Annotated in this window: 107 protein-coding genes, 4 tRNA genes, 3 rRNA genes and 1 pseudogene (2 of these 115 only partly in view); 60 read left to right on the forward strand and 55 right to left on the reverse strand. The window is 55.0% G+C overall.

The features are described from left to right. The 9 genes from G0034_RS01620 to G0034_RS01660 all read right to left on the reverse strand — a co-directional run. A protein-coding gene (locus tag G0034_RS01620; RefSeq protein ID WP_023331819.1) for a carbon-phosphorus lyase complex subunit crosses the window boundary here: on the reverse strand, positions 1–21 show its 5' portion. The gene continues 1,044 nt to the left of window position 1, outside the view; the window shows 21 of its 1,065 coding nt (coding positions 1–21); the start codon lies at positions 19–21; the stop codon falls past the left edge of the window. After that, the gene (gene phnH / locus G0034_RS01625; RefSeq protein ID WP_063944071.1) at positions 21–605 is read right to left on the reverse strand and encodes a phosphonate C-P lyase system protein PhnH; all 585 of its coding nucleotides are present in this window, start codon (positions 603–605) and stop codon (positions 21–23) included. Before phnH ends, G0034_RS01620 begins: the two co-directional genes overlap by 1 nt. Next, a complete protein-coding gene (gene phnG / locus G0034_RS01630; RefSeq protein WP_014882184.1) occupies positions 602–1,054 on the reverse strand; it encodes a phosphonate C-P lyase system protein PhnG in 453 nt (150 codons plus the stop codon). The genes phnH and phnG overlap by 4 nt, the downstream gene beginning before the upstream one ends. Continuing rightward, the gene (phnF, locus tag G0034_RS01635; RefSeq protein WP_032637718.1) at positions 1,055–1,780 is read right to left on the reverse strand and encodes a phosphonate metabolism transcriptional regulator PhnF; all 726 of its coding nucleotides are present in this window, start codon (positions 1,778–1,780) and stop codon (positions 1,055–1,057) included. Between the two features lie 20 nt (positions 1,781–1,800). After that, positions 1,801–2,580: a phosphonate ABC transporter, permease protein PhnE gene (gene phnE, locus G0034_RS01640; RefSeq protein WP_023331823.1), complete on the reverse strand. Its 780-nt coding sequence runs from the start codon at positions 2,578–2,580 to the stop codon at positions 1,801–1,803. 118 nt (positions 2,581–2,698) lie between these two features. Then, positions 2,699–3,715 carry a phosphonate ABC transporter substrate-binding protein gene (gene phnD, locus G0034_RS01645; protein WP_023336612.1) on the reverse strand — a complete coding sequence of 339 codons (1,017 nt, stop codon included), beginning with the start codon at positions 3,713–3,715 and terminating at the stop codon, positions 2,699–2,701. A gap of 22 nt (positions 3,716–3,737) precedes the next feature. Further along, positions 3,738–4,526, reverse strand: coding sequence for a phosphonate ABC transporter ATP-binding protein (phnC, locus tag G0034_RS01650; protein WP_047027968.1), 789 nt, complete (start codon positions 4,524–4,526; stop codon positions 3,738–3,740). A 136-nt stretch (positions 4,527–4,662) separates the two neighbouring features. Beyond that, positions 4,663–5,100, reverse strand: a complete 438-nt coding sequence (yjdN, locus tag G0034_RS01655; RefSeq protein WP_014882189.1) for a VOC family metalloprotein YjdN — start codon at positions 5,098–5,100, stop codon at positions 4,663–4,665. 122 nt (positions 5,101–5,222) lie between these two features. Then, entirely contained in the window at positions 5,223–5,558 is a 336-nt protein-coding gene (locus G0034_RS01660) for a zinc ribbon domain-containing protein YjdM (RefSeq protein WP_008500067.1), read from the reverse strand. 596 nt (positions 5,559–6,154) lie between these two features. On the opposite strand from G0034_RS01660, the gene crfC reads away from it, so the two are divergent. Further along, complete coding sequence (gene crfC, locus G0034_RS01665; RefSeq protein WP_063944069.1) at positions 6,155–8,509, forward strand: clamp-binding protein CrfC; 2,355 nt, start codon at positions 6,155–6,157, stop codon at positions 8,507–8,509. Further along, on the forward strand, positions 8,506–9,381 hold the full coding sequence (locus G0034_RS01670) for a diguanylate cyclase regulator RdcB family protein (RefSeq protein ID WP_032637716.1): 876 nt from the start codon (positions 8,506–8,508) through the stop codon (positions 9,379–9,381). Before crfC ends, G0034_RS01670 begins: the two co-directional genes overlap by 4 nt. A gap of 62 nt (positions 9,382–9,443) precedes the next feature. Here the strand turns inward: G0034_RS01670 and kdgT are convergent, their stop codons facing one another. Beyond that, entirely contained in the window at positions 9,444–10,436 is a 993-nt protein-coding gene (gene kdgT / locus G0034_RS01675; RefSeq protein ID WP_014882192.1) for a 2-keto-3-deoxygluconate transporter, read from the reverse strand. A 650-nt stretch (positions 10,437–11,086) separates the two neighbouring features. On the opposite strand from kdgT, the gene proP reads away from it, so the two are divergent. Beyond that, positions 11,087–12,589: a glycine betaine/L-proline transporter ProP gene (gene proP / locus G0034_RS01680; RefSeq protein WP_014882193.1), complete on the forward strand. Its 1,503-nt coding sequence runs from the start codon at positions 11,087–11,089 to the stop codon at positions 12,587–12,589. 33 nt (positions 12,590–12,622) lie between these two features. Here the strand turns inward: proP and G0034_RS01685 are convergent, their stop codons facing one another. Continuing rightward, positions 12,623–13,576, reverse strand: coding sequence for a nickel/cobalt transporter (locus G0034_RS01685; RefSeq protein ID WP_023338934.1), 954 nt, complete (start codon positions 13,574–13,576; stop codon positions 12,623–12,625). 495 nt (positions 13,577–14,071) lie between these two features. Here G0034_RS01685 and G0034_RS01690 point away from each other — a divergent pair. From G0034_RS01690 to rrf, 3 genes are all read left to right on the forward strand, one after another. Continuing rightward, positions 14,072–15,611: ribosomal RNA gene (locus G0034_RS01690) — 16S ribosomal RNA — on the forward strand. Between the two features lie 208 nt (positions 15,612–15,819). Continuing rightward, a 23S ribosomal RNA gene (locus G0034_RS01695) occupies positions 15,820–18,725 on the forward strand. 64 nt (positions 18,726–18,789) lie between these two features. Next, positions 18,790–18,905, forward strand: a 5S ribosomal RNA gene (gene rrf, locus G0034_RS01700). Together the 16S, 23S and 5S rRNA genes form the textbook arrangement of a ribosomal RNA operon. A gap of 216 nt (positions 18,906–19,121) precedes the next feature. On the opposite strand, the gene G0034_RS01705 is transcribed toward rrf, so the two are convergent. The 6 genes from G0034_RS01705 to aspA form a co-directional block, all read right to left on the reverse strand. Beyond that, positions 19,122–19,197 (reverse strand) — tRNA-Phe (locus G0034_RS01705). 127 nt (positions 19,198–19,324) lie between these two features. Continuing rightward, entirely contained in the window at positions 19,325–19,900 is a 576-nt protein-coding gene (locus G0034_RS01710) for a transcriptional regulator (protein ID WP_014882195.1), read from the reverse strand. A 49-nt stretch (positions 19,901–19,949) separates the two neighbouring features. After that, positions 19,950–21,653, reverse strand: a complete 1,704-nt coding sequence (locus tag G0034_RS01715) for a protein-disulfide reductase DsbD (protein ID WP_179120442.1) — start codon at positions 21,651–21,653, stop codon at positions 19,950–19,952. Beyond that, entirely contained in the window at positions 21,629–21,952 is a 324-nt protein-coding gene (gene cutA, locus G0034_RS01720) for a divalent cation tolerance protein CutA (protein WP_014882197.1), read from the reverse strand. Before cutA ends, G0034_RS01715 begins: the two co-directional genes overlap by 25 nt. Before the next feature lie 113 nt (positions 21,953–22,065). Then, positions 22,066–23,367, reverse strand: coding sequence for an anaerobic C4-dicarboxylate transporter (locus tag G0034_RS01725; RefSeq protein ID WP_023331834.1), 1,302 nt, complete (start codon positions 23,365–23,367; stop codon positions 22,066–22,068). A 115-nt stretch (positions 23,368–23,482) separates the two neighbouring features. Then, a complete protein-coding gene (aspA, locus tag G0034_RS01730) occupies positions 23,483–24,919 on the reverse strand; it encodes an aspartate ammonia-lyase (RefSeq protein WP_003855923.1) in 1,437 nt (478 codons plus the stop codon). 335 nt (positions 24,920–25,254) lie between these two features. Between aspA and G0034_RS01735 the strand changes: the two genes are divergently transcribed. Further along, positions 25,255–25,719 (forward strand): FxsA family protein, encoded by a 465-nt coding sequence (locus G0034_RS01735; protein ID WP_014882199.1) that lies wholly within the window; start codon positions 25,255–25,257, stop codon positions 25,717–25,719. Positions 25,720–25,743: 24 nt separating this feature from the next. Here the strand turns inward: G0034_RS01735 and yjeH are convergent, their stop codons facing one another. After that, on the reverse strand, positions 25,744–26,991 hold the full coding sequence (gene yjeH / locus G0034_RS01740) for an L-methionine/branched-chain amino acid transporter (protein ID WP_179120443.1): 1,248 nt from the start codon (positions 26,989–26,991) through the stop codon (positions 25,744–25,746). A 179-nt stretch (positions 26,992–27,170) separates the two neighbouring features. Between yjeH and G0034_RS01745 the strand changes: the two genes are divergently transcribed. Further along, the gene (locus G0034_RS01745; RefSeq protein WP_003855929.1) at positions 27,171–27,464 is read left to right on the forward strand and encodes a co-chaperone GroES; all 294 of its coding nucleotides are present in this window, start codon (positions 27,171–27,173) and stop codon (positions 27,462–27,464) included. A 31-nt stretch (positions 27,465–27,495) separates the two neighbouring features. After that, positions 27,496–29,139, forward strand: coding sequence for a chaperonin GroEL (gene groL / locus G0034_RS01750; protein WP_179120444.1), 1,644 nt, complete (start codon positions 27,496–27,498; stop codon positions 29,137–29,139). 73 nt (positions 29,140–29,212) lie between these two features. On the opposite strand, the gene iadA is transcribed toward groL, so the two are convergent. The 3 genes from iadA to G0034_RS01765 are packed head-to-tail and all read right to left on the reverse strand — an operon-like array spanning position 29,213 to position 31,494. Further along, on the reverse strand, positions 29,213–30,376 hold the full coding sequence (iadA, locus tag G0034_RS01755; protein WP_047343824.1) for a beta-aspartyl-peptidase: 1,164 nt from the start codon (positions 30,374–30,376) through the stop codon (positions 29,213–29,215). A 10-nt stretch (positions 30,377–30,386) separates the two neighbouring features. Then, positions 30,387–30,848 (reverse strand): YjiG family protein, encoded by a 462-nt coding sequence (locus tag G0034_RS01760; protein ID WP_179120445.1) that lies wholly within the window; start codon positions 30,846–30,848, stop codon positions 30,387–30,389. Continuing rightward, complete coding sequence (locus tag G0034_RS01765) at positions 30,829–31,494, reverse strand: nucleoside recognition domain-containing protein (RefSeq protein WP_179120446.1); 666 nt, start codon at positions 31,492–31,494, stop codon at positions 30,829–30,831. The genes G0034_RS01760 and G0034_RS01765 overlap by 20 nt, the downstream gene beginning before the upstream one ends. A gap of 232 nt (positions 31,495–31,726) precedes the next feature. Here G0034_RS01765 and G0034_RS01770 point away from each other — a divergent pair, with 232 nt between their 5' ends. Continuing rightward, positions 31,727–32,080, forward strand: a complete 354-nt coding sequence (locus tag G0034_RS01770) for a DUF4156 domain-containing protein (protein ID WP_014882205.1) — start codon at positions 31,727–31,729, stop codon at positions 32,078–32,080. Positions 32,081–32,145: 65 nt separating this feature from the next. On the opposite strand, the gene epmB is transcribed toward G0034_RS01770, so the two are convergent. Beyond that, the gene (epmB, locus tag G0034_RS01775; protein ID WP_179120447.1) at positions 32,146–33,174 is read right to left on the reverse strand and encodes an EF-P beta-lysylation protein EpmB; all 1,029 of its coding nucleotides are present in this window, start codon (positions 33,172–33,174) and stop codon (positions 32,146–32,148) included. Positions 33,175–33,214: 40 nt separating this feature from the next. Here epmB and efp point away from each other — a divergent pair, with 40 nt between their 5' ends. The 3 genes from efp (at position 33,215) to ecnB (ending at position 34,216) form a co-directional block, all read left to right on the forward strand. After that, a complete protein-coding gene (gene efp, locus G0034_RS01780) occupies positions 33,215–33,781 on the forward strand; it encodes an elongation factor P (protein ID WP_014882207.1) in 567 nt (188 codons plus the stop codon). Positions 33,782–33,829: 48 nt separating this feature from the next. Next, the gene (locus tag G0034_RS01785; protein WP_013095266.1) at positions 33,830–33,961 is read left to right on the forward strand and encodes an entericidin A/B family lipoprotein; all 132 of its coding nucleotides are present in this window, start codon (positions 33,830–33,832) and stop codon (positions 33,959–33,961) included. A gap of 108 nt (positions 33,962–34,069) precedes the next feature. After that, entirely contained in the window at positions 34,070–34,216 is a 147-nt protein-coding gene (ecnB, locus tag G0034_RS01790; RefSeq protein ID WP_003025482.1) for a lipoprotein toxin entericidin B, read from the forward strand. A gap of 37 nt (positions 34,217–34,253) precedes the next feature. Here ecnB and G0034_RS01795 read toward each other — a convergent pair whose 3' ends face one another. Beyond that, complete coding sequence (locus tag G0034_RS01795) at positions 34,254–34,853, reverse strand: response regulator transcription factor (protein WP_045134434.1); 600 nt, start codon at positions 34,851–34,853, stop codon at positions 34,254–34,256. Between the two features lie 258 nt (positions 34,854–35,111). Here G0034_RS01795 and sugE point away from each other — a divergent pair, with 258 nt between their 5' ends. After that, the gene (gene sugE / locus G0034_RS01800; RefSeq protein ID WP_014882209.1) at positions 35,112–35,429 is read left to right on the forward strand and encodes a quaternary ammonium compound efflux SMR transporter SugE; all 318 of its coding nucleotides are present in this window, start codon (positions 35,112–35,114) and stop codon (positions 35,427–35,429) included. Here sugE and G0034_RS01805 read toward each other — a convergent pair. Continuing rightward, on the reverse strand, positions 35,426–35,956 hold the full coding sequence (locus tag G0034_RS01805) for a lipocalin family protein (protein WP_023338938.1): 531 nt from the start codon (positions 35,954–35,956) through the stop codon (positions 35,426–35,428). The two genes, sugE and G0034_RS01805, sit on opposite strands and share 4 nt — an antisense overlap. Positions 35,957–36,054: 98 nt before the next feature. Next, positions 36,055–37,200: a cephalosporin-hydrolyzing class C beta-lactamase ACT-95 gene (locus tag G0034_RS01810; protein ID WP_063434356.1), complete on the reverse strand. Its 1,146-nt coding sequence runs from the start codon at positions 37,198–37,200 to the stop codon at positions 36,055–36,057. A 132-nt stretch (positions 37,201–37,332) separates the two neighbouring features. On the opposite strand from G0034_RS01810, the gene ampR reads away from it, so the two are divergent. Further along, entirely contained in the window at positions 37,333–38,208 is an 876-nt protein-coding gene (ampR, locus tag G0034_RS01815) for a LysR family transcriptional regulator AmpR (RefSeq protein WP_014882212.1), read from the forward strand. Between the two features lie 29 nt (positions 38,209–38,237). Here ampR and frdD read toward each other — a convergent pair whose 3' ends face one another. From frdD to frdA, 4 genes are read right to left on the reverse strand one after another with little or no spacing between them, the layout of a single operon-like run. Beyond that, positions 38,238–38,597, reverse strand: coding sequence for a fumarate reductase subunit FrdD (gene frdD, locus G0034_RS01820; RefSeq protein WP_000609653.1), 360 nt, complete (start codon positions 38,595–38,597; stop codon positions 38,238–38,240). Between the two features lie 10 nt (positions 38,598–38,607). After that, on the reverse strand, positions 38,608–39,003 hold the full coding sequence (frdC, locus tag G0034_RS01825; protein ID WP_014882213.1) for a fumarate reductase subunit FrdC: 396 nt from the start codon (positions 39,001–39,003) through the stop codon (positions 38,608–38,610). 10 nt (positions 39,004–39,013) lie between these two features. Continuing rightward, a complete protein-coding gene (gene frdB / locus G0034_RS01830) occupies positions 39,014–39,748 on the reverse strand; it encodes a fumarate reductase iron-sulfur protein (RefSeq protein WP_014882214.1) in 735 nt (244 codons plus the stop codon). Beyond that, positions 39,741–41,531, reverse strand: a complete 1,791-nt coding sequence (gene frdA, locus G0034_RS01835; protein WP_045134430.1) for a fumarate reductase (quinol) flavoprotein subunit — start codon at positions 41,529–41,531, stop codon at positions 39,741–39,743. Before frdA ends, frdB begins: the two co-directional genes overlap by 8 nt. A gap of 310 nt (positions 41,532–41,841) precedes the next feature. Here frdA and epmA point away from each other — a divergent pair, with 310 nt between their 5' ends. Next, entirely contained in the window at positions 41,842–42,819 is a 978-nt protein-coding gene (epmA, locus tag G0034_RS01840) for an elongation factor P--(R)-beta-lysine ligase (RefSeq protein ID WP_014882216.1), read from the forward strand. Positions 42,820–43,017: 198 nt separating this feature from the next. Continuing rightward, on the forward strand, positions 43,018–44,517 hold the full coding sequence (yjeM, locus tag G0034_RS01845) for a glutamate/gamma-aminobutyrate family transporter YjeM (protein ID WP_023336678.1): 1,500 nt from the start codon (positions 43,018–43,020) through the stop codon (positions 44,515–44,517). Positions 44,518–44,553: 36 nt separating this feature from the next. Here the strand turns inward: yjeM and mscM are convergent, their stop codons facing one another. From mscM to rsgA, 3 genes are all read right to left on the reverse strand, one after another. Next, the gene (gene mscM, locus G0034_RS01850; protein WP_045134428.1) at positions 44,554–47,877 is read right to left on the reverse strand and encodes a miniconductance mechanosensitive channel MscM; all 3,324 of its coding nucleotides are present in this window, start codon (positions 47,875–47,877) and stop codon (positions 44,554–44,556) included. Positions 47,878–47,896: 19 nt separating this feature from the next. Further along, positions 47,897–48,865 (reverse strand): archaetidylserine decarboxylase, encoded by a 969-nt coding sequence (asd, locus tag G0034_RS01855; protein ID WP_023331845.1) that lies wholly within the window; start codon positions 48,863–48,865, stop codon positions 47,897–47,899. A gap of 97 nt (positions 48,866–48,962) precedes the next feature. Further along, positions 48,963–50,015, reverse strand: a complete 1,053-nt coding sequence (rsgA, locus tag G0034_RS01860) for a small ribosomal subunit biogenesis GTPase RsgA (protein WP_014882220.1) — start codon at positions 50,013–50,015, stop codon at positions 48,963–48,965. Between the two features lie 107 nt (positions 50,016–50,122). On the opposite strand from rsgA, the gene orn reads away from it, so the two are divergent. From orn to G0034_RS01880, 4 genes are all read left to right on the forward strand, one after another. After that, positions 50,123–50,668: an oligoribonuclease gene (gene orn / locus G0034_RS01865; protein ID WP_014882221.1), complete on the forward strand. Its 546-nt coding sequence runs from the start codon at positions 50,123–50,125 to the stop codon at positions 50,666–50,668. A 196-nt stretch (positions 50,669–50,864) separates the two neighbouring features. Then, positions 50,865–50,940, forward strand: a tRNA-Gly gene (locus tag G0034_RS01870). 37 nt (positions 50,941–50,977) lie between these two features. Next, positions 50,978–51,053: transfer RNA gene (locus tag G0034_RS01875), tRNA-Gly, on the forward strand. Positions 51,054–51,089: 36 nt separating this feature from the next. Then, a tRNA-Gly gene (locus tag G0034_RS01880) sits at positions 51,090–51,165 on the forward strand. Positions 51,166–51,435: 270 nt separating this feature from the next. On the opposite strand, the gene queG is transcribed toward G0034_RS01880, so the two are convergent. After that, on the reverse strand, positions 51,436–52,575 hold the full coding sequence (gene queG / locus G0034_RS01885; RefSeq protein WP_032637694.1) for a tRNA epoxyqueuosine(34) reductase QueG: 1,140 nt from the start codon (positions 52,573–52,575) through the stop codon (positions 51,436–51,438). On the opposite strand from queG, the gene nnr reads away from it, so the two are divergent. From nnr to rlmB, 14 genes are all read left to right on the forward strand, one after another. Continuing rightward, the gene (gene nnr / locus G0034_RS01890; RefSeq protein WP_063862231.1) at positions 52,574–54,097 is read left to right on the forward strand and encodes a bifunctional ADP-dependent NAD(P)H-hydrate dehydratase/NAD(P)H-hydrate epimerase; all 1,524 of its coding nucleotides are present in this window, start codon (positions 52,574–52,576) and stop codon (positions 54,095–54,097) included. The two genes, queG and nnr, sit on opposite strands and share 2 nt — an antisense overlap. Next, entirely contained in the window at positions 54,090–54,551 is a 462-nt protein-coding gene (gene tsaE / locus G0034_RS01895; protein WP_014882224.1) for a tRNA (adenosine(37)-N6)-threonylcarbamoyltransferase complex ATPase subunit type 1 TsaE, read from the forward strand. The genes nnr and tsaE overlap by 8 nt, the downstream gene beginning before the upstream one ends. 16 nt (positions 54,552–54,567) lie before the next feature. Beyond that, positions 54,568–55,905 (forward strand): N-acetylmuramoyl-L-alanine amidase AmiB, encoded by a 1,338-nt coding sequence (gene amiB / locus G0034_RS01900; RefSeq protein ID WP_045268842.1) that lies wholly within the window; start codon positions 54,568–54,570, stop codon positions 55,903–55,905. A 9-nt stretch (positions 55,906–55,914) separates the two neighbouring features. Further along, positions 55,915–57,759, forward strand: a complete 1,845-nt coding sequence (gene mutL / locus G0034_RS01905; RefSeq protein WP_014882226.1) for a DNA mismatch repair endonuclease MutL — start codon at positions 55,915–55,917, stop codon at positions 57,757–57,759. Continuing rightward, entirely contained in the window at positions 57,752–58,702 is a 951-nt protein-coding gene (miaA, locus tag G0034_RS01910) for a tRNA (adenosine(37)-N6)-dimethylallyltransferase MiaA (protein WP_096217489.1), read from the forward strand. Before mutL ends, miaA begins: the two co-directional genes overlap by 8 nt. 85 nt (positions 58,703–58,787) lie before the next feature. Continuing rightward, positions 58,788–59,099, forward strand: coding sequence for an RNA chaperone Hfq (gene hfq, locus G0034_RS01915; protein ID WP_008502919.1), 312 nt, complete (start codon positions 58,788–58,790; stop codon positions 59,097–59,099). 73 nt (positions 59,100–59,172) lie between these two features. Then, positions 59,173–60,453, forward strand: coding sequence for a ribosome rescue GTPase HflX (hflX, locus tag G0034_RS01920; RefSeq protein WP_023331851.1), 1,281 nt, complete (start codon positions 59,173–59,175; stop codon positions 60,451–60,453). 56 nt (positions 60,454–60,509) lie between these two features. Next, positions 60,510–61,769 carry an FtsH protease activity modulator HflK gene (hflK, locus tag G0034_RS01925; protein WP_014882229.1) on the forward strand — a complete coding sequence of 420 codons (1,260 nt, stop codon included), beginning with the start codon at positions 60,510–60,512 and terminating at the stop codon, positions 61,767–61,769. 2 nt (positions 61,770–61,771) lie between these two features. After that, complete coding sequence (hflC, locus tag G0034_RS01930) at positions 61,772–62,776, forward strand: protease modulator HflC (RefSeq protein ID WP_013095290.1); 1,005 nt, start codon at positions 61,772–61,774, stop codon at positions 62,774–62,776. A 71-nt stretch (positions 62,777–62,847) separates the two neighbouring features. Then, positions 62,848–63,045 (forward strand): DUF2065 domain-containing protein, encoded by a 198-nt coding sequence (locus G0034_RS01935; RefSeq protein ID WP_003855996.1) that lies wholly within the window; start codon positions 62,848–62,850, stop codon positions 63,043–63,045. A gap of 104 nt (positions 63,046–63,149) precedes the next feature. After that, positions 63,150–64,448: an adenylosuccinate synthase gene (locus G0034_RS01940; RefSeq protein WP_006178975.1), complete on the forward strand. Its 1,299-nt coding sequence runs from the start codon at positions 63,150–63,152 to the stop codon at positions 64,446–64,448. Between the two features lie 192 nt (positions 64,449–64,640). Then, positions 64,641–65,066 carry a nitric oxide-sensing transcriptional repressor NsrR gene (gene nsrR, locus G0034_RS01945; protein ID WP_014882230.1) on the forward strand — a complete coding sequence of 142 codons (426 nt, stop codon included), beginning with the start codon at positions 64,641–64,643 and terminating at the stop codon, positions 65,064–65,066. Positions 65,067–65,104: 38 nt separating this feature from the next. Next, positions 65,105–67,549 carry a ribonuclease R gene (gene rnr, locus G0034_RS01950; protein WP_014882231.1) on the forward strand — a complete coding sequence of 815 codons (2,445 nt, stop codon included), beginning with the start codon at positions 65,105–65,107 and terminating at the stop codon, positions 67,547–67,549. 70 nt (positions 67,550–67,619) lie between these two features. Continuing rightward, entirely contained in the window at positions 67,620–68,351 is a 732-nt protein-coding gene (rlmB, locus tag G0034_RS01955) for a 23S rRNA (guanosine(2251)-2'-O)-methyltransferase RlmB (protein WP_023331853.1), read from the forward strand. Positions 68,352–68,433: 82 nt separating this feature from the next. On the opposite strand, the gene G0034_RS01960 is transcribed toward rlmB, so the two are convergent. Then, positions 68,434–69,708: an MFS transporter gene (locus G0034_RS01960; RefSeq protein WP_179120448.1), complete on the reverse strand. Its 1,275-nt coding sequence runs from the start codon at positions 69,706–69,708 to the stop codon at positions 68,434–68,436. A gap of 193 nt (positions 69,709–69,901) precedes the next feature. On the opposite strand from G0034_RS01960, the gene G0034_RS01965 reads away from it, so the two are divergent. Then, positions 69,902–71,524 (forward strand): isovaleryl-CoA dehydrogenase, encoded by a 1,623-nt coding sequence (locus tag G0034_RS01965; RefSeq protein ID WP_045134422.1) that lies wholly within the window; start codon positions 69,902–69,904, stop codon positions 71,522–71,524. Here the strand turns inward: G0034_RS01965 and G0034_RS01970 are convergent. The 3 genes from G0034_RS01970 to bsmA all read right to left on the reverse strand — a co-directional run bounded on the left by G0034_RS01970 (position 71,521) and on the right by bsmA (position 74,378). Continuing rightward, a complete protein-coding gene (locus tag G0034_RS01970; protein ID WP_045281965.1) occupies positions 71,521–73,452 on the reverse strand; it encodes a methyl-accepting chemotaxis protein in 1,932 nt (643 codons plus the stop codon). The genes G0034_RS01965 and G0034_RS01970 overlap by 4 nt on opposite strands. A gap of 172 nt (positions 73,453–73,624) precedes the next feature. Continuing rightward, positions 73,625–73,912 (reverse strand): DUF1471 family protease activator YjfN, encoded by a 288-nt coding sequence (yjfN, locus tag G0034_RS01975; RefSeq protein ID WP_023331857.1) that lies wholly within the window; start codon positions 73,910–73,912, stop codon positions 73,625–73,627. A gap of 136 nt (positions 73,913–74,048) precedes the next feature. Further along, positions 74,049–74,378 (reverse strand): biofilm peroxide resistance protein BsmA, encoded by a 330-nt coding sequence (gene bsmA, locus G0034_RS01980; protein WP_014882237.1) that lies wholly within the window; start codon positions 74,376–74,378, stop codon positions 74,049–74,051. A gap of 137 nt (positions 74,379–74,515) precedes the next feature. Here bsmA and yjfP point away from each other — a divergent pair, with 137 nt between their 5' ends. Beyond that, entirely contained in the window at positions 74,516–75,238 is a 723-nt protein-coding gene (yjfP, locus tag G0034_RS01985) for an esterase (protein WP_014882238.1), read from the forward strand. Here the strand turns inward: yjfP and ulaR are convergent. Continuing rightward, on the reverse strand, positions 75,235–75,990 hold the full coding sequence (ulaR, locus tag G0034_RS01990; protein ID WP_014882239.1) for an HTH-type transcriptional regulator UlaR: 756 nt from the start codon (positions 75,988–75,990) through the stop codon (positions 75,235–75,237). The two genes, yjfP and ulaR, sit on opposite strands and share 4 nt — an antisense overlap. A 110-nt stretch (positions 75,991–76,100) precedes the next feature. Continuing rightward, on the reverse strand, positions 76,101–77,165 hold the full coding sequence (gene ulaG, locus G0034_RS01995) for an L-ascorbate 6-phosphate lactonase (protein ID WP_010427455.1): 1,065 nt from the start codon (positions 77,163–77,165) through the stop codon (positions 76,101–76,103). A gap of 359 nt (positions 77,166–77,524) precedes the next feature. On the opposite strand from ulaG, the gene ulaA reads away from it, so the two are divergent. The 6 genes from ulaA to G0034_RS02025 are packed head-to-tail and all read left to right on the forward strand — an operon-like array spanning position 77,525 to position 81,932. Then, a complete protein-coding gene (gene ulaA, locus G0034_RS02000; RefSeq protein WP_014882240.1) occupies positions 77,525–78,925 on the forward strand; it encodes a PTS ascorbate transporter subunit IIC in 1,401 nt (466 codons plus the stop codon). 12 nt (positions 78,926–78,937) lie between these two features. Then, on the forward strand, positions 78,938–79,243 hold the full coding sequence (ulaB, locus tag G0034_RS02005; protein ID WP_003856022.1) for a PTS ascorbate transporter subunit IIB: 306 nt from the start codon (positions 78,938–78,940) through the stop codon (positions 79,241–79,243). A 9-nt stretch (positions 79,244–79,252) separates the two neighbouring features. Next, positions 79,253–79,720 (forward strand): PTS ascorbate transporter subunit IIA, encoded by a 468-nt coding sequence (gene ulaC / locus G0034_RS02010; protein ID WP_014882241.1) that lies wholly within the window; start codon positions 79,253–79,255, stop codon positions 79,718–79,720. Between the two features lie 12 nt (positions 79,721–79,732). Next, entirely contained in the window at positions 79,733–80,383 is a 651-nt protein-coding gene (ulaD, locus tag G0034_RS02015) for a 3-keto-L-gulonate-6-phosphate decarboxylase UlaD (protein WP_014882242.1), read from the forward strand. 9 nt (positions 80,384–80,392) lie between these two features. Beyond that, positions 80,393–81,253: an L-ribulose-5-phosphate 3-epimerase gene (locus G0034_RS02020; RefSeq protein ID WP_023331860.1), complete on the forward strand. Its 861-nt coding sequence runs from the start codon at positions 80,393–80,395 to the stop codon at positions 81,251–81,253. Continuing rightward, complete coding sequence (locus G0034_RS02025) at positions 81,246–81,932, forward strand: L-ribulose-5-phosphate 4-epimerase (protein WP_023331861.1); 687 nt, start codon at positions 81,246–81,248, stop codon at positions 81,930–81,932. Before G0034_RS02020 ends, G0034_RS02025 begins: the two co-directional genes overlap by 8 nt. A gap of 142 nt (positions 81,933–82,074) precedes the next feature. Here the strand turns inward: G0034_RS02025 and yjfY are convergent, their stop codons facing one another. Further along, positions 82,075–82,350: a DUF1471 family protein YjfY gene (gene yjfY, locus G0034_RS02030; RefSeq protein ID WP_023331862.1), complete on the reverse strand. Its 276-nt coding sequence runs from the start codon at positions 82,348–82,350 to the stop codon at positions 82,075–82,077. Positions 82,351–82,691: 341 nt separating this feature from the next. On the opposite strand from yjfY, the gene rpsF reads away from it, so the two are divergent. Genes rpsF through rplI form a run of 4 tightly spaced genes read left to right on the forward strand, consistent with a single transcriptional unit; the run spans position 82,692 to position 84,131 of the window. After that, positions 82,692–83,087: a 30S ribosomal protein S6 gene (gene rpsF, locus G0034_RS02035; protein WP_014068637.1), complete on the forward strand. Its 396-nt coding sequence runs from the start codon at positions 82,692–82,694 to the stop codon at positions 83,085–83,087. 6 nt (positions 83,088–83,093) lie between these two features. Next, positions 83,094–83,408, forward strand: a complete 315-nt coding sequence (gene priB, locus G0034_RS02040) for a primosomal replication protein N (protein WP_008502895.1) — start codon at positions 83,094–83,096, stop codon at positions 83,406–83,408. Positions 83,409–83,412: 4 nt separating this feature from the next. After that, the gene (gene rpsR / locus G0034_RS02045; RefSeq protein WP_000135199.1) at positions 83,413–83,640 is read left to right on the forward strand and encodes a 30S ribosomal protein S18; all 228 of its coding nucleotides are present in this window, start codon (positions 83,413–83,415) and stop codon (positions 83,638–83,640) included. A 41-nt stretch (positions 83,641–83,681) separates the two neighbouring features. Then, on the forward strand, positions 83,682–84,131 hold the full coding sequence (gene rplI, locus G0034_RS02050; protein WP_006810372.1) for a 50S ribosomal protein L9: 450 nt from the start codon (positions 83,682–83,684) through the stop codon (positions 84,129–84,131). Between the two features lie 68 nt (positions 84,132–84,199). Here the strand turns inward: rplI and G0034_RS02055 are convergent, their stop codons facing one another. Then, complete coding sequence (locus G0034_RS02055; RefSeq protein WP_032637673.1) at positions 84,200–84,838, reverse strand: OapA family protein; 639 nt, start codon at positions 84,836–84,838, stop codon at positions 84,200–84,202. 233 nt (positions 84,839–85,071) lie between these two features. On the opposite strand from G0034_RS02055, the gene bamJ reads away from it, so the two are divergent. Next, the gene (gene bamJ / locus G0034_RS02060) at positions 85,072–85,692 is read left to right on the forward strand and encodes a BamJ family beta-barrel-assembly machinery protein (protein WP_286079227.1); all 621 of its coding nucleotides are present in this window, start codon (positions 85,072–85,074) and stop codon (positions 85,690–85,692) included. A 311-nt stretch (positions 85,693–86,003) separates the two neighbouring features. Continuing rightward, a complete protein-coding gene (cycA, locus tag G0034_RS02065) occupies positions 86,004–87,413 on the forward strand; it encodes a D-serine/D-alanine/glycine transporter (protein ID WP_014882247.1) in 1,410 nt (469 codons plus the stop codon). Positions 87,414–87,497: 84 nt separating this feature from the next. Here cycA and ytfE read toward each other — a convergent pair whose 3' ends face one another. Then, complete coding sequence (gene ytfE, locus G0034_RS02070; RefSeq protein WP_045134413.1) at positions 87,498–88,160, reverse strand: iron-sulfur cluster repair protein YtfE; 663 nt, start codon at positions 88,158–88,160, stop codon at positions 87,498–87,500. A gap of 245 nt (positions 88,161–88,405) precedes the next feature. On the opposite strand from ytfE, the gene G0034_RS02075 reads away from it, so the two are divergent. Then, positions 88,406–90,055 carry a methyl-accepting chemotaxis protein gene (locus tag G0034_RS02075; protein WP_045281967.1) on the forward strand — a complete coding sequence of 550 codons (1,650 nt, stop codon included), beginning with the start codon at positions 88,406–88,408 and terminating at the stop codon, positions 90,053–90,055. An 87-nt stretch (positions 90,056–90,142) separates the two neighbouring features. Here the strand turns inward: G0034_RS02075 and G0034_RS02080 are convergent, their stop codons facing one another. The 3 genes from G0034_RS02080 to G0034_RS02090 all read right to left on the reverse strand — a co-directional run bounded on the left by G0034_RS02080 (position 90,143) and on the right by G0034_RS02090 (position 92,937). Beyond that, positions 90,143–91,108: a DMT family transporter gene (locus G0034_RS02080; RefSeq protein ID WP_179120450.1), complete on the reverse strand. Its 966-nt coding sequence runs from the start codon at positions 91,106–91,108 to the stop codon at positions 90,143–90,145. Positions 91,109–91,183: 75 nt separating this feature from the next. Next, complete coding sequence (locus tag G0034_RS02085; RefSeq protein WP_023331867.1) at positions 91,184–92,008, reverse strand: AraC family transcriptional regulator; 825 nt, start codon at positions 92,006–92,008, stop codon at positions 91,184–91,186. 80 nt (positions 92,009–92,088) lie between these two features. After that, positions 92,089–92,937 (reverse strand): SDR family oxidoreductase, encoded by an 849-nt coding sequence (locus G0034_RS02090; protein ID WP_014882252.1) that lies wholly within the window; start codon positions 92,935–92,937, stop codon positions 92,089–92,091. A gap of 84 nt (positions 92,938–93,021) precedes the next feature. Between G0034_RS02090 and G0034_RS02095 the strand changes: the two genes are divergently transcribed. Further along, entirely contained in the window at positions 93,022–93,408 is a 387-nt protein-coding gene (locus G0034_RS02095; RefSeq protein WP_023331869.1) for a winged helix-turn-helix transcriptional regulator, read from the forward strand. Between the two features lie 77 nt (positions 93,409–93,485). On the opposite strand, the gene G0034_RS02100 is transcribed toward G0034_RS02095, so the two are convergent. Further along, on the reverse strand, positions 93,486–95,435 hold the full coding sequence (locus tag G0034_RS02100) for a bifunctional 2',3'-cyclic-nucleotide 2'-phosphodiesterase/3'-nucleotidase (RefSeq protein ID WP_087529975.1): 1,950 nt from the start codon (positions 95,433–95,435) through the stop codon (positions 93,486–93,488). 190 nt (positions 95,436–95,625) lie between these two features. Between G0034_RS02100 and cysQ the strand changes: the two genes are divergently transcribed. Beyond that, the gene (gene cysQ / locus G0034_RS02105; protein ID WP_014882255.1) at positions 95,626–96,366 is read left to right on the forward strand and encodes a 3'(2'),5'-bisphosphate nucleotidase CysQ; all 741 of its coding nucleotides are present in this window, start codon (positions 95,626–95,628) and stop codon (positions 96,364–96,366) included. Here the strand turns inward: cysQ and G0034_RS02110 are convergent. Further along, positions 96,360–96,917, reverse strand: coding sequence for a YtfJ family protein (locus tag G0034_RS02110; RefSeq protein ID WP_014882256.1), 558 nt, complete (start codon positions 96,915–96,917; stop codon positions 96,360–96,362). The genes cysQ and G0034_RS02110 overlap by 7 nt on opposite strands. Before the next feature lie 324 nt (positions 96,918–97,241). Here G0034_RS02110 and G0034_RS02115 point away from each other — a divergent pair, with 324 nt between their 5' ends. After that, positions 97,242–97,448, forward strand: a complete 207-nt coding sequence (locus G0034_RS02115; RefSeq protein ID WP_003856054.1) for a DUF1107 domain-containing protein — start codon at positions 97,242–97,244, stop codon at positions 97,446–97,448. Between the two features lie 63 nt (positions 97,449–97,511). Here G0034_RS02115 and paeA read toward each other — a convergent pair whose 3' ends face one another. The 6 genes and pseudogenes from paeA to G0034_RS02145 all read right to left on the reverse strand — a co-directional run bounded on the left by paeA (position 97,512) and on the right by G0034_RS02145 (position 105,118). Then, positions 97,512–98,849 carry a polyamine export protein PaeA gene (gene paeA / locus G0034_RS02120; protein WP_023338945.1) on the reverse strand — a complete coding sequence of 446 codons (1,338 nt, stop codon included), beginning with the start codon at positions 98,847–98,849 and terminating at the stop codon, positions 97,512–97,514. A gap of 195 nt (positions 98,850–99,044) precedes the next feature. Further along, positions 99,045–100,591 (reverse strand): annotated as a pseudogene (locus G0034_RS02125) (MFS transporter). A 79-nt stretch (positions 100,592–100,670) separates the two neighbouring features. Further along, entirely contained in the window at positions 100,671–101,690 is a 1,020-nt protein-coding gene (locus tag G0034_RS02130; protein WP_179120451.1) for a Gfo/Idh/MocA family protein, read from the reverse strand. 12 nt (positions 101,691–101,702) lie between these two features. Continuing rightward, complete coding sequence (locus tag G0034_RS02135; RefSeq protein ID WP_047027137.1) at positions 101,703–102,770, reverse strand: Gfo/Idh/MocA family protein; 1,068 nt, start codon at positions 102,768–102,770, stop codon at positions 101,703–101,705. After that, on the reverse strand, positions 102,767–103,951 hold the full coding sequence (locus tag G0034_RS02140; RefSeq protein WP_179120452.1) for a Gfo/Idh/MocA family protein: 1,185 nt from the start codon (positions 103,949–103,951) through the stop codon (positions 102,767–102,769). Before G0034_RS02140 ends, G0034_RS02135 begins: the two co-directional genes overlap by 4 nt. 15 nt (positions 103,952–103,966) lie before the next feature. Continuing rightward, positions 103,967–105,118 (reverse strand): Gfo/Idh/MocA family protein, encoded by a 1,152-nt coding sequence (locus G0034_RS02145; protein ID WP_179120453.1) that lies wholly within the window; start codon positions 105,116–105,118, stop codon positions 103,967–103,969. A 193-nt stretch (positions 105,119–105,311) separates the two neighbouring features. Here G0034_RS02145 and G0034_RS02150 point away from each other — a divergent pair, with 193 nt between their 5' ends. After that, positions 105,312–106,370 carry a LacI family DNA-binding transcriptional regulator gene (locus G0034_RS02150; protein ID WP_176260914.1) on the forward strand — a complete coding sequence of 353 codons (1,059 nt, stop codon included), beginning with the start codon at positions 105,312–105,314 and terminating at the stop codon, positions 106,368–106,370. Here G0034_RS02150 and msrA read toward each other — a convergent pair whose 3' ends face one another. Further along, positions 106,371–107,012, reverse strand: coding sequence for a peptide-methionine (S)-S-oxide reductase MsrA (gene msrA, locus G0034_RS02155; protein ID WP_023336688.1), 642 nt, complete (start codon positions 107,010–107,012; stop codon positions 106,371–106,373). 224 nt (positions 107,013–107,236) lie between these two features. Between msrA and tamA the strand changes: the two genes are divergently transcribed. The 5 genes from tamA to G0034_RS02180 all read left to right on the forward strand — a co-directional run bounded on the left by tamA (position 107,237) and on the right by G0034_RS02180 (position 113,895). After that, positions 107,237–108,970 carry an autotransporter assembly complex protein TamA gene (gene tamA, locus G0034_RS02160; protein WP_045268860.1) on the forward strand — a complete coding sequence of 578 codons (1,734 nt, stop codon included), beginning with the start codon at positions 107,237–107,239 and terminating at the stop codon, positions 108,968–108,970. Next, entirely contained in the window at positions 108,967–112,743 is a 3,777-nt protein-coding gene (gene tamB, locus G0034_RS02165) for an autotransporter assembly complex protein TamB (protein ID WP_179120454.1), read from the forward strand. Before tamA ends, tamB begins: the two co-directional genes overlap by 4 nt. 2 nt (positions 112,744–112,745) lie before the next feature. Further along, positions 112,746–113,090 (forward strand): gamma-glutamylcyclotransferase family protein, encoded by a 345-nt coding sequence (locus G0034_RS02170; RefSeq protein ID WP_014882267.1) that lies wholly within the window; start codon positions 112,746–112,748, stop codon positions 113,088–113,090. A gap of 209 nt (positions 113,091–113,299) precedes the next feature. Then, positions 113,300–113,551 carry an AbrB/MazE/SpoVT family DNA-binding domain-containing protein gene (locus tag G0034_RS02175; protein WP_032637647.1) on the forward strand — a complete coding sequence of 84 codons (252 nt, stop codon included), beginning with the start codon at positions 113,300–113,302 and terminating at the stop codon, positions 113,549–113,551. After that, entirely contained in the window at positions 113,545–113,895 is a 351-nt protein-coding gene (locus G0034_RS02180; RefSeq protein ID WP_032637645.1) for a type II toxin-antitoxin system ChpB family toxin, read from the forward strand. Before G0034_RS02175 ends, G0034_RS02180 begins: the two co-directional genes overlap by 7 nt. Before the next feature lie 77 nt (positions 113,896–113,972). Here the strand turns inward: G0034_RS02180 and ppa are convergent, their stop codons facing one another. After that, a complete protein-coding gene (ppa, locus tag G0034_RS02185; protein WP_008501423.1) occupies positions 113,973–114,503 on the reverse strand; it encodes an inorganic diphosphatase in 531 nt (176 codons plus the stop codon). Between the two features lie 309 nt (positions 114,504–114,812). Between ppa and ytfQ the strand changes: the two genes are divergently transcribed. Continuing rightward, positions 114,813–115,343, forward strand: partial view of a galactofuranose ABC transporter substrate-binding protein YtfQ gene (ytfQ, locus tag G0034_RS02190; protein WP_047626912.1) — the 5' portion only. Its footprint extends 426 nt past the window's final position; only the first 531 of its 957 coding nucleotides appear in the window; its start codon is at positions 114,813–114,815; its stop codon lies off the right edge, out of view.

A 115,343-nucleotide genomic window follows, 5' to 3' on the forward strand; every position in this document is an offset into this window, starting at 1 on the left:
CCCTTTAACGGCAACGTACATCAGCACACCTCCACGTGGGTGGTCCGCGGGATGGCGAGCAGACGCTCGCCGCAGGTCAGGATCAGGTCTATGCCCAGCGGGAACGGGTGCGGGCGTTCGGTCAGCTCATGAATGATGCATTCTGGCAGCTGCGGCGCAACCATGCGTTCATCGGCGATACCTGCACCGGTCAGGCGGAGCATGCGGCCGCCGCTCAGGCTGGAGACCTGCAGAATCAGCGTGGCGCTGGTTTCCGGTGCAACGGCGCTCCCTTCGCTCAGGGCGTTGAGCTGCTCGTGGCTGATGTGTTCGTCGGCCACGGCAAAGACCGCCTGTCGCGGTTGCTCAACCAGCGGAGCACTGGTGTGAAAACGCAGGTTCTGGCTGGCGATGCCATTAGATAAGGCGCCTGACAGCCACACCGGCGTGTCGTTGTCGGCAAGGGTCAGCAACACGCTGGTGGTCGCCAGATTCAGCGGCAGCCAGCCCTGTGAAAGCTGATGCAGCGAGACAATCACCCCCGGCTCGCTCATGGCTTTCAGCAGGCGACGAAAACTTTGTTGGGCATCCTGGACGGCAAGGGTAAAAGCAGGTTGAAGCGTCATGCGTTGTCTCCGCGAACGAGCGTAAAGAAGTCGACCCGACTGGTATTCACTTCGGCCTGACGTGCGGCAAGTCGTGCGGCGCGGTCAGCTTCCAGCGGGGCAATAAGGGTTTCCATTAACGTCTGAAAATGCGTTTGTTCCTGCAAAAGGGCGTCTATTACTGCGCAGCGCTCGGCGTGTGCTTTATCGCGTCCCAGCACGTAGCTGTAGCCCAGCGTGCCGCTGTTCAGGCGGATCGCGGCGCGGGTGAGGGGGGCGTCTCCCGCAAAAAAGCGCTGCCCGGTGCCGCCCATCCGGGCCTGGATCTGCACCAGGCCAATTTCCGGTGCGCGGATAGTGTCGTAGTCTGGCGTCAGGCTCAGGGCGTTCATGCGATCGCGCAGGGCAGCAGGCTGGCTGTGGGCCAGCACACGCATCCAGCGCTGTCGGGTGGCGGTATCGACGTGCATTCAGTGCTCCATAGTGAATTCGATCATGTCGGCACGGGTCAGGCTGACGGAGTATTCCGTCGCATTGACCTCGCCGTCACGGTGGTTGAGGGTGCGCACGCAGAGCAGCGGCGCCATATTGGGGATTTCGAGCACTTTGCTCTCTTTAGCCTGCGCGCGGCGGGCGCTGATACGCGTCTGGGTGCGCTTGAGAGCGATGCCCGTGGCATCCTGCAGAAAGTCGTGCAGGGAACCGCTGGAAAAGTTTTGCAGCACTGGCCAGAGGGCGAGGTCCGCGAAGTAGTGGTCAATCTGGCATACCGCTACGCCGTTGACGCGGCGCAACGTGCGCAGGTGGATGACGTTATCGCCTTCCTGAATGCCCAGCGCGTCCGCCACATGGCTGGAGGCCGGGCGCAGGACCGAGAGCAGCTTTTCGCTGGTGGGATGGCTGCCCTGATCCAGCAGGTTCTGACTAAAGCGCGCCTGGGCATTGAGCGGATAGTCGAACGGGCGCATCAGCACCAGCACGCCCACGCCCTGACGGCGTTGCACCCAGCCGCGCTCGACCAGCTGGTCAATGGCGCGGCGCAGGGTGTGGCGATTCACTTCATAGCGATCCGCAAGCTGCTGCTCGGCAGGCAGGTAGTCTCCGCAGCGGTAGTGCGTGCGCAGTTCCGCTTCGAGCTTTGCCGCAATTTCTTGCCAACGGGTTGGGTAACTGGTCGGATGTCTGGATAAGTGCATAGAAAACAAAGCCTCGCTTCTCAGATGAAGTGCTTACGCAAACGTTGAGAGAGGAAATCCAGCAGGCTGACGGTGACGATGATGAGCACCATCAGGGCGCAGGTTTGCTGGAACTGGAAACCGCGAATCGCTTCCCACAGGGTGACGCCGATTCCGCCTGCACCGACCATGCCGACGACCGTGGCGGAGCGAACGTTGGATTCAAAGCGGTACAGCGAGTAGGAGATCAGCAGCGGCATCACCTGCGGCAGGACGCCGTAGAGGATCTCTTCGATTTTGTTGGCACCGGTGGCGCGGATGCCTTCCACCGGGCCGGGCTCAATGGCTTCGACCGCTTCCGAGAGTAGCTTGGAGAGCACCCCGGTGGTGTGGATGAATAGCGCCATGACGCCCGCGAACGGACCCAGACCCACGGCCACCACGAACAGCATCGCAAAGACCATTTCGTTAATCGCGCGGCAGGCGTCCATCAGGCGACGCATCGGCTGGTATACCCACCACGGCACGATGTTTTCCGCGCTCATCAGGCCAAACGGAATGGAGAGAATGACGGCAAGGGCGGTGCCCCAGACGGCAATTTGCAGGGTAATGGCCATTTCGCTGAGATAGTCCTGCCACTGGCTGAAGTCCGGCGGGAAGAAGTCGGCAGCAAAGGTTGCCATGTTGCCGGAATCTTTGAAGAGCAGCAGGGGATCCATTTCTGCGCCCTTCCAGGAGATAACCAGCACCGCCAGCAGGATGGCCCAGCTTATGAGCGAGAACCAGCTGCGCTTTGGCGGCGGGAGGGTGATGGTTTGCATGTTGGCTCCTTGGGTTTTAATTCCCTCTCCCTTGAGGGAGAGGGTTAGGGTGAGGGGGAAATGTGCGCGCTGATGCCCTCACCCCGACCCTCTCCCACGGGGAGAGGGGGAAAAGAAACTACTGCACCGCTTTATTTACGCTGGTCATGGCGCCGAGTGCCGCGGTCAGGCGGTCAAGGTCTTCCAGCTGGGCCTGAATGTCAGAGACTTTGCTGGTCTTCTCTTCTTCCTTGAGCCCTTTGTTGTCCTTCACGGCCTGCATCTGTTTAAACAGCGCCAGCTGGCGAATCGGGACCAGCTGAAGGTCGCTGGAGGCGCGGAACGGTGCCCAGCCCAGTTTCTCAAGAACCGCTTTCTCTTCCGGCGTTTTGCCGTAGTTCATAAAGAAGTCGTACACCTTGTCCTTGGTGCTTTCGGAGAGGTTTTTACGCCAGACGATCGGGTCGCCCGGGATCAGCGGCGATTTCCAGATCACCTTCAGTTCTTTCAGCTTGTCCGGCGCGGAGGTTTTCAGCTTGTCGAGGTTTTCGGTGTTGTTGGTGGCAACATCCACCTGCTTGTTCGCCACGGCCAGGGCGTTGGTTTCATGGCTGGCGTTGACGGTGCGTTTGAAGTCGCTGGCGGAGGCGTTGTTTTTCGCGAAGACATAGTAGCCAGGGACGAGGAAGCCGGAGGTGGAGTTCGGGTCGCCGTTACCAAAGGTCAGCTCTTTGCGTTTGGCGAGCATGTCGTTGAGGTTGTTGATCGGGCTGTCTTTGTTCACGATCAGCACGCTCCAGTAGCCCGGGGAGCCATCTGCCGCAACGGTCTGGGCAAAGACCTGGCCGTTGGCGCGGTCTACCGCTTCCATTGCGGAGAGGTTGCCATACCAGGCGATGTCGACTTTATTAAAGCGCATTCCCTGGATAATGCCCGCGTAGTCCGGGGCGAAGAAGGCATTCACTTTGATCCCCAGTTTGGTTTCCATATCTTTCAGGAACGGTTCCCACTGAGGCTTCAGGTTCTGCTGTGATTCCGTCGAAATAATGCCGAAGTTCAGCGCTTTTTCCTGCTCTTCCGCATACGCCGGGCTTAACAGGGTGCTGATGCTGAACATGCTGGTAAAGGCCAGCGCGGCAACGGCTTTGTAGTTCATTTCCATTCCTCGTTATGGGGATTTATGCAGCCTGCGCGCGCTCTTCGACGCGGTTTACGCTGCGGTAGAGATGATCAAAACGTTCGTTATCAAACTGGTGGCTTGCGCCGTCAAAGAACACATGGCCCTGACGCAGGGCGACAATGCGCTCGCAGTAGCGCAGGGCGTAATCCACCTGATGCAGCGTTACCACCACGGTAATGCCGTCGTTCTGGTTAATGTCGCGCAGGGTTTCCATCACGATGCGGGCGGATTCCGGGTCCAGCGAGGCGATAGGTTCATCGGCCAGAATGATTTTTGCTTTCTGCATCAGGGCGCGGGCGATGGCGACGCGCTGCTGTTGTCCACCGGACAGGGTGGAGACACGCTGGTGGGCTAGGTGTGCCATACCGACGCGAGTCAACGCCTGAAGAGCTTCCTGCTTCTGGGAAGGTGAGAACCAGCGCATGCAGGTGCGCCAGAACGGTGTGCTACCGAGTGCGCCAATCAGCACGTTCTCCAGTACCGTCAGGCGATTGACCAGGTTGAACTGCTGGAAGATGTAGCCCGTCTGGGCACGGCTCTTGCGGATATCACTTGCCAGACGCCCGGCGCGCTGCACCGTGTTGCCCAGCAATTCGACGTGACTTTCCGGGGTTTTATCGCAGGTGATAAGACCGCTTAAATGGCGCAGAAGGGTGGATTTACCGGAGCCAGAAGGGCCGAGAAGCGCCACCATGTCGCCCTGCTGGACGGTCAGATCAACGGCATGCAGCGCCTTGTTGTGATTGAAGGTCTTGCTCAGTTTCTCGACGCGGATGACAGTTTGCATGTGCGGGGCCTCACGATAAATGTGGCCTCATGCTGGCGCATCAATGTGACATTTGGGTTAAGTCTGGGTTGCGGGAATTTGAAGAGTTGAGGGGAGTTTGATGACAGGCGGAGGCTGACCGCCCACCGCCAGAAAATTAGTGCTGCTGCTTAACGACGTTAATCATCCACGGTACGCCGTATTTATCGGTGACTTTACCGAAACCGTGCGCCCAGAAGGTCTCCTGCCACGCCATGTCGATATTGCCGCCAGCGGCGAGGTTGTCGAACCAGCGCTTGCCTTCTGACACATCCTGCGTGTCGAGCACCAGCGTGAACCCGGCATACTGCGCGTTGCTGCCCGGCGGCTGCCCGTCGCTCATCATGATGTCGCTGCCCGCAATGCGGACGTTAGAGTGGGCGATAGCGGAATCAGGAAACTGCATGCCGGACGGACAGCCTTCTTCACTGCTGTCGCTTTTGGGCATTTCACCGAAAGTGATTTTATAGAGGAGTTCAGCGCCGACGGCCTGCTGATAAAAGGCGGTTGCCTCTGCACAGTTGCCGGCGAAGGAGATGTAGGGACTTAACGGCATATTCTTTACCTCACGTAAGAAAAGCCCATTAAGTGTAGTTCTTTTTTTGTAGGCCGGATAAGCGTAGCACATCCGGAAAAGCGCCCGGCGGCGCTTCGGTTATCGAGCCTACAGGAGAAAAATCAGTTCTTTTTCACGAACTCAGATTTCAGTTTCATCGGACCGAAGCCGTCAATTTTGCAGTCGATATTATGATCGCCTTCAACCAGACGGATGTTCTTCACTTTGGTACCGATCTTCAGCATGGAAGAGCTGCCTTTGACTTTAAGATCTTTAACCACGGTGACGCTGTCGCCATCCGCCAGCAGGTTACCGTTCGCATCTTTTACGATCAGGGCATCTGCATCCTGTGCCGGTTCGGCATCATTCCATTCATGCGCACATTCCGGGCAGATGAACATGCCATTATCTTCATAGGTGTATTCAGAATTGCATTTCGGGCAGTGTGGGAGAGACATATCGGTATCCTCAAAAAAGTGTTAACACGCTGGAAAATGCCAGCTAAATGACGGCAGTGTGCCGAAAAAGGCGGCAAGTATAGCGCAAATCCACACGTTTGTCGGTGATATTCTGAATTTAAAAAAAAGCAAAAAATGTGTCGGGAGTGACACTTCCTGTCAGTCAGTTAAGCGATGCTAACGTCATTAACACGGTGGAAAGAGAAGTCGCTAAATATATCGAATATTTTATTGTGGCAAATTGCTACGCACCTTCATTTCGGATAAGGTGAAGCAACACATTGTTATTTATCTTTGGTCTTTACTGCCATGCATTTCGTATGGTTGTGGCATAACCCGTTCTTTTTAGGTGGGTAAATAATGATGATATATCCTGAAGTTTCTTAAAAAGGGCTACGCTTTTTATCTTTTGGCTGTTAGGCCTTGAGGAGAGCTTTACACGCCATGCAAGGATAGCCATTTATTTCTGATTATCTTCAATCAGTTATATTCCGGTGAACATGTTTTCCACACGTGATCATATAAGCCTGAACATCATAATTAATACCAGTGGCTTAATAAAAGTAATAAATTTGCGTTAAGGAAAGGCTTTTATCATGCACACACAGACCATTTTTGAATTAAGCCAGGAAGCTGAGCGTTTGTTACAGCTTGCCCTGCAAAATCTTGATACCTTGAAGTCAATGCCGACAGCGATGCTGGAGAACACGACGGCCGCTATTACGGGTGAAAAGAACAACGTTCTGCCTTTGCATTTTAGTGCGCGGGGTGTCGAAGCGCAGCAGGCAATGCTGAATAATGAATTACGCAAAATAACACGTCTGGAAATGGTTCTGGCTATCGTTGGTACCATGAAAGCGGGGAAATCGACCACCATTAATGCCATTGTGGGGACCGAAGTGTTGCCTAATCGCAACCGCCCAATGACGGCACTTCCTACCCTGATTCGTCATACGCCAGGCCAGAAAGAGCCGGTACTCCATTTCTCACATGTCTCGCCTATTGATGATTTGATCCAGCTGCTGCAGAAACAACTCTGCGATTACGATCGCGGGAAGCTGGCTCAGCATCTGGAAATTGATAAAGACATGAATACGCTGCTGGAACGCATTGAAAAAGGTGAAGCCTTTGAAAAGCATCATCTTGGAGCGCAGCCAATATTTCATTGCCTGAAAAGCCTCAATGACCTGGTCAGACTCTCTCAGGCGCTGGGCGTGGCGTTTCCGTTTTCAGAATACGCGGCCATTGAACACATTCCGGTCATTGAAGTGGAGTTCGTGCATCTTGCGGGTCTGGATGCCCACCTCGGGCAACTGACGCTGCTCGATACCCCTGGGCCTAATGAGGCCGGACAGCCGCATCTGCAAAAAATGCTGAGTGAGCAATTAGCCCGCGCATCGGCGGTGCTGGCGGTAATGGATTATACCCAGCTTAAATCTATATCTGATGAAGAGGTCCGTCAGGCTATTTCGGTGGCGGGGAAATCCGTGCCTCTGTATGCCCTGGTGAATAAATTCGACCAGAAAGATCGCAATAGCGATGATGAAGAGCAGGTCCGGGCGATGATCTCCGGCACCTTAATGAAAGGCAATATTTCGCCTGGCCAGATCTACCCTGTCTCCTCCATGTGGGCGTATCTGGCGAACCGTGCTCGCTACGAGATGAATACCCACGGACAACTGCCGGATCATCAGGAGCAACCCTGGGTGCAGGATTTTGCCGAAGCCGCCCTCGGTCGCCGCTGGCGTACGGCGGACCTGGATGATATTGGCCATATCCGTCACGCCGCCGATTTGCTCTGGGAAGATTCGCTGTTTGAACAACCGATACGCAAACTGATTTACGCCGCCTATGCTAATGCCTCGTTATTTGCGTTGCGCTCGGCGTCCCATAAGCTGCTCAACTACGCACAAAATGCCCGGGAATATCTCGACTTCCGCTATCAGGGGCTGACGGTCGCCTTTGACGCGCTGGAACTGAATATTACGCGTCTTGAAGAGGACATGGCGATGATGCAGACGCGCCAGCGGGTGGTGAGTGATGAGGTGAAACATGAAGTTGAGCAGGCGCTGAATGCCACTGCGGACTTTATGGGGGCCCAAAAAACAGCGCTTCACCAGGCGATTGGTCACGTGTTTAGCGCTCGCAATATCCTTGATTTCGCCGGTAACGATCGGTTGAATCCTCGCGGTGACGAACCGCAAGAACTACAGCAGCTGGTACTGGATGACGAGGGGCAGGCACAGATTGCCCTGAGTAAAATCCGCTCCTCCTGCGAGCTTATCATGCTGGATGCGCAGACAAAGATCTGCCGGGAGCTGGCGTTACGCTTCGATCAGCTGGAGTCTACGCTGGCGCGTTCCCTGAATGACGCCATGCGTCCCATCGAAACGCGTATTAAAGAGCATCTGAGCCATGCCGGCTTTCGGGCGCGGATTAGCTTCCCGGCTTTTCAGGCTAACCAGCTTAACGTCAATACGCAGGCGCTGTTTAACGATGCCATCGCGCAGGACAACCGCCCTGCAGGACAGCCATCGGGCGCGGGCAGCATGCGTGAGACTGTCTCTCGCTGGCTGAATAATCCGGGCTGGGGCTGGGATGAATATGTGGCGACCCGCACGCGCTATGTTATCGACATTGCGCAGCTACATGACAAATTTAAGCAACATATTGATCAGTTTTGTGAACATATACGTAAAGCTTTGTCCGCCCAGGTCGATGTCTCTGTTACGGCAGGAATGGCGACGTTCTTTGCAGAATTTTCGTTATACCTGACCGGGTTACAGGAAAGCTTGCGTGATAGCCTCGCAGTGCGTCAACAAAATGAGCATTCGACCCGAGCGCTCAGCCAGCTGTTGAAGCAAAGTATCACTACTGCGACGTGGATACAGGAAGATACCCGACTGTTACGCGATGATATTCAAACTCTATTCGCGGCAGAGCAACCATGACAACACAGCTACTGGACGGTCCCGGGCGGACGCTGGAGTGTATTCATCCTAAATTTATGGTCGATCTTGTGCAGGGCGTGGACGTTGCACGTCATCCTCATTTGGGGCCGCAGCAGCTGCAGTTTCGTGAGCGCTTGACTCAGGAGATCATGACGCACACCCGGTTACGCCCCTGGGCGATGGCCGGAATGCTGAATGAGAATGCTGCCCTGCGCCTCGGTCTGGCTGAAAAACTCGCCGGGATGCTTGACCCTGGCCATCTTGCGCTGACGCTGATGGCGGATAAATTGAATACACTTCGTCAGCAGGCTCACTTAAGGGCTCAGCCCTCTCCGGGCCTGCTTGAACAGTACGCTGAGCTCTCATCGCATTTTACCCAACGTGCCGTTTATAAAGAAAAGGCGCTAACTCAGCGTGGACTGACCGTCCAGGCGGGTGAGCACAGCGAGCAAATTTTCACTCGCTGGCGAGCCGGTCATTATGATGGCTGGTCGCTGGCCGGGCGTTGTTTCATTGTCCTGGAAGAGTTGCGCTGGGGGGCCTTCGGCGATGCTTGCCGTCTGGCGAAGGACGATGTATCGGCCATGCTCAAGGATAATTTACGCAGTATGGCTGCCAATTATCTTGCTCAGGGTATCAATGCGTCTCCTGCAACGCGCCATTTCTATCATCAGTGGCTGACCACACCCGCTTCGGCGGGTTTAATCGATCATAAAGACATGCTGGGGTGGCTGGGTGACTGGTGTCAGGCGGATAAACACCCGGTGAGCTGGTCAGTTACGCAAAACTGGCAGACCGTTGCGCTGGGTATGCCGAGGCTGTGTTCGGCAAAACGTCTGGTGGAGGCGATGGTGGAGGAGATTTTTGGTTGAACCCCTCACCCTCACTCTGGCCCTCTCCCCAGAGGGGAGAGGGGATGGTTTGGTGCGGTTTGTTAATGTTGAAGCTCTGCTGCCTTCCTTTCTACATCTTTCTCTTGCACGTTTCCGTAGCGTTTCGCGTACAGTGCCGTGATGATCGGCACCAGAATCGCGGTAACAATCACGCTGGCAGCCACCAGTGCCGTTGCAGAAGCGGCTACCGGTTCGAAGGCCGGGTTAATCTGAGCAATAATCACCGGGTTTGCGACCGCAGCACCTGCGGCTGAAGAGGCGGCGACACCCGCCGTGCCGTTTCCGCCGCCAATCACGCGGTCGGCAATAATCAACGGAATACCGGTGATGATGATGACCGCAACCCCCAGCACAATACCCAGCAGGCCCGTATCAAGGATCACGTTCAGGTTGATGGTGTTGCCCAGCGCAAAACCAAAGAACGGGATGAGTACGGGTGTGGCTTTGCTGAAGAAATCGCGCAGATCGTGATCCAGATTCCCGAGGGCGAAACCGATCAGGAAGGGCAGGATCGCGCCAACAAAGTGGTGAGGCTCAAAAGAGGCCAGGCCAGCAGAACCCAGGATCAGCATCGTCATGAGCGGGCCGGACTCCAGAGACATCAGAACAAATGCCCCGGATTCTTCTTTCGTTCCGTACTGGTTCATCAGGCTGGCATACAACCCGCCGTTAGTCATATCCATCGCCGAGACAATTGCCAGGACCGATAAACCCGCGAAGAAACCGGTCTGAATTCCATTCTCTGGAATGAACATCGCGCATATCATGGCGACAACCCAGGCCACCGCTATTTTGGTTATGACCAGCGTGCCGGATTTGCGTAATACGGTGCCTGTTGCACGTAAATTAATGGATGCACCGATACAAAAGAACCAGACTGCCAGGATGGGGACGGTACCTGTAATCATCCCTTTTGTGAAACCGCCAAAATAAGCCCCGGTTTCAGGCGCTAAGGTATTCAGAATAGCACCGAGTACCAGGGGGACCAGCATCATACCACCAGGAATACGTTCTATCGTGGCTTTAATCTTCATATACAACCCTCACAATGTTACCCCTCATAGCGAGCGGCGGGCGCGAATAAAAAATCAATAAATTCAAAATGATGAAGGGTTTTCTTGATGGCTTGTATTGGATAACCCCGCAACAAAATTCAGTAAGCGCTCTGGTTTTCTCTTGTCAGAAAACACTCATCGCTATGTTTCGGGAATTATCATGCGATCGCTGGAATAATGATTCAATGAAAATAAAACAGTGTTTTAGTTATCTGCGTCACATATTGATTGTAAACTTTACGCCGCGTTCTGGCTGGATGGGGTTTATGTAAATCTCTTGTAAAAAAGCGGCTTTTTATGTCGTGATAAAAAGAAAATGGGACAACATGAAAATGTTTCTTTGGGACGGGTTGAGAAAGTGCTTATTTGCGGAAATTGACAAAGACTGTCTTCACTTTACGCAGCATAAATATATGTGTGAAGTTGATCACAAATATAAACGCTGGTAGGGTAAAAAGGTCATTAACTGCCCTGGCAGGCGTCAACAGGTTCGGTTGTATCGACGATAAACGTCAATGTAAGTAAACCTGCTACGCTTGAATAAGGCGATTCGCATGGAGCGGATCCCAAGGTTCACAGCACCCACACTGGATTGTGAAACAGACAGGGCCGAGTCAACGAGGATAGCTATGCTGAGAAGGAAAAAGATTAAACCCATCACGCTTCGCGACGTCACTATTATTGACGACGCAAAATTGCGTAAGGCCATCACCGCAGCCTCGCTCGGTAATGCGATGGAATGGTTCGATTTTGGTGTCTATGGCTTTGTGGCCTACGCGTTAGGTAAAGTGTTTTTCCCAGGGGCTGATCCCAGCCTGCAGATGATTGCCGCACTGGGGACGTTCTCCGTTCCTTTCCTTATTCGCCCGCTGGGTGGTCTGTTCTTCGGTATGCTCGGTGATAAATACGGTCGCCAGAAGATCCTTGCCATCACCATTGTCATCATGTCGATAAGTACCTTCTGTATCGGCCTGATTCCGTCCTATGCCACGATCGGCATCTGGGCACCGATTCTGCTGCTGCTCTGTAAGATGGCGCAGGGTTTCTCCGTCGGTGGGGAATATACCGGTGCCTCGATCTTCGTCGCGGAGTATTCCCCGGACCGTAAGCGCGGTTTTATGGGGAGCTGGCTGGACTTCGGCTCGATTGCCGGGTTCGTGATGGGGGCGGGTGTCGTGGTGCTGATTTCAACCGTCGTCGGTGAAGAGAACTTCCTCGACTGGGGCTGGCGTATCCCGTTCTTCCTCGCGCTGCCGCTGGGGATCATCGGTCTGTATCTGCGTCATGCGCTGGAAGAGACACCGGCGTTCCAGCAGCACGTTGAGAAACTGGAGCAGGGTGACCGCGAAGGGCTGCAGGATGGTCCGAAGGTGTCGTTCAAAGAGATTGCCACTAAGCACTGGCGCAGCCTGCTGACCTGTATTGGTCTGGTGATTTCGACCAACGTGACCTACTACATGCTGCTGACCTACATGCCGAGTTATCTGTCGCATAACCTGCATTACTCGGAAGATCACGGTGTGCTGATTATTATTGCCATCATGGTGGGTATGCTGTTCGTGCAGCCGATTATGGGTCTGCTGAGTGACCGTTTTGGTCGTCGACCATTCATTATTCTGGGAAGCGTGGCGCTGTTTGCCCTGGCAATCCCGGCCTTTATTCTGATCAACAGTAACGTGCTGGGGCTGATTTTTGCGGGTCTGCTGATGCTGGCGGTGATCCTGAACTGCTTCATCGGGGTGATGGCCTCAACGTTGCCTGCGATGTTCCCGACGCATATTCGTTACAGTGCGCTGGCGGCAGCCTTTAACATCTCGGTACTGATTGCCGGTCTGACCCCGACGCTTGCCGCCTCGCTGGTGGAAAGCACGCAGAATCTGATGATGCCTGCTTATTACCTGATGGTGATCGCGGTGATTGGCTTGATTACCGGTATTACGATGAAGGAGACGGCGAACCGTCCACTGAAAGGGGCGACGCCTGCGGCATCGGATATTCAGGAAGCGAAAGAGATCCTGCGTGAGCACTACGATAATGTAGAGCAGAAGATTGAAGACATTGACGCAGAGATTGAAGAACTGCAGAAAAAACGCTCCCGACTGGTGGATCAGCATCCACGCATCAACGAGTAATAAAGAAACCCGCCAACGGCGGGTTTTCTTTTATTAGCATCCGGCAGCGATGTAGTCGCCATTGGCGCTGATGGGGATGACCGTCAGGAAGAGAACGGTCGCGAACAGGATCAGAACTATCCCGCCGGCTATTTTGACGGCTGGCACCAGCCATCTTAACGTGCTATTTCCCCCGAAGCAGGCCACCGTGCGTTCACGGGCATAACGTACCGCCAGCGAGAGCCCCATAATCGAGAGTGCCGTTCCCAGGGACATTGTCATGACGGCAGCCATCCCCCAGGTGACAATGCCCAGCGCATTTGAAAACATCAGAATCATGATTGCCCCACTGCACGGGCGTGCGCCAATCGCCAGAATCACCCCCAGGCGAGTTTTCCAGTCTCCCTGCGTCAGGTCGGCACCCACGCCGTGATGGCCGCAGCCACAGTGTTCATTGTGCTGATGGAGGGGACTGATGGCTGAGATCGTCATTCTGCGCGGACGCAGGCTCTTTAATGCCTGATAAATGACGAACGCGCCGAATACACCAATCAGCACTGCGCTTATCTTCTCTACATACCAGCGGCTGGTACTGATATCCCCTGAGGCGAGGTTAAACCCCACCGCCAGAATAAAGACAAACAGAATGGCGCTCACGCCCTGCATCAGGCTGCCAAGGAAAGGAACGACCCGGGCAGCCCGCTCGCTTTCCTTATTAGTGGTCAGATAGGTCGTCACAATGAATTTCCCGTGCCCCGGCCCGATGGCGTGCAGCACGCCATAAAGGAAGGCGCCTGTTAAGAGCCATAGTCCGCCGCTGTACTGGTGGTTATTCAGCTGTAGCAGATACATCACCAGATAACGGTGCAGGGTAATTTGAGTGGCAAGACACCACTGGATAAAGGCGCTCCAGTGCGTATGCAGGGTAAAACTGGCAAACAGAATAGCCAGCAGCATCACCCCTGCGGTAGGGAGACGCCAGTCGCGGGCGAGGCGTTGTGTGTTCATGAGGGAGTGCTCTGCCAGGAAGAATATTTGCCGCTAGTATAGTTGATCTTCCTTTTCAGTTCGCAGGATCGCATCGGGATCCTGATGATGCTGTGGATAAGTCTGTGTGTAAAAGGGTATAAGGCGGGGTTTTGCTGTGGAATGCAGCAGTCAGTCATTTTTCTGTCATTTAGCGGTTGCGGCCTGCGGAGAACTCCCTATAATGCGCCTCCATCGACACGGCAGATGTGAATCACTTCACAGACAACCCGGTCGGTTGAAGAGAAAAAATCCTGAAATAACGGGTTGACTCTGAAAGAGGAAAGCGTAATATACGCCACCTCGCAACGGTGAGCGAAAGCCGCGTTGCACTGCTCTTTAACAATTTATCAGACAATCTGTGTGGGCACTCAAAGTGACATGGATTCTTAACGTCGCAAGACGAAAAATGAATACCAAGTCTCTGAGTGAACATACGTAATTCATTACGAAGTTTAATTCACGAGCATCAAACTTAAATTGAAGAGTTTGATCATGGCTCAGATTGAACGCTGGCGGCAGGCCTAACACATGCAAGTCGAACGGTAGCACAGAGAGCTTGCTCTCGGGTGACGAGTGGCGGACGGGTGAGTAATGTCTGGGAAACTGCCTGATGGAGGGGGATAACTACTGGAAACGGTAGCTAATACCGCATAACGTCGCAAGACCAAAGAGGGGGACCTTCGGGCCTCTTGCCATCAGATGTGCCCAGATGGGATTAGCTAGTAGGTGGGGTAATGGCTCACCTAGGCGACGATCCCTAGCTGGTCTGAGAGGATGACCAGCCACACTGGAACTGAGACACGGTCCAGACTCCTACGGGAGGCAGCAGTGGGGAATATTGCACAATGGGCGCAAGCCTGATGCAGCCATGCCGCGTGTATGAAGAAGGCCTTCGGGTTGTAAAGTACTTTCAGCGGGGAGGAAGGTGTTGTGGTTAATAACCGCAGCAATTGACGTTACCCGCAGAAGAAGCACCGGCTAACTCCGTGCCAGCAGCCGCGGTAATACGGAGGGTGCAAGCGTTAATCGGAATTACTGGGCGTAAAGCGCACGCAGGCGGTCTGTCAAGTCGGATGTGAAATCCCCGGGCTCAACCTGGGAACTGCATTCGAAACTGGCAGGCTAGAGTCTTGTAGAGGGGGGTAGAATTCCAGGTGTAGCGGTGAAATGCGTAGAGATCTGGAGGAATACCGGTGGCGAAGGCGGCCCCCTGGACAAAGACTGACGCTCAGGTGCGAAAGCGTGGGGAGCAAACAGGATTAGATACCCTGGTAGTCCACGCCGTAAACGATGTCGACTTGGAGGTTGTGCCCTTGAGGCGTGGCTTCCGGAGCTAACGCGTTAAGTCGACCGCCTGGGGAGTACGGCCGCAAGGTTAAAACTCAAATGAATTGACGGGGGCCCGCACAAGCGGTGGAGCATGTGGTTTAATTCGATGCAACGCGAAGAACCTTACCTACTCTTGACATCCAGAGAACTTTCCAGAGATGGATTGGTGCCTTCGGGAACTCTGAGACAGGTGCTGCATGGCTGTCGTCAGCTCGTGTTGTGAAATGTTGGGTTAAGTCCCGCAACGAGCGCAACCCTTATCCTTTGTTGCCAGCGGTCCGGCCGGGAACTCAAAGGAGACTGCCAGTGATAAACTGGAGGAAGGTGGGGATGACGTCAAGTCATCATGGCCCTTACGAGTAGGGCTACACACGTGCTACAATGGCGCATACAAAGAGAAGCGACCTCGCGAGAGCAAGCGGACCTCATAAAGTGCGTCGTAGTCCGGATTGGAGTCTGCAACTCGACTCCATGAAGTCGGAATCGCTAGTAATCGTAGATCAGAATGCTACGGTGAATACGTTCCCGGGCCTTGTACACACCGCCCGTCACACCATGGGAGTGGGTTGCAAAAGAAGTAGGTAGCTTAACCTTCGGGAGGGCGCTTACCACTTTGTGATTCATGACTGGGGTGAAGTCGTAACAAGGTAACCGTAGGGGAACCTGCGGTTGGATCACCTCCTTACCTTAAAGAACCTGCCTTTGTAGTGCTCACACAGATTGTCTGATGAATGATGAACTTCTGAATGTACTTTTGAGTGCATTAAGAAGTTTTGCTCTTTAAAAATCTGGATCAAGCTGAAAATTGAAACGACACACATGTTATGTGTGTTCGAGTCTCTCAAATTTTCGCAAACCGATGGTGAATCGAAAGAAACATCTTCGGGTTGTGAGGTTAAGCGACTAAGCGTACACGGTGGATGCCCTGGCAGTCAGAGGCGATGAAGGACGTGCTAATCTGCGAAAAGCGCCGGCGAGGTGATATGAACCTTTGACCCGGCGATGTCCGAATGGGGAAACCCAGTGTGTTTCGACACACTATCGTTAACTGAATACATAGGTTAACGAGGCGAACCGGGGGAACTGAAACATCTAAGTACCCCGAGGAAAAGAAATCAACCGAGATTCCCCCAGTAGCGGCGAGCGAACGGGGAGCAGCCCGGAGTCTGAATCAGCTTGTGTGTTAGTGGAACGGTCTGGAAAGTCCGACGGTACAGGGTGATAGTCCCGTACACGAAAATGCACAGGTTGTGAACTCGAAGAGTAGGGCGGGACACGTGGTATCCTGTCTGAATATGGGGGGACCATCCTCCAAGGCTAAATACTCCTGACTGACCGATAGTGAACCAGTACCGTGAGGGAAAGGCGAAAAGAACCCCGGCGAGGGGAGTGAAAAAGAACCTGAAACCGTGTACGTACAAGCAGTGGGAGCCTACTTGTTAGGTGACTGCGTACCTTTTGTATAATGGGTCAGCGACTTATATTCTGTAGCAAGGTTAACCGTATAGGGGAGCCGAAGGGAAACCGAGTCTTAACTGGGCGTTAAGTTGCAGGGTATAGACCCGAAACCCGGTGATCTAGCCATGGGCAGGTTGAAGGTTGGGTAACACTAACTGGAGGACCGAACCGACTAATGTTGAAAAATTAGCGGATGACCTGTGGCTGGGGGTGAAAGGCCAATCAAACCGGGAGATAGCTGGTTCTCCCCGAAAGCTATTTAGGTAGCGCCTCGTGAACTCATCTTCGGGGGTAGAGCACTGTTTCGGCTAGGGGGCCATCCCGGCTTACCAACCCGATGCAAACTACGAATACCGAAGAATGTTATCACGGGAGACACACGGCGGGTGCTAACGTCCGTCGTGAAGAGGGAAACAACCCAGACCGCCAGCTAAGGTCCCAAAGTCATGGTTAAGTGGGAAACGATGTGGGAAGGCACAGACAGCCAGGATGTTGGCTTAGAAGCAGCCATCATTTAAAGAAAGCGTAATAGCTCACTGGTCGAGTCGGCCTGCGCGGAAGATGTAACGGGGCTAAACCATGCACCGAAGCTGCGGCAGCGACGCTTATGCGTTGTTGGGTAGGGGAGCGTTCTGTAAGCCGTTGAAGGTGGCCTGTGAGGGTTGCTGGAGGTATCAGAAGTGCGAATGCTGACATAAGTAACGATAAAGCGGGTGAAAAGCCCGCTCGCCGGAAGACCAAGGGTTCCTGTCCAACGTTAATCGGGGCAGGGTGAGTCGACCCCTAAGGCGAGGCCGAAAGGCGTAGTCGATGGGAAACAGGTTAATATTCCTGTACTTGGTGTTACTGCGAAGGGGGGACGGAGAAGGCTATGTTAGCCGGGCGACGGTTGTCCCGGTTTAAGCATGTAGGCGGAGGTTCCAGGTAAATCCGGTACCTTATTAACGCTGAGGTGTGATGACGAGGCACTACGGTGCTGAAGTAACAAATGCCCTGCTTCCAGGAAAAGCCTCTAAGCATCAGGTAACACGAAATCGTACCCCAAACCGACACAGGTGGTCAGGTAGAGAATACCAAGGCGCTTGAGAGAACTCGGGTGAAGGAACTAGGCAAAATGGTGCCGTAACTTCGGGAGAAGGCACGCTGATATGTAGGTGAAGCCCCTGCGGGTGGAGCTGAAATCAGTCGAAGATACCAGCTGGCTGCAACTGTTTATTAAAAACACAGCACTGTGCAAACACGAAAGTGGACGTATACGGTGTGACGCCTGCCCGGTGCCGGAAGGTTAATTGATGGGGTTAGCGGCAACGCGAAGCTCTTGATCGAAGCCCCGGTAAACGGCGGCCGTAACTATAACGGTCCTAAGGTAGCGAAATTCCTTGTCGGGTAAGTTCCGACCTGCACGAATGGCGTAATGATGGCCAGGCTGTCTCCACCCGAGACTCAGTGAAATTGAACTCGCTGTGAAGATGCAGTGTACCCGCGGCAAGACGGAAAGACCCCGTGAACCTTTACTATAGCTTGACACTGAACACTGGTCCTTGATGTGTAGGATAGGTGGGAGGCTTTGAAGCGTGGACGCCAGTCTGCGTGGAGCCAACCTTGAAATACCACCCTTTAATGGCTGGTGTTCTAACGTAGACCCGTAATCCGGGTTGCGGACAGTGTCTGGTGGGTAGTTTGACTGGGGCGGTCTCCTCCCAAAGAGTAACGGAGGAGCACGAAGGTTAGCTAATCCTGGTCGGACATCAGGAGGTTAGTGCAATGGCATAAGCTAGCTTGACTGCGAGAGTGACGGCTCGAGCAGGTGCGAAAGCAGGTCATAGTGATCCGGTGGTTCTGAATGGAAGGGCCATCGCTCAACGGATAAAAGGTACTCCGGGGATAACAGGCTGATACCGCCCAAGAGTTCATATCGACGGCGGTGTTTGGCACCTCGATGTCGGCTCATCACATCCTGGGGCTGAAGTAGGTCCCAAGGGTATGGCTGTTCGCCATTTAAAGTGGTACGCGAGCTGGGTTTAGAACGTCGTGAGACAGTTCGGTCCCTATCTGCCGTGGGCGCTGGAGAATTGAGGGGGGCTGCTCCTAGTACGAGAGGACCGGAGTGGACGCATCACTGGTGTTCGGGTTGTCATGCCAATGGCACTGCCCGGTAGCTAAATGCGGAAGAGATAAGTGCTGAAAGCATCTAAGCACGAAACTTGCCCCGAGATGAGTTCTCCCTGAGACTATAAGTCTCCTGAAGGAACGTTGAAGACGACGACGTTGATAGGTCGGGTGTGTAAGCGCAGCGATGCGTTGAGCTAACCGATACTAATGAACCGTGAGGCTTAACCTTACAACGCCGAAGGTGTTTTGGCGGTGAGAGACGATTTTCAGCCTGATACAGATAACAGAATTTGCCTGGCGGCTTTAGCGCGGTGGTCCCACCTGACCCCATGCCGAACTCAGAAGTGAAACGCCGTAGCGCCGATGGTAGTGTGGGGTCTCCCCATGTGAGAGTAGGGAACTGCCAGGCATCAAACAAGAAGAACCCCGTACCGTAAGGTGCGGGGTTTTTTGCTTTGGGTTTTATTCCTCTCCTTGAAACTTTCCCGTAGGCCGATAAGGCAAAGCCGCCATCCGGCAAAGCAGATTGCGCGATCTTACCGGAAAGAGAAGCAAGAATATAAAAGAAGGGATTTATAAACGCAGAAAAGCAAAAACCCAGCCATAGGCTGGGTTTTTTAAATAGTGGTGCCCGGACTCGGAATCGAACCAAGGACACGGGGATTTTCAATCCCCTGCTCTACCGACTGAGCTATCCGGGCAACGGAGCGCATTAAACCGCAATCGCGCCTTATCGTCAACATTATTTCGGGGAAAGCTGTTCAATTGCTTAACTTTACGGCAATCTGGCGGTTTACGCGCCGAAAAGACCAAATTTCGCTGATTCGCTTACGTCAATGCCCCGCCCATACGACACTGAGCAAAGCGAAGAATATCTTCCGCCAGGCGGTGCGCCGTATCCACATCGGCCTGGCTACGATTCACCAGCATGCGGCTCAGACAACCCTCCAGTACCAGCTCCATTTGCTTAGCGACCATTGCCGGGTCATCCACTTCAAGCGTTGTCAGTAGCTCGTGAGTGAAGTCATGCGCCGCACGCTTTTGCTGATCCGCCAGCTGATGTATTGGATGCCCGGGATCGGGATAAAATGTACAGGCGGCAATAAACAGGCAGCCCGGATAACGATTGTTACTGACACATTCAGTCAGGGCGGTGTAGCGAGCCAACAGCTTTTGCTCAGCCGTCAGTTCTTCATTAAGCATCAACTGTCTGCGCCAGATATCCACCTGCTGGCTAAGGTAGCGCAGCGCATCATAAAGCAGGGCCTCTTTATCCGGCCAGAAGCGCGTTAACTCATCCAGAGGGTAATCGATACGGTCGGCTACCATCTCAAGCGTGGTGCTGGCGATCCCTTGAATCTCAAGTAATTGCAGGGCTTGTCCCAGTACGTCTTCACGTTGCACGGTTATCTCCTCCGCTATTCCCAACGGTATGTCCCGTCTAAAGTGTTGTTTACGGTTGGCGATTGCGCAAATGCGCGCTGAATGCCGTTGAATCCATAAACCCGGTTACACGCTGTTCTGGCTGCTCTTCCCCTTGTTCATTGAAGAATAAAATGGTTGGCAGCCCGAGTACGTTAAGGTGCTTAAGCAGAGTCTTATCCTGCTCATTGTTGGCCGTGACGTTTGCCTGGAGCAACACCGTCTCTTTCAGGGCGCTTTGTACCTGAGGATCGCTAAAGGTGTATTTTTCAAACTCTTTGCAGGCGACACACCAGTCAGCATAGAGATCGAGCATCACCGGTTTACCTTTTGCCTGAGCCAGGGCGCTATTGAGCTCATCGACATTGTTAATGCGGGTGAAGTCCAGATGCGCCTGCGTCTGACCCACCGGCGTGCCAAATGCCCAGTCCTGCAGCGGACGCACGCTGACCAGTGCAGCCGCCAGCAGCAGGATTTGCACAAGGCGCATCCATGGCTTTTTCGCCCCCAGGCTGACGATAAATGCCCAGGAGAAGAATGCGACGCCAAGCATCGCCCACAGACGCCTTCCCCACTCGTCTCCGATGATGCGCTCCAGCAGGAACACCGGTAGCGCCAGAATGACAAAACCAAACGCGGTTTTCACCGTCTCCATCCACGGTCCGCTTTTCGGCAGCAGACGATTACCAAAGACCGTCACAAGAATGAGCGGCAGACCCATCCCCAGCGCATAAAGATACAGCGTTCCGCCACCGAGCCACATATTGCCGCTCTGGGCGATGTACAGCAGGATGGCGCTGAGCGGCGCAGTGGTGCAGGGTGAACAGATTAGCCCGGCAATTGCACCCATTGCGAACACGCCGCCTGCAGATCCTCCCTGCTGACGATTACTCATCAGCGTTAAGCGGGTTTGCAGCGAAGAGGGCAGTTGCAGAGTGAACAGGCCAAACATCGACAGCGCCAAAAGAATAAAGACAACTGACAGACCAATAAGCACGTAAGGATGCTGAAGCGCTGCCTGGAATTGCAATCCAGCGGCGGCGACCACGAGGCCGAGCGCCGTGTAGGTTAATGCCATGCCCTGGACATAAATAAAAGCCAGCAGCAGCGCCCGGACGGTGGAAAGCCGTTGCTTACCGCCTAGCACAATCCCGGAGATCAGCGGGTACATGGGCAGTACACACGGCGTAAAGGCAATGCCAATACCAATCAGTAGCGCCCAAAACGCTGAGAAGGGAAGATCTGAAGTGGCTTCGCCTTCTCCCTTCACCCTGGCCCTCTCCCCCGAGGGGAGAGAGGAGGCAGCCGCTTTAACTTCAGTAAGCGGAACGACCTTCGTTTCAGGAGGATAGCAGAAGCCCGCGTCGGCACAGCCCTGATACGTCACGGTCAGCGTGGCGCCTTTATCCGCCTGATTCACCGTGGCGGGGACGTTTAAGCGCTGACGATAGATTTCACTCTTACCGTAGAACTCGTCCTCGTGCCACTCGCCCGCGGGCATCTGCAATGCGCCGACGTTAGCCTTTGCGGACGTGATACTGACCTGTTTGCGGTAAAGGTAGTAACCCTCTTTCACCTGCCAGGTCAGATTGAGATCGTGCTGGTTCTGCTGAAAATCGAAAACAAACGCCTGGTCGGCAGGAATAAAGTTTGAACGGCCGGGTGCGTCAAACAACCCGGCAAATACTGATGTGCTGCACAGCAGCAGGATCAGCGTAAGGAAGCGTTGAGCCATGTGAGATAGTCGTTATCGCCATGGAGCACTGGCAGCACCAGCAGCTCTGGAGTTTGGTAAGGATGATGAGACTTGAGGCAGTCGAGGAGCGCCTGCTGGTTCGCCCGGTTGGTTTTAAGCAACATCTGGACTTCGTACTCCTGCTCCAGCTTGCCTTCCCAGTAATAAAGGGAGGTTGCGCCGGGGAGGAGCGTTACGCAGGCTGCCCATTTTTCGGCCAGCACTTTGGCGGCAAGATCCTGGGCAGAGGCTTCATCAGGGGCGGTACACAGTACGACAACGGCATCAGGCGTGTTCACAAGTCGACCTCCTCATCACGAAAGTCTTCACTATATCACGCAAGACGATTGGTCATTAATGAATCGGGCCGCAGTGCGGCCCGATTTTAACTATTTTTACAACGGCTGAAGGTTTACAGCACAATGCCACCGATGATAAAGCCGAGGATGACGCAAAGCGTAATTGCTACCACGCCCGGGATCAGAAACGCGTGGTTAAACACGTACTTACCGATACGGGTAGAGCCAGTGTCATCCATTTCAACCGCTGCCAGCAGGGTTGGGTAGGTTGGCAGAACGAACAGTGCGGAAACGGCTGCGAAAGAGGCAATCGCCGTCAGCGGCGTTACGCCTAACATGAGTGCCGCAGGCATCAGCGCTTTGGTGGTTGCTGCCTGGGAGTAAAGCAGGGTCGCAGCAAAGAACAGCACGACCGCCAGCAGCCACGGGTAGTTGTGCAGCAGGTCGCCGGCTACGGTCTGGATATCGCTGATGTGCGCCTTCACGAAGGTATCGCCGAGCCATGCCACACCCAGTACACACACGCAGGCGCTCATACCGGATTTAAAGGTACTGGCGTTCAGCACTTCGCTGGTGTCGATTTTACAGGTGATGCTAATCAGCGTCGCGATAGTCAGCATGAACACCACAATCGCTTCGTTACGCGGCAGAACCGGGTTCTGAATCAGCCCCACGGTGTCACTGATGGCGGTTGCGTAGAACATCACTGCGACGATACCAATCAGGAAAAGCAGTACGGAGCGCTTTGCGTGCGGCTTCAGTTCGAAGACCTGGCTACCGCGCAGTCTCACTTCACCTTTTGCCAGACGCTCCTGGTAAACCGGATCGTCTTTCAGTTCGGCACCGAGGAAGTTACACAGCACGGCAGTAATCATGACCGCAATCAGCGTCACCGGAATACAGATCGCCAGCAGCGTCAGGTAGCTCACGCCCATCGGCTCAAGGATACCGGCGAAGAAGACCACGGCGGCAGAGATCGGCGACGCGGTGATGGCAATCTGAGACGCAACGACGGCAATAGAGAGGGGACGAGACGGGCGAATCCCCTGTTCTTTTGCCACTTCGGTAATCACCGGCAGCGTGGAGAACGCCGTGTGGCCAGTTCCCGCGAGAATGGTCATAAACCAGGTGACCAGCGGGGCAAGGAAGGTAATGTATTTAGGATGGCGGCGCAGCATACGCTCCGCCAGACTCACCAGGTAGTCCATACCGCCTGCCACCTGCATAGCGGCGATAGCGGCAATAACTGCCATGATGATTTCGATAACGTCAAAAGGGATTGCGCCGGGTTTAATCTGAAAGATAAGGGTAAGAACGAGCACCCCGAGACCGCCGGCAAAACCGATGCCGATACCCCCGAGTCTTGCTCCCAAATAAATCGCCAACAAGACGATGACGAGTTCTGCTCCAAACATAAGGACCTGCCTTGCTTATTAACAAGTTGATATTGAATTGTTGTATTTTGGTAACGCCTAAAAAGAAAAAAGGCACGTCACAAGTGACGTGCCTTTAAAAGCCTAGCCTGAACGGTTACTGTTCGCTTTCATCGGTATATCGTTTCGCTTTATATGCCGGGTGCATCAGGTTCTGGGCGGAGAAGATATCGTCCAGCTCAGCCTCGGTCAACAGTCCGCGCTCCAGCACCACTTCACGCACGCTCTTACCGGTTTCGGCACAAATCTTACCGACGATGTCACCGTTATGGTGACCGATGAACGGGTTGAGGTAGGTGACGATCCCGATAGAGTTGTAAACGTAGCCTTCACACACTTCTTTATTTGCGGTAATGCCGTTAATGCATTTTTCCAGCAGGTTGTAGCAGGCGTTAGTCAGGATGTGGATAGATTCGAACATCGCCTGGCCAATCACGGGCTCCATTACGTTCAGCTGCAGCTGACCGGCCTCGGAGGCCATCGTCACGGTAGTGTCGTTACCGATGACTTTGAAGCAAACCTGATTCACCACTTCTGGCACGACCGGGTTCACCTTAGCTGGCATGATGGACGAACCCGCCTGCAGTTCTGGCAGGTTGATTTCGTTCAGGCCAGCGCGCGGGCCGGAAGAGAGCAGGCGCAGGTCATTACAGATTTTGGACAGTTTCACCGCCAGACGTTTCAGTGCGCTGTGTACCATCACGTACGCGCCGCAGTCGGAGGTGGCTTCAATCAGGTCTTCCGCAGGCACGACCGGCAGGTTGGACACTTCAGCCAGCTTCTGAACCGCCAGCTGCTGATAGCCATCCGGGGTGTTCAGACGCGTACCGATGGCGGTTGCACCCAGGTTCACTTCCAGCAGCAGCTCAGAGGTGCGCAGCAGGTTTTTGGTCTCTTCATTCAGCAGCACGTTAAATGCGTGGAATTCCTGGCCCAGCGTCATTGGCACTGCGTCCTGTAACTGGGTACGACCCATTTTCAGGATATCCTGGAACTCAACCGCTTTACGCTGGAAGCCATCGCCCAGCTGGTTGATAGCGTCCACCAGTTTCACCACGGAGGCATACACCGCGATACGGAAGCCGGTTGGGTAGGCGTCGTTGGTGGACTGGCATTTGTTAACGTGGTCGTTCGGGTTCAGGTACTGGTATTCACCTTTCTGATGACCCATCAGCTCCAGGCCGATGTTTGCCAGTACTTCGTTGGTATTCATGTTGACGGAGGTACCCGCGCCGCCCTGATAGACGTCAACCGGGAACTGGTCCATGCATTTGCCGTTGTTCAGCACTTCATCGCAGGCAGCGATAATCGCATTTGCCGCGCTTTTAGGAATGGTTTGCAGCTCTTTGTTAGCCAGCGCTGCGGCTTTCTTCACCATCACCATGCCACGGACAAACTCAGGGATGTCGCTGATTTTGCTGTTGCTGATGTAGAAGTTTTCAATCGCTCTCAGAGTGTGAACACCATAGTAGGCATCCGCTGGAACTTCCCTGGTACCCAACAAGTCTTCTTCGATACGAATGTTGTTTAACATGTGAACCTTCTTTTCAAGCTGCCGATGGATTGTACTAAACACACAGTATATATGTGGTTTTGAATATTTTCTGACCGACGATTATTCCCTCAATCAGCCAGATGTTCGAGATCATATGCTGATGATAGCGAATTGCCGTAAGCTGGATCACTTATTATCGAGCCGATTCCATGATAATTATTAATCTGTGAAATGTGTCACCGCTTTAATATTTCCAGAAAAAATATCCGTGCAAACCGATTGAATTTTCGCTAACTGCCACCATTTCATACAAACGCGCGTCGCGAACACATTCAGACAGGGGCCTGACGGCACCTGCCCTACAGGAGATGCCAGTGCGCTGGATACCATTTATTGCTTTCTTTCTCTATGTTTACATTGAGATTTCCATTTTTATCCAGGTTGCCCATGTCCTGGGCGTCCTGCTGACGCTGGTTCTGGTGATTTTCACCTCCGTCATCGGCATGTCGCTGGTGCGTAACCAGGGTTTCAAAAATTTCCTGATAATGCAGCAGAAGATGGCTGCAGGCGAAAGCCCGGCAGAAGAGATGATCAAAAGCGTGTCGCTGATTATCGCGGGTCTGCTGCTTATTCTGCCTGGCTTCTTTACCGACTTCCTCGGCCTTTTGCTGCTTCTGCCGCCAGTGCAAAAACACCTGACCATGAAGCTGCTGCCGCATCTGCGTTTTAGTCGTATGCCGGGCGGTGGCTTCAGTACGGGCCCGGGCGATACATTTGAAGGGGAATATCAGCGTAAGGATGAACAGCACGACCGTTTAGACCACAAAGACGATCGGTGATTTTTATGCCCGGTGGCGCATCGCTCACCGGGCCTGCGGGTTTTGCCGCTTCGGTAAAAACACCCACAGCCCTGCCAGCATGACGATGGCATACACACTCTTCCATCCCACCATTGCCAGCAACAGCAGGCAAAGCACACCCCCGACGACCGCCAGTGCTTTATAGCGGCCTTCCAGCAGACGACAGCCCGCCAGCATGCACAGCAGATAGATCATAATGAAAATGCCGTTGGCGTAGACGATCAGGGCATCCAGATTGATTTTCAGTACGTAAATACCCAGCGTACTCAACACGCAGCAGCCCAGCACGGTATTCAGTGCATTCACCGGAAGTTGACGTTTGGACAACTGCGCAAGACGGCTTTCAGGATTATAAAGCGCCTGCGACCACACCAGACGGGCAAAGCTCTGGATATAAATATTCAGGCTGGCAAAACAGGCGAGATAGCCAATCATACACGCGACCCACAGCGCTTTTACGCCAAACAGCTGTACCACTATGCCAGGCAGTGACGCGGCAGCCGCTTTATCCGCACCGAATGCGTTGAAGTGCAATACCAGCACGGTGCAGGCCCAGTAAACGGTTCCTGCCAGCAGCAGGCCAATCATCAGCGCGCGCGGAAAATCGCGCTCAGGCTGCTTAAATTCAGAGGCCAGATGGGCGAACGCTTCGAGACCCACAAAGCACCAGAACATAACGGCAAGGGCGGCGAAAAGCTTTGAATGGTCAATGTTTGTCGCTGCCGGGAAGGGAATGTCCTTAATTGTGATATCGCCCGCCCACCAGACAGCCGCGACGAGCGCAACAATCAGTACCGCAACCAGCGTCTGCAGGTTTGCACTTGAGCTGGCGCCGCGTGAGCCCACCCACCAGACAATGGCAAGCGTACCCAGTTCAGCCAGCAGGAGCTGCTCGTTATGCCAGCCAAACAGCGCCTGTCCAAAGCCGGTTGCAATATGCAATGCCGCAGGAAGACCCACCGGGATCACCGAGAGAAACAGCCAGCCGGTAACACGCTTCAGTCGCGGGCCAAAAGCCAGCCCGACAAAGTGCGCCACACCGCCTGCGTCAGGGAAGTGCCGCCCGAGGATGGCAAACACAATGGCTATCGGAAACACCAGCACAATCAGCACCGGCCACGCCCACAGGCTGTTATTGCCTGCTACCAGCGCCGCCAGTGCGGGTACGGCAAATACGCCCGTACCTAACAAGGAGGTTGAGAGCAGGCCAACGCCCTGCGCCAGTCCCAACTCCTGTTTAAGTCCACTCATTGACATCGTCCTGCCAATACCAAAAGAGAGGGGATGGTAACACTTTCGCAAAATTTTTTTTCAACTCCCCCTTGAAGGGGGAAAAAGCTATCCCCATCTCTCAGGGCACTAGTCGGAAAACCGCATGCGGGCCGGCGTCATCCATAACTGATAATGACTTTCTCAAAGGAGAGCTATCAATGAGTATTCGTCCGTTACATGATCGTGTGATCGTCAAACGTAAAGAAGTTGAAACCAAGTCTGCTGGCGGCATCGTTCTGACCGGTTCTGCTGCAGCCAAATCAACGCGTGGCGAAATCATCGCTGTCGGTAAGGGCCGCATCCTGGAAAACGGAACTGTGCAGCCGCTGGACGTTAAAGTTGGTGACATCGTAATTTTCAACGATGGCTACGGCGTGAAATCCGAGAAGATCGACAATGAAGAAGTGTTGATCATGTCCGAGAGCGACATTCTGGCAATTGTTGAAGCGTAATTTACGCACGAGAATTTGAGGAAATAAGAACATGGCAGCTAAAGACGTAAAATTCGGTAACGACGCTCGTGTAAAAATGCTCCGCGGCGTAAACGTACTGGCCGATGCAGTTAAAGTGACCCTGGGCCCGAAAGGCCGTAACGTAGTGCTGGATAAATCCTTCGGCGCGCCAACCATCACCAAAGATGGTGTTTCTGTAGCACGTGAAATCGAACTGGAAGACAAGTTCGAAAACATGGGTGCGCAGATGGTGAAAGAAGTTGCCTCTAAAGCGAACGATGCTGCAGGTGACGGTACCACCACCGCGACCGTACTGGCGCAGGCTATCATCACTGAAGGTCTGAAAGCCGTTGCTGCGGGCATGAACCCAATGGATCTGAAACGTGGTATCGACAAAGCTGTCGCTTCCGCTGTTGAAGAGCTGAAAGCGCTGTCCGTACCGTGCTCTGACTCCAAAGCCATTGCTCAGGTAGGTACCATCTCCGCTAACTCCGACGAAACCGTAGGTAAACTGATCGCTGAAGCGATGGACAAAGTCGGTAAAGAAGGCGTTATCACCGTTGAAGACGGTACCGGTCTGGAAGACGAACTGGACGTGGTTGAAGGTATGCAGTTCGACCGCGGCTACCTGTCCCCATACTTCATCAACAAGCCAGAGACTGGCGCTGTTGAGCTGGAAAGCCCGTTCACCCTGCTGGCTGACAAGAAAATCTCCAACATCCGCGAAATGCTGCCAGTGCTGGAAGCCGTTGCGAAAGCAGGCAAACCGCTGGTTATCATCGCTGAAGACGTTGAAGGCGAAGCGCTGGCGACCCTGGTGGTTAACACCATGCGTGGCATCGTGAAAGTGGCTGCGGTTAAAGCACCTGGCTTCGGCGATCGTCGTAAAGCGATGCTGCAGGATATCGCTACCCTGACTGGCGGTACCGTTATCTCTGAAGAGATCGGTATGGAGCTGGAAAAAGCGACCCTGGAAGACCTGGGCCAGGCAAAACGCGTTGTGATCAACAAAGACACCACCACCATCATCGACGGTGTGGGTGAAGAAGCCGCTATTCAGGGCCGTGTTGGTCAGATCCGTAAGCAGATCGAAGAAGCAACCTCTGATTACGACCGTGAAAAACTGCAGGAGCGCGTAGCGAAACTGGCAGGCGGTGTCGCCGTTATCAAAGTCGGTGCTGCGACCGAAGTTGAAATGAAAGAGAAAAAAGCGCGCGTTGACGATGCCCTGCACGCGACCCGTGCTGCGGTAGAAGAAGGCGTGGTTGCTGGTGGTGGCGTTGCGCTGGTGCGTGTTGCCGCTAAACTGGCTGGCCTGACTGCACAGAACGAAGACCAGAACGTGGGTATCAAAGTTGCGCTGCGCGCAATGGAAGCGCCTCTGCGTCAGATCGTTTCTAACGCCGGTGAAGAGCCATCTGTGGTTGCGAACAACGTGAAAGCGGGCGAAGGTAACTACGGTTACAACGCGGCAACTGAAGAATACGGCAACATGATCGACTTCGGTATTCTGGACCCAACTAAAGTTACCCGTTCTGCTCTGCAGTATGCGGCATCTGTAGCTGGCCTGATGATCACTACCGAGTGCATGGTTACTGATATGCCTAAAGGCGACGCGCCTGACTTAGGTGCTGCTGGTATGGGCGGCATGGGTGGTATGGGCGGCATGATGTAATCATGTTGTTCTGAACCTCTCAGAACGAACCCCGGGCAGCGATGCCCGGGGTTTTTTATTGCCTGTCCAGCTGCTACTCAAAGGTGCCTTTCACGCACACAACACCTTCGCGCACCATCTGGCGGCCTTTCGCCCAGACCTCGTGGATTTTTAGATCGTCCGTCAACACCAGGAAATCGGCATCGCATCCGGGCGCGATCCGTCCTTTATGCTCCAGCCCGAGAAACTCCGCCACATTACGCGTAAATGGCAGAAGCGCCTCCTCCAGCGGCAGGTGATAGCGGCTGACCAACTGCTGTAGGGTTTCCGGAAGGGATTCGAATCCTGCCACGCCAATACCTACCAGATTGCCATTTGCGTCAAAATTCGGTTGGCTACCGTTACCGTCCGAGCTGAGCGTGAGACGGTTAAACGGCACCTGCGCTTCGCGGGCTGTCGCAATGGCGGTGGCGGCATCAATGGGTTCGCTGATGCTGGTGGTGATATCGATATAACCCCCTTCGCGAGCATAGTTTAGCGCGGCGAGGAAGAGCGCCTCACCGCGGTTAACGTGGGTTGGCAGCAGCTTCGTGCGAGGAACGTCGGCGTTATTCAGAATGTTAAGGAGCGGCTCCAGCAGCTTCGGGCTGTTGCCGAGGTGAAAAACGGAGATACCCGCTTTGGCACCCAATAGCCCGCCGACGCGTGACTGGGCGGCCATGCTGGCGAGCCGATCGTCCGCTGGTGCGGAAGAGCGATGATCGGAAATCGCGCATTTCACACCAATGATTTTGTCGATCAGCGCCACATCTTTTTCAATACTGCCGGTAATCGTCGGAGAAGGCAGTCCGTACGCGCCCGTCAGCATCCACGCGCTGATCCCTTCATGCTCAAGCGCTCGTGTTTTTGCCAGCAGTGATTCAGGGTGTCGGGTGACGCCGTCGGTGCCCAGCAGGCCAACCACGGAGGTGATACCTGCTGCTACCAGCGCAGACAGCCGCACCTCCGGCGTGCGGGTGTGGGGCCCCGCTTCACCGCCGCCACCGATGAGATGCACGTGCTGATCGATAAATCCCGGGCAAATCACCGCTCCGGCGAGATCGGTTTCAGGACACGCCATCCGCGTTGTTGCATGCCCCGCTTTTTCGAACGCAACAATTTTTCCCCCAGCGATCAGCAGATCGCAATGTCCCCGATCCTCCGGGGCGTAGAGATGTGCGTTGCGGAAAAGATGGGGTTCCAGCACTGAAAAATCCATTTTTATCTCCTCAGAAGAGTAACTGCATCACCCACATTGAGAGCAGGGCGTTAATGACGCAAACCGTAATAATGTGCGGGTAATATTTCGGATTCACGCCTGCGGTACCCAGGCAGCGGCCGGTATTTTGCACCGGATTGCCCATCAAATAGATGGCGGGCAGCAGGATGGTGGCATCGTGACCGTTGAGTGAGCCGGCGGCGACCAGACTGGCGCAGACCCCCACGCCGCCGCCCATACTCATCACCGAGGCCAGAAGGACCGTTGCCGCCGCGCCCGGAAGCCCCCAGAGCGCCATGACGGGCTCGCAAATATTGCCCACGATATCCAGCAGGCCCGTCACCTTCAGCGCCTGAATAATGACAAATGCCATGACCACGTTTGGCAGCAGGCTGGTGGTCGCGATGGTAAAGCCGCGACGGGCACCATCAATAAACATGTCCATGATATTTTTACGCGGCTGGGCGATCATTTTTTTCCTCCTGAATACGATGATCTTCCATACGGGCGATCCACACTCGCAGGAAGTTAGCGCCAACAAATTTGAATACCAGAATGACGGCCAGCGGCGCGATTACCGGGACGGTAATAAACGTGAAAAGCGCGGCGCCGGAAGAAAAATAGTTGGTAATAATGGCGCTTCCGCTGGTCTGGAAGGTAGCGAAAATGGCGCGTTCATGGTCGGTAATTGCTCCGTCGTCGGTCAGCTCTTTGGTCATACCTGCCGCCGCATCGGTGTTTTGCAGGTTGGCGATAAGGGCCAGAGAGCAGATCCCCGGCACGCCAAGCAGCGGACGCAAAATAGGCGTCATCAGCTGTTGTGCGGCACGCAGTCCGCCCAGGCCTTCGGTGACGGCAATGATCCCGAGCGATAAAATGACCGAGGGCGCCAGTTCAAGGGCAAATAAAAACCCGTCTTTCGCCCCCGTTCCGCCCGTGCCGCGAAACGTCAGGGCGCCGTTGACCGGTCCAAAGCTACCGTTTAAGACGGTAAAGTCCAGCACGCGCCACCATTCAGTACTTTTGGCGAAAAAACCGGAGAAAAATACGATGGTGAGTACAAACGCCAGATAGCCTACCCATGTCACTTTTTCCTCTCCTGAGGATGATGCACTCATGAAACCCCCTTTTTCATTGCGTACAAAAGTTGTACGTCGCACCACTACATACGATCGAGGGCTAAAACACGATATCCCAAAGGCTATTATCAGAATTCATTTAAGATGTCGGAGGAGTGCCTGGCGGAATCTGGCTCGCAGAAATGCTCGGCATTTTTCTTTTGGTCATCTTTTAGGTATAAGATTTAGACACGGACAACTACTGTCCAGCTTATTGAAAACGAGGAATAACATGCGCGTAAAAGTCTGTGCAGGGATTGTAGGGGCAGCATTGCTGCTGGCGGGTTGTAGCTCCAGCAATGAGCTGTCGGCGGCGGGCCAGGGTGTTCGCTTTGTGGAAGATAAGCCGGGTAGCGAATGCCAGCTGTTAGGCACGGCCACGGGCGAGCAAAGCAACTGGATGTCGGGACAGCATGGTGAAGAGGGCGGCTCTATGCGCGGTGCGGCGAATGCCCTGCGTAACCAGGCTGCGGCGATGGGCGGCAATGTGATTTACGGCGTGAGTAGCCCAACGCAGGGAATGCTCTCCAGCTTCGTGCCAACCGCCAGCCAGATGAGCGGCCAGGTCTACAAGTGCCCGAACTGAGTTAACGCGGTGATGGCGCTGCGCCCGGACCCTGTAGGGCAGGTAAGCGTAGCGCCACCTGCCTTTTAGTGCTGCCGCAGCTGCAAATCCAGCGGCGTCTTACTTGGCTCTCCGCCAATTTCGCGCGCCAGCTTGGGTACCATATAACCTGAAACCAGCGTTAACAGCTCGCGCATAATCTGTCGGGCTTCTTCATCGGTCACCATGAAGTGCGCAGCACCCTGCACGCGATCCAGCACATGCAGGTAATAGGGCAAGACACCCGCATCAAACAGGGCGTTGCTGAGGTCGGCCAGCACGCGGGCGCTATCATTTACCCCACGCAGCAGCACGCTCTGGTTTAGTAGCGTGACCCCCACTTTACGCAGGCGCGCCATGGCCGCGCGAAATGCATCGTCAATTTCATTCGCGTGGTTAATATGGTTCACCAGCAGCACCTGCAAGCGGGATTGCGCCAGGCGCGACACCAGTCCGTCAGTAATGCGTGCCGGAATGACAATCGGTAAACGGCTGTGAATACGCAGACGTTTGATGTGCGGGATGGCCTCAAGCTGGGTTAATAGCCAGTCCAGCTCATGATCTTTTGCCATCAGCGGGTCACCGCCGGAAAAAATAATCTCATCCAGCTCTGAATGGGCGGCGATATAGTCCAGCGCGACCTGCCAGTTGCGCTTATTTCCCTGGTTTTCGGCGTAAGGGAAGTGCCGACGGAAGCAATAACGGCAATTTACCGCGCAGCCGCCTTTGACCAGCAGCAGGGCGCGGTTGAGATACTTATGCAGTAAACCCGGTACCACACTGTTCTGCTCTTCCAGGGGATCGGTGCTGTACCCTGGTGCAGTAATGAACTCATCCTGCAAGGTAATGGTTTGTTTTAAAAGCGGATCGTCAGGATTGCCTTTCTCCATGCGCGCAACAAACGCGCGTGGAACGCGCAGGGCGAAAAGGCGCTTTGCATCGCGGCCCGCAAGCAACTCTGGGTGCTGATCGAGGTCTAAAAGACGCAGCAATTCATCAGGACTGGTGATTACATCGGCAAGTTGCGATAACCAATCTTCTCTGGACGGGGTGTTTAGGGTTACAATATGCGCCATTTTGTGGCTTAGCTACCAGTTAACAAATTTAGAGGGCCTTATGGCAACGTACTATAGCAACGATTTTCGTGCTGGTCTTAAAATCATGATGGACGGCGAACCGTACGCGGTTGAAGCCAGCGAATTCGTTAAACCGGGTAAAGGCCAGGCATTCGCACGCGTTAAGCTGCGCCGCCTGCTGACCGGTACCCGCGTTGAGAAAACTTTCAAGTCTACCGACTCCGCTGAAGGCGCAGATGTTGTGGATATGAACCTGACTTACCTGTACAACGACGGTGAGTTCTGGCACTTCATGAACAACGAAACCTTCGAGCAGCTGTCTGCTGACGCGAAAGCGATTGGCGATAGCGAAAAATGGCTGCTGGATCAGGCTGAGTGCATCGTGACCCTGTGGAACGGTCAGCCTATCGCTGTTACTCCACCAAACTTTGTTGAGCTGGAAATCGTTGAAACCGATCCAGGTCTGAAAGGTGACACTGCCGGTACTGGCGGTAAACCAGCGACGCTGTCTACCGGTGCTGTGGTTAAAGTGCCACTGTTCGTACAGACTGGCGAAGTGATCAAAGTGGATACCCGCTCCGGCGAATACGTATCACGCGTGAAGTAATAGTCAGGGCGCAGCGCCCGCTGCGCCTGATTTTTGCAGGCAGGGATGATGAAACGTACCGTTAAAATTCTGCTTCTGTTAGCGCTCTCCAGTGCATTGCTTTCCGGCTGTAACACCACGCGCGGCATGGGGGAAGATATCCAGGATCTTGGGCATATCATTTCTCACGCGGCCAGCTAAGCTCGTCTAATTTTCCGAAAAATGCTTCCTTGTCCGTCAATCGGCGGGATCTTGTCTATTCTTAAGTTGCTATACACAAAACAACTTTGGCTATAAAAGGAAGATATTATGGTTAAGAAGACAATTGCAGCGATCTTTTCAGTCCTGGTACTTTCTTCAGTATTAACTGCCTGTAATACCACGCGTGGCGTTGGTCAGGATATTTCTGAAGGTGGTAGTGCAATCTCTGGTGCGGCAACAAAAGCACAGCAGTAATTAATTAACGGTACGGAACCAGAAGGGTTTCGTACCGTCAGTTTTCTGTACCCTGCGGAGATAAAAACGGGGAAAAGCGCGTGTCCATATGCAGCTTCATGCGGATATTTCGCTTGTAGGTATATACCGTTTTCCCATTGATACTCAGGTGAGCGGCAATTTTTTGATTGCTTGCGCCGTCCATCCACATTGTCAGCACTTTCTCCTCCTGGCGGGTCAGCAACGGCGTGGCCACTGTTGGTCTGTGCGTGTCTGAGCCCGAAATTAACGCGTCATTAATAACCGTGGCGAGTTCCTCAAGACGGGCATTTTTCATGAGTGAAGACCAGACCGGGAAGTTCTCCAGCCAGGCCGTCATGTCTCTGTCCTCTCCCGATTGCAACATAATAAAGGGGAGTTTTTCGCTGGCATTCAGTAAGGAAGAGAATTGCTGGAAATGGGGAGTATCCTGCCTGAAACCATGCAGGTCAGCGATAACCAGTGAGGGTTTCCATTGCAGAATGTGCTCTCTGGCGAGGAAAAGATTGTTCAGCCCGGTCACAACGTAATGTCCCGGGAATAAACCGGAATGATTGAGCCATGCTTCAAACCCCGCGCGGGTAAAGTGACAACGGTCAATCAAAAGTATTTTGAACATATTTTATTCGCAGTCGGCTAGTGGTTTGGCTTCCTGACATCAGAAAGCACATCATCATAGAGAAGTCCGATGAGTAATAAATGCCTGAACTGCGCGCCTTACTGCGGCTATTTCTGGCCTTAAGGGGGTCAGCAGAAAATGATTGAAAAAAAATCGCACGTTAACCAAAATATGAGGCGTTATCTGCCTTGCGGGACGACCCGTAAGCGCTTTCTTCATCGGGGACGGCCCCAACTTATTTAAGTTAAGGAGCCTGAGATGTCCTGGATTATTCTTTTTATTGCCGGCCTGCTCGAAGTAGTATGGGCGATTGGTCTTAAGTACACCCACGGTTTTACCCGCCTGACGCCCAGCGTCATTACCGTTTCTGCGATGATTGTGAGTATTGTTCTGCTCTCATGGGCGATGCGTTCCCTGCCCGTGGGAACAGCCTATGCTGTCTGGACGGGGATTGGTGCCGTGGGGGCTGCAATTACCGGCATTCTGTTGCTGGGTGAGTCAGCGAGCCTGGCGCGTATCGCCAGCCTCGCCCTGATTGTGGCCGGTATCATTGGACTGAAGCTCAGCACCCATTAGTGGGGCTGTTTAACCCAGATGAGTTTCGACACATCAAACCCTTGCCGGGTCGCGACATCCAGCATCTGCTGTTTCATCTCCGACGAAATGGTTGGCGTGCGGGAAAGTATCCACAGATAGTTGCGATCCGGCCCGCAGACCAGTGCGTGACGGTACTCTCTGTCGAGCGCTATCACGTTATAGCCGCCATAGAAGGGGCCAATGAAAGAGACTTTGAGCGCGGCCCGTTGCGGGTCGCCGGTGAAGTATGCTTTCCCGACAGACTGCTGCCACATCTGCCGATCGGGGTTATAGCCCCGGTTGATAACCTGAATACCCCCATCCTCCATCGTGCTGTAATGTGCAGTCACCTTCTCTAAACCCTGTTCGAACCGATGGTCGAGGCGGGCGATTTCATACCATGTTCCGAGAAAGCGTTGGGCGTCAAAAGGCGTGACGACAGTGACACCAGGAGGTGGGGTAGGGGAACTGCAGGCAACCACTAAAAACGCGGCTGTCACCGCGGCGATAACAGGCAGAATGCGCATAGGAGTTTCCTTACTGTTTTTTGTTAAGTGTAGATGACAGCAGGGAAAATGCGGGAATTTTGCAGGCCGGGTGGGCGTTAGCACCACCCGGCAAGGTTTTACTGCAGAGCGCTCAGAATACGGTATGCCGCTTCCACGCGCGCCGGGTTCGGGTAGCTCTTGTTCGCCAGCATAACAATGCCGAGTTCCTTTTCAGGAATAAATGCGACATAGCTGCCGAATCCACCCGTCGAGCCTGTTTTATGTACCCATGATGCTTTTACTGGCGGAACTGGAGGGTTCACTTCTGCCACCGGTAACGGTGCAAGAGCCACCTTGTTATCGCTGCCCTCCACGACGGTTTTGGCTTCTACCGGCCAGTTGAGCATCTCCCAGCCCAGACCCTGATACATGGCACCCACGCGCCAGTAGCGAGACTGTGCCAGGGCAATACCCTGTTTCAACGTTGAATCCGAAAGGGCGTCAGGGTTCATGTTGGCCTTCAGCCAGCTCGCCATATCCTGGATGTTGGTTTTGACACCATACGCTTCGGCATCCAGCATTCCCGGTGAAACGTGGATTGCTTTACCATCACGGTATCCCCAGGCGTAATGCGCCTCTTCTTCTTTCGGAACGTTAATCCATGTATGGTCCAGTTTGAGTGGCTTGAAGACCCGCTTCGTCATGGCCTGTTCAAAGCTCATACCGGAGGGTTTAACCGCGAGGGCGCCAAAAAGCCCGATGCTGGCGTTCGCATAAAGACGCGTTGTGCCTGGTTTCCACTGCGGTTGCCAGTGTTGATAGAAACGCAGCAGGGAGGCGTTATCCGTGACCTCATCCGGCACCTGTAGCGGCAGGCCACCCGCGGTGTAGGTCGCCAGATCCAACATGCGAATACCCTGCCACTGCTTGCCTGTTAGCTCGGGCCAGTACTTTGTCACGGGGTCGCCCAGCGATATTTCTCCGCGCGCAATCGCATCGCCACCTAATACGCCGGTGAAGGTTTTACTTATAGAGCCCAGCTCAAACAGGGTTTGCGGGGTGACAGGTTTGTTCGCCGCAACATCGGCCTTTCCGAAGGTAAAGTAGTGCGGCTGACCCTGATAAATCACCGCTACCGCCATGCCCGGAATGGCTTGCGCTTTCATCAGGGGGGTAACGGTACGTTCCACCACGTCAGACAGCTGTTTCTCTGACATCGGCGCGGCGAGAACAGAGCAGGAGGTGCTGAGCAGCAGGGCACAGCAAAGGGATTTTGTCTTCATCAGTTATCTTCCGTAATAGCGGTTCAAGGGAGTGTCCGGGCCCGTCAGACCTCAGTAGTCTGTTGGATTTGACTGTGGCTGACAAACGGTTAAATTTAGCATTAGCTGTTAATTTTTCTAACGGATGTAATGATGACCCGCAGCTATCTCCCGCTTAATTCGCTTCGCGCTTTCGAAGCTGCCGCCAGACACCTCAGTTTTACGCATGCTGCGATAGAGCTGAACGTGACCCACTCTGCTATCAGCCAGCACGTTAAAGCGCTGGAGCAGCATCTGAATTGTCAGCTGTTTGTCCGCGTTTCGCGCGGGCTGATGCTGACCACGGAAGGTGAAAACTTGCTGCCGGTGTTGAATGATTCATTCGATCGGATCGCCGGAATGCTGGATCGCTTTGCCAGTCATCGCGCCCAGGAGAAGCTAAAAGTGGGTGTGGTCGGCACCTTTGCTACCGGTGTTTTATTCTCGCAGCTCGCGGACTTTCGTCGCTGCTATCCGCATATCGATCTTCATCTTTCGACCCATAACAACCGCGTCGATCCCGCGGCGGAAGGGCTGGATTATACGATTCGCTACGGTGGCGGGGCGTGGCACGGCACTGAAGCGCAGTTCCTGTGTTCTGCACCGCTGTCCCCGCTTTGCTCACCCGATATTGCTCTCGGGCTCCAGTCTCCGGCCGACATTCTGAAGTTTACCCTGCTGCGCTCCTACCGACGCGACGAATGGTCGGCGTGGATGCAGGCGGCAGGTGAACATCCCCCGTCACCCACGCATCGGGTGATGGTCTTTGATTCGTCCGTGACCATGCTGGAAGCCGCGCAGGCAGGTGTAGGCATCGCCATAGCACCTGTGGATATGTTTACCCATCTGCTCAATAGCGAGCGTATCGTGCAGCCGTTTGCCACCCGGATTGACCTGGGGAGTTACTGGCTCACGCGATTACAGTCGAGGGCTGAAACCCCCGCAATGCATGAGTTTGCTCAATGGCTGGTGGGAAAAATGCAGAAATAAAAGGCCCGCCGGAGGGCGGGCCAGATGTATCAGATAGTGACCACGGCAATCAGCGTCACCACGGTCAGGATGGTCGCCAGACCGTAGAATACCCATTTACCGCTCGGTACATGGATTTTCAGGTCATGCATCGCATGGTGAATACGGTGCAGGCCACACCACAGCGGCAGGACGATCATCAGGAAGATGAATACCCGACCAATAAAGCTGCTCGCAAACGCCAGCACGCGTTCGTAGCTCAGCGCATCGCCCGGGAATAACCCCAGCGGCAGCATAATCCCGACCAGCAGAATGATCACCGGCGCGATGATGGCGCTCCACATGCCGCCTGCGCCAAACAGGCCCCAGAAGACCGGCTCGTCTGAACGTTTTGGATTTGGATTAATCACAGTCGTCTCCTTACCAGAACAGTGCGACAAACAGAATGACCACAGTGACCAGGATCGTCACTCCCCATAGCCCTTTAATCACCGGCTCTGGCCCCATTTTCTCGCCTTTTACGATGATGTTTGCCGCTTTTGGCGCCAGTTCAAACCAGGTTTTGGTATGAAGCAGCGCTGCCGCGAGCACGATCAGGTTCAGAATTACGATGATGGGGTTTTGCAGGAAACCGACAAAGTTCGCCCAGGTTTCCGGCCCGTGCTTGAGGGCAAAAACGCCATACATCAGCTCAAGGCTGAACCAGACCGCCGGTACCGCCGTGCCTTCACGCAGCATGTAGAAGCGATAAAACGGCAGGTTTTTCCACCAGGTGGACGGCACTGGCCGCACATAGGCTTTGCGTTTAGTCGTCATCATGCACTCCTTAGCGTGGTTTCAGGGTAGCGATAAGAAAGTCTTTCGAGCTTTCCACTTTACCCTGCTGAATTGCGGCGGCCGGGTCGACATGCTTCGGACAAACTTCGGAGCAATAACCCACAAAGGTACAGGTCCAGACGCCGTTCTGGCTGTTAAGCTGCGCCATGCGTTCTTTTTTACCGTGGTCGCGGCTGTCTTCGTTATAGCGGTGCGCCAGGGTAATGGCGGCCGGGCCGATGAACTCAGGGTTCAGGCCAAACTGGGGACAAGCGGCATAGCACAGGCCGCAGTTGATGCAGCCGGAGAACTGATGGTATTTCGCCATCTGCGCTGGCGTCTGGGTATTGGGTCCCTGATCAGGAGTACGCGGGTTGCCAATGATGTACGGCTTAATCGCTTCCAGACTTTCGATAAAGTGCGTCATATCGACCACCAGATCGCGCTCGATTGGGAAATTACCCAATGCTTCAACCTTGATGCCTTTGGTGTAATCGCGCAGGAAGGTTTTACATGCCAGCTTCGGCACTTTGTTGACCATCATGCCGCAGGAGCCGCAGATTGCCATGCGGCAGGACCAGCGGTAGCTCAGGTCCGGTGCCAGGTTATCTTTGATATAGCCGAGCGCATCCAGCAGGGAGGTTTGCTCGTCATAAGGCACTTCATAGAAAGCGCTGTGGGGGGCGGTATCCACTTCCGGATTGTAGCGCACCACTTCAACTTTCAGTTTTTGCATCTCAGCCATTCGCCTTCTCCTTCTTCTCGGCGGCTTCTGCTTCTGCGCCGTACACGCGTTTAGCCGGCGGCAGCGTGGTGATTTTCACGTCGCTGTAGTCCAGGCGCGTTGTGCCATCCGCATCGCGCCAGGCGAGAGTGTGTTTCAGGAAATTGACGTCGTCACGTTCGGTGCAGCCTTCGTCCAGACGCTGGTGCGCCCCACGCGACTCTTTACGCGCCAGCGCAGAGTGCGCCATACATTCCGCGACGTTCAGGCCGTGGCCCAGCTCAATGGTATAGAGCAGGTCGGTATTGAAGACGCTGGAGGTGTCGGTGATGCGCACGCGCTTGAAGCGCTCCTGCAGCTCCGCCAGCTTGTCGACGGTTTTCTGCATCAGCTCAGGGGTACGGTAGATACCGCAGCCTTCTTCCATCGACAGACCCATTTCATCGCGGATCTTCGACCAGTTCTCGTTACCTTCCTGGTTCACCAGATCTTTCAGGCGTTTTTCAACGTCTGCGACCTGCGCATCCAGCGCGGCACCGTTAGCTTCGCCTGCGGTTGCAGCACGCTCCATTGCGCGTTCGCCCGCCATGCGGCCAAAGACCACCAGCTCTGCCAGCGAGTTAGATCCCAGACGGTTGGCGCCGTGCAGACCCACAGAGGAACATTCGCCCACCGCAAACAGACCCTGAATGCGGGTTTCACACTGCTGATCGGTTTCGATACCGCCCATGGTGTAGTGTGCAGTTGGGCGAACCGGAATCGGCTCTTTCACCGGGTCGACGCCCACATAGGCTTTCGCCAGCTCACAGATAAACGGCAGACGTTCCAGCAGTTTCTTCTCGCCCAGGTGACGCAGGTCAAGGTGAACCACGTCGCCGCGCGGCGTTGAGATGGTGTTGCCTTTGCGCCACTCGTGCCAGAAGGCCTGAGAAACTTTGTCGCGCGGGCCGAGTTCCATGTATTTGTTCTTCGGCTCACCAAGCGGCGTTTCCGGACCCATACCGTAATCCTGCAGATAGCGGTAGCCGTTTTTGTTGACCAGAATACCGCCTTCACCGCGGCAGCCTTCCGTCATCAAAATGCCGGACCCTGGCAGACCGGTTGGGTGATACTGCACAAACTCCATATCACGTAGCGGCACGCCGTGGCTGAGCGCCATGCCCATTCCGTCACCGGTAACGATGCCGCCGTTGGTGTTGTAGCGGTACACGCGTCCCGCGCCGCCCGTTGCCATCACCACCGCGTTAGCGCGGATCTGAACGAGCGTGCCTTCCATCATGTTCATTGCCACCAGGCCGCGCGCATGCCCGTCATCAACCAGGATATCGAGGACGAAATGTTCATCAAAGCGCTGAATTTGTGGGAACTGAAGGGAGGTCTGGAACAGGGTATGCAACATGTGGAAGCCGGTCTTATCGGCGGCGAACCAGGTGCGTTCAATCTTCATTCCGCCGAAGCGGCGGACGTTGACGCTGCCGTCCGGACGGCGGCTCCACGGACATCCCCACTGCTCAAGCTGGGTCATCTCCGTTGGACAATGGTGGACAAAGTAGTCTACGACATCCTGTTCGCAAAGCCAGTCGCCCCCTGCAACCGTGTCGTGGAAATGGTATTCAAAGCTGTCATGATCCTGCGCAACGGCGGCGGATCCTCCTTCTGCGGCAACCGTGTGGCTGCGCATCGGATAGACTTTTGAAATCAGTGCGATTTTAGCGTTTGGATTAGCCTGCGCTGCAGCAATCGCAGCACGTAATCCAGCCCCGCCAGCGCCAATTACGGCAAGATCGGCTTGAAAAGTTTGCACGACATTCCTCCAGATTTTTGTTATTTCGCAACGCGACAAACTAAAGGTAGTTCACCCGTCCAAAGGGACGATTGCGAAAGCGTTTCCACTGCTCCTTTATGGGTAAAAGAGTATAACCGTGTAGATGTCAGGGAAATTTGACGTGTTCGATTTTTTTGCTGTTCTGTGCGGTGATTTATCATGGTGATTGATGAATTACGTCACGAAATAATCAACCTAAATGAAATGCGCTTTTTTACTGCGCAAAATTTGTCTCTGTCCCTGCTAACGAGTAGACTTCGTGCCCTTGTCTGAAATCGGAGAAAAACTCATGAGCGAAACGGCCACCTGGCAGCCGAGCGCATCCATCCCAAATCTGTTAAAACGCGCTGCAATTATGACGGAGATCCGTCGTTTCTTTGCCGACCGCGGCGTCCTGGAGGTGGAAACCCCGTGCATGAGTCAGGCAACGGTGACGGATATTCATCTGGTCCCGTTTGAAACCCGTTTTGTTGGTCCTGGCCACTCTCAGGGCATGAATCTGTATCTGATGACCAGCCCGGAATACCACATGAAACGCCTGCTGGCGGCGGGGTGTGGTCCGGTGTATCAGCTGTGCCGCAGTTTCCGAAATGAAGAGATGGGTCGTCACCATAACCCGGAATTCACCATGCTGGAGTGGTACCGCCCGCATTATGATATGTACCGCCTGATGAATGAGGTGGACGATCTGCTGCAGCAGGTACTGGAGTGTTCAGAAGCAGAAACGCTCTCTTATCAGCAGGCTTTCCAGCGCCATCTGGAAATCGATCCGCTGTCGGCGGACAAGGCCCAGCTGCGCGAAGTGGCGGCAAAACTGGATCTGAGCAACGTGGCGGATACCGAAGAGGATCGCGACACGCTGCTGCAACTGCTGTTCACTTTTGGTGTTGAACCACTGATTGGCAAAGATCGCCCGACCTTCGTTTACCATTTCCCGGCAAGCCAGGCGTCACTGGCGCAGATCAGCACCGAAGATCACCGCGTGGCGGAGCGTTTTGAGGTCTATTACAAAGGCATCGAGCTGGCGAACGGTTTCCACGAACTGACCGACGCGCGTGAACAGCAGCAGCGTTTTGAGCAGGATAACCGCAAGCGCGGCGCGCGTGGTCTGCCGCAGCAGCCAATTGATAACAACCTGCTGGAAGCGTTAAAAGCCGGTCTGCCGGACTGCTCAGGCGTAGCGCTGGGTGTTGACCGTCTGGTAATGCTGGCCCTTGGCGCAGAGCAACTGGGCGATGTGATTGCCTTTACGGTCGATCGCGCGTAAAGAATTGCCGGGTGGCGCTATCGCTTACCCGGCCTACGCTTCTGGTGGCAATTATCCTTTCCATTTCGTCATGGCAACATTAAAAACTGCCATTTTCTGTGTACACGGGTCTTTTTCTTAAATTGCCTCGTATAGCCACAATATTTGTATGGTCATCTGCTACCATCCGCGCAGTTTAATTCCTCTTCGGATGGTTATATGTCCCACTCACTCAAAAAAATGACCCTTACCGGGCTCATACTGATGATTTTTACGTCAGTTTTTGGCTTTGCTAACAGCCCGTCGGCTTTCTATCTGATGGGCTATAGCGCGACGCCGTTTTATATCGTTTCTGCTCTGTTCTTCTTTATCCCGTTTGCGCTGATGATGGCGGAGATGGGCTCGGCTTACCGAAAAGAAGAGGGCGGTATCTATTCGTGGATGAACAACAGTATCGGCCCGCGTTACGCGTTTATCGGGACGTTTATGTGGTTTTCATCCTACGTCGTGTGGATGGTCAGCACGGCGGCCAAAGTCTGGGTGCCGTTCTCCACGTTTCTTTTTGGTACGGATAAAACGCAGGTCTGGTCTCTGGCAGGGCTGAGCTCCACGCAGGTCGTCGGTATTCTGGCGGTCTTCTGGATGGTGATGGTCACGCTGGTGGCGTCGAAAGGTATCAACAAAATTGCCCGTATCACCGCGGTTGGTGGTATTTCAGTGATGTGTCTGAACCTGGTGCTGCTGCTGGTGAGTATCGCTATTCTGTGCCTGAACGGCGGGCATTTTGCGCAGGAGGTCAATTTTGTTTCATCCCCTAATCCGGGTTATCAGTCCGGGCTGGCTATGCTCTCCTTTGTGGTGTTTGCCATCTTCGCTTACGGTGGTATTGAAGCGGTAGGCGGGCTGGTCGACAAGACCGAGAACCCGGAAAAGAACTTCGCCAAAGGGATTATTTTTGCCGCTATCGTGATTTCCATCGGCTATTCACTGGCCATTTTCCTCTGGGGCGTCAGCACCAACTGGCAACAGGTGTTGAGCAATAACACCACTAACCTCGGTAACATTACCTATGTGCTAATGAAAAGCCTGGGGATGACCCTGGGGCAGGCGATGAACCTGAGCCCCGAGGCGGCATCGGTAATGGGAGTCTGGTTTGCGCGTATCACCGGCCTGTCGATGTTCCTCGCCTATACCGGCGCATTCTTCACGCTAATCTACTCGCCGCTGAAAGCGATCATTCAGGGTACGCCTAAAGCGCTGTGGCCAGCACGCATGACGCAGTTGAACACCGCAGGAATGCCAGCTAACGCTATGTGGATGCAGTGTCTGCTGGTCTGCATGTTCATCCTGCTGGTGTCTTTTGGTGGCGATACGGCGTCTGCGTTTTACAACAAGCTGACCCTGATGGCGAACGTGTCGATGACGCTGCCCTACCTGTTCCTGACCCTGGCGTTCCCGTTCTTCAAAGCGAAGCAGGATCTTGAGCGTCCGTTTGTGATCTTCAAAACCCGCGCGGCAACGCTGCTGGCGACCACGGTAGTGGTGCTGGTCGTGGCGTTTGCCAACATCTTTACCGTTATACAGCCCGTGGTTGAGGCGAATGACTGGAACAGCGCGTTGTGGATGGTTGGTGGACCGATCTTCTTCTCGCTGCTGGCGATGGGGATTTACGAGAATTACCGTCGACGCTCGCAGGCGTTCGTCACGGAAGTGGCATAGCGCTAAAATACCCCTCCCGAAAGGGAGGGGAGACAGTTACAAACTTCCTGCCGGGCGGGTTCTTGCCGCCGAGGTTAGGGTTTTACCCATCTTTCGTCCGTCCATACTTTCCAGACGCATCTGGAACGGTGGGAACGGCATATCAATTCCGTGCTCGCGGAAGCCCGCCAGAATCAGCTGGTGGATCTCGTGGCGAAGCGGCATTCGGTGCCCCATTTCGGCGGCGTAGATACGCAGCTCGAAAATCTGGATCCCCTGTTGTAAATCGACCAGGAACACTTCCGGTGCAGGGTTATCGAGCACCAGCGTGCAGCGTTCGGCAGCGGTATAGAGGATCTGCGTGACTTCTTCACTGTTAGCATCCGACGGTGCCGGCACTGTCAACACCACACGCGTGACGGAGTCTGACAACGACCAGTTGATAAACTGCTCGGTGATAAACGCCTTGTTAGGCACGATGATCTCTTTACGGTCCCAGTCACTGATTGTGGTGGCGCGAGTGTTGATCTTCGTTACGCTACCGGTGAGATCGCGAATCGTCACCGTATCGCCTATACGAATCGGTTTTTCAAACAGGATGATCAGGCCGGACACAAAGTTGGCGAAAATCTCCTGCATGCCAAAACCCAGGCCAAACGTCAGCGCGGCGACCAGCCACTGCAGTTTAGACCACTCGATACCAATCATTGAGAAACCGACCATCCCACCAAAAAGCAATATCAGGTATTTGGTGATGGTGGTAATCGCATATCCCGTGCCGGGGGTTAAATCCAGATGCTGCAAGAGCGCCAGCTCGAGCAGTGCCGGGAAGTTACGCACCAGTTGGGTGGTGATGATCAGCACCAGAATGGCAATCAGCACCGCGCCCAGGGTAATTGGCTCCAGGCTTTCCACGCCCTGCACCGTGGACGTCACATCCCACAGAGAGATATTCTCCAGGAAGCCAAATGCGGAATGAATTTCCGACCACAGGAAGATTACCGACAGGAGGGCTACCAGCATCAGGATGGAACGCACCAGCCGCAGGGACTGGGTACTGATGGCATCCAGATCCAGTTCGACCTCGTCCGCGTCTATCGTGCCTTCAGTGCTATTAACATGGTTTGACTCTTCCTCACCTCGCGCACGTTGAGCGAGGATCTCCGCCCGGCGATGCTTGGCGCGGTCGAAGGCCAGACGACGGCGCTGGATCAGCATTCCGCGGCGTATAACGTGATACACCACCAGAAGCAGGAACCAGATCGCCACCGAGGTTTCCAGCCGCGCCAGTAGCGCCTTCGAGGTAGCCAGATATCCCACTGCTGCGGCCAGCATTGCAATCAGAGGGGCACTGAGCAGCAGGTTCCAGAGCAGTCGGTTAAACATGTTGTCGCCGCTACCGGATTTATCCAGATAGAGCGGTATCCCTGCACGTTTCAGGCTGAGCGTGACAATGGCCAGCGCACCGCATATCAGCATAAAGCAGAGGCGGCCCAGCGAGCCTGAGAACTCGCGGTCATCGAGATTATCAAACATGATCAGCGCCATAATCAGCGGCACAATCAGCCCGATGCTCATCAGGTAGTAGCGCATGGCGCGCGCAACGCGGTTACGTGGCCAGCCAAAGTGGGCAATGAAAAGGCCATTTGGCCGCGCGAGGGTGGCGCAGATCATCACGACCCACAGCAGCGGTACCGTGGCGGTCACGCCATCGCCAATGGCAACGGCGAGTGGATAGGGCCAGGCTTCCCGTAGCCCGTACCCGAGCGTCATCCACAGCACCGGCAGCGGAGAGGCGACAAGTATCGACCAAAACACGGTGCGCAGCGTCAGCCAGAAATGGTCCTGAGTGACTTTCCCCACCCGTGCGCTGGAACGCTCCAGGAAACGGGTAAAATGCCTGCGTGAGTAAATGCTGAATCCCACCAGAATCAACGCGCCCAGCAGCGGGAAGATGGTCTCTTTGCTGGTCAGCATCATCACGCTGGCCTGTCCCAGTTGGCTGACGGTGTCCAGCGAAATCAGACGGCGCAAATCCTGCACGATCTCGATCGGCCATGAGAAGGTCATTGGACGCACGTCGGATGTCCAGAAAAGATAACGGTGCGTTGCCTCGTTGACCTCTTTCAGCGCATCTTCCAGCTGGCTGTTGGAAACCTTGAGCTTAGTCAGCTCCAGAATCAGCGTATCGCCGCCCTGCAGCAGGGAGTTCAGCAGTTCACGCTGGGTACGCAGCTGAGCTTCCAGAATCCGGTTTTGCTCGCTGGTCAGGGGCTGGCCATCCGCCTGACGGATTTGGCGAATTTGCGGCTGCTTATTGAGGAGATCCTCAAAATGCAGTCGCTGAACGCGTAGCTGGGCCATCTCGGTATCCAGCTGCTGCGGCTTCGGCATTTCCGGCAGACGCGCAACCTGGGCACGCAGCGCCTCGCCCAGCAGGTTTGATGACCCAAGCCACTGGGACTGTTCGCGCAGGGTGTTGAGCGCCTGACGCACCTGCAGGGTTTGATTGGTCGCCTGACGTTGCTGTGAGGCAACCAGATCCATACGCTGCGCCTGCTGATTCAGTGCGGCAGAAAGCTCACGGTTGACCTTAAACTGATCGACGATGTCCGCTGGCAGGTTGGCACTGTTTTCCGCCAGCAGTTCGGTGCTTTCGAGAGCACGTTCGGCCTCGCGCTGGCGCTGGCTATTAAGCTGATTACGCAGGGCCTGAAGATACGCATCCAGCTGCTCGCTCTGCTTTTGTGCGAGTTCCGAGCGCATCCGCGACAACTCCTGGCGGTTATTGGCGGACAGCTGCGCCAGTTCCAGTTCATCTACCAGGGCTTTCAGACGCGCCGATTCCGCCTGCAGGCCAAGATTTTGTGCCTGCGCCTGCGGCGTGTTGCCAGTTTGCGTACCCACGCGGCGCTCAACTTCATTAAGCTGGCGACGGGCGTCGGTTTGCTGCTGCGGGAGCTGGCTGAGGGAGTCGGCAATTTCACGTGCACGCTCTTGCTCCTGCTGAGCCAGACGGCTCTTCTCCAGAAGCTGGCTGCTGACCTGCAGGATTTCCTGATTCAGGGCGTCCGTGGTCATGTTGGCTGGCACATCGCGCGGCTCATCACGCAGATTCGCCAGCTGCGCGCGCAATGTTTGCGAGAGTTTGGGGAAGTTGTCGATAACTTGCTGATATTGCTGAGCGCGCTCAAGAGAGCCTTTCCGCTCTTCAAGCGCGTTCAGTGCGGACTGAAGCGACTCGACGGTCTCTGGCTGAGCGGGTTTGGCCGCTTTTGCCTGCTCCAGTTCCTGACTTATCTGTTTGGCGTCGGGGGCTGTCGCTGCGTACGCCCCCATGCTGAGGCACCAGGCCATCAGTAGAACGATAATCGGGCGCACGTCAGCGATCCTTCTGTTGTTAGCCTTCGTCTTTTTTGTCGTCAACCAGCGGGCTGGCGTCATGCTCGGCGTTGATCTCTTCTTGTGACAGCGGAGCAGGTTCTGCATCGGGTGTCACAAAAGTTTCGGTGGAGACTGCCAGCGGCTGGCCAAGTTTGGTCACCGACAGGCTTTCAAGCTGTTCAGCCAGCTTCACTTTGCCCGGCGCAAACAGGTTGATAACGGTAGAGCCCAGCTTAAAGCGCCCCATCTCCTGACCTTTCAGCAGGGCGACAGAGCCTTCCGCTTCACCGGCAGGCCACGTCCAGCGTTTGATGATACCTTCACGCGGAGGCGTGATGGTGCCAGCCCAGACGGTTTCAATACTGCCGACAATGGTCGCGCCCACCAGAATTTGCGCCATCGGGCCAAATTCAGTATCGAACAGGCAGATGACGCGTTCGTTACGGGCAAACAGGTTCGGTACGTTCTGCGCGGTCAGGTGGTTCACGGAGAAGAGATCGCCCGGAACGTAGATCATCTCACGCAGGATACCGTTACACGGCATGTGTACGCGGTGATAGTCGCGCGGTGACAGGTAGGTGGTCGCAAACGTACCGTTACGGAACAGGTCCGCCATCAGGTAGTTACCCGCCAGCAGCGCTTCCAGGCTGTAGTTATGGCCTTTCGCCTGCAGGATTTTGTCGTCTTCGATATTACCCAGCTGGCTGATCACGCCGTCAGCGGGCATCACCAGTACGTTAGGGTCGGTGTTCAGCGGACGCACTTCATCGCGTAGCGGGCGTACAAAAAACTCGTTGAAGGTACGGTAGCTGGCGGTGTCTGGCTTCTGTGCCTCTTTCATGTCGACCTTGTAATACTTCACAAAAAGGTCGATGACCAGTTTGGTCAGCCAGCCCGCGCGTTTGCTTGCGCCCCAGCCCGCCAGGCGAGTGAGCCACAGTTTTGGCAGAATGTATTGAAGCGAAAGTTTAAATGCGTTTAACAAGGTAGCCTCCAGGCCATTGTTTTGTCGTTCCTGATCCGGCGGTAAGCCGCCGGAACCTGAAAAAAGGGGACGATTTTAGCGATGCTTAGCTTAGTTGTCAGTTGTCAGAATCAGAAAAGTTTTTACGCGTTTTTACCTGATCCATGCTCTCAAGAATGCGGTGGTAATTCTCGAAGCGGGTCTCCGCAATCTCACCTTTTTCGACCGCTTCACGGATAGCGCAACCTGGGTCGTTATCGTGTTTACAGTCGCGGTACTTGCAAGCGCCTAAATAATCATGGAATTCGACAAATCCGTTGAAGATTTGTTCCGGTTCAAGATGCCACAAACCGAACTCGCGCACGCCCGGGGAGTCGATGACATCGCCCCCGTGCGGGAAGTGATACAGGCGTGATGCGGTGGTGGTGTGCTGGCCAAGACCCGAGACATCAGACACATCATTGGTAAGGATCGCCTGCTGGAGGCCAAGCAAATTGTTCAGCAGACTCGATTTGCCCACGCCGGACTGGCCCGCAAAGATGCTGATGCGATCGGTGAGCGCCTCTTCCAGCGGTTTCAGACCATCTTTGGTATGGCTGGAGACCATCAGGACGCGATAGCCAATATTGCGATAGATATCCATCTGCTCATTGACGAAGGCCATCCCGTCGTCGTCCAGCAGATCGATTTTGTTTAATACAATGATCGGCTCAACCTGCAGCGTTTCGCAGGCGACAAGGTAACGGTCGATAATATTGAGCGAAAGCTCAGGTAAAATCGCCGAAACAATAACGATCTGGTTAATGTTGGCGGCAATCGGCTTCACGCCATCGTAGAAATCCGGGCGGGTGAGCACCGACGTGCGTTCATGCACGGCTTCAACGATACCTTTAACCGTGACCCCTTCAGCCGCCTCTTTACCCGGACGCCAGACCACGCGATCGCCGGTAACCAGTGAACGAATGGTGCGACGGATATTGCAGCGGTGAATATCCCCGTCGGCGGATTCCACATCGGCATGCATACCGAAACGGCTGATGACGACGCCTTCTGTCGCTTCACCAAACAGGTTATCGTCATAATCCGGTTTCTCCGAAGTGGTTTTAAGACGGCGCTGGTGGTTGGCGTTTACGCGGCGCTGCTGCCCTTTGGAGAGTTTATTTTTACTCAATCGCGCTGGCTCCTGGTCGCCCGTAAGGGGCAAAACCTCTATGATACACTCTAATCAATACTAGTTAACCTGCTACTGCCGGTTATGCGAGAAGGGTGGAAAATAACATGAGCGCGGATGAAAACAACCTGATTTGGATCGATCTCGAAATGACCGGGCTGGATCCCGAGCGCGATCGCATTATTGAGATTGCAACTCTGGTGACGGACGCCAACCTGAATATTCTGGCCGAAGGGCCGACGATTGCCGTGCATCAGTCCGACGATCAGCTGGCTTTGATGGATGAATGGAACGTGCGCACCCACACCGGCAGCGGCCTGGTGGATCGCGTGAAGGCCAGCACGTTGGGCGATCGCGAGGCAGAACTGGCGACGCTTGAGTTCCTGAAACAATGGGTTCCGGCAGGTAAATCGCCTATCTGTGGGAATAGCATTGGCCAGGATCGCCGTTTCCTGTTTAAGTACATGCCGGAGCTGGAGTCTTACTTCCACTACCGCTATCTGGATGTGAGTACCCTGAAAGAGCTGGCGCGCCGCTGGAAACCTGAAATCCTTGATGGCTTTAAAAAGCAGGGGACGCACCAGGCGATGGACGATATTCGTGAGTCTGTGGCAGAGCTTGCGTACTACCGCGAAAACTTTATTAAGCTGTGATTTTGAGATCCGGCGCCTTGCGTGGCCGGGTTTTTGTCGTTAAATTGTTCAGCTTGCCGATTTAATAAGCATTTGAACTGAATTTCGAAAAAATCGCTTTAAGGGGGGTTGCAGCTAAAAGGATTTCTCGTATAATGCGCCTCCCGTAACGACAGAGAATTACACGTTACGACAGCAACAAAAGCAGTACAGATTTGCGGGAATAGCTCAGTTGGTAGAGCACGACCTTGCCAAGGTCGGGGTCGCGAGTTCGAGTCTCGTTTCCCGCTCCAAAATTTGAAAAGTGCTTTCACAGCACAGACTGCCCAAGCGGGAATAGCTCAGTTGGTAGAGCACGACCTTGCCAAGGTCGGGGTCGCGAGTTCGAGTCTCGTTTCCCGCTCCAAAATTTGAAAGTGCTTTCAGAGCACGGACCACCCAAGCGGGAATAGCTCAGTTGGTAGAGCACGACCTTGCCAAGGTCGGGGTCGCGAGTTCGAGTCTCGTTTCCCGCTCCAAATTCTTCTTCATATCTAAATTATCCACAGCGAAAAGATTCGTTGGGGACGTTTTCTATTTCTTCTGAAATACTCTTGTGAACAGAGTTATCCACAGATTTCGTCTTTAATCCTGACTGTGCAGAAAGTTAGCAGGGTGAATAATATCCTTTCAAGTGATTGTATAAATTGAAGAAAATTTGATTTCAAAATGTTATTGAGATCACTTGACCTCTTCTCAAGCCCAGATGGCGCTTGAGTTTTTATTTTTATACACAGGCTGTGAATAGTTCACGCATCCCGCGTAAGTCCTTTTTCGATGACCCTGACCAGCCGCTGTTTTTTCGGAAGCTGCACCTCAACCACACAGGCATTACGCTTCTCAATCTGCTGCGCAATCGCCCATTCTATGTGTTCATCAAGAAGTGGGTGCTCACCTCTACGGCTTTCAAGAGCCTGAATGTTCGCTTCATCCCACGGGGCATTACCCAGCGCGACGGCGACATTACGCAGCCAGCGCAGATGACCGATACGACGAATGGCCGAGCCTTCCGTCACTTTCAGGAACCAGGGTTCGCTCCAGGCGAACAGTTCGATGAGTTGTGGCGCATGCAGCGCCTTACGCGGGCTGAAATCCTCTTCATCCGTAAGCTGCGAATAACGGTTCCACGGGCAGATCAGCTGGCAGTCATCGCAGCCGTAGATGCGGTTGCCGATAAGTGGTCGAAACTCCTCCGGAATGGCCCCTTCCAGTTCGATAGTGAGATAGGAGATGCAGCGACGGGCATCAACGGTATAAGGCTCAACGATAGCCCCCGTCGGGCAGATGGTCATGCAGGCCACGCAGCGGCCACAGCCTTCCTCCACCGGGCCGTCTATCGGTAACGGTAAATCAATCAGCAATTCGCCAAGGAAGAAGAACGATCCGGCGTCACGGCTAAGGATAAGTGAGTGCTTACCTGTCCAGCCAAGCCCGGCTTTTTCAGCGATCGGGCGCTCAAGAATAGGCGCGGAATCAACAAAGGGTCTAAAATTCAGCGAAACACAGTGCTGCTGAATAGTTTCCCCGAGTTTTTTTAAACGGTTACGCAGAAGCTTATGGTAATCACGCCCCAGGGCGTACCGGCTAACGTAACCCAGAGAGGGATTTTTTAGCGTGCGCGCAAAAGCCGCGTTGGCAGGCAGATAGTTCATGCGCACGCTGATGACGCGCAAGGTACCCGGTAAAAGCTCGTGTGGGCGGGCACGCATCATGCCGTGACGCGCCATCCACTCCATTTCGCCGTGGTATTGTTTGTCCAGCCAGGCCTGCAGTTTTGGCTCGCTGGCGGAGAGGTCGGTGTCGGTAATACCCACCTTCTGGAAGCCAAGCTCAGCACCCCACTGTTTTATTTTTTGCGCTAACTCATTGAGATCGAGGGGCTGTGACATGACGGACCATACAGTGAAGAAAAACCCCGCAAGTATACCACATTCCATCTGGCATGCGGATGACCTCCGGCGCGCCGAAAAAGAGGCTGCAGACAGCCTCGGGATCACCCTTTATGAACTGATGCAGCGTGCGGGAGAGGCAGCATTTACCGTTGCCCGCAGCGCCTGGCCGCAATCCACCCACTGGCTGATTTTGTGCGGACACGGCAATAACGGCGGGGACGGCTACGTCGTTGCCCGTCTTGCGGTAGCTGCCGGTATTCGCGTTACGCTGCTGGCGCTGGAAAGTGATAAGCCCCTGCCGGAAGAGGCCAGCGCAGCACGGGAGGCATGGCTGAATGCCGGTGGTGTGATTCATGCGCCTGATATCGTCTGGCCGGAGGATGTCGATCTGATTATTGATGGTCTGCTGGGTACCGGGCTGCGCAGTGCTCCCCGCGAGAATATTGCCGCGCTGATTGAACACGCCAACAGACATTGCGCCCCGGTAGTGGCGCTGGATATCCCTTCAGGCCTGAACGCGCAAACCGGCGCGACGCCTGGCGCCGTCATCCAGGCTGCGCACACAGTGACCTTCATTGCTTTGAAGCCGGGTCTGTTAACCGGTAAAGCACGGGATGTGGTCGGCGTATTACACCATAACGCGCTCGGGCTGGAGGGCTGGCTAGCCGGGCAGGAAATGCGCATCGCCCGTTTTGATGCATCGCTGCTGACTGAGTGGTTTCCGCCGCGCCGTCCGACATCCCATAAGGGCGACCACGGCAGGCTGGTGATCATTGGTGGCGATCGCGGTACGGCAGGGGCGATTCGCATGACCGGCGAGGCAGCATTACGCAGCGGTGCTGGTTTAGTGCGAATTCTCACTCGTATTGAGAACATTGCACCGCTAATCACAGCCCGACCGGAGCTGATGGTTCATGAGCTTACGCCCCAGACGCTTGAGGAAAGCCTCGAATGGGCGGATGTCGTGGTCATTGGCCCAGGGCTTGGGCAACAGGGATGGGGTAAACAGGCCCTGCAAAAAGTCGAGAATTTTCGTAAACCGATGCTGTGGGATGCCGACGCGCTTAACCTTCTGGCAATAAACCCGGATAAGCGTCACAATCGCATCCTGACGCCACACCCCGGCGAAGCCGCGCGCCTGCTTAACTGCAGCGTCGCAGAAATTGAAAGCGATCGCTTACTTTCTGCTCAGCGTCTGGTAAAACGTTACGGAGGTGTTGCCGTTTTGAAAGGGGCAGGAACCGTCGTTGCCAGTGACGAGGCGCTGGGCATTATTGATGCCGGAAATGCGGGCATGGCGAGCGGCGGTATGGGCGACGTGCTTTCCGGTATCATCGGCGCATTGCTTGGACAGAAACTTCCCCTTTATGATGCAGCCTGTGCGGGCTGCGTGGCCCACGGTGTCGCGGCAGATAAACTGGCGGCGCGATATGGGACACGCGGTATGCTGGCCACCGATCTTTTTTGCACGCTACGGCGTGTTGTTAACCCGGATGTGATTGACGTAGAAAATGACTAATCGAGCGATTCCTTTACCTGATGAACAAGCCACTTTAGATCTCGGCAAGCGCGTGGCGCAGGCCTGTCAGGGGGCAACCGTCATTTATCTGTATGGTGATTTGGGGGCGGGTAAAACCACTTTCAGCCGGGGTTTTTTGCAGGCGTTAGGGCATAACGGGAATGTGAAAAGCCCAACCTACACGCTCGTCGAGCCGTACACCCTCGACAATCTCATGGTGTACCACTTTGATTTATATCGCCTTGCGGATCCTGAGGAGCTGGAATTTATGGGGATCCGTGATTATTTTGCCAATGATGCCATCTGCCTGGTGGAGTGGCCGCAACAAGGTGCGGGTGTGTTACCTGACCCGGATGTCGAAATTCACATAGATTACCAGGCACAAGGGCGTGAGGCTCGCATCAGTGCGGTTTCCTCATCAGGGTGTTCCTTACTGGCGCGTCTCGCCGGTTAAGCGTAGGGATGACGGGATGAAAAATCGCGTTAAAAGTTGGCTGTTGGCTGCTTCGGTGCTGCTGTGCGCGCAGGCCGGGGCGGCAAGCCTTTCGGATATTCAGGTGTCGAACGGCGAAAGCCAGGCCCGGATCACGTTTAGCTTTATGGGTGACCCTGAATACGCTTTTTCACAGCCAGACAGCCACAGCGTGGCGCTGGATATCAAACAGACCGGGGTGATTCAGGGGCTCCCGCTTCGGTTCAGCGGTAACAACCTGGTGAAAAGTATCCGCTCGGGTAACCCGCAGGACAGCCAGTCATTGCGCCTGGTGGTGGATCTCACCGAAAAGGGCAAAACGAAAGCGGTTAAGCAGCAAAACGGCGCGAACTATACGGTAGTTTTTACCATCAATGCCGACGTTCCGCCGCCGCCTCCGCCACCACCGGTTGTCGCGAAACGCGTGGAGGAGCCTGTGTATACCCCGCGTCCATCGGAACCCGCGCGTAATCCGTTTAAATCGCAGAACGATCGCATTACCGCAGCAACCAGCAGCAATACGGTAACGCGTCCGGCGGCCAGTGCGCGCCGCGCGGTCAGCGGTGATAAAGTGATTATCGCCATTGATGCCGGACACGGTGGTCAGGATCCGGGTGCGATTGGCCCGGGCGGCACGCGGGAGAAAAACGTCACAATTGCCATTGCCCGCAAGCTGCGCGCGCTGCTGAATGACGATCCTATGTTTAAAGGCGTGTTGACCCGCGACGGCGACTATTTTATTTCCGTTATGGGCCGCTCGGACGTGGCGCGTAAGCAAAATGCCAATTTCCTGGTCTCTATTCATGCGGATGCTGCGCCAAACCGCAGTGCCACGGGCGCGTCTGTGTGGGTGCTGTCAAACCGCCGGGCAAACAGCGAGATGGCAAACTGGCTGGAAGAGCATGAGAAACAGTCAGAACTGCTGGGCGGTGCGGGTGATGTGCTGGCAAACAGTCAGTCAGACCCGTACCTCAGCCAGGCTGTACTGGATTTACAGTTCGGTCATTCCCAGCGCGTCGGGTATGATGTCGCCACTAACGTGTTGAATCAGCTGCAGGGCATCGGGGCATTGCACAAGCGTCGCCCGGAACATGCGAGCCTGGGCGTGCTGCGTTCGCCGGATATTCCGTCAATTCTGGTGGAGACCGGCTTTATCAGCAACAACGCCGAAGAGCGCCTGCTGGGAAGCGACAGCTATCAGCAGCAAATTGCCGAAGCGATTTATAACGGTCTACGTAAATACTTTGACGCGCACCCGCTGCAGTCCGCGCCGTCGGGCGGAGCAGGCCAGGTGGCCAACGCTTCACTGCCGGGTGGGATGACCGCGACCAACTAAGGAGACATCATGCCGATTCAGGTTCTACCGCCGCAGCTTGCGAACCAAATCGCCGCCGGTGAGGTGGTGGAACGTCCTGCATCGGTGGTGAAGGAACTGGTGGAAAACAGCCTCGATGCGGGAGCTACCCGCATTGATATTGATATCGAACGCGGCGGGGCGAAACTTATCCGCATTCGCGATAACGGCTGTGGGATAAAAAAAGACGAGCTGGCGCTGGCGCTGGCGCGTCATGCCACCAGTAAAATTGCCTCTCTGGACGATCTTGAAGCAATAATCAGCCTCGGCTTTCGCGGCGAGGCGCTCGCCAGTATTAGTTCGGTTTCCCGCCTGACGTTGACCTCTCGTACCGCTGAACAGCAGGAAGCCTGGCAGGCATACGCCGAAGGACGCGACATGGATGTGACGGTTAAACCCGCGGCGCATCCTGTCGGTACCACGCTGGAAGTGCTGGATCTATTCTACAACACCCCCGCCCGACGCAAGTTTATGCGTACCGAAAAAACCGAATTCGGCCATATCGACGAGATCATTCGTCGTATCGCGCTGGCGCGTTTTGACGTCACCATTAATCTCAGCCATAACGGCAAGGTAATGCGCCAGTATCGCGCGGTGGCGGAAGGCGGGCAGAAAGAGCGCCGTTTAGGGGCTATCTGCGGAACGCCATTTCTGGAACAGGCGCTGGCGATAGAGTGGCAGCATGGCGATCTCGCTTTACGTGGCTGGGTGGCCGACCCGAACGCCAGCAGTGCGGCTTTCTCTGAAATTCAGTATTGCTACGTGAATGGCCGCATGATGCGCGACCGCCTCATTAACCACGCCATTCGTCAGGCCTGTGAAGACAAGCTTGGGGCCGATCAGCAACCGGCTTTTGTGCTTTATCTGGAGATCGACCCGCATCAGGTCGATGTTAACGTTCACCCCGCCAAGCATGAGGTGCGCTTCCATCAGTCGCGTCTGGTGCATGATTTTATCTATCAGGGCGTGCTGAGCGTATTGCAACAGCAGGTTGAGCCTGCATTGCCGCTGGAAAAAGACGATTCCTCACCGCGTCCCATCCCGGAAAACCGTGTCGCTGCGGGCCGCAACCATTTTGCGCAGCCCGCTGTCGCGCGAGAGCCGGAAACGCCTCGATTCTCAACCGGTGCGAGCACGACGCGTCCGACGGGAGCAAACTATCCGAACGCTCAACCCGGCTATCAAAAGCAGCAGGGGGCGTTGTACCGTAAGTTGCTGGAAACGCCTGCTGTTGAGCGCAAAGATCACGTTGCAGTGGCGACACCGTCCCTTGAAGGGCACAGCCAGAGTTTCGGGCGAGTGCTGACGATTATCGCACCGGATATGGCATTGCTAGAACGCGACGGCAAATTGCAGCTTCTGGCGTTACCGGTTGCCGAACGCTGGCTCAAACAGGCGCAACTGACGCCAGGGGAAAATGCGGCCTGTGCGCAGCCGTTATTGATCCCGGTTCGTCTGAAAATATCCGCTGAAGAAACGCGGGTATTGCAGCGTACAGAGGCCCTACTGGCGCAAATGGGCATTGAAATGGTGCTCGAACCACAACATGTGACAATTCGCGCAGTGCCTTTACCCTTACGCCAACAAAATTTACAAAACTTGATTCCTGAACTGATAGGCTACCTGGCGCAGCAAACATCGTTTGAGGCCGCCAACACCGCGCAGTGGATCGCTCGCCATCTGGCCAGCGAACATACACCGTGGAGTATGGCGCAGGCGATTACCGTGCTGGCGGAGGTCGAACGCCTTTGCCCACAGCTGGTGAAAGCACCGCCGGGTGGGTTATTACAACCTGTTGATTTGAAAACGGCGATGACCGCCCTGAAACATGACTGACGTAAGTAAGGCGAGCCTGCCAAAGGCAATTTTTTTAATGGGCCCAACGGCCTCCGGCAAAACGGCGTTAGCCATTGAGTTACGCAAAGTTTTGCCTGTAGAGTTGATTAGCGTTGATTCCGCCCTCATCTATCGGGGGATGGACATTGGTACGGCGAAGCCTGGCGCAGAAGAACTGCGTGCGGCACCGCACCGTTTGCTGGACATTCTCGACCCGGCAGAGGTTTACTCCGCAGCGGATTTCCGCCGGGATGCCTTAGCCGAGATGGCCGAGATTACGGCGGCGGGACGTATACCGCTGTTGGTTGGCGGCACCATGCTCTACTTTAAGGCGCTGCTGGAAGGATTATCACCTTTACCTTCCGCAGATCCTGACGTGAGAGCAAAGATTGAGCAACAGGCGGCAGAGCAGGGATGGGACGTGTTGCATAAGCAACTGGCAGAGATTGACCCGGTTGCGGCAGCGCGAATCCATCCAAATGATCCGCAAAGGCTTTCCCGGGCACTGGAAGTTTTTTTCATTTCGGGTAAAACTTTAACGGAACTGACGCAAACGTCAGGAGACGCTCTGCCGTATCAGGTGCATCAGTTCGCCATCGCCCCGGCGAGCCGTGAACTGCTCCATCAACGAATTGAGCAGCGTTTTCATCAGATGTTAGCTTCAGATTTTGAAGCAGAAGTGCGGGCGCTATTTGCCCGTGGAGATTTGCATACGGATATGCCTTCCGTTCGTTGTGTGGGATACCGCCAGATGTGGTCGTATCTTGAAGGTGAGATTTCATACGATGAAATGGTTTATCGAGGTGTTTGCGCCACGAGACAGTTAGCGAAGCGCCAGATCACCTGGTTGCGCGGTTGGGAGGGAGTTCACTGGTTAGACAGTGAAAAACCGCAACAGGCGTTAAACGAGGTGATTGAGGTTGTTGGTGATATCGCCCACTGAATGTGTACAATTGAGACGTATCGTGCGCAATTTTTCAGAATCGCAAGGTTCTAAGTACAAAACAAGCATATAAGGAAAAGATAGAATGGCTAAGGGGCAATCTTTACAAGATCCGTTCCTGAACGCATTGCGTCGGGAACGTGTTCCAGTTTCTATTTATTTGGTGAATGGTATTAAGCTGCAAGGTCAGATTGAGTCTTTCGATCAGTTTGTGATCCTGTTGAAAAACACGGTCAGTCAGATGGTCTACAAGCACGCTATCTCTACTGTTGTTCCGTCCCGTCCAGTCTCTCATCACAGCAATAACGCTGGCGGCGGCACTGGCAGTAACTACCATCATGGCAGCAACGCGCAGGGTTCTTCAACGCCAGCGCAGGACAGCGACGAAACCGAATAAGGTTTCAGCTGTTATCCACACGGGGAGCCAGGGATCCTGCGTTCCCCGCTGATCTTTTTAGAGAGGTTTACGCTTGTTTGACCGTTATGATGCCGGTGAGCAGGCGGTGCTGGTACACATCTATTTTTCGCAAGACAAAGATATGGAAGATCTCCAGGAGTTTGAATCTCTGGTCTCTTCCGCCGGTGTCGAAGCAATGCAGGTGATTACCGGTAGCCGTAAAGCGCCGCACCCAAAGTATTTTGTTGGTGAAGGTAAAGCAGTAGAAATTGCGGATGCCGTAAAAGCAACCGGCGCGTCAGTCGTGTTGTTTGATCATGCGCTGTCTCCAGCCCAGGAGCGCAACCTGGAAGCTCTCTGCGAATGCCGTGTGATCGACCGCACGGGATTGATTTTAGACATTTTTGCTCAGCGTGCACGTACCCATGAAGGGAAATTGCAGGTTGAGCTTGCACAGCTGCGCCATCTGGCGACGCGTCTGGTGCGTGGCTGGACCCACCTTGAAAGACAAAAAGGCGGGATCGGTTTGCGCGGTCCGGGTGAAACCCAGCTCGAAACCGACCGTCGTTTACTGCGTGGCCGTATTACCCAGATCCTCTCGCGTCTGGAACGTGTAGAGAAACAGCGTGAACAGGGGCGTCGGGCGCGAACCAAAGCTGACATCCCGACCGTGTCGCTGGTGGGTTATACCAACGCCGGTAAATCCACCCTGTTTAACCAGATAACCGAGGCCCAGGTTTATGCCGCAGACCAGCTGTTTGCGACCCTGGACCCTACGCTGCGTCGTATTGACGTAGCAGACGTGGGTGAAACGGTGCTGGCGGATACCGTAGGGTTTATCCGCCATTTGCCACACGATCTGGTGGCGGCGTTTAAAGCGACGTTGCAGGAGACGCGACAGGCGACCCTGCTGCTGCACGTGATTGATGCGGCTGACGTACGCGTGCAGGAGAACATCGACGCGGTGAACGTGGTGCTGGAAGAGATTGATGCCCACGAAATTCCCACGCTGTTGGTGATGAACAAGATCGATATGCTGGAGGATTTCGAACCGCGTATCGACCGAGATGAAGAGAACAAACCGATTCGGGTCTGGCTTTCTGCTCAGGCCGGTATTGGTGTGCCACTGCTTTTCCAGGCTTTGACAGAACGTCTTTCCGGTGAGGTAGCGCAGCACACGCTGCGCCTGCCGCCACAGGAAGGCAGGCTGCGCAGCCGGTTTTATCAGCTTCAGGCGATAGAAAAAGAGTGGATGGAGGATGACGGCAGCGTGGGGATGCAGGTGCGTATGCCGATCGTTGACTGGCGTCGCCTCTGTAAACAAGAACCTGCGCTGGCGGACTATATCGTCTGATCAGAAAGGGGAAGCCTGAAAAATTCGCCCTTGCATAACAAATATGGAGCATATACATGGCGTGGAATCAGCCCGGTAATAACGGACAAGACCGCGACCCGTGGGGAAGCAGCAATAATCAAGGCGGCAACTCTGGGGGAAATGGCAACAAAGGTGGTCGCGAGCAGGGGCCGCCGGATCTGGATGATATCTTCCGCAAGCTGAGCAAAAAGCTTGGTGGCCTGGGCGGAGGAAAAGGTTCTGGCTCAGGGGGTAATTCCACTCAGAGTCCGCGCCCGCCAATGGGTGGCCGCGTAGTGGGCATTGTGGCCGCTGCGGTGGTAATCATCTGGGCAGCCAGCGGGTTCTACACCATTAAAGAAGCAGAACGCGGCGTGGTCACCCGTTTCGGTAAGTTCAGCCATCTGGTTGAGCCGGGCCTGAACTGGAAGCCGACCTTCATTGACGACGTGACAGCGGTAAACGTGGAGTCCGTCCGTGAACTGGCCGCCTCTGGCGTGATGCTGACGTCTGATGAGAACGTGGTGCGCGTTGAGATGAACGTCCAGTATCGCGTGACCGATCCTGAACGTTATCTGTTTAGCGTAACCAGCGCCGATGACAGCCTGCGTCAGGCGACTGACAGCGCCCTGCGTGGTGTGATTGGTAAATACACCATGGACCGCATTCTGACCGAAGGTCGTACCGTTATTCGTAGCGATACCCAGCGCGAGCTGGAGGAGACCATTCGTCCGTACAACATGGGTATCACCCTGCTGGACGTTAACTTCCAGGCTGCTCGTCCGCCGGAAGAGGTGAAGGCCGCATTTGATGATGCAATTGCTGCCCGTGAAAACGAACAGCAGTACATCCGTGAAGCGGAAGCGTACACCAACGAAGTTCAGCCACGTGCTAACGGTCAGGCGCAGCGTATTCTGGAAGAAGCACGCGCGTATAAGACGCAGACCATCCTGGAAGCACAGGGTGAAGTGGCTCGCTTCGCGAAGATTCTGCCGGAATATAAAGCAGCGCCAGAAATTACCCGTGAGCGTCTCTATATCGAGACCATGGAAAAAGTGCTGAGCCATACCCGCAAAGTGTTGGTTAACGACAGCAAAGGTGGAAACCTGATGGTGCTGCCGCTGGATCAGATGCTGAAGGGCGGTTCTGCACCGGCCGCGAAAGACACCAGCGGAGCGAACAACCTGCTGCGTCTGCCGCCAGCGTCATCGGGCAGCGCCAGCGCGAACACAACGCCTTCTTCGAACGATGGTGACATTATGGACCAACGCCGTGCTAACGCGCAGCGTAACGACTACCAGCGTCAGGGGGAATAAGGATGCGTAAGTCAGTTATTGCGATCATCGTCATCGTACTGGTCGTGCTGTATACCTCGATCTTTGTGGTGAAAGAGGGCGAGCGTGGGATCAAGTTCCAGTTCAGCAGCGTCGTGCGTGACAGTGACAAACGTCCGGTGATTTACGAACCGGGTCTGCACTTCAAGGTGCCGTTCATTCAGTCAGTGAAAACGCTGGATGCGCGTATCCAGACTATGGATAACCAGGCTGACCGTTTCGTGACCAAAGAGAAGAAAGACCTGATCGTTGATTCCTACATCAAATGGCGCATCAGCGATTTCAGCCGTTACTTCCTGGCCACCGGCGGTGGCGACGTTTCTCAGGCGGAAGTGCTGCTGAAACGTAAGTTCTCTGACCGTCTGCGTTCTGAAATTGGTCGTCTGGATGTGAAAGACATCGTGACCGACTCCCGCGGTCGTCTGACCCTGGAAGTGCGCGATGCGCTGAATTCCGGTACCGCGGGCACGGAAGACGAAGTGGAAACGCCAGCAGCGGATGACGCGATTGCGAAAGCAGCTGAACGCGTTCAGGCTGAAACCAACGGTAAAGTGCCGGTGATCAACCCGAACAGTATGGCTGCGCTGGGTATCGAAGTGGTTGACGTGCGTATCAAGCAGATCAACCTGCCAGCTGAAGTGTCCGAAGCGATCTACAACCGTATGCGCGCCGAGCGTGAAGCGGTAGCCCGTCGCCACCGTTCACAAGGCCAGGAAGAGGCTGAGAAGCTGCGTGCGGCAGCGGACTACGAAGTTACCAAGACGTTGGCGGAATCTGAACGTCAGGGCCGTATTCTGCGCGGTGAAGGTGATGCGGAAGCGGCGAAGCTGTTCGCAGATGCCTTCAGCCAGGATCCCGACTTCTACGCCTTTATCCGTAGCCTGCGTGCTTACGAGAATAGCTTCCAGAGCAACCAGGATGTGATGGTGCTCAGCCCGGACAGCGATTTCTTCCGTTATATGAAGACGCCGACTAACGCAACACGATAAACTCTGGCACGTTTGAGTATTCAAACCACCGCTCCCTCCGGAGCGGTGGTTTTCTTTTATAAGGAATAAAAATGAATTCAACCATTTGGCTGGCGCTGGCCCTGGTGTTAGTGCTGGAAGGCCTGGGACCGATGCTTTATCCGCGTGCCTGGCGCCGCATGATCGCGACCATGAGCCAACTTCCGGATAATATTTTGCGCCGTTTCGGCGGTGGACTTGTGGTTGCTGGCATCGTGATCTACTACATGTTGAGGAAAACGATTGGCTGATCAAAAAGTGGTCGGATTTGGCGTATTTTGAGGTCAAAAAGTGCTGTATATCTGAAAAAGCGATGGTAGAATCCATTTTTAAGCAAACGGTGATTTTGAAAAAAATGGGTAACAACGTCGTCGTACTGGGCACCCAATGGGGTGACGAAGGTAAAGGGAAGATTGTTGATCTTCTGACTGAACGGGCTAAATATGTTGTACGCTACCAGGGCGGTCACAACGCAGGCCATACTCTCGTAATCAACGGTGAAAAAACCGTCCTCCATCTTATTCCATCAGGCATTCTTCGCGAAAACGTCACCAGCATCATCGGTAACGGCGTTGTGCTGTCTCCCGCTGCGCTGATGAAAGAGATGAAGGGTCTGGAAGACCGTGGTATCCCTGTTCGTGAGCGTCTGCTGCTCTCCGAAGCCTGCCCGCTGATCCTGGATTATCACGTGGCACTGGACGTCGCGCGTGAGAAAGCACGTGGTGCGAAAGCGATCGGTACGACCGGTCGTGGTATCGGCCCGGCTTATGAAGATAAAGTGGCACGTCGCGGTCTGCGCGTGGGCGATCTCTTCGACAAAGCCACCTTCGCTGAAAAACTGAAAGAAGTGATGGAATATCACAACTTCCAGCTGGTGAACTTCTACAAAGCTGACGCTGTTGACTACCAGAAAGTGCTGGATGACGTCATGGCGATTGCAGACATTCTGACCGGTATGGTTGTTGATGTGTCCGATCTGCTGGACCAGGCGCGCAAGCGTGGCGATTTCGTCATGTTCGAAGGTGCGCAGGGTACGCTGCTGGACATCGACCACGGTACCTATCCGTACGTAACCTCTTCTAACACCACCGCAGGTGGCGTGGCGACCGGCTCTGGCCTGGGTCCACGTTATGTGGATTACGTTCTGGGCATCATCAAAGCTTACTCCACGCGTGTGGGGGCCGGTCCATTCCCGACCGAGCTGTTCGATGAAACCGGCGAGTTCCTCTGCAAGCAGGGTAACGAGTTTGGCGCGACCACCGGTCGTCGTCGTCGTACCGGCTGGCTGGACGCGGTTGCTGTGCGTCGTGCCGTGCAGATCAACTCCCTGTCTGGCTTCTGCCTGACCAAGCTGGACGTGCTGGACGGCCTGAAAGAAGTGAAAATCTGCGTCGGCTACCGTATGCCAGACGGCCGTGAAGTGACCACAACTCCGCTGGCCGCTGACGACTGGGAAGGCATTGAGCCAATTTACGAAACCATGCCGGGCTGGTCTGAGACCACTTTCGGTGTGAAAGAGCGTAGTGGCCTGCCACAGGCGGCGCTGGATTACATCAAGCGTATTGAAGAACTGACCGAAGTGCCGATCGATATTATTTCTACCGGCCCGGATCGTACTGAAACGATGATCCTGCGCGACCCGTTCGACGCATAATCTTCGTGAATGCTGGCCTGCGGGGAAACTCGTAGGCCGGATAAGCGTAGCGCCATCCGGCGACCGCTCCTGGATCTCCGCTTTTTCGCCCCGTCTGTCAAATAAATTAGCCGCTATCTATCTGGCTGGTTTATCATCATTAATGAATATCTCTGCGGTTTGACCGCGTTTTCCCTTTTTCCTGAGGTTGATGTGCAGTTAACAAGTTTCACCGATTACGGCTTACGTGCGCTGATTTACATGGCGTCGTTACCCGATGGGAAGATGACCAGTATCTCTGAAGTGACGGAGGTATACGGCGTATCTCGTAATCATATGGTCAAAATAATCAATCAACTTAGTCGTGCCGGATACGTTGCTGCCGTCCGCGGGAAGAATGGGGGGATCCGTCTCGGTAAACCGGCGCAGAGTATTCGCATCGGGGATGTGGTACGCGAACTGGAGCCCTTGTCTCTGGTGAACTGCAGCAGTGAGTTTTGCCACATTACACCCGCTTGCCGCCTGAAACAGGCGCTTTCTAAGGCTGTGCAAAGTTTTCTCAAGGAACTGGATAACTACACGCTGGCCGATTTGGTTGAAGAGAATCAACCGCTTTATAAATTATTGCTGGTGGAATGAAGAAAATTTCCACCGGAGCTGACAACGGAGGAACCGACATGTCACAAGATCCTTTCCAGGAACGCGAAGCCGAAAAATACGCGAATCCTATCCCCAGCCGCGAGTTCATCATTGAACACTTAACAAAACGCGAAAAACCCGCCAATCGTGAAGAACTTGCCGTTGAATTAAATATTGAAGGTGAAGAGCAAATTGAAGCTCTTCGCCGTCGCCTGCGTGCCATGGAGCGTGACGGGCAACTGGTCTTTACCCGCCGCCAGTGCTACGCGCTGCCTGAACGCCTCGACTTGCTGAAAGGCACCGTGATTGGGCACCGTGATGGCTTTGGCTTCCTGCGCGTGGAAGGCCGCAAAGATGACCTGTATCTGTCATCTGAACAAATGAAAATGTGTATCCACGGCGACCAGATCCTGGCGCAGCCGCTGGGTGCTGACCGTAAAGGTCGCCGGGAAGCGCGCGTGGTGCGCGTACTGGTGCCAAAAACCAGCCAGATTGTTGGCCGTTACTTCACTGATGCGGGTGTGGGCTTTGTGGTGCCGGACGACAGCCGTCTGAGCTTTGACATCCTGATCCCGCCTGAAGAGGTGATGGGCGCACGCATGGGCTTTGTGGTTGTGGTAGAACTCACTCAGCGCCCAACGCGTCGCACCAAAGCGGTTGGTAAAATCGTGGAAGTCCTGGGCGATAACATGGGCACTGGCATGGCCGTTGATATGGCATTGCGCACCCATGAGATCCCCTACATCTGGCCGAAAGCGGTTGAAGATCAGATCGAAAGTCTGCGTGAAGAAGTGCCGGAAGAGTCCAAAGTGGGCCGCGTGGATCTGCGCTCCCTGCCGCTGGTCACCATTGATGGCGAAGATGCCCGCGACTTCGATGATGCCGTTTACTGTGAGAAAAAACGCGGTGGCGGATGGCGTCTGTGGGTGGCGATTGCGGACGTGAGCTACTATGTGCGTCCGCACACCCCGCTGGATAACGAAGCGCGCAGCCGTGGTACCTCGGTGTATTTCCCCTCTCAGGTAATACCGATGCTGCCGGAAGTGCTCTCTAACGGCCTGTGTTCCCTGAACCCGCAGGTTGATCGCCTCTGTATGGTGTGTGAGATGACCATCTCCACCAAAGGGCGCTTAACCGGCTACAAGTTCTATGAAGCGGTCATGAGTTCCCATGCGCGTCTGACCTATACCAAGGTCTGGCATATGCTGCAGGGCGACCAGGATCTGCGCGAACAATACGCGCCGCTGGTCAAACATATTGAAGAACTGCATAACCTCTACAAAACGCTGGATCAGGCACGCGAAGAGCGCGGCGGGATCTCGTTCGAGAGCGAAGAAGCGAAGTTTATCTTCAACGCAGAGCGTCGCATTGAGCGTATCGAGCAGACCCAGCGTAATGATGCGCACAAGCTGATCGAAGAGTGTATGATCCTGGCGAACATCTCGGCAGCGCGTTTCGTTGAGAAAGCCAAAGAGCCAGCGCTGTTCCGTATTCACGATAAGCCGTCAACGGAAGCCATCACCGCGTTCCGTTCAGTACTGGCGGAACTGGGTCTGGAGCTGCCTGGCGGCAACAAGCCTGAACCGCGCGATTACGCCGAGCTGCTGGAGTCCATTGGCGACCGTCCTGATGCAGAAATGCTGCAGACGATGCTGTTGCGTTCGATGAAGCAGGCGATTTACGATCCGGAAAACCGGGGACACTTCGGCCTGGCGCTGCAGTCTTACGCGCATTTCACCTCGCCGATCCGTCGCTATCCTGACCTGTCTCTGCACCGCGCGATCAAGTATCTGCTGGCGCAGGAGCAGGGCCATAAAGGGAACACTACCGAAACCGGCGGTTATCACTATTCGATGGAAGAGATGCTGCAGCTCGGTCAGCACTGTTCCATGACCGAGCGTCGTGCTGATGAAGCCACGCGCGACGTAGCGGACTGGCTGAAGTGTGACTTTATGCTGGACCAGGTGGGCAACGTCTTTAAAGGCGTGATAGCCAGCGTGACCGGCTTTGGTTTCTTCGTGCGTCTGGACGAGCTATTTATCGACGGTCTGGTGCACGTCTCCAGCCTGGATAACGACTACTACCGCTTCGACCAGGTAGGTCAACGCCTGATTGGCGAATCGGGCGGCCAGACCTACCGTCTGGGCGACCGTGTGGAAGTGAAAGTTGAAGCCGTGAATATGGACGACCGTAAAATCGACTTCAGCCTCATCTCCAGCGAGCGTGCGCCGCGTAACGTCGGTAAAACCGAGCGTGAACGGGCGAAAAAAGGCGGAAACGGTAAACCGGGCGGCGGTAAACGTCGTCAGGCGGGTAAGAAGGTAAACTTCGAGCCAGACAGCGCGTTCCGCGGCGAGAAGAAGCAAAAGCCGAAGGCGGCGAAGAAAGACGCTCGCTCAGCGAAAAAACCTTCTGCGAAGACGCAGAAAATCGCTGCTGCCACCAAAGCAAAACGTGCAGCGAAGAAAAAACAGGCGGAGTAAGTTCCGCCCCTCACCCTGACCCTCTCCCCAGGGGGGAGAGGGGAAAGAACAGTCATAATGAGAACCATCAATGAGTGAAATGATTTACGGCATCCACGCGGTGCAGGCCCTTCTCGAGCGCGCACCGGAGCGTTTTCAGGAAGTGTTTATTCTGAAAGGGCGTGAAGACAAACGTCTGATGCCGCTGATCCACGCGCTGGAAGCGCAGGGCGTGGTGATACAGCTGGCGAACCGTCAGTACCTGGATGAGAAAAGCGAAGGCGCGGTTCACCAGGGCATTATTGCGCGCGTGAAGCCGGGCCGTCAGTATCAGGAAAACGATCTGCCGGATCTTATTGCCGCACTGGATAACCCGTTCTTCCTGATCCTTGATGGCGTAACCGATCCGCACAATCTCGGCGCATGCCTGCGTAGTGCGGATGCGGCAGGTGTGCATGCTGTGATTGTACCGAAAGATCGCTCCGCGCAGCTGAACGCGACGGCGAAGAAAGTGGCCTGCGGCGCGGCGGAAAACGTTCCGCTGATCCGCGTAACCAACCTGGCGCGTACCATGCGTCTGCTGCAGGAAGAGAATATCTGGATCGTCGGTACCGCGGGTGAGGCAGATCATACCCTGTACCAGAGCAAAATGACCGGACGTCTGGCGCTGGTGATGGGTGCGGAAGGTGAAGGTATGCGCCGTCTGACGCGCGAGCACTGCGACGAGCTGATCAGCATCCCGATGGCGGGCAGCGTGTCGTCCCTGAACGTGTCTGTGGCGACGGGCATCTGCCTGTTTGAAGCGGTACGTCAGCGTAGCTGATTTTCGCCCGATGGCGCTTCGCTTACCGGGCCTGCGTTTTTGTAGGCCGGGTAAGGTGAAGCCGCCACCCGGCAAAACAACCTCACTCCTCTAATGACCGCAAATGGTCATCCTTTCGCAGCGTCATCAGCGCGAAAATACTCACCACCGCCGTTGCCATCACGTAATATGCCGGAATATTCAGGTTGCCCGTCTCTTTAATTAATCCGGTAATAATCAGTCCCGCACAGCCCGAGAAGATCGCGTTTGACAGGGAATACGCCAGCCCCAGGCCGGTATAACGCACGCGCGTCGGGAACATTTCAGACAGCATAGCCGGCCCCGGTCCTGCCAGCATCCCCACCAGACCGCCCGCAATTAGCACCACCATCGCTTTAACGGCCAGCGTGGCGGACTCAGCCTGCAACATTTTCAGCAGCGGCAGGGCGAGCAGCAGCAGCAGGGCGGTAGCAATCATCATCACCGTGCGGCGGCCAATCTTGTCGCTCAGGATACCCGAGGGGATGATGGTCAGCGCAAAGCCGATATTCGAAATCACCGCTATCAGCAGTGCCTGATTAAACCCTGTGTGTAGCGCCGACTGGAGATAGGTCGGCATAATCACCAGGTAGGTATACCCTGCCGCCGACCAGACCATAACCCGGCAAATGCCCATCAGAATCGTTTTGAGCGTGGCGGAGGTGCTGGCCTGAGCCACAACCGGTTTTTCCTTCTGCTGCACATAGCTCGGCGTCTCTTCCATACTCACACGCAGCCATAGCGCGACAGCCCCCATCGGCAGCGCAAGGAAGAATGGAATACGCCAGCCCCAGTCATGTAATGCCTCAGGCGTGAGAAGGGCGGAGAGCAGTGCCACAATCCCCGCGCCCGCTAGCAGCCCGAGCGCCACGGTAAAGGACTGCCACGCGCCATACAGACCGCGCTTGCCGCGTGGAGCGAACTCTGTCATCAACGAAACTGCACCACCGTACTCTCCGCCTGCGAACAATCCCTGCAAAATGCGCAGCAGCGTAACGATCAGCGGTGCGGCAATGCCTATGCTGGCGTAGACGGGCACAAGACCAATGGCTGTGGTGGCGAGCGTCATCAGTACCAGCACAATGATCAGCGTCGGTTTCCGGCCAATCCTGTCGCCGATGCGGCCAAATACCACCGCACCCAGGGGACGGAAGAAGAACGCGATAGCAAACGAGGCCCAGGTGAGGATCAGGCTGGTCAGTCCCGCTTCTCCCTCGAGCTGGAAGAAGTTCCTGGCAATCACGGTCGCCATAAAACCGTAGACCGCAAACTCATACCACTCGATGAAGTTACCAATGGAGCCTGCAATTAATGCTCGCTTGTGCGCATCCGGTTGCATAACGATCCTCACTGAAAGGGGTAAGAATAAATTATTCAACAAAAGCGAAGTGATGAAATAGTTTATTCTTATGTTCTGTGAGCTATTTCACGAATGATATCAGCGGGATCGCCAGCTTGTGACCCCCCTCCCATGCAGCGTGCACGCGGCCTGTCCATACTTATCCTCATTGCCACTGAAGGAGGGAGACAGCATGCACTGGCAGACCCATACCGTTTTCAATCAACCGGCACCGCTTTCAAACAGCAACCTTTTCCTCTCCGACTGCGCCCTGCGTGACGCGGTTTCCCGCGAGGGGGCCGAGTGGGATAGCGAGCTGCTCGCCAGTATCGGGCAGCAGTTAGGGACCGCAGAGTCGCTGGAGCTGGGCAGGCTGGCCAACGTCAACCCACCGGAGCTGTTACGCTACGACGCCACCGGAGAGCGGCTGGACGATATTCGCTTTCATCCCGCCTGGCACCTGCTGATGCAGGGGCTCTGTGCCAACCGGGTACATAACCTGGCGTGGGAAGAGGAGGCGCGAAGAGGTTCCTTTGTGGCCAGAGCGGCCCGGTTTGTTTTGCATGCGCAGGTTGAAGCCGGCACGCTTTGCCCCGTCACCATGACCTTCGCCGCCACGCCGCTGTTGCAACAGTCGCTACCTAAACCGTTTCATGCATGGTTAACGCCGCTGATGAGCGATCGCTACGATCCCCATCTCGTGCCGGGTGGGCAAAAACGCGGGTTGCTGATCGGCATGGGGATGACGGAAAAGCAGGGGGGATCCGATGTCCTGAGCAACACCACCAAAGCGGAAAAATGCAGCGACGGTAGCTACCGTCTGGTAGGCCATAAATGGTTTTTCTCCGTCCCGCAGAGTGATGCGCATCTGGTGCTGGCTCAGGCAAAAGGTGGCTTATCCTGCTTTTTTGTCCCGCGCTTTTTACCTGACGGACAACGTAACGCCGTACGGCTGGAGCGCCTGAAGGACAAGCTCGGGAACCGCTCCAACGCGAGCAGCGAGGCGGAGTTTCTTGATGCCTCCGGCTGGCTGCTGGGGGAAGAAGGGGAAGGGGTACGGCAGATCCTCAAAATGGGCGGTCTGACGCGCTTCGACTGCGCGCTGGGCAGCCATGGTTTAATGCGCCGGGCACTGTCTGTGGCGTTGTACCACGCTCATCAGCGGCAAACCTTCGGTAAAAATCTCATCGATCAGCCGTTAATGCGTGAGGTCTTAAGCCGCATGGCGCTGATGCTGGAGGGGCAAACGGCACTGCTGTTCCGTCTCGCCCGCGCGTGGGATAAACGTGTGGATCCGCAAGAGGCGGCCTGGGCACGGCTGTTTACGCCGGCCGCGAAATTTAGCGTCTGCAAAGCGGGTATCCCGTTCGTGGCAGAGGCAATGGAGGTGTTGGGCGGCGTAGGGTACTGCGAGGAGAGTGAGCTTCCCCGCCTGTATCGCGAAATGCCGGTGAACAGTATCTGGGAAGGCTCAGGCAATATCATGTGCCTGGACGTGCTGCGCGTGCTGACGAAGCAGCCGGGGATCCACGACCTGCTGGCCGATGAGTTTGCGCAGGTCAAAGGGCAGGACAGACACTTTGACCGCAGCTGGCGCCAGCTTCAGCAAAAGCTGCGTAAACCACAGGAGGCGCAGGGGCGGGAGATCGCGCAGCAGCTTTTCTTGCTGGGGGCCGGGAGCCAGATGCTGCGGCACGCATCGCCGCCCGTGGCGCAGGCGTGGTGCCGCATGATGCTGGATACCCGTGGCGGTACGCTGATGAGCGAGCAGGTGCAAAGCGATTTGCTGCTGCGCGCCACGGGCAGGGTTGGCTAGCGTTTAAGCTGGAACAGACTGACCAGTTGGGTAAGATGTAAACCTTTCTCGCGCAGCGTGTGTGCGGTTTGTTCGCTGCGCGAGACGCGATCGGCGTTGATGTGTGACGCTTCACCAATGTGGGTCATGGCGAGATTCACCTGGCCAATCCCCGCGGATTGCTCGCGCGATGCGTGGTTAATTTCGGTGACCAGCTGGCTGATGTTATCGATATGAACGATGATGGAATCCATAGCCAGACGCGTCTGTTCAGACAGCGCGTGACCTTCGCTCACTTTTCTCAGCGTATCGCCAATCAGCTGTTCTATCTCTTTCACCGCGTTGGCGCTCCGGCCCGCCAGCGCGCGAACTTCCTGGGCAACCACCGCAAAACCTTTTCCGTGCTCGCCTGCACGTGCCGCTTCTACCGCCGCATTCAGCGCCAGAATATTGGTCTGAAACGCGATGGACTCAATCACGCGGGTAATATCTTCGATACGTTTTGACGCTTCGCGAATGTCATCCATCGTGGCAACCGCATGGGTTACCGTTTCACCCCCCTCGTGAACCGCGCGTGAGGTTTCTCCCACCAGCTGCTGCGTTTGCTCCATGTTGGCGGCATTTTGCTGTACGGTCGCGGCCAGTTGCTCCATGCTGGCTGAGGTCTCCTCCACGCTGCTGGCCTGCTTGTTGATCTGCTCTGAGATCTCGCCGGTATCGGAGGCCAGCGCGTTAGTCCCCGTCTGGATCTCACCTGCTGCCTCGCGAACCTGCAGAACAATTTTTTGCAGCCCGCCGCCAATGCCGTTAATGGCGTCAATCAGCTGTCCGACCTCGTCCCGGCGCGTCACGGGTAGGCTGGAGCGAAGATCGCCATCGGCATACTGCCGTGCAAGCTGAATCACGTTGCGCAGCGGTTGCGTCAGCATACGGCGAATAAGGACCACGAACAGGCCTGCAAAGAGGACTGACAATACCACACCGGCCAGCAGGAAGCGATCGCGCATGGCGGTGACGCTTGAAAGCAGCACTGACTTATCCACTTCGCCCACGATAGTCCAGTTCCAGCCGGGTAGCGGGGTATAGGCCATTTTCAGCGTCCGTCCGTCGTCACTTACGCGCTCCAGGGTGCCGGGTTTATCATCCAGAAGCTGCTGTTGTGTCGCGCTGTCCCACTTCGGCAGTTGTCCCTCTTCCGTGGTGTGGAACAGGTATTGCCCGCGTGTTTTGCCGTTGCTGCGATCCAGCACGAAGAAGTGACCGCTCTCGCCCAGGCGGCGGTTGAGGATTTTCTCGCGCATGACGTTCCAGGAGTGGCTAATGTCCACCCCGACAAAGACGATCGCAATGACATGACCTTCGGCGTTTTTCACCGGCTGGTACTGGGTGATATAGCGTTTGCCAAACAGCAGCGCCAGGCCACGGTAGACATCACCTTTATTGGCGGCGGCAAAGGCCGGGCTGGAGGTATCCAGAACGGTCCCCATTGCGCGCTCGCCATTCTCTTTACGCAGGGAGGTGGCGACGCGAATAAAGTCGTTACCGCTGCGAACAAATAGCGTGGAGATGGCCCCCGTTCGGTTCAGGAAGTCGTCAGAAAAAGTGGTATTTTCATGGAGTTCCGTTTCCCCGCCTTTCAGCAGAGGAACATTGAGCCCGTTAATTGTCCGGGTCTGAAGCGTATCGACGCTAAATGGCTGGGGCAAAAATGTCGTAAACAGTCTGGTATAGCTTTCGACTTCTTCACTCAGGCTGGTGTTGAACATTTGCACCATATCGACCATACCGGTGGACTGGTTATGCAGGTCTTCTACCGCGAGGGCTTCAAGCTGCTGGCTGGCTTTTTGGCTGAGCAGGAAAGTGAAAAGCAGAAACAGCACGGCAACACTGACGCCCGTCAGCAGCGATAGCTTTGTCCCGAGGCCCGCACGGCGGAAAAAATTGATCATAAATTGCTCATCATTGAAAAGGTATGGTTCTTCAACGGCAGAGCGGGGATTACGTTTACTGAATTAGTGTAACAAAATGTTATTGAGTTGTTTTTATATGGTTTTGTAAAAGATAAAAAATTTGCAAAAACGAAAAGCCACTAAAAATAAGTGGCTTTTATCAGGAAGGTGCTTAGACGTAGAGAATGGCCTGTACCCGCCAGTGGTCGACATGGTTATCTTCCTGCATCTGGATGATGCGATACCATGAGGCACCCTGTTCATCGGCTTTTAATGCCACGATACGTTCAACATCTTGCGGGCTCCCCGAAATGTTATTGACGGAGATGTGGCCTATTTCATTCAGACCTGTTACGCAATCCGCGCTGGCAAATTCTGCTGACTGCGCGGTGGTGCTCACCAGGCCTGCTGAGAGCAACAGAGAGGTCAAAGCAAGAGTTCGTTTCATCGTCAGCTCCATTTCACATATCTCCGGTATCCGCCGGGCAATCCTTCGCGAATAAACTCCTTTCCATTGACGCGGGCATGGAGTTTATTGTGGACAGGAAAATGTCTATGGACGCAAAGCAGTGTAAATGTCGTTCAAAGGAAAACCATTACTGACGGTATAAAATGGCCTGTGAATACCACTGCCCCGTAATGATGGTTTCATCGACCATGATAATGACGTAATAATCTGCTTTGGCGGCGACGGCTTGTGCCTTTATTGCCTCTTCTGCGTCATCCGGAGAACCGCGAACCAGCGCGGAGACGGTGCCCATTCGTTGTAATCCTTCTGTCTGATTACGACGAATCTCCTGCGGGTGATCGGCAACCGGGGGAGCGGGTTGCGGCGTTCCCTGCAGTGCGCTACAGCCACTGAGAAGAAGCACCAGCAATAAAGCTGCAAACCTGTGCATAACCATATCTCTTTTCCTGATAGCCATAGTGTAGTTGTCTGCGAATTTCGTTTTGGGGGAATGTTCCCGAAGTGTTATCTGGGGCGTAATTTTCGAATGAAAATAGCCTGAAACCGTAACCCAGTTCTCAACATTATGAATCATTCATTCGTACAGGGTCGACAATGATTGAAATTGAAATACGCCGTCTCGGCGACCATGAAATTTTACACGCCATGCCGACGGGGAAACGTGATAAACCGCTGCCAGTTGTGGTTTTTTATCATGGATTTACCTCGTCAAAGCTGGTTTACAGTTATTTTGCGGTGGCGCTGGCGCAGGCCGGTTTTCGTGTCGTCATGCCGGATGCCCCCGATCACGGTGCGCGCTTTACGGGGGATGAACAGGCGCGGCTTGGTCAGTTTTGGCCCATTCTGCACGGCAGTCTGACCGAGTTTTCCGGGATGCGCGATGCGCTTTATGACGCAGGGCTGGTGGCCGATAACCGGCTGGCGGTTGCCGGGGCCTCGATGGGCGGCATGACGGCGCTGGGGATTATGACGCATCATCCTGAAGTGAGATCCGTCGCCTGTCTGATGGGCTCCGGCTACTTTACGTCACTGGCGAAGACGCTTTTTCCCCCGCAAGATTTGACGGAAATGACGGCGAGGCTGGCTGACTGGGAAGTGACTCGCGCACTGCCGCGCGTGGCCGATCGTCCGCTTCTGCTGTGGCACGGTGACGCAGATGACGTGGTACCGCCTGACGGCACATTTCGCCTGCAGCAGGCGCTAAAGCGTGAAGGACTGGACGGCAATCTGACCTGTTTGTGGGAATCGGGCGTCCGCCACCGCATTACGCCAGCGGCGCTGGAGGCCACGGTGGCGTTTTTCCGCCAGCACCTTTAAACCCGCAGGATTTTAACGCCCTGATCTTCCAGTTTCTGGAGGATCTCGGGGTTAGCCCCTTTGCCGGTGATCACCATGTCGATCTGTTCTGCGCGGCTAAACAGCATGCCTGCGCGTTCACCGACTTTACTGCTGTCGACCAGCACGACGAGTTTGCCCACAACGTTCAGCATGTTTTGTTCGGCCATCGCAGTCAGCATATCGGTTTTATATAAACCGTCTGCAGTCAGGCCTTTGCCGCTGGTAAACATCCAGTGCCCGGCGTAAAGACTGTTTTCACTGTCCTGGGGGCTAAGGGTGATGGACTGGCTCTTATTGTACTGGCCGCCCATGATCACCACGCTGTCATGCTCCTGGTCGATAAGATAGTTGGCGAGCGGTAGGTAGTTGGTGATGATCTGCACCGGCTTGCCGCACATCTCGCGGCCCAGCAAAAATGCCGTAGACCCGCAGTTGATGACGACGCTCTCACCCGGGTTCACCAGCTGTGAGGCGGCTCTGGCGATCCGCACCTTTTCATCGTGATTCTGCGCCTGATGGATATTCATCGGCGACCAGCGTGGACGCTGCTGGCTGATGGCTTCTGCGCCGTTGCGGACTTTTTTCAGTTTGCCGCTCTCATCCAGCTTGTTAATGTCCCGCCGCGCGGTGGCGGGGGAGATGCCTAAACGTTCGATCACTTTCTCGACGGTGATAAACCCTGTTTGCGCCAGGAGTTCCAGTAAAATTTGATGCCGTTGCGCTTCCGTCATGAGCTATTCCGATAAGAATTGATTTGAAAAGATGATATTTGAAATAGCGTGAAATTACTAAAATAAATATGAAATCGCCAGACTCAGGGTCTGGCGATGTGGCCGGATAATCAGAGGAAGGACTTAAACGGCAGGTCTGGCTCAATAGTAAAGCAATCATCGAAACCGCGTGGGTAGTGGTACTCAAGATTGTCTTTATCCAGCGGCCAGGTGAACTTGCCGCCTACCTGCCAGATAAATGGCTTGAAGCCGTACTTCAGGCGGTCTTTTTTCATCTCCCACAGCACGCGAATTTCCTGCGGATCGGCCTGGAAGTTTGACCAGATGTCGTGGTGGAACGGAATCACGACCTTGGTGTTCAGCGCCTCCGCCATACGCAGCATATCGGCGCTGGTCATCTTGTCGGTAATGCCACGTGGATTCTCGCCGTAGGAGCCCAGCGCCACGTCAATCTGATGCTCATTACCGTGCTTCGCGTAGTAGTTGGAGTAGTGTGAGTCGCCGCTGTGGTACAGGGAACCGCCAGGCGTTTTGAACAGGTAGTTGACGGCGCGCTCGTCCATGCCGTCCGGCAGAACGCCTGCGGCTTTCTGGTCAGCCGGCAGCGTAATCAGTGCGGTACGGTCAAAGGCATCCAGGGCGTGAATTTCAATGTCTTTGATTTTCACCACGTCGCCCGGTTTCATCACGATGCAGCGCTCTTTTGGCACGCCCCAGCCAATCCAGAGATCCACGCAGGTCTGCGGCCCGATAAACGGCACGTCGTCCGCGCAGTTTTGCATTACTGCCGCCGCCACGTTCACGTCAATATGATCGTTGTGATCGTGGGTGGAGAGCACGGCATCGATTTGGCGAATGGCAAAAGGATCGAGCACAAACGGCGTGGTACGCAGGTTCGGTTGCAGTTTTTCCACGCCGGCCATGCGCTGCATCTGGTGGCCTTTTTTCATCAACGGATTGCCGTGACTCTGTTTGCCTGTGCCGCACCAGAAATCGACGCAAATATTGGCGCCACCCTCGGATTTCAGCCAGATACCGGTGCAGCCCAGCCACCACATGGCAAAAGTACCAGGAGCAACCTGTTCCTGTTCGATCTCTTCGTTCAGCCAGCTACCCCACTCCGGGAAGGTGCTCAGAATCCATGATTCACGGGTGATGGTGTTCACTTTACTCATCGTTTTGACTCCTGGTTTTAATCAAAAGTAATCATATGGTGATTTGTTGTGATTAACTCTGGCACCATTTGACGTGCTTTGCAATGACAAAAGTGCGTAATTTTAACTGTGCGATATCACAGATACTTCGCTTTATCCTTGTTAGACTATCCGCTGTTAATGATTAATTGCATGAATTATAAAGAATAATTCATTTTGTTTGTGCGGTAGTGAAAATCATTACTAACACCATGGAAATAATTTGCGTGATGCGTCACAAATAATCAAATTCAATCTTGTGATGATTATTTGTGATTACTAGAGTGATGACACCAACCACACAGGGATTGCCCCTCGTGTTCTCATTTCTGGAGAGAGTTATGGAGATCCTCTACAACGTCTTTACCGTTTTCTTCAATCAGGTAATGACCAACGCCCCGCTGCTGCTGGGTATCGTGACGTGCCTGGGTTACATCCTGCTGCGTAAAAGCGTCAGCGTGATCATCAAAGGCACGATTAAGACCATTATCGGTTTTATGCTGTTGCAGGCGGGGTCAGGCATCCTGACCAGCACGTTTAAGCCAGTCGTCGCCAAAATGGCGGAGGTCTACGGTATAAACGGTGCAATTTCCGATACTTATGCCTCAATGATGGCCACGATTGACCGCATGGGTGACGCCTACAGCTGGGTGGGTTACGCGGTTCTGCTCGCGCTGGCGCTGAACATTATCTACGTGTTGCTGCGTCGCATTACCGGTATTCGCACCATCATGCTTACCGGTCACATCATGTTCCAGCAGGCGGGTCTGATCGCGGTTTCTCTCTATATCTTCGGTTACCCAATGTGGACCACGATTATCTGCACCGCGGTGCTGGTCTCGCTCTATTGGGGCATCACTTCCAACATGATGTACAAGCCGACCCAGGAAGTGACCGACGGCTGTGGCTTCTCCATCGGCCATCAGCAGCAGTTTGCGGCCTGGGTTGCCTATAAAGTTGCGCCATACCTGGGGAAAAAAGAGGAGAGCGTTGAAGACCTCAAGATGCCCGGTTGGCTGAATATCTTCCATGACAACATCGTCTCGACGGCGATTGTGATGACCCTTTTCTTCGGCGCCATTCTGCTCTCCTTTGGCATTGACGTTGTGCAGGCGATGGCGGGCAAAACGCACTGGACGATTTATATCCTGCAGACCGGTTTCTCCTTCGCGGTGGCCATTTTCATCATCACCCAGGGCGTGCGTATGTTCGTCGCCGAGCTCTCTGAAGCCTTCAACGGCATCTCTCAGCGCCTGATCCCGGGAGCCGTTCTGGCAATTGACTGTGCGGCCATCTATAGCTTCGCGCCAAACGCCGTCGTCTGGGGCTTTATGTGGGGCACCATCGGCCAGCTGATTGCGGTGGGTATCCTGGTGGCCTGCGGCTCCTCAATCCTGATTATTCCTGGCTTTATCCCGATGTTCTTCTCCAACGCCACCATCGGCGTTTTTGCTAACCACTTCGGCGGCTGGCGTGCAGCGCTCAAGATCTGCCTGGTGATGGGGATGGTGGAAATCTTCGGTTGCGTGTGGGCGGTCAAGCTCACCGGTATGAGCGCCTGGATGGGCATGGCGGACTGGTCAATCCTGGCGCCGCCGATGATGCAGGGCTTTGCGTCCGTCGGGCTGGTCTTTATGGCCGTCATCATCCTGATTGCACTGGCTTATATGTTCTTCGCTGGCCGTTCGCTGCGAGCAGAAGAAGATGCAGAAAAACAAACAGCAGAAGTTTCTGCTCACTAAGGAGTTTCGATTATGACCGTACGTATCCTGGCTGTGTGTGGCAATGGGCAAGGCAGCTCCATGATCATGAAGATGAAAGTGGACCAGTTTTTAACCCAGTCAAACATCGACCACACGGTAAACAGCTGCGCAGTGGGTGAATACAAAAGTGAGCTGAACGGCGCAGACATCATTATCGCGTCAACTCACATTGCCGGCGAGATTAGCGTGTCGGGCAACAAATATGTGGTGGGCGTGCGCAACATGCTGTCGCCTGCGGATTTCGGACCAAAACTGCTGGAAGTGATCAAAGAACACTTCCCACAAGACGTGAAGTAAGGACCCGACATGAAACTACGAGATTCGCTGGCAGAGAATGACTCCATCCTTTTGCAGGCTGACGCCAGCACCTGGCAGGAAGCGGTGAAGCTGAGCGTGGATCTGCTGGTTAAGGCGGACGTTGTCGAGCCGCGTTATTACCAGGCCATTCTGGATGGCGTGGCGCAGCACGGCCCCTATTTTGTGATTGCCCCGGGGCTGGCTATGCCGCACGGCCGCCCGGAAGAGGGCGTGAAGAAAACCGGCTTTGCGCTGGTCACGCTGAAAACGCCCCTGGTCTTCAACCATGAAGATAACGACCCGGTCGATATTCTGATCACCATGGCGGCCGTCGATGCCAATACCCACCAGGAGGTGGGCATCATGCAGATCGTCAATCTGTTTGATGATGAAGCCAATTTTGACCGTTTACGCGCCTGCCGTACCGCGCAGGAAGTGCTGGATTTAATTGATAACGCCACTGCGGCGGCCGTTTAAGAGGAATTGAACATGTCATTACCAATGTTGCAGGTTGCGCTGGATAACCAGACGCTGTCCGATGCTTATGAAACCACCCGCCTGATCGCCGAAGAGGTAGACATCATTGAAGTGGGTACCATTCTGTGCGTGGGCGAAGGCGTTCGCGCCGTTCGTGACCTGAAGGCGCTCTACCCGCACAAAATCGTACTGGCTGATGCCAAAATCGCTGACGCGGGCAAAATCCTCTCCCGCATGTGTTTTGAAGCCAACGCCGACTGGGTCACCGTGATCTGCTGCGCGGATATCAATACCGCCAAAGGCGCGCTGGACGTGGCAAAAGAGTTTAACGGCGACGTGCAGATTGAACTGACCGGTTTCTGGACCTGGGAGCAGGCACAGGCGTGGCGCGATGCGGGGATCCAGCAGGTGGTATACCACCGCAGCCGTGATGCGCAGGCTGCTGGCGTGGCGTGGGGCGAGGCGGACATCAGCGCGATTAAACGTCTGGCCGAAATGGGCTTCAAAGTGACCGTGACCGGTGGCCTGGCGCTGGAAGATCTGCCGCTGTTCAAGGGTATCCCGATTCACGTCTTTATTGCGGGTCGTAGCATCCGTGACGCGGCGTCTCCGGTGGAAGCAGCGCGTCAGTTCAAACGCTCAATCGCTCAGCTTTGGGGCTAAGGAGCGGGTATGTTGTCAAAACAGGTTCCGCTTGGCATCTATGAAAAGGCACTCCCTGCGGGGGAGTGCTGGCTGGCGCGGTTACAGCTGGCGAAGCAGCTGGGTTTCGATTTTGTCGAAATGTCAGTGGATGAGACGGATGAACGCCTCTCTCGCCTCGACTGGAGCCGCGAGCAGCGTCTGGCGCTGGTGAGCGCCATCGCTGAAACGGGCGTGCGCGTGCCGTCCATGTGCCTGAGCGCTCACCGTCGTTTTCCCCTCGGCAGCGAAGATGATGCCGTGCGGGCGCAGGGGCTGGAGATCATGCGCAAAGCCATTCGCTTTGCTCAGGATGTCGGTATCCGTGTGATCCAGCTGGCGGGTTATGACGTTTACTATCAGGAAGCCAACGATGAAACGCGCCGTCGTTTCCGTGACGGTCTGAAAGAGAGCGTTGAAATGGCAAGCCGCGCGCAGGTGACGCTGGCGATGGAGATCATGGACTACCCGTTAATGAACTCCATCAGCAAGGCACTGGGCTACGCGCACTATCTGAATAACCCGTGGTTCCAACTCTATCCGGATATCGGCAACCTGTCGGCATGGGATAACGACGTGCAGATGGAGCTGCAGGCGGGCATCGGGCATATCGTGGCGGTGCACGTCAAAGATACCCGTCCTGGCGTGTTTAAAAACGTACCGTTCGGCTCCGGGGTGGTGGAGTTCGAACGATGCTTCGAGACGCTCAAGCAGACAGGGTATTGCGGGCCTTACCTGATTGAGATGTGGAGCGAGACGTCTGACGACCCGGCAGCGGAAGTGGCAAACGCGCGGGACTGGGTGCGCGAGCGTATGGCGCGAGCAGGTTTGCTGGAGGTGGAACATGCTTAAGCTTAAACAGCAGGTCTTTGAAGCCAATATGGATTTGCCGCGCTATGGCCTGGTAACGTTCACCTGGGGTAACGTCAGCGCGATTGACCGAGAGCGCGGCCTCATCGTCATTAAACCCAGCGGAGTGGCGTATGAGACCATGAAGGTCGACGATATGGTTGTCGTGGACCTTGAAGGAAACGTCGTAGAGGGACAGTGGCGTCCTTCTTCGGATACCGCTACCCATCTGGCGCTTTATAGACGTTATCCCTCCCTCGGCGGGGTAGTGCATACCCACTCAACCCATGCCACCGCCTGGGCACAGGCTGGGCTTGCCATCCCGGCGCTGGGCACGACGCACGCGGATTACTTCTTCGGGGATATTCCCTGCACGCGCGCGTTAACGCAGGCCGAGGTGGAAGGCGAGTACGAGCTCAACACCGGCAAGGTGATTATCGAAACGCTGGGTGAGGCAGAACCGCTGCATACGCCGGGAATTGTGGTGTACCAGCACGGTCCGTTCTCCTGGGGTAAAGATGCTCACGACGCGGTGCATAATGCTGTGGTGATGGAAGAGGTGGCCAAAATGGCGTGGATTGCCCGCGACATTAATCCACAGCTTCAGGGGATTGATGATTACCTGATGAACAAGCATTTCATGCGCAAGCACGGCCCGAATGCCTATTACGGGCAGAAGTAAATAAGTGCTCTGGAATACCGAAAAACAGTTGTAACCGGTGGTATTTCAGAGCCATTTACAAAAAAAAAGCCCCCGGGCAGGGGGCAACGTAAACTATGGCTATGTTCTCGTTGTTGGCTTTCCTGGTGCTAGCGTTAAAGCGTTATCGGTAAATGTCTGCACTGGCGTGCATATTGCCGTTGCTGCCGGGCTCACGGATTAACATCACGTGGTAATAGGTTGCGCCCTGGGCATCGGTCTCTTCATTTAGTGCCTGATCTGCTTCGCTTTCAGTGGCGAAATTATGATTGATATAGATTACGCCTAAGCTTTGCACATCATCCATGTTCCTGGCCTGCCGGCCGTCTATTTTGATGGCTGACATCGCGTTTGCACTGAGCAAAAGCGCAGCCATAATGGCTAATGCGATTTTTTTCATGATATGCGCTCCACGACTGCGTGCTGTGAGAGAGGGGATACTCCTTCTTTAATTCAGGTGTTCTCTGATTAAAGTGTAATCATTCATACGGCGGGGATGCGTGACCATTTCTGATGCTGTTGTTCAAAAAAACAACGCTTCCTGGTGTGTTCAATTTTAAATCACCCACTTAGACCCGCTTTACGCTTTGTGCGAATTATTTGTGCAATCAGCTTGAGTTTCCAGGGGCGCGCAAGTATTATGACGCGTCAATTTTTCAGCCGACCTTTAACACGTTCCTTGCCTCCCCGGGCCTCGGCTGACCCAGACAGGAGGCTGAATAATCCGTAAGGAGCAATTCGATGCGTCATTACGAAATCGTTTTTATGGTCCATCCTGACCAGAGCGAACAGGTTCCGGGTATGATCGAGCGTTACTCTGCTGCCATCACTGGTGCAGAAGGTACGATCCACCGTCTGGAAGACTGGGGCCGCCGTCAGCTGGCTTACCCGATCAACAAACTGCACAAAGCACACTACGTTCTGATGAACGTTGAAGCGCCGCAGGAAGTGATCGATGAGCTGGAAACTACCTTCCGCTTCAACGATGCCGTTATCCGCAGCATGGTTATGCGTACCAAAAACGCAGTTACCGAAGCATCTCCGATGGTTAAAGCGAAAGACGAGCGCCGTGAGCGTCGCGATGATTTCGCAAACGAAACCGCAGATGATTCTGATGCTGGGGATTCTGAAGAGTAATTTCTGATGACCAACCGTCTGGCGTTGTCCGGCATCGTATGCAGGGCTCCCCTTCGAAAGGTCAGTCCATCAGGAATTCCGCATTGCCAGTTCGTGCTTGAGCATCGTTCTGTGCAAGAGGAAGCCGGGTTTCACCGGCAGGCGTGGTGCCAAATGCCCGTTATTATTAGCGGACACGAAAACCAGGCCATTACTCACAGTTTAACGGTCGGTAGCGCAGTAATCGTTCAGGGGTTCATCTCTTGCCACAAGGCAAAGAACGGCCTGAGCAAAATGGTTCTGCATGCCGAGCAGATTGATTTGATAGATTCTGGAGACTAGCCATATGGCACGTTATTTCCGTCGTCGCAAGTTCTGCCGTTTCACCGCGGAAGGCGTTCAAGAGATCGACTATAAAGATATCGCAACGCTGAAAAACTACATCACCGAAAGCGGTAAGATTGTCCCAAGCCGTATCACCGGTACTCGTGCAAAATATCAGCGTCAGCTGGCTCGCGCTATCAAACGCGCTCGCTACCTGTCCCTGCTGCCGTACACTGATCGTCATCAGTAATCGGGCACGGTCCATTAATACGACTTTAAGAGGATAAGGTAATGCAAGTTATTCTGCTTGATAAAGTAGCAAACCTGGGCAGCCTGGGTGATCAGGTAAACGTTAAAGCGGGTTACGCTCGTAACTTCCTGGTTCCACAGGGTAAAGCTGTTCCAGCTACTAAGAAAAACGTAGAGTTTTTCGAAGCACGTCGTGCTGAACTGGAAGCCAAACTGGCTGACGTTCTGGCGGCTGCTAACGCTCGCGCTGAAGCAATCAACGCACTGGGCACCGTTACCATCGCGTCTAAAGCTGGCGACGAAGGTAAACTGTTCGGTTCCATCGGTACCCGCGATATCGCTGATGCAGTGACTGCAGCAGGCGTTAAAGTGGCTAAGAGCGAAGTTCGCATGCCGAACGGCGTTCTGCGTACCACTGGTGAGCACGAAGTTGACTTCCAGGTTCACAGCGAAGTGTTCGCTAAACTGGTTGTTAACGTTGTAGCTGAGTAATTTTTTACTCTGCTCACGTTGAAACGCCGGCTTTGTGCCGGCGTTTTGCTTTTTAAAGAACCAGGTCTTTAACGCGCCCGGACAAAACTGCCGTCCGGCTGGCGGGTAAACAGCACCTGCTGACCATTTCCTGTATCAATCGTTAAGCCTGTCACCACACCGCTGGCATTCTGGCGAATCTGTACCATCTGACCATTCTGCAGGTTACTGAGCGGCTTACCCGCACCTTCCACTTTTGCCATGGCATACACGTCAGTCGGCGGCAGGTTGTGATCGCGGAAAAGCTGCGCCAGGGTTTTACCCGGCTCGACGCGATAGGAGCGCCACTGCTGCTCAATGCCCGTAGGCTGCTGAGCCTGCTGCTCTACCGGGGCGGAGGTTTGAGCCTGATCTTCCTGGACGGGTTCCGGTTCAACCGGCGCGACCTGACCCGGATCGTTCGAAGGGGTCACCAGCTGCGTTTGCATCGGCTGTGCATCAGGCTGCGGCCGCGTTTGCGACTGAATATCCAGCTGTGCATTGCGGGTGACAGGGGCGGTATCGACATCATCACCGCCGGAAGGAAGCAGGAAGCCCACGATCACCATCAGCGCACCAATGATAATCCCTCTGCGATGCAGGGGAGGCAGCGGGTCCATAATGCGAAAATTGTCCGGCGCCTGCCAGATTTTCGCCAGGGTAGGTTTCAGTTCAAATCGCCCGGGCATGGCTCTCCTCCTGCTCCGCGTCTTTTTTATCCTGTGCATCGAAGTATAGTTTGCTAACTGCCTGAACGGCGTAGCAAACCCGACATCCGTGACATCAGTTCGGAATTAATCCTGGTTGTCTCTATTGTTTCTGTTTCGTCGCGGTTTGTCACCTTAACTTCAGACAAAGTTTTACCCATAAGGGCATGGCTGCTATGCTGCCCGCTACTTTAAATGTGATGGAAGGAAAACCCATGACCACCCCGACTTTTGACACTATCGAAGCGCAGGCAAGTTACGGTATCGGCTTGCAGGTAGGACAGCAGCTGAGCGAATCCGGCCTGGAAGGTCTGTTACCAGAAGCGCTGGTGGCGGGTATCGCTGACGCGCTGGAAGGTAAACAGCCCGCTGTTCCGGTTGACGTTGTACACCGCGCACTGCGTGAAATTCATGAACGTGCTGATGCCGTGCGTCGCGCGCGTTTCGAAGAGATGGCGGCCGAAGGCGTGAAATATCTGGAAGAGAACCGTGAGCGTGAAGGCGTGAACAGCACCGAGTCTGGCCTGCAGTTCCGCGTGATCAACCAGGGCGACGGCGCAATCCCGGCACGTAACGACCACGTTCGCGTACATTATACCGGTAAACTGATCGACGGCACCGTGTTTGACAGCTCCGTGGCGCGTGGCGAACCGGCAGAATTCCCGGTCAACGGCGTGATCGCAGGCTGGATTGAAGCGCTGACCCTGATGCCAGTTGGCTCCAAATGGGAACTGACTATTCCGCACAACCTGGCTTACGGCGAGCGTGGTGCTGGCGCATCCATCCCGCCATTCAGCACCCTGGTATTTGAAGTCGAGCTGCTGGAAATCCTGTAATCGACTTTTCTTATTTCCTCTCTCCGTTCGGGGAGAGGAAAATAGTGATAAAACCTATAGTTACGACGTTATCAATATTTTATCTTGCAAACGAAACTTTTGCGTGTATTTTTGTGAGCTGTTTCGCGCTGTATGAGTGATATGACACTCACTTTCAACATATTATTAACATAATATCTAAATCATAGTATTCATCCCGCCGATTCTTACCTAATATCGATAAGCCCTTACAAGGGGAACGTCATCTTTTGACGTATTTAAAGGCCAGAAGAGCCTTAACAACACAGACAGGCATAAACAGGAAAAATTACATGGTAGATCAGGTCAAAGTCGCCGCTGCAGAAGAGGCGACGTCTGAACAGTCGCTACGGCGCAATCTCACAAACCGTCATATTCAGCTTATCGCCATAGGTGGGGCCATCGGGACCGGGCTGTTTATGGGGTCAGGCAAAACCATCAGTCTTGCCGGGCCGTCGATCATCTTCGTTTATATGATCATTGGTTTCATGCTGTTCTTCGTGATGCGGGCAATGGGTGAATTGCTGCTCTCGAACCTCGAATACAAATCCTTCAGCGACTTCGCGTCTGACCTGCTCGGTCCATGGGCAGGCTATTTCACCGGCTGGACCTACTGGTTCTGCTGGGTTGTTACCGGTATGGCGGACGTCGTGGCGATTACCGCCTACGCACAGTTCTGGTTCCCGGGACTGTCAGACTGGGTGGCCTCGCTGGCGGTTATCGCTTTGCTGCTGAGCCTCAACCTCGCCACCGTAAAAATGTTCGGTGAGATGGAGTTCTGGTTCGCGATGATCAAGATTGTCGCTATCGTGGGGCTGATTGTTGTGGGCCTGGTGATGGTACTGACGCACTTCCAGTCGCCAACCGGCGTACAGGCGTCATTTACCCATCTGTGGAATGACGGCGGCTGGTTCCCGAAAGGCATCAGCGGCTTCTTTGCCGGCTTCCAGATTGCGGTGTTCGCGTTTGTGGGCATTGAGCTGGTGGGAACCACGGCGGCCGAAACTAAAGATCCCGAGAAGTCTCTCCCGCGCGCCATTAACTCGATTCCGGTTCGTATCATCATGTTCTACGTCTTCGCGCTGATCATCATTATGTCCGTGACGCCGTGGAGCTCCGTGGTGCCGAGCAAGAGCCCGTTCGTTGAACTGTTTGTGCTGGTAGGGCTGCCCGCTGCGGCAAGCCTGATTAACTTCGTCGTGCTGACCTCTGCGGCGTCGTCCGCGAACAGCGGCGTGTTCTCAACCAGCCGTATGCTGTTTGGTCTGGCGCAGGAGGGCGTGGCGCCGAGCGCCTTTGCGAAACTGTCTAAGCGTGCGGTACCGGCGAAAGGGCTGACTTTCTCCTGCATGTGCCTGCTGGGCGGCGTGGTCATGCTCTACGTGAACCCAAGCGTGATTGGCGCGTTCACTATGATCACCACGGTCTCTGCAATCCTGTTTATGTTCGTCTGGACCATTATCCTCTGCTCGTACCTGGTGTACCGCAAACAGCGTCCACACCTGCATGAGAAGTCGATCTACAAGATGCCGCTGGGCAAGCTGATGTGCTGGGTGTGCATGGCGTTCTTCGTGTTCGTGCTGGTGCTGCTGACGCTGGAAGATGATACCCGTCAGGCGCTGATTGTTACGCCGCTGTGGTTTATCGCGCTGGGGCTGGGCTGGGTGTTTATCGGTAAGAAACGTATGGCAGGCGTAAGATAAAAGCAAAACGGCAACTTCAGTTGCCGTTTTTAGTTTTTGCACCCTCTCCCTGTGGGAGAGGGCATCAGGCCGCAGCGGCTTTTTTTATTCCCCAGCTAATGCCCGCGGGAACAACACGTTGTTCTCAAGACTGATGTGTTCCATCAGGTCATCGATCATCTCGTTAATGCCGTTGTACATCGCTTTCCAGGTGGTGCACGCCTCTGGCGGCGGTGTGACGTTGTGGGTGGTGTGTTTGATCACTTCCAGCAGTTCGCCCGCATCATCATGCTCGCTTTCCATCACGCTAATCGGACCCATTGCCTGGCTGCCCATTCCCTGTTTAATCATCGGGAAGAGGATCTGTTCTTCTTTCATCATGTGGCTGGAAAGCTCTTCGTGCAGCATGGTCAGATATTTCGCCAGACCGCGGGGTACGGAAGGTTTGTCAGCATGTACGCGCTCGACTTTGGTCGCCTGCAGGATCAGCTCCGGCAGTTGCTCCCGGTGGCGATCGTGGTAACGCACAATGATGTGGTCGATGATTTCTGCGAGCGGGGCGGTACGCCAGTCTTTATCAACAGGCTGTTCGGCCAGTTGCGCCAGCTCTGCTTCAATCACCTCCACATCCAGCTCCTTACGTGAGGCCGCTCGCGCGAGGGTTTGCTTACCGCCGCAGCAGTAATCCATATCGTATTTACGGAACAGCGCAGAAGCGCGAGGGATGGAGAGCGCCAGCTCGCCGAGGGGTTGGTCGCGAAAGGCCATAGCAGTTACCTCGTCATCAAGAATATAAGATGCATTTTAAATGCATCTTTATGGCGGCACTATAACCCTTTAGAGGGAAGGGTAAAAGTGAGACGTAAGTCACAAAAAAATTATCCGGGTTAACGCCCTGAATGGACTCAGGAAAGTGGTTTAGAAAGTTTTTAAAGGTGGAGAAACAGTAAACAGCCCGCCTTGCCTGCCGATATATCCACGTCAGACAAACCTGCATATAACAAAGGCAACGTATGTTTAAACGTATAAAAGTTATTACTCTTCTTATTTCGGTGCTGCTTGTGCTCGGCATCATGCAAGTGATTTCCGCGGGGATCTTTATCAACGCGCTGAACAACGATAAAGACAATTTCACCGTGTCGCAGCTCTCCAGCAAGAATGTGGCGGAGTTTACCGATGCGTGGATCAGCCTGAACCAGGCGCGCGTGACGCTGAACCGTGGGATGCTGCGTCTGCAAAGCAGCATGGCTTCGCAGATTAATGGTGGTCAGCTCAATGAGCTGGTCAACACGGCGAAAAATCTGCTGGCTGATGCGCAGGTCCATTACGATAAATACTATGCCCTGCCGAATACGCCGGGCCTGGACGAGAATCTGGCGAAGCGACTGGAGGAGCAATACCGTATTTACTCCTCAACGCTGACGCAAATGAACGTGCTGCTGAGCCAGGGCAATCTGGAAGACATGTTCAAGCAGAACGCTGAGCAAAAACAGACTGCGATGCAGGCGGTTTATCGCGAGTGGCGCGAAGCTCAGGCAACGCTTACCGATAAAGGCATCCAGGACAATGAAAGCGACTACAAACGCATTCTATGGATCCTCTCTGCGGTAATGCTGCTGGTCATTGTGGTGATTATTTCCAGCTGGATCGCCATGCGTCGCGTGCTGCTGCTGCCTCTGGAAGAGGTGCTCAACCATATTCGCGCCATTGCGGCAGGGGACTTAACCCAGCCGATTCAGGCTGACGGTAAGAACGAAATGGCGATCCTGGCGCGCAACGTGCAGGAGATGCAGACCTCGCTGGCGAACACCGTGGGCGTGGTGCGTGAAGGTGCCGATACCATCTACACCGGAGCCGGTGAAATTTCTGCCGGGAGTAACGACCTTTCTTCCCGTACTGAGCAACAGGCGGCTTCCCTGGAAGAAACGGCAGCCAGCATGGAACAGCTGACGGCCACCGTGAAGCAGAATGCCGATAACGCCCGTCAGGCTTCCCGTCTGGCACTGGATGCCTCCTCAACGGCGAAGAAGGGCGGGAACGTGGTGGAAGGTGTCGTGCGCACGATGGACGAAATCGCCACCAGTTCCAGTAAAATTGCGCAAATTACCAACGTAATCGACGGTATTGCTTTCCAGACCAACATTCTGGCGTTGAACGCGGCGGTAGAGGCTGCGCGTGCAGGTGAACAGGGCCGTGGCTTTGCGGTGGTCGCAGGGGAAGTACGTACCCTCGCCCAGCGCAGTGCTCAGGCGGCGAAAGAGATCAAAGCGCTGATCGACGATTCCGGCGAGCGCGTGAACGCCGGCTCGCAGCTGGTTAACGAAGCCGGGGCGACGATGGCGGAGATCGTCAATGCGGTCACCCGCGTGACGGACATTATGGGCGAGATCGCCTCAGCCTCTGACGAGCAGAGCCGCGGTATCGACCAGGTAGGTCAGGCGGTGGCTGAAATGGATCGCGTGACCCAGCAGAACGCCTCGCTGGTCGAGGAATCTGCGGCCGCGGCGGCCGCGCTGGAAGATCAGGCTGCACGCCTGAATGACGCGGTGGCGGTGTTTAAAATTACCCGGAATCAGGCGGTCAAAGCCGCACCGGTGAAATCCTACGTGCCGAAAGCGCAGCCCGCAGCGAGCGTGCCTGAAGCGAACTGGGAAACGTTTTAACCTGGTGCCGGGTGGCGCTGACGCTTACCCGGCCTACAAAATCGCTCCGTGTAGGCCGGGTAAGGCGTAGCCGCCACCCGGCAAAAATCACACTTCTGATGCTGACACAACCCTCGGTTTTTCCGGCTTCGCTCTCACCGCCATCACCACCCCAACGACCAGCAACACAATCCCACAGGCCGTTAATACAGGCGGTACGCTCTGGCGCATCAGGAAGGTATAAAGCAGCCCGGCCAGGGTTTCGAAAACAATCAGCGGCCCCAGGATCACCGTTGGCAGTTTCTGGCTGGCAATGTTCCAGCACAGCGCGCCCACCCAGGAACACAGCACCGCAATCGCCACCATCAGGGCAACAAATACCCACGGTCTGGGTCCGAAGGGCTGGGCGAAATCGGGCTGTTGATGGCCTAACCAGAGGCACGCCCCAACATATCCCAGCAGTGAAACGGGCAACGTAACCAGGGCCTGAGCCGTCGCCCACATCATCGGATGCTTGTCCGGGTTCTCACGCAGCCAGCGTGCATTGCGCAGGGCATACCATGCCCAACACGCCACGGAAACGAACGCCAGCAGAATGCCGGAGCCGTAACGCCACAGATCAAAGTCCTTCAGCCCATGACGCAGCTCGGCAATATTGACGCATATCAGCCCTACGGCGGTACACAACAGCGCAGGCACCATTTTTGGCCACGCCAGTTTGCCATCGCGGTGGCTATAGAGCAGGTTAGCAAAGATGGGGATGACAACCGGCAGCGTGCCGATAATCATGGTCGAGACCGGGGCCCCGGTGCGTTGAATGGCACTCGCCAGGCAAACGTAATAGATGAGGTTGCCCATCATGGTCAGCGCCAGCGCGGTGCGCCAGTCCTGACGGCTAAGCTGACGCAGGCGCGCGCGTCCCAGCCACGCCAGGGGCAGAGCAATCAGCCCGAGCGCCAGATAACGTCCGGTCGACTGCAGTATTGCCGGGTATTCGGGCACGATCAGCGGGCCAACAAAAATCAGCCCCCACATCATCCCGGCCTGCAGGGCATACAACACGCCACTAATCATTTTTCCATCCCTATTGCTTCACGTTGCGCTCAGTGTAGGAGGGGCAAATGCGCGCGTATTGTATGAGATTGCGCATTAGCGCCGGGTGACCTGCTTCTGGTAGCGCACGGGCGTAATGCCGTAGCGGCGGGTAAATGCCCGGGTCAAATGTGACTGGTCGGTCAGCCCGGTCGCCGCAGCGACCTCAGCTGCGGGCATGCCGTGGGTGAGGAACGCTTTGGCGCGCCACAGGCGGATAGCCATCAGCATCTGGTGCGGCGTAACGTGGAAATGGGCTTTGAACTGGCGCTGAAAATGATACGGACTGAGCGAAACGACGTTGGCCAGCTCATCCAGCGTCAGGGAGTGCATATAGTTGTCATGCAGATACTCGCGCACACGTTCGAAGCGGTGCGCACCTTCCTGAACCACCGGTGCGTGATGGGCCAGGGGCTGAAAGGTCTCAATCAGATCCAGCAATAATCCTTTTTGCGCCAGCGGATCGTCCGTATGCCACAGGCCGTAGATGAGCCTGCCGATTTGCTGCGAGCGCTGGGGGTCAAAACGGGTCACCTCGCTGAACCACCAGTGCCGGAGGCCGGTTACCTCTTCCAGCAGGTCAGGTTCGATGTAAACCATCCGGTAGCGCCAGCCGCCTTCGGTGGCGGATTCCCCGGTGTGGATCTCGTCCGGGTTCATGGTAACGACGGATTTCTCCGGCGCGAGGTGCTGGGTACCGCGATAGCGAAAACGTTCGGCACCGGTTTCAATCGTGCCGATCCCGAAGGCTTCATGGGTGTGAGGCTCAAAGGCGTAGCGGGAAATATGCGCGTGATAGAGTTCGATGCCCGGCACCTGCGCCAGATGGCGAAAGCGCGCGCTGTCTCTCTCATCAATGAACTGTTCCGGTACGCCTTGCACGTTGAGCCTCCTCGTGGTCATCGCTTCATTATCAGAGATGACCCGAGGGGATGCCACAAAAAATAACCAATCTGTAACAATTACAGAATGGCTTTAATGCTCTCCGCCAGCGGCGTGGTCGGGCGGCCGATCAGTGTGCTCAGGGTATGGCTGTCGTCAAACAGGCCGCCTTTGGATGCACCCACGTCGGAGTCCGCGAGCATATCCGCCAGCCCCGCAGGGAGACCCACCCCCTTCAGCGCGGCGGCAAAATCGGCTTCGCTGAGATTCTGATAGGTCACCGGCTTCCCGCTCTGTTTGCTGAGTTCAGCCGCCAGCTCGCTCAGCGTCCAGCCGTGGTCGCCAGCCAGTTCATATACCTTGCCAGCATGACCCTCTTCAGCGATCACTTTGGCTGCGGCGGCGGCGTAGTCTGCACGGGTGGCAGAGGCAATTTTGCCTTCGCCTGCCGCACCTATAAACACGCCATGCTCAATCGCCGGTGGCGCGCTTGCCAGATAGTTTTCGGTATACCAGCCATTGCGCAGCAGGGCATAAGGAATGCCGGACGCCGCCAGCGCTTTCTCCGTCTCGACGTGTTCAACGTGCAGGCCCAGCGGGGAGCGATCCGCATGCAGCAGGCTGGTGTAGGCGATGAATTTCACGCCAGCGGCTTTGGCGGCGTTAATGACGTTCTGATGTTGGGTTGCACGCTGGCCGACTTCGCTGGAGGAGATCAGCAGCAGCTTATCCACGCCGCTCAGCGCGGCGGTGAAGGCGGCTTCGTTCGTGTAATCCGCCTGACGAACTACAATTCCCTGCTGGCTTAAGGCGTCGGCTTTCGCCGGGTTACGGACAATGGCGACAATCTCGTTTGCCGGAACCGTTTTCAGCAGTTCTTCAATAACGTATTGGCCAAGCTGGCCGGTAGCGCCGGTAATCGCAATCATGATGAATCTCCTTCGTGTTTGTCTGGTGTTATGGCACACTAGCACCATAGCTAACTTTTAGTAAGTACGTACAAAAAGGTAAGTATGAAAACAACGATACCGACACTCAGCGAACAAATGCGCGATGGCAACCTCTTTGCGGAACAGTGTCCTTCCCGGGAGGTGCTCAAACACGTTACCAGCCGCTGGGGCGTGCTGATTCTGCTGGCCCTGCGTCAGGGAACGCATCGCTTCAGCGATCTGCGCCGCAAAATGGGCGGGGTAAGCGAAAAGATGCTGTCCCAGTCGCTTCAGGCGCTGGAGCAGGACGGGTTTGTCGATCGCGTGTCATATCCGGTTGTGCCGCCGCACGTAGAGTATAGCCTGACGCCGATGGGGATTGAGGTCAGTGAGAAAGTAGCTGCGCTGGCGGACTGGATTGAGGTGAATACGCCGAAGGTGATGGCGAATCGGGACGATCGGGCGGCGTGACATGCCGGGTGGCGGCTTCGCCTTACCCGGCCTACCCGATCTCGTAGGTCGGGTAAGCGAAGCGCCACCCGACACAATCACCGCGACTTGCTTAGGTCAACCTGATAAATCGCGAAGCCAATATCATCGGTCGCCACCTTCTTCATCGGATACTGCGCCTTATCCTTAATGAACGCGGCGGCCTTATCGGACGGTGACGTTTCAAAGCGGATATCCAGTTTCGTATCGCTGTGGATCGGTGCCAGGCGCCAGTTGTTATCCACGGCCGGGTGAATTTCGCCCGCCTTCTTCGACTCAGCACTGATCCACGCCGCCAGTACCGAGCGGTTTTCGTCCGGTGAAGCAAAGGCGATGTGGTTATCTCCCGTACCGGCAAACTTACCGCCATAGGCGCGGTAGTTATTGGTTACCACCAGGAAGGTGGCATTCGGATCGATCGCCTTACCGTTGAAGGTCAGGTTTTTGATGCGCTCGGCCTGCGGGTTAATGGCCTGGCACTCGCCGTCATATTTCGCGGGTTGGGTAACGTCAATCTGATAATTCACGCCATCGATCACGTCAAAGTTATAGGTTCGGAAGCTATCCCAGTTAATCAGCGACTGCGGTTTACTGCTCTTCGGATCGATCTGGTTAAACTGTCCGGCAGAGCACTCCAGCCATTCCTTCACTTCTTTACCCGTCGCTTTCACCACCACCAGCGTGTTCGGATAGAGATAGAGATCGGCGGCGTTACGGAACGTCAGCTGGCCTTTCTCAACTTCGACATAGCTTGCCGGGTCGTTCTTACGCCCGCCAACTTTGAATGGCGCAGCGGCAGACAGCACCGGCAGTTTTGCCAGATCCGGATCGCCCTGAACAAAGTGTTCGGCATAGGCCTTCTGCGCCATGTTGACGACCTGAACGGTTGGGTCATCCTGCACCAGCGCCAGGAAGCTATACATATTATCGGCGGATTGGCCGATCGGCTTGCTGACGAATTCGCGGGTGGCGTCGTGATCGTGCTTCAGCACGTCGACCAGTTTTTTATCTTCAGCGGCCAGTGATTTTTTAGCCGCAGCGTCGTAAATCGGACGCGCCTCTGCTTTTGACTGAGTGACCTTCCAGCTGCCGCCGTCGTTATTGAGTACCAGATCCACCACCCCAAGGTGGTCGCCCCACATGCCCGGCATCACCGACGGCACGCCATTGAGCGTCCCTTTCTCGATGTCTGCGCCCTTAATGCTGGCAAAGTCCTTACCCGGGAAGACCGCGTGGGCGTGGCCGAACAGGATCGCATCGACGCCCGGGACTTCACTCAGATAATAAACGGAGTTTTCCGCCATGGCCTGATACGGGTCGGCGGAGAGTCCCGAGTGCGCAACCACCACCACCAGATCGGCCCCTTTTTCGCGCATTTCCGGCACGTATTTGCGCGCAGTTTCGGTAATATCGTTAACGGTCACTTTACCGTCGAGGTTGGCTTTATCCCAGGTCATGATTTGCGGCGGCACGAAGCCGATATAGCCGATTTTAAGCGTCTGTTTTTTACCGTCCTGATCGACAACCTCGGTCTCTTTAATCAGATAGGGGGTAAAGAGCGGCTTCTGCGTCTTAACGTCGATGATGTTGGCGTTAACGTAGGGGAATTTTGCGCCAGCCAGCGCATCGTGCAGGTACTTCAGGCCGTAGTTAAATTCGTGGTTGCCCAGGTTGCCGACGGCATAATCCAGCGTATTCATCGCCTTATAAACGGGATGGATCTCGCCTTTCTTTAGCCCCTTCGCGGCCATGTAATCCCCGAGTGGACTACCCTGAATAAGATCGCCGTTGTCCACCAGCACGCTATTTTTCACTTCACCGCGCGCGGCATCGATCAAACTTGCCGTGCGGACCAGACCGAATTTTTCGGTAGGGGTATCTTTGTAGTAATCGAAGTCCATTATGTTGCTGTGCAGATCGGTCGTTTCCAGAATACGCAGATCTACCGTCGCCGCCTGCACGCTCGCTGCAATCAGCGTCGCCAGAAGCGTTGCACTAAACTTAATCATCAGAGGAGTCCTTTTTTCGATCCATGCCACAAAAGAGTATGTATCTATAGCGTGTTGCTTACAGAAATGTGAATCCTGACAGAAAAAAGCGTACTGAAACCGGAATTGCTTCACAGATAGCGGAATTGTTCACATTACGATATAACTAAAACAATGAGTTAACCTCACTGCGTTAACAAAGAGGTGGAGAATGCTAGATAAAATTTGTCAACTCGCACGGGATGCGGGGGATGCCATCATGCAAGTGTATGACGGTGCAAAACCGATGGAGGTCGTCAGTAAAGCGGACGACTCCCCGGTCACGGCGGCAGATATCGCTGCGCATAAGGTCATTATGAACGGTTTACAGGCGCTGACGCCGGACATCCCCGTTCTGTCTGAAGAAGCGCCGCAGAGCTGGGATGAACGCCAGCACTGGCAGCGCTACTGGCTGGTCGATCCGCTGGACGGTACCAAAGAGTTCATCAAGCGCAACGGGGAGTTCACCGTTAATATCGCCCTGATTGAAAAGGGAAAGGCGGTGCTCGGCGTGGTTTACGCCCCGGTGATGAAGGTGATGTACAGCGCGGCGGAAGGTAAAGCCTGGAAGGAGGAGTGCGGCGTTCGTAAGCAGATCCAGGTGCGCGATGCGCGCCCACCGCTGGTGGTGATTAGCCGCTCGCACAGCGACAGTGAACTGCAGGAGTACCTGCAGCAGCTGGGGGAACACCAGACGACGTCGATTGGTTCATCGCTGAAATTCTGCCTGGTGGCGGAAGGACAGGCGCAGCTTTATCCGCGCTTTGGGCCGACTAACGTCTGGGATACGGCGGCAGGGCACGCGGTTGCTGCGGCCGCCGGGGCGCATGTTCATGACTGGCAGGGCAAGCCACTGGACTATACCCCGCGTGAATCCTTCCTCAACCCCGGCTTCCGCGTCTCGATTTATTGAGCCAACAGCTTGTGCAGCAGGGCGACGACCTGCTGCACCTCTTCCTGAGTCAACGCGCCGTCTTTCACCCACTGGACGCGACCTTCCTTATCCAGCACGATAATCGCGGAACTCTCTTCCTCCAGCTGCCAGGCCTTACGGGTGACTCCGTTGCTGTCGACGATAAATTGCGACCACGGATAGAGCTTCTTATTACTCTCAAGGCTTGAACGCACAAACATCCCGGAGCCGGGAATCGCGTCATCGGTGTTCACAATCGTGGTGGTCTGGTAGCGATCGTGCGGGAATTTTGCGGCCTTGATCGCTTCCACCAGGTTGGCATTTTTCTCTTTTGCAGATGTACGACCGGCAATATGTTGTACAACTCTCACTTTGCCTGCGAGCTGCGCGCTATTCCAGGCTTTATAGCTAAACTTATCATTGTCGAGAATCAATTCTCCCCGGTCAGCAATGCCGACTGGCGGGACACGTTGTCCTTTTTCAATGTTGTGAGCGCAAGCCCACAGGGGCAGCAGCAGACAAGCTGCTGCAAGGATGTTACGTAGGGTCATGGCGTTTCCTTATTGTTTGCAGGTGATCCGACCACTTGGTCTTACGCTTTTAATCATAAGTGCGATCAATGTGGTTTTCCCGCAATCCCAATGCCAGTTTGCGGGTGAACGCACATATCCATGAAAAAACGACGGCTTATACTGCTCTCAGTCACGCTTTGCAAAGATTATTCTGAATAATTGTAATCAAACGGTAAATAAACTTATGCACACTGGGTAACACCGTAGTTCTGGTCTATAGTCATTGGGCATCAAAATTTGCGCTCAGGACAGTCGGGCCGATTGTGGCACCGCAAGAGCGTATGATTCGCAGGAGATACAAGAATGAAAATTTTCCAACGCTACAACCCGCTTCAAGTGGCGAAGTACGTGAAGATCCTGTTCCGTGGACGGTTGTACATCAAGGATGTTGGCGCTTTTGAATTTGATAAGGGCAAGATCCTTATCCCAAAAGTGAAGGACAAACAGCACCTGTCTGTGATGTCCGAAGTCAACCGTCAGGTTATGCGTCTGCAAACTGAGATGGCTTAACCAACGTGCTATGCAGTAGTTAAAAAGACGGCTCCCAATGGGAGCCGTTGATGTATATGGGTCTTACGCCGACACCTTCTCTTCTGCGTCAGGCATCCGCGGCACCAGCACGGTCGGTTTGTTGTCAATGCGCGTCACCAGCAGCTGGTCGATGCGGTAGTTATCAATGTCCACCACCTCAAACTTGTAGCCGGAGAACTTCACCGAATCGGTACGTTTCGGGATTTTGCGCAGCATAAACATCATAAAGCCGCCGATGGTTTCGTAATTACCGGACTGTGGGAACTCGTCGATGTCCAGCACGCGCATGACGTCTTCAATTGGTGTACCGCCATCAATCAGCCACGAGTTATCGTCACGCTGAACAATCTGCTCCTCCAGCCCCTGGCCCACCAGGTCGCCCATCAGCGTGGTCATCACGTCGTTCAGCGTAATGATCCCCACCACCAGCGCGTATTCGTTCATGATGACGGCGAAGTCTTCCCCGGCGGTTTTGAAACTTTCCAGCGCTTCCGAGAGCGTCAGGGTGTCTGGCACGATCAGGGTGTTGCGGATCTGCACGCCGCTGTTGAGCGCCAGGCTCTGGTTTGCCAGCACGCGGTTGAGCAGGTCTTTGGAGTCGACGTAACCGATGATGTGGTCGATATCTTCATTACAGACCAGGAACTTAGAGTGCGGATGCTGTGCCACTTTGTTCTTCAGGCTCTGCTCATCCTCATGCAAATCGAACCAGATAATGCTTTCACGGCCCGTCATGGAAGAGGGCACGGTACGGGATTCCAGTTCGAATACGTTCTCAATGAGCTCGTGTTCCTGCTTACGCAGCACCCCGGCCAGCGCGCCAGCTTCCACCACCGCATAGATGTCGTCAGAGGTGATGTCGTCTTTACGCACCATGGGCAGCTTGAAGATGCGGAAAATCACGTTTGCCAGGCCGTTGAAGAACCATACCAGCGGACGGAACACGAACAGGCAGAAGCGCATCGGGTTGATGATACGCAAAGCCACAGCTTCTGGCGCAATCATACCGATGCGTTTCGGGGTCAGGTCAGCGAAGAGGATGAACATGCCGGTAACCAGCGTGAAGGAGAGAATAAAGCTCAACTGCTCGGCCAGTTCGGCGGACATGTACTGCACAAACAGGCTGTAAAACGCCGGCGAAAACGCTGCATCGCCCACGATACCGCCGAGAATGGCGACCGCGTTCAGACCAATCTGCACCACGGTGAAGAAGGTGCCGGGGTTCTCCTGCATTTTGAGAATGCGGGAGGCGTTGATGTTGCCTTCATCAGCAAGCAGCTTCAGTTTGATTTTACGGGAGGCGGCCAGCGAAATCTCCGATATCGAGAAAAATGCACTGACGGCAATCAGACAAAGTATTACTAAAATACTGTTTAACATAGTTTATCCGGCTTCTCGCCAGATCCTCAGAAGGGGAATTGATACCATTTGTGTGAAAACACGTAGAACGTCAGCCCGTAGCGTTGAGCTGATTATTTCAGCGGGTAGTATAGCGTAAAGAGATGTAAATCTGCCAGAGGTCACATTTTGGCATAAAAACAGACCGGACAGTGGAGTGCTGCCCGGTCTGCGCGGTTATTTCACGGGAGATAAATGGGCGCTTCCCACCGTCTGTCGTGTGGCGTCGCCTCCCCACACCTGGTCATACTCGTATCCGGTTAACTGCTTGATGATCACCCGAGTCCTGGCGTCGCAGTCGCGGTAATCTCCGCCCAGTTTCCGTCGGGCAATCTCCTTGAGGAGCAACTTATGCGTCTCGCGGGTGAGCTTAAACTTGTAGGTAGTGAAGAAACTCACCGCCAGAAGCGCCGCGGTGGCAAAAATCATCAGGCCGATAATGGCCCCCAGCGCGCTTTCCGGTTGTGCGCCACTGCCTTTCACGAAACCGGACTCCTGCAGCACCAGACCAATAATCATGATGGCAATGGCCACGGTACTTTTGCGGGTCAGGACCATCACACCGGCAAAAATCCCTTCGCGGCGCTGCTGCGTCACCATCTCGTCGATATCCGGAATGAAGCTGTAGATATTCCACGGAATGTAGTAGAGACCGGAGCGGGCGGCACCCAGCAAGATAAAGACCGCCGAGAACAGCAGTGTCGGCACCTGCGTTTCGGTAAGGTAGACTGTAAACAGGAATACCAGCACGCAGAAAATACAGCCGTAGGAGAGGCGGAGCGCGGCGGAAGGAGTCACATTCAGCCGGTTCAGCAACAGCATAAACCCGTACGTGCCCGGCACCGAGGCGAAGGCCGCAATGCTCAGCCAGCCAGATACCGCTGCCGCATCCTGGCTCAGGCAATACACGACATAATAGGTAAAGACCGAACCGAATACGTCCATCGCCGTAAACGAAAAGATATAAATAATGATATGCAGCCGGAACGCGCGAATGCGGAATGAAGAAAAGAGATCCAGAACCAGATATTTCAGGTGATTGAGTATCCCGCTGCTGCGCTGGTTATCCACTTTAAAATCGGACTCCTGCTGCACATCTTTGGCTTCCCAGGTGGTGTACCAGGTAATAAATACCGCAATGCAAAATACGCAGGAAAATATCAGCCCGGTAAGGGTATAGGTAAACGGATTATCTTTACCCGTGAACTGCATAATGACGCCAGGGACGGAAACCGCAAGAAACCCCCGAGCTGAGAGCAGATCATGCGCACGCCGGAAAGGCGGCTACGCTCTTCATAGCGGTTTGTCATTTCCGCTGCCAGCGTTTCCCACGGGACCAGCACCATCGCCGACAGCAGTTCAATCGAGAGATAGGTGCCCAGGTAGTACCAGTAGCCCATGTCCGTCAGCCACAGCAGGGCATACAAAAACATGAGCGGTGAGCTGAGTAATAAAAAGAAGCGGCGGCGGCCAAATTTACGTCCGAGCCAGGTATCACCGAAATTATCGGTGACGTATCCCATAATGGGGCTGAGGAGTGCGTCAATAACGCGGGCAATGGCGAATATTGAACCCGCTTCAATCACTGAGAGTCCGCAATAGGTGGTGTAAAAAAAGAGCAGCCAGGTGCCGATAATGGCAAAAGCGCCCCCGCCAAACAGATCGGTTACGCCGTAGCCAAGCGCTACGCCGTAACCAACTCTACGTTCAGTTGGTTTGACCATAATAATATCCAGTGTAGGGTAATGATTAACCTGTGTTTCAGGTCGTTTTTTTATTTACTGCTGGACGACACATTACGTTCTAATTATTGATATCTATCCATTTTTTTAATTGAGATGAGCGATAAAGGGCCTCCACAAGGGTGAGTGATTTCCCGGCAGCATGGATATCGATGTAGTCCGTTTCCGGGTGATGAATGGCATGATAAAAACGGCGGATCGCCTGCTGGTGTCCCAGCCCCCAGTAGCTTTTGACCGAGCCGTCAGGAGAATCATCGGTTGCCAGCTTGCGACGTTCGCCCGGGGTAATGCGCCAGAGCACGTTGTCATTGAGCAGCAGCGAACCCCGTTCGCAATGGATCTCAAGCCAGAGGGGGGAATCCGTGGTATTGCAGTTGCTGGCATAAAACAGGCCACGCGCGCCGTTAGCAAAGTGCAGCGTCGCCATTGCGCTGTCCTCCCCTTCGGTTACGTCCGCCAGCTCACCGCTCTCCACCACGCCTTTCAGGCGCGTGACCCCGCCGGCGAACCACTGCATCAGGTCGAGGGTATGGATCGCCTGGTTGATCAGCAGACTGCCGCCTTCCGTTGCCAGCCGTCCACGCCACGGACTTTCGGTGTAATAGGCGCCCGACCGCGACCACGTCAGCACCGCTTTCATGCCGAGCATCTTCCCCAGCCCGCCCTCGCTTAACTCCTGTCGGATGCGCAGGCTGGTGGGATTGAGCCGGTTCTGATAGCAAACGCCGAGCAGGCCCGGCGCCTGCTCGACGGCCTGGACGATATCGCCGAATTCACTGCTGTTCATCCCCACCGGTTTTTCGCAGAACACATGCTTCCCGGCGGCGAGCGCCGCCAGAATCATACGTTTATGCTCGAAATGCGGCGTACAGATATGGACCACGTCGATGGCATCATCCAGCAGCATTTCCCGGTAATCCTGATAAAAACGGCACTGATAGGCCATCGCCAGCGTCAGTCCTTTAACGCTGTCGATGTCCACCAGCGCGCGCAGCGCGACGTTGGGGATCTGGCGTAATGCATTCACATGGCAGCGGTGAATCGCGCCGGCACCGATAACCGCTGTGTTCAGGATCGTCATCGTTGCCTCCCGTTATGCCGTCGCGTTGGCCAGCATCTGAGCCTTCACGCAAAGCTCCGCCGCCTTGAAGGCGTGCGCCTGCGTCATGGCGTTTTCGGTCCGGTGCAGGCAGTCGAGGATCAGTTCACCAAAGAACGGGAACCCGACCTGCCCGGCGACGGGATAACGGAATTCTCCCTCCTTGTTCACCAGGTAAACCACATCCTGCTCGCCGCGGGTTAAATCGACATATTTGCGGATTTCGATATAGCCTTCGGTGCCGAGCAGGGTCAGACGACCGTCGCCCCACGTTGAAAGCCCGTCCGGCGTAAACCAGTCGCAGCGGAAATAGCCGCTGGCACCGTTTTCCCCTTTCAGCATCGCGTCGCCGAAATCTTCGAAGGCGGGATACTGCGGGTGTTTAACGTTGCGAACCTGGCTTGCCACCACCGAGGCGTCGCTGTTGCCGGTATAAAAAAGGAACTGCTCAATCTGATGGCTCCCGATATCGCAGAGAATGCCGCCGAAGTCGCGACGATCGTAGAACCACTCCGGACGACCGGTCCCTTCCCGATGTGGACCGGTTCCCAGGGTTTGCACGACGCGGCCAATCGCGCCCTGCTGCACCAGTTGTCCGGCAAAGACCGCGCTCTCTACGTGCAGACGCTCGCTGTAATACACCGCGTATTTCTTCCCGGTTTGCGCCACCATTGCTTTGGCATCGGCCAGCTGTTCAAGGGTGGTGAGCGGCGCTTTATCCGTGAAATAGTCCTTACCTGCGGCCATCGCTTTCAGCCCCAGCGCACAGCGCCCGGACGGGATGGCGGCACCCGCCACCAGGCGCACCTCGTCGTCGTTGAGTATCACGTCCAGCGACGCCGCCACGTTGGCCTGCGGATATTGCTGGATGAATTTATCCACTTTCGCCGGGTCGGGGTCGTACACCCATTTCAGCGTGGCGCCGGCTTCAATCAGGCCGTTGCACATGCCGTAAATATGACCGTGGTCGAGTGCGGCAGCGGCAAAAACAAATTCACCTTCCCGGACAACCGGCTGCGGTTTACCTACCGGGGCGTAGTTCATTCCGTCTTTCTTGTTCATGATGACATTCCTCGATCCAGATCTTTTCCCAGGGGGATGGCACCGACTTCGCTGAAGTTGGCCACGCTTGCGGACTTCTCATAAAAACGGGGGGCGAGGGCGTTCGTCCCGCCGGTACGGTAAAACGGGTCATCGCGCTGAATCGGCAGCGGGACGACGGTGCGGGTAATGGCTGATTTATAAATTGCGGTAATCAGTTCGAGGGAACGCTTGCCCTGCAGGCCATCCACTAACGGTGCCGTGCCGTGCTCAATGGCATAAAGCAGGTCGTTAATCTGCCCGTTGTGTAGCGTCCATTCGAGTTTGCGGGTGTCGTGAAAAACCGCGTTGAGTTGCGCTTCTCGCGGCAGATCGTGGCTTTCCTGTGGGAAGCCGTTATCGGCGCTGACGCTGGCAAAGGCCTGCCACGGCGCGGAGATACGCGCTTTATCGCCCTGAATGATGATTTTCTGATCTTCCCCGTGGTGCACCACCGAGGCAGTAAGCTGCGTGAGCGCGCCGTTCGGGTATTTGAAGATCGCGGTGCTAAGGTCTTCCACCTCGGCATTGTCGTGCGCCACGTTGGTCATCATTGCCACGACCTCCGACGGGAAGCCGAGTATCCACTGGATGGCGTCGATATGATGTACCGCGTGGTTAAGCGTGCAGCCACCTCCCTCTTTTTCCCAGGTGCCACGCCACCACAGGTCGTAATAGCAGTGTCCGCGCCACCAGAACGAATCCACCTGCGCATGGCAGATTTTCCCCGCGAGGCCGGAATCCAGCGCTGCTTTTAAGCGCCAGAAAGCATCGGTAAAGCGGTTCTGAGCGATAATGGAGAGCGTCTTACCGCTGGCCTGCTGTGCGGCGATCATCGCGTCGCACTCTTCCAGCGAGGCGGCCATCGGTTTTTCGCACAGCACATGGCACCCCGCGCGCAGGGCATCAATGCTGATCTCCGCGTGAACATAGGGCGGCGTACAGACATCGACGATGTCCACATCGGGCTCTGACGCCAGCATCTGCTGGTGGCTTGCGTACACGCGGGCATCCGTCAGGCCGTAGCGTGCTTTTTTCTCGTGGGCTTTTTCCGGGTAGATATCGACCAGCGCGACGATCCGGCAACGCTGACCAAACTGCAAATAGCCCTGAATATGGTTATGCGAGATATTCCCTGTTCCCACGATAGCGACATTTAACATCGTGTTTCTCCGCTGTTACCAGGTGCCAGAGGCGTCCAGCGTGATGCTGGCGGTCTCTTTAGCCACTGAGGTGCTAATACGCTGCTGAAGCAGGCGCAGATACTGTTTCTCATTGAGCGGCAGGTCGACCCAGTCGTCTGTCCAGGTGGAGAGGTGCATGGCGTTGGAAAGCGTAAGCCCGCGGATCCCTTCCAGACCCGGTGCAATCAGCGGCTCGCCGCGCAAAATGGCGGCAGAGAAATTGGCGGTAATAACGTGATGTTCGCTGCATTCCGGGGCGACGGGGATGGAGACCTCCCAGCATTCGGGTTCACCAAAACCGTTTTGCCAGCGGGCGTTGAAGGCGGTTTCGGATTCACGTAACCGCCAGTAGCGCAGTTTCCCCTCTTCGACGACCACCTTGCCGCGGTCGCCAACGATTTCCAGGCGGTTGGTCCCCGGTGTTTCCGCGACGGTAGTGATAAACACGCCCGTCGCGCCATTGGCGTACTCCGCATAGGCGGTGACCTCGTCTTCCACTTCGATATCGCGATGTTTGCCGAACTGGCAAAACGCGCGCAGACGGACCGGCATTCCGACCAGCCACTGCCAGAGATCGAGCTGATGCGGATCCTGGTTGAGCAAGACGCCGCCACCTTCCCCTTTCCAGGTGGCGCGCCAGCCGCCGGAGTTGTAGTAGCTCTGCGAACGATACCAGTTGGTGATGATCCAGTTGGAGCGGCGGATCTCGCCCAGCTCGCCGCTGTCGATAATGTCTTTTACCTTCTGATAAAGCGGGTTCGGGCGCTGGTTGTACATGATGCCAAACACCACGTCGCACTCCCGGGCGCAGGCGTTCATCTCCTGCACCTGAGCCGTGTATACCCCCGCCGGTTTTTCGCACAGGGTGTGAATGCCGTTGCGCATCGCCAGCATCGACAGGCGCGGATGCTCGTAGTGCGGCGTCGCGACAATCACCGCGTCGATAAGCCCGCTCTGGATCATCTCCTGGGCGTCATTGAACACGGGGAGATTGCCGACCAGCTGGCGAATGGCCGGATGCTTTTCCGGTGCATTATCGCAAACCGCCGTCAGGCACGCGTCGCTGACCGTACCCGCCAGTAAATAGCGCGCGTGGACCGTGCCGATATTACCTATTCCAATAATGCCAAAACGTACCTTCTCCATGTCACACCTTAATTTCTGTTGAAAAGAAGTGATGACCGGAAAATAGGAAAGGCGAGCCGCAGCGACAATGTGTTTTTGTGAGAATACTCGCAAGGTGATTAAGTAATCTCCAGGCTTTCTGAAATTTGGTTTTAAAATCAAAAGGCTGTTTCTGCAAATATTTGCAAAAACTGAATGAGAGCGAGGTCACACTATGCCGGGCAGGTTAAAAATGGAGGAGATTGCGGCCCTGACGGGCTATTCCGTCAGTACGGTATCTCGGGTATTAAGCGGCAAATCGTATACCAGCGATAAAGCCCGGGAGGCGATCGTTCGTACTGCCAGAGAATTAGGCGTACTGGAGTCCATGGCGAGCGGCAGACTGTTAATTAACGGTATCGCTGTTTTTGCGCCAGAAAGAACCTTTCAGGGACGTGGCGATATTTTTTATCTGGAAGTCACAAAAGGGATTACTGAAGCCTGCGCGCGGCACAATGTGTGGGTGAGCTGCTGTGGATTAGAAGAACAGCACGCCGACGTGAAATTATTTATGGAAAAGGCCAGTCAGAAGAATATTAACGCGATAATTATTATTGGGACTGATGATTCCATCATATTTAAACTGGCGAGCACGTTAAATAAGCCCTGCGTGTTAATTAATTCCGTTGACCGGGATCGGGAGCTTGATGCCGTGTCACCCGATCACCGGGCGATTGGGTTTACCGCCATGCAGTATCTTTTTGAGCAGGGACATCGGCGTGTGCTCACGCTCACCTGCCTGCGGCGAGAAACGCTTTACGCGCGTCTGGACGGCATTAAAGAGGCGTACCGCCATTTTCACGTGGGCTTTGATCCCCAGCGTGATTTGCTCGTGACGGAGTGGTTTACCGCCGAAGAGGCTGAGCGGGCTCTGGATGCGTGGCTGATGAGCCATGATAGATCGCAGTGGCCGGAGGTGATTTTCCCGAACAGCACCAGCATGGTGGAAGGGGTGGTCAGGGCGTTAACCCGACACGGGCTGCGCGTTCCGGAAGATATTTCACTGATAACGACCGATTTTGCATGGAACCTGGCGCACCGTCTGGAAAAACCGGTCACGGGCGTGACGGTGCCCTGTCGGGAGCTGGGGATTGAAGCCGTTCACCTGCTGCAAACGCGGCTTAACCGACCGCAGGCGCCGGTCTTTAACCTGCTGTTGCAGGGAAAAGTGATGGATTACGGCTCGGTCTGTAATGCAACGCGCCACGCGGCTCGCGTGGCGCTGGAACGGTGATCAGGCCAGCTGAGGCGGCAGGCAGACGCCGATGCCTCCGATACCGCAGTAGCCGTACGGGTTTTTGTGCAGGTACTGCTGATGATCGTCCTCGGCATAGTAGAACGGTTTCGCGGTGGTGATTTCGGTTGTCACGTCACGCGTATCGCCCGCTTCCCGCATGGCCTGCTGGAAACGCTCAAGGCTGGCGCGGGCGGCAGCATCCTGCTCAGGCGTGAGCGGATAAATGGCCGAGCGGTACTGTGTGCCGTGGTCGTTGCCCTGACGCATACCCTGCGCCGGATCGTGGTTTTCCCAGAAAACCTGCAGAAGCTGCTCGTAGCGAATCACCGCAGGGTCGTACACCACGCGAACCGCTTCCGCATGGCCGGTCTCGCCGGAGCAGACTTCGCGGTAGGTTGGGTTAGGCGTGTAGCCGCCGGTGTAGCCAGCAGCGGTGCTGTACACGCCGGGCAGCTGCCAGAAGAGGCGCTCAACGCCCCAGAAGCAGCCCATGGCGAACAGGGCGATCTCCATTCCATCCGGCACGTTAGTCATCGAATGGCCATTCACGGCGTGTAAGGTCGCCACAGGCATAGGGGTGTTGCGTCCCGGTAATGCATCAGCTTGTGAAACCAGATGCTTTTTGTCGAATAAACTCACGATGGGGCCTCCCGGGGTGCGATGTTTCGGTTAAGGTTGTCACGACGCGTTTAATTGAACACAATAAATGCGCTGAATGAGTCTAGATTTAATCATAAGAAATATTTGGGTGTTACACCCATTTTCAACCCGTGATGTGGGTTTTTGGCTAACAGGCCGTATTTTGCCGCGGAGCGGCACTGCATTTGCTTCCAGGGTGGAAACAGGGATATTCAGGAGAAAACGTGACAAAAATCCGCCAGTTATGTTTGGTCAGTGTGTTGCTGACAAGCGGGGTTGCCAGCGCGGCGAATGTCCGTTTGCAGGTTGAGGGGCTTTCCGGGGCGCTGGAAAAAAACGTGCGTGCGCAGCTGTCGACCATCCAGAGTGATGAGGTGACGCCGGACCGGCGTTTTCGCGCGCGCGTGGATGACGCGATCCGTGAAGGGCTGAAAGCGCTGGGTTATTACGAACCCACCATTGATTTCGATCTCCGTCCGCCGCCAAAGAAGGGGCGTCAGGTGCTTATTGCCCGCGTCTCGGCGGGGGAGCCGGTACGGATTGGCGGCACGAACGTCGTCCTGCGCGGCGGGGCGCGTACCGACCGGGATTACCTGGATCTGCTCAGCACGCGGCCGAAGATCGGTACCGTGCTTAACCATGGCGATTACGACCATTTCAAAAAAGAGCTGACGAGCGTTTCCCTGCGTAAGGGCTACTTTGACAGCCAGTTCAACAAAAGCCAGCTGGGCATCGCGCTGGCGCGACGCCAGGCCTTCTGGGACATCGACTACGACAGCGGGGAGCGCTACCGCTTTGGCGACGTGACGTTTGAAGGTTCGCAAATTCGTGAAGAGTACCTGCAAAACCTCGTGCCGTTTAAAAAAGGCGACTACTACCAGTCGAGCGACCTGGCGGAGCTAAACCGCCGTCTCTCCGCCACCGGCTGGTTTAACTCGGTGGTTGTCGCACCGGAATTTGATAAGTCTCGCAAAACCAAGGTGTTGCCGCTGCATGGCGTTGTCTCGCCGCGCACCGAGAACACCATTGAGACCGGTGTTGGCTATTCGACCGACGTCGGCCCGCGCGTGAAGGCCACCTGGAAAAAGCCGTGGATGAACTCATACGGCCACAGCCTGACGACCAGCGCCAGTATCTCTGCACCGGAGCAGCAGCTTGATTTCAGCTATAAAATGCCGCTGCTGAAAAATCCGCTTGAGCAGTACTATCTGGTCCAGGGGGGCTTTAAGCGCACCGACCTGAACGATACAGAGTCCGATTCCACCACGCTTGCGGTATCCCGCTACTGGGATCTCTCCAGCGGCTGGCAGCGCGCCATTAACCTGCGCTGGAGCCTGGACCACTTTACCCAGGCCAACGTCACCAACACCACCATGCTGCTCTATCCTGGGGTGATGATCAGCCGCACCCGCTCGCGCGGCGGCCTGATGCCAACCTGGGGGGATTCCCAGCGTTACTCCATCGATTACTCCAACACGATGTGGGGTTCTGACGTGGATTTCTCGGTGATTCAGGCGCAAAACGTCTGGATCCGCACGCTGTATGACAAACACCGCTTTGTCATGCGCGGCAACCTCGGCTGGATTGAAACCGGCGATTTCGACAAAGTCCCGCCGGACCTGCGTTTCTTCGCCGGGGGCGACCGCAGCATCCGCGGCTACAAATACAAATCTATCGCGCCTAAAGACGATGACGGCAAGCTGATCGGGGCCTCCAAGCTGGCCACTGGCTCGCTGGAGTACCAGTACAACGTCAGCGGAAAATGGTGGGGTGCCATGTTCGTTGATGGCGGCGAGGCGGTGAGCGATATCCGCCGCAGCGACTTTAAAACTGGCGCAGGTGTAGGCGTGCGCTGGCAGTCACCGGTCGGGCCCATCAAGCTTGATTTCGCCGTTCCGGTCGGCGACAAAGAAGAACATGGATTACAGTTTTACATCGGTCTGGGGCCTGAATTATGAGTTTATGGAAGAAAATAAGCCTCGGGGTGCTGATTTTTATCGTGCTGCTGCTCGGTACGGTGGCGTTTCTGGTGGGGACGACGACCGGGCTGCATCTGCTGTTTAACGCGGCGAACCGCTGGGTGCCGGGGCTGGAGATAGGTCAGGTGACCGGCGGCTGGCGCGACCTGCGTCTGAAGAATATCCGCTATGAGCAGCCGGGCGTGGCGGTAAATGCCGGGGAATTTCACCTCGCGGTGAAGCTGGGCTGTCTGCGTGACAGCAAGCTGTGCGTTAACGATCTGTCGCTAAAAGACGTTAACGTGGCGATAGATTCGAAGAAAATGCCGCCGTCTGCGCCGGTGGAAGAAGAGGATAGCGGCCCGCTGAATCTCTCCACGCCGTACCCGATTGCGCTCTATCGGGTGGCGCTCGATAACGTCAATATTAAAATCGACGACACCACCGTTTCCGTCATGGATTTCACCTCCGGCCTGCGCTGGCAGGAGAAAAACCTGACCCTGACGCCAACCTCACTGCAGGGCTTGCTGATCGCGCTGCCGAAAGTGGCCGAGGTGGCGCAGGAAGAGATCGTCGAGCCGAAGATCCAGAATCCGCAGCCGGAAGAAAAGCCGCTGGGTGAAACGCTGAAGGATCTCTTCTCGAAGCCTGTTCTGCCGGAAATGACTGACGTTCATCTGCCGCTGAACCTCAATATTGAGGAGTTCAAAGGTGAGCAGCTACGCCTGACCGGCGATACCGACCTGACCGTCTACAACATGCTGCTGAAAGTCAGCAGCATTGACGGCAACATGAAGCTCGACGCGCTGGATATCGACACCAACCAGGGGTCGGTGAATGCGTCTGGTAACGCCCTGCTGCGAGACAACTGGCCGGTGGATATCACGCTGAACAGCGCGCTCAACATCGACCCGCTGAAGGGCGAAAAAGTGAAGGTCAAAGTGGGTGGGGCGCTGCGCGATAAGCTGGACGTCGGGGTCAATCTCTCCGGCCCGGTGGACATGGTTCTGCGCGCGCAGACTCAGCTGGCTGAAGCCGGGCTGCCGCTCAATCTTGAGGTCGTCAGCAAGCAGCTTTACTGGCCGTTTACCGGCGAAAAACAGTTCCAGGCCGATGACCTGAAGCTGAAGCTGAGCGGCAAGATGACTGACTACACGCTCTCGTTCCACACGGCGGTGAAGGGGCAGGGCGTACCGCCCGCGAACATCACGCTGGATGCGAAGGGCAACGAACAACAGGTCAACCTCGACAAGCTGACCGTCGCGGCGCTGGAAGGGAAAACGGAGCTGACCGCGCTGCTCGACTGGCAGCAGGCGATCAGCTGGCGGGGCGAACTGAAGCTGACGGGTATCAACACCGCCAAAGAGGTGCCGGACTGGCCGTCGAAGCTGGACGGGCTGATCAAAACGCGCGGTAGCCTGTACGGCGGTACGTGGCAGATGGACGTGCCGGAGATCAAGCTCACCGGTAACGTGAAGCAGAACAAGGTGAATGTTGAAGGCTCGGTGAAAGGCAACAGCTACCTGCAGTGGGTGATCCCGGGTCTGCACGTCGCGCTGGGGCGCAACACGGCGGATATCAAAGGCGAGCTGGGGGTAAAAGATCTCAATCTTGATGCCACCATCGACGCGCCGAACCTGGATAACGCCCTGCCGGGCCTGGGCGGGACGGCGAAAGGGTTAGTGAAAGTGCGCGGTACGGTCGACGCGCCACAGCTCCTTGCGGATATCACCGCCAATAATCTGCGCTGGCAGGAACTGAGCGTTGCCCGCGTCCGCGTGGAAGGGGATGTGAAATCCACCGATCAGATCGGCGGTAACCTGAACCTGCGCGTGGAGCGCATTTCTCAGCCGGACGTGAACATTAACCTGGTCACCCTGGACGCCAAAGGGAACGAAAAACAGCATGACCTCCAGCTACGCGTGCAGGGTGAGCCGGTTTCCGGGCAGCTTCACCTGACCGGCAGCTTCGACCGCAAAGCGGAGCGCTGGAAAGGGACGCTGGACAATACCCGTTTCAACACGCCGGTGGGGCCGCTGGCGTTGTCACGTTCTCTCTCGCTGGACTACCGTAATGTGGAACAAAAGATCGCTATTGGGCCGCACTGCTGGATCAACCCGAATGCAGAGCTGTGCGTGCCGCAGACCATCGATGCGGGCGCGGCAGGGCACGCGCAGGTAAACCTCAACCGCTTTGATCTGGCGATGCTGAAACCGTTTATGCCGGACACCACGCAGGCCAGCGGCGTCTTCAGCGGGAAAGCCGATGTCGCCTGGGATACGACCAAAGAGGGGCTGCCGCAGGGTAGCGTCACGCTTTCGGGCCGTAACGTGAAGGTGACGCAGGAGGTGAATGATGCGTCGCTCCCGGTGGCATTCGATACCCTCAACCTGAGCGCAGACCTGCATAACAACCGTGCTGAGCTGGGGTGGCTGATCCGTCTTACTAACAACGGTCAGCTTGACGGACAGGTACAAATTACCGATCCGCAAGGACGGCGTAATCTGGGCGGCAACGTCAATATCCGTAACTTCAACCTGGCGATGGTGAACCCGATATTCGCCCGCGGGGAGAAAGCCGAGGGCATGCTGAACGCCAACCTGCGTCTGGGCGGCAACGCGCAAAGCCCGCAGCTATTCGGTCAGATGCGCCTCAGCGGCGTGGACATCGACGGCAACTTTATGCCGTTTGATATGCAGCCAAGCCAGATTGCGATGAACTTCAACGGCATGAGCTCGACCCTGAGCGGCTCGGTGTTAACGCAGCAGGGGCAAATTAACCTGAGCGGTGACGCGGACTGGAGCCAGCTCGATAACTGGCGTGCCCGCATCGCGGCCAAAGGCAGCAAGGTGCGCATTACCGTACCGCCAATGGTGCGCCTGGATGTCTCGCCGGATGTGGTCTTTGAGGCGACGCCAAGCCTCTTCACCCTGGACGGGCGCGTCGACGTGCCGTGGGCGCGTATTGTGGTTCACGAGGTTCCGGAAAGCGCCGTCGGTGTCTCAAGTGATGAAGTTATGCTCAATGAAAATCTGAAACCTGTCGAACAGAAGAGCGCTGGCATACCGATTAATAGTAACCTTATCGTACACGTGGGGAATAACGTGCGGTTGGATGCGTTTGGGCTGAAGGCGAGGCTCACGGGCGATCTGAAAGTGGCCCAGGATAAACAAGGGCTTGGCCTGAACGGGCAGATCAATATTCCTGAAGGGCGTTTCCATGCCTATGGTCAGGATCTGATTGTGCGTAAGGGCGAGCTGCTGTTCTCCGGTCCACCGGATCAGCCTCTGTTGAACATCGAAGCGATTCGTAACCCTGAAGCGACGGAAAACGACGTCATTGCAGGCGTACGCGTCACCGGCTCTGCCGACGAACCGAAGGCGGAGATCTTCTCTGACCCGGCGATGTCGCAGCAGGAAGCCCTCTCTTACCTGCTGCGTGGACAGGGTCTGGACAGCGGTCAGAGCGACAGTGCGGCGATGACCTCAATGTTAGTCGGCCTGGGGGTTGCACAAAGTGGGCAGGTTGTGGGTAAAATCGGCGAGACGTTCGGCGTAAGCAATCTGGCGCTGGACACCCAGGGCGTGGGTGACTCCTCGCAGGTGGTGGTCAGTGGCTATGTACTGCCGGGTCTGCAGGTAAAATACGGTGTGGGGATCTTTGACTCACTGGCAACACTCACGCTACGCTATCGCCTGATGCCTAAGCTATATCTGGAAGCAGTGTCCGGCGTAGACCAGGCACTTGATCTGCTCTATCAGTTTGAGTTTTAGCAATGCGAATATTTGTCTACGGCAGTTTACGAACCAAGCAAGGCAACAGTCACTGGATGACCAATGCCCTGCTGCTGGGGAATTACAATATCGAAAATTACCAGTTGTACAGCCTGGGCCACTATCCAGGCGCGGTTCCCGGCGAAGGAACAGTACAGGGTGAAGTTTATCGTATTGATAATGCTACACTTGCCGAACTTGATGCCTTGCGCACCAGGGGCGGTGAATACGCTCGCCAGTTGATCCAGACGCCGTACGGAAGTGCGTGGATGTATGTCTACCAGCGTCCGGTCGATGGGTTAACGCGGATTGTAAGCGGTAACTGGTTAGACAGAGACCAGTACTGAAAAACGACAACGCCACCGGAAGGTGGCGTTGTTTTTTGTGCGGCGGCTCGCAGCCCACAGTGAAATTTCCTCCTGCTTTCTTTTTTCCTTCGAGCGTTATTCCTAATCCTTTCATCACTTACGTTATCCGGTGGCGTTCATTGCTGATGAAGGGTAAAACATCATCCGCACCATAATGAGTTATACTATGTATAACTCTGGAGGTGTCGATGCGTATAACCATTAAGAAATGGGGAAACAGTGCCGGTATGGTCATTCCTGGCGTAGTAATGAAAGAACTTGGCCTAAAACCAGGTCAGAGTATGGAGGCTCAGGTGACAAATAATCAGTTAGTGCTCACACCGGTGAGTAAACAGTACTCGCTTGAAGAGTTGTTGGCGCAGTGTGATATGTCAGCCCCGGAAATTAACGAACAAGACGCATGGGGTACGTCAGGTCCCGTAGGTGACGAAGTATGGTGAAGCGACCTTGTTTTGAACGAGGTGATATCGTTCTCGTCGGCTTCGATCCTGCAAATGGTCATGAACAAAAGGGCGCAGGCAGGCCCGCTTTAGTGCTATCCGTTAGCGCGTTCAACCAGCTGGGAATGACGCTGGTTGCGCCTGTTACACAGGGGGGAAATTTTGCCCGCTATGCGGGTTTCAGTGTGCCGCTGTCTTGTGAAGAAGGGAATATTCAGGGCGTCATTCTGGTAAACCAAATCCGAATGATGGATTTGGGCGCGCGTCTGGCAAAACGAATAGGCGTGGCATCAGATGAAACCGTAGAAGATGCGCTTTTAAGGCTACAGGCCATCCTGAGTTAAGCCAGGGCTTATCACTCAGGTATACGGTAGATACAAAAAAGCCCCGACTCGCGGGGCCTTCATTATCAGCGTAAGAATTACTTCTTAGCCGCGCGCTCGAAAGAGGCGATGATTTCTGCTTTCGCCGCTTCTGCGTTGTCCCAGCCGTCAACTTTAACCCACTTGCCTTTTTCGAGGTCTTTGTAGTGCTCGAAGAAGTGAGTGATCTGCGCTTTCAGCAGTTCTGGCAGGTCGTTCACATCTTTAATGTGATCGTACTCTTTGCTCAGCTTGGTGTGCGGTACTGCAACCAGCTTCGCATCTTCACCGGATTCGTCGGTCATTTTCAGCACGCCAACTGGACGGCAGCGAATGACTGCGCCTGGCTGCAGCGGGTATGGCGTTGGGACCAGTACGTCAACCGGGTCACCGTCCAGAGACAGGGTGTGGTTGATGTAACCGTAGTTGCATGGATAGAACATCGCGGTAGACATGAAACGGTCTACGAACAGGGCGCCGCTCTCTTTGTCCACTTCGTATTTGATCGGATCTGCGTTTGCCGGGATTTCGATAACTACGTAGATGTCTTCTGGCAGTTCTTTACCCGCTGGGACGTTGAGTAAGCTCATGTCGGTGTCCTTTAAAATGGATGGTAAACAAGTGGCAGGTATTATAGCCAACTCACGCTGAATGTCTCCGCCTGTTTTCGCATTCTCTCCCCGCCAGCACCACTTTTCGGACCGATTCCATGACAGAAAAATCCATAAACTCAGCCGCATTTTTAATGGTGAAATGAAAGCGATTACAAACTTGTGATTAACGTTTTATTCACTTTTCCGAAGTGTGATGTAACGCAATTCGTTACATATTTCATTGGCTATAGTCATTTCGCAGAACATCTTTTAACCAACAATAAACACCCCTACGAGGACGCTCATATGTGGAAGCGCTTACTTCTTGTCACAGCAGTTTCGGCAGCCATGTCGTCTATGGCGATGGCCGCCCCTTTAACCGTAGGTTTTTCGCAAGTTGGCTCTGAATCCGGCTGGCGTGCGGCAGAAACCAACGTTGCGAAAAGCGAGGCTCAGAAACGCGGCATCACGCTGAAAATCGCCGATGGTCAGCAAAAGCAGGAAAACCAGATCAAAGCCGTGCGCTCATTTATTGCTCAGGGCGTGGATGCCATCTTTATCGCGCCAGTGGTGGCGACCGGCTGGGAACCGGTTCTGAAAGAAGCCAAAGATGCTGAGATTCCGGTCTTCCTGCTCGATCGTTCCATCGAGGTTAAAGACAAATCTCTCTATATGACCACCGTGACGGCCAACAACGTGCTTGAAGGGCAATTAATTGGCGACTGGCTGGTAAAACAGGTCGACGGCAAGCCGTGTAACGTCGTTGAACTGCAGGGCACCGTGGGGGCGAGCGTGGCTATCGACCGTAAGAAGGGTTTTGCTGAGGCCATCGCGAAA

Origin of the sequence: Enterobacter sp. T2, from assembly GCF_010692925.1 — a bacterium.
GTDB classification, from domain to species: domain Bacteria; phylum Pseudomonadota; class Gammaproteobacteria; order Enterobacterales; family Enterobacteriaceae; genus Enterobacter; species Enterobacter kobei.

Coding starts and splice junctions, on each gene's coding strand:
- phnH (WP_063944071.1), bottom strand. CDS start 605: ATGACGCTTCAACCTGCTTTTACCCTTGCCGTCCAGGATGCCCAACAA.
- phnG (WP_014882184.1), bottom strand. CDS start 1,054: ATGCACGTCGATACCGCCACCCGACAGCGCTGGATGCGTGTGCTGGCC.
- phnF (WP_032637718.1), bottom strand. CDS start 1,780: ATGCACTTATCCAGACATCCGACCAGTTACCCAACCCGTTGGCAAGAA.
- phnE (WP_023331823.1), bottom strand. CDS start 2,580: ATGCAAACCATCACCCTCCCGCCGCCAAAGCGCAGCTGGTTCTCGCTC.
- phnD (WP_023336612.1), bottom strand. CDS start 3,715: ATGAACTACAAAGCCGTTGCCGCGCTGGCCTTTACCAGCATGTTCAGC.
- phnC (WP_047027968.1), bottom strand. CDS start 4,526: ATGCAAACTGTCATCCGCGTCGAGAAACTGAGCAAGACCTTCAATCAC.
- yjdN (WP_014882189.1), bottom strand. CDS start 5,100: ATGCCGTTAAGTCCCTACATCTCCTTCGCCGGCAACTGTGCAGAGGCA.
- G0034_RS01660 (WP_008500067.1), bottom strand. CDS start 5,558: ATGTCTCTCCCACACTGCCCGAAATGCAATTCTGAATACACCTATGAA.
- crfC (WP_063944069.1), top strand. CDS start 6,155: ATGCACACACAGACCATTTTTGAATTAAGCCAGGAAGCTGAGCGTTTG.
- G0034_RS01670 (WP_032637716.1), top strand. CDS start 8,506: ATGACAACACAGCTACTGGACGGTCCCGGGCGGACGCTGGAGTGTATT.
- kdgT (WP_014882192.1), bottom strand. CDS start 10,436: ATGAAGATTAAAGCCACGATAGAACGTATTCCTGGTGGTATGATGCTG.
- proP (WP_014882193.1), top strand. CDS start 11,087: ATGCTGAGAAGGAAAAAGATTAAACCCATCACGCTTCGCGACGTCACT.
- G0034_RS01685 (WP_023338934.1), bottom strand. CDS start 13,576: ATGAACACACAACGCCTCGCCCGCGACTGGCGTCTCCCTACCGCAGGG.
- G0034_RS01715 (WP_179120442.1), bottom strand. CDS start 21,653: ATGGCTCAACGCTTCCTTACGCTGATCCTGCTGCTGTGCAGCACATCA.
- G0034_RS01725 (WP_023331834.1), bottom strand. CDS start 23,367: ATGTTTGGAGCAGAACTCGTCATCGTCTTGTTGGCGATTTATTTGGGA.
- aspA (WP_003855923.1), bottom strand. CDS start 24,919: ATGTTAAACAACATTCGTATCGAAGAAGACTTGTTGGGTACCAGGGAA.
- yjeH (WP_179120443.1), bottom strand. CDS start 26,991: ATGAGTGGACTTAAACAGGAGTTGGGACTGGCGCAGGGCGTTGGCCTG.
- G0034_RS01745 (WP_003855929.1), top strand. CDS start 27,171: ATGAGTATTCGTCCGTTACATGATCGTGTGATCGTCAAACGTAAAGAA.
- groL (WP_179120444.1), top strand. CDS start 27,496: ATGGCAGCTAAAGACGTAAAATTCGGTAACGACGCTCGTGTAAAAATG.
- iadA (WP_047343824.1), bottom strand. CDS start 30,376: ATGGATTTTTCAGTGCTGGAACCCCATCTTTTCCGCAACGCACATCTC.
- G0034_RS01760 (WP_179120445.1), bottom strand. CDS start 30,848: ATGATCGCCCAGCCGCGTAAAAATATCATGGACATGTTTATTGATGGT.
- G0034_RS01765 (WP_179120446.1), bottom strand. CDS start 31,494: ATGAGTGCATCATCCTCAGGAGAGGAAAAAGTGACATGGGTAGGCTAT.
- G0034_RS01770 (WP_014882205.1), top strand. CDS start 31,727: ATGCGCGTAAAAGTCTGTGCAGGGATTGTAGGGGCAGCATTGCTGCTG.
- epmB (WP_179120447.1), bottom strand. CDS start 33,174: ATGGCGCATATTGTAACCCTAAACACCCCGTCCAGAGAAGATTGGTTA.
- efp (WP_014882207.1), top strand. CDS start 33,215: ATGGCAACGTACTATAGCAACGATTTTCGTGCTGGTCTTAAAATCATG.
- G0034_RS01785 (WP_013095266.1), top strand. CDS start 33,830: ATGAAACGTACCGTTAAAATTCTGCTTCTGTTAGCGCTCTCCAGTGCA.
- ecnB (WP_003025482.1), top strand. CDS start 34,070: ATGGTTAAGAAGACAATTGCAGCGATCTTTTCAGTCCTGGTACTTTCT.
- G0034_RS01795 (WP_045134434.1), bottom strand. CDS start 34,853: ATGTTCAAAATACTTTTGATTGACCGTTGTCACTTTACCCGCGCGGGG.
- sugE (WP_014882209.1), top strand. CDS start 35,112: ATGTCCTGGATTATTCTTTTTATTGCCGGCCTGCTCGAAGTAGTATGG.
- G0034_RS01805 (WP_023338938.1), bottom strand. CDS start 35,956: ATGCGCATTCTGCCTGTTATCGCCGCGGTGACAGCCGCGTTTTTAGTG.
- G0034_RS01810 (WP_063434356.1), bottom strand. CDS start 37,200: ATGAAGACAAAATCCCTTTGCTGTGCCCTGCTGCTCAGCACCTCCTGC.
- ampR (WP_014882212.1), top strand. CDS start 37,333: ATGACCCGCAGCTATCTCCCGCTTAATTCGCTTCGCGCTTTCGAAGCT.
- frdC (WP_014882213.1), bottom strand. CDS start 39,003: ATGACGACTAAACGCAAAGCCTATGTGCGGCCAGTGCCGTCCACCTGG.
- frdB (WP_014882214.1), bottom strand. CDS start 39,748: ATGGCTGAGATGCAAAAACTGAAAGTTGAAGTGGTGCGCTACAATCCG.
- epmA (WP_014882216.1), top strand. CDS start 41,842: ATGAGCGAAACGGCCACCTGGCAGCCGAGCGCATCCATCCCAAATCTG.
- yjeM (WP_023336678.1), top strand. CDS start 43,018: ATGTCCCACTCACTCAAAAAAATGACCCTTACCGGGCTCATACTGATG.
- orn (WP_014882221.1), top strand. CDS start 50,123: ATGAGCGCGGATGAAAACAACCTGATTTGGATCGATCTCGAAATGACC.
- nnr (WP_063862231.1), top strand. CDS start 52,574: ATGACGGACCATACAGTGAAGAAAAACCCCGCAAGTATACCACATTCC.
- queG (WP_032637694.1), bottom strand. CDS start 52,575: ATGTCACAGCCCCTCGATCTCAATGAGTTAGCGCAAAAAATAAAACAG.
- tsaE (WP_014882224.1), top strand. CDS start 54,090: ATGACTAATCGAGCGATTCCTTTACCTGATGAACAAGCCACTTTAGAT.
- amiB (WP_045268842.1), top strand. CDS start 54,568: ATGAAAAATCGCGTTAAAAGTTGGCTGTTGGCTGCTTCGGTGCTGCTG.
- mutL (WP_014882226.1), top strand. CDS start 55,915: ATGCCGATTCAGGTTCTACCGCCGCAGCTTGCGAACCAAATCGCCGCC.
- miaA (WP_096217489.1), top strand. CDS start 57,752: ATGACTGACGTAAGTAAGGCGAGCCTGCCAAAGGCAATTTTTTTAATG.
- hfq (WP_008502919.1), top strand. CDS start 58,788: ATGGCTAAGGGGCAATCTTTACAAGATCCGTTCCTGAACGCATTGCGT.
- hflK (WP_014882229.1), top strand. CDS start 60,510: ATGGCGTGGAATCAGCCCGGTAATAACGGACAAGACCGCGACCCGTGG.
- hflC (WP_013095290.1), top strand. CDS start 61,772: ATGCGTAAGTCAGTTATTGCGATCATCGTCATCGTACTGGTCGTGCTG.
- G0034_RS01935 (WP_003855996.1), top strand. CDS start 62,848: ATGAATTCAACCATTTGGCTGGCGCTGGCCCTGGTGTTAGTGCTGGAA.
- G0034_RS01940 (WP_006178975.1), top strand. CDS start 63,150: ATGGGTAACAACGTCGTCGTACTGGGCACCCAATGGGGTGACGAAGGT.
- rnr (WP_014882231.1), top strand. CDS start 65,105: ATGTCACAAGATCCTTTCCAGGAACGCGAAGCCGAAAAATACGCGAAT.
- rlmB (WP_023331853.1), top strand. CDS start 67,620: ATGAGTGAAATGATTTACGGCATCCACGCGGTGCAGGCCCTTCTCGAG.
- G0034_RS01960 (WP_179120448.1), bottom strand. CDS start 69,708: ATGCAACCGGATGCGCACAAGCGAGCATTAATTGCAGGCTCCATTGGT.
- G0034_RS01965 (WP_045134422.1), top strand. CDS start 69,902: ATGCACTGGCAGACCCATACCGTTTTCAATCAACCGGCACCGCTTTCA.
- G0034_RS01970 (WP_045281965.1), bottom strand. CDS start 73,452: ATGATCAATTTTTTCCGCCGTGCGGGCCTCGGGACAAAGCTATCGCTG.
- yjfN (WP_023331857.1), bottom strand. CDS start 73,912: ATGGAGCTGACGATGAAACGAACTCTTGCTTTGACCTCTCTGTTGCTC.
- bsmA (WP_014882237.1), bottom strand. CDS start 74,378: ATGGCTATCAGGAAAAGAGATATGGTTATGCACAGGTTTGCAGCTTTA.
- yjfP (WP_014882238.1), top strand. CDS start 74,516: ATGATTGAAATTGAAATACGCCGTCTCGGCGACCATGAAATTTTACAC.
- ulaR (WP_014882239.1), bottom strand. CDS start 75,990: ATGACGGAAGCGCAACGGCATCAAATTTTACTGGAACTCCTGGCGCAA.
- ulaG (WP_010427455.1), bottom strand. CDS start 77,165: ATGAGTAAAGTGAACACCATCACCCGTGAATCATGGATTCTGAGCACC.
- ulaA (WP_014882240.1), top strand. CDS start 77,525: ATGGAGATCCTCTACAACGTCTTTACCGTTTTCTTCAATCAGGTAATG.
- ulaB (WP_003856022.1), top strand. CDS start 78,938: ATGACCGTACGTATCCTGGCTGTGTGTGGCAATGGGCAAGGCAGCTCC.
- ulaC (WP_014882241.1), top strand. CDS start 79,253: ATGAAACTACGAGATTCGCTGGCAGAGAATGACTCCATCCTTTTGCAG.
- ulaD (WP_014882242.1), top strand. CDS start 79,733: ATGTCATTACCAATGTTGCAGGTTGCGCTGGATAACCAGACGCTGTCC.
- G0034_RS02020 (WP_023331860.1), top strand. CDS start 80,393: ATGTTGTCAAAACAGGTTCCGCTTGGCATCTATGAAAAGGCACTCCCT.
- G0034_RS02025 (WP_023331861.1), top strand. CDS start 81,246: ATGCTTAAGCTTAAACAGCAGGTCTTTGAAGCCAATATGGATTTGCCG.
- yjfY (WP_023331862.1), bottom strand. CDS start 82,350: ATGAAAAAAATCGCATTAGCCATTATGGCTGCGCTTTTGCTCAGTGCA.
- rpsF (WP_014068637.1), top strand. CDS start 82,692: ATGCGTCATTACGAAATCGTTTTTATGGTCCATCCTGACCAGAGCGAA.
- priB (WP_008502895.1), top strand. CDS start 83,094: ATGACCAACCGTCTGGCGTTGTCCGGCATCGTATGCAGGGCTCCCCTT.
- rpsR (WP_000135199.1), top strand. CDS start 83,413: ATGGCACGTTATTTCCGTCGTCGCAAGTTCTGCCGTTTCACCGCGGAA.
- rplI (WP_006810372.1), top strand. CDS start 83,682: ATGCAAGTTATTCTGCTTGATAAAGTAGCAAACCTGGGCAGCCTGGGT.
- G0034_RS02055 (WP_032637673.1), bottom strand. CDS start 84,838: ATGCCCGGGCGATTTGAACTGAAACCTACCCTGGCGAAAATCTGGCAG.
- bamJ (WP_286079227.1), top strand. CDS start 85,072: ATGACCACCCCGACTTTTGACACTATCGAAGCGCAGGCAAGTTACGGT.
- cycA (WP_014882247.1), top strand. CDS start 86,004: ATGGTAGATCAGGTCAAAGTCGCCGCTGCAGAAGAGGCGACGTCTGAA.
- ytfE (WP_045134413.1), bottom strand. CDS start 88,160: ATGGCCTTTCGCGACCAACCCCTCGGCGAGCTGGCGCTCTCCATCCCT.
- G0034_RS02075 (WP_045281967.1), top strand. CDS start 88,406: ATGTTTAAACGTATAAAAGTTATTACTCTTCTTATTTCGGTGCTGCTT.
- G0034_RS02080 (WP_179120450.1), bottom strand. CDS start 91,108: ATGATTAGTGGCGTGTTGTATGCCCTGCAGGCCGGGATGATGTGGGGG.
- G0034_RS02090 (WP_014882252.1), bottom strand. CDS start 92,937: ATGATTGCGATTACCGGCGCTACCGGCCAGCTTGGCCAATACGTTATT.
- G0034_RS02095 (WP_023331869.1), top strand. CDS start 93,022: ATGAAAACAACGATACCGACACTCAGCGAACAAATGCGCGATGGCAAC.
- G0034_RS02100 (WP_087529975.1), bottom strand. CDS start 95,435: ATGATTAAGTTTAGTGCAACGCTTCTGGCGACGCTGATTGCAGCGAGC.
- cysQ (WP_014882255.1), top strand. CDS start 95,626: ATGCTAGATAAAATTTGTCAACTCGCACGGGATGCGGGGGATGCCATC.
- G0034_RS02110 (WP_014882256.1), bottom strand. CDS start 96,917: ATGACCCTACGTAACATCCTTGCAGCAGCTTGTCTGCTGCTGCCCCTG.
- G0034_RS02115 (WP_003856054.1), top strand. CDS start 97,242: ATGAAAATTTTCCAACGCTACAACCCGCTTCAAGTGGCGAAGTACGTG.
- paeA (WP_023338945.1), bottom strand. CDS start 98,849: ATGTTAAACAGTATTTTAGTAATACTTTGTCTGATTGCCGTCAGTGCA.
- G0034_RS02130 (WP_179120451.1), bottom strand. CDS start 101,690: ATGACGATCCTGAACACAGCGGTTATCGGTGCCGGCGCGATTCACCGC.
- G0034_RS02135 (WP_047027137.1), bottom strand. CDS start 102,770: ATGAACAAGAAAGACGGAATGAACTACGCCCCGGTAGGTAAACCGCAG.
- G0034_RS02140 (WP_179120452.1), bottom strand. CDS start 103,951: ATGTTAAATGTCGCTATCGTGGGAACAGGGAATATCTCGCATAACCAT.
- G0034_RS02145 (WP_179120453.1), bottom strand. CDS start 105,118: ATGGAGAAGGTACGTTTTGGCATTATTGGAATAGGTAATATCGGCACG.
- G0034_RS02150 (WP_176260914.1), top strand. CDS start 105,312: ATGCCGGGCAGGTTAAAAATGGAGGAGATTGCGGCCCTGACGGGCTAT.
- tamB (WP_179120454.1), top strand. CDS start 108,967: ATGAGTTTATGGAAGAAAATAAGCCTCGGGGTGCTGATTTTTATCGTG.
- G0034_RS02170 (WP_014882267.1), top strand. CDS start 112,746: ATGCGAATATTTGTCTACGGCAGTTTACGAACCAAGCAAGGCAACAGT.
- G0034_RS02175 (WP_032637647.1), top strand. CDS start 113,300: ATGCGTATAACCATTAAGAAATGGGGAAACAGTGCCGGTATGGTCATT.
- G0034_RS02180 (WP_032637645.1), top strand. CDS start 113,545: ATGGTGAAGCGACCTTGTTTTGAACGAGGTGATATCGTTCTCGTCGGC.
- ppa (WP_008501423.1), bottom strand. CDS start 114,503: ATGAGCTTACTCAACGTCCCAGCGGGTAAAGAACTGCCAGAAGACATC.